General features: G+C 63.5%; 111 protein-coding genes, 5 tRNA genes and 1 other RNA gene (1 of these 117 running past the window's edge). 35 read left to right on the forward strand and 82 right to left on the reverse strand.

What is annotated here, in order from left to right; genetic code table 11:
- The 3 genes from AC1PLU_RS17545 to AC1PLU_RS17555 form a co-directional block, all read right to left on the reverse strand.
- Positions 1-20 carry the 5' portion of a histidine phosphatase family protein gene (locus AC1PLU_RS17545; RefSeq protein ID WP_115039917.1) on the reverse strand. It extends 625 nt beyond the left edge of the window, so the window shows 20 of its 645 coding nt (coding positions 1-20); the start codon lies at positions 18-20; its stop codon lies beyond the left edge, outside the window.
- A 92-nt stretch (positions 21-112) separates the two neighbouring features.
- A complete protein-coding gene (locus AC1PLU_RS17550; RefSeq protein WP_481108548.1) occupies positions 113-2197 on the reverse strand; it encodes a S46 family peptidase in 2085 nt (694 codons plus the stop codon).
- 241 nt (positions 2198-2438) lie between these two features.
- Positions 2439-4520: a phosphocholine-specific phospholipase C gene (locus AC1PLU_RS17555; protein ID WP_481093734.1), complete on the reverse strand. Its 2082-nt coding sequence runs from the start codon at positions 4518-4520 to the stop codon at positions 2439-2441.
- Positions 4521-4625: 105 nt separating this feature from the next.
- Here AC1PLU_RS17555 and AC1PLU_RS17560 point away from each other — a divergent pair, with 105 nt between their 5' ends.
- Both AC1PLU_RS17560 and tdh read left to right on the forward strand, forming a co-directional pair.
- On the forward strand, positions 4626-7061 hold the full coding sequence (locus tag AC1PLU_RS17560) for a TonB-dependent receptor (RefSeq protein ID WP_481093735.1): 2436 nt from the start codon (positions 4626-4628) through the stop codon (positions 7059-7061).
- A gap of 399 nt (positions 7062-7460) precedes the next feature.
- Positions 7461-8495: an L-threonine 3-dehydrogenase gene (tdh, locus tag AC1PLU_RS17565; protein WP_176339517.1), complete on the forward strand. Its 1035-nt coding sequence runs from the start codon at positions 7461-7463 to the stop codon at positions 8493-8495.
- A gap of 622 nt (positions 8496-9117) precedes the next feature.
- Here tdh and AC1PLU_RS17570 read toward each other — a convergent pair.
- The 5 genes from AC1PLU_RS17570 to AC1PLU_RS17590 all read right to left on the reverse strand — a co-directional run bounded on the left by AC1PLU_RS17570 (position 9118) and on the right by AC1PLU_RS17590 (position 14075).
- A complete protein-coding gene (locus AC1PLU_RS17570; protein WP_006452587.1) occupies positions 9118-9834 on the reverse strand; it encodes a TorF family putative porin in 717 nt (238 codons plus the stop codon).
- Positions 9835-10121: 287 nt separating this feature from the next.
- Complete coding sequence (locus AC1PLU_RS17575) at positions 10122-11153, reverse strand: sulfate/molybdate ABC transporter ATP-binding protein (protein WP_023902846.1); 1032 nt, start codon at positions 11151-11153, stop codon at positions 10122-10124.
- Between the two features lie 7 nt (positions 11154-11160).
- Complete coding sequence (gene cysW, locus AC1PLU_RS17580; RefSeq protein ID WP_481093736.1) at positions 11161-12114, reverse strand: sulfate ABC transporter permease subunit CysW; 954 nt, start codon at positions 12112-12114, stop codon at positions 11161-11163.
- Positions 12111-12971 carry a sulfate ABC transporter permease subunit CysT gene (gene cysT, locus AC1PLU_RS17585; RefSeq protein ID WP_043888978.1) on the reverse strand — a complete coding sequence of 287 codons (861 nt, stop codon included), beginning with the start codon at positions 12969-12971 and terminating at the stop codon, positions 12111-12113. Before cysT ends, cysW begins: the two co-directional genes overlap by 4 nt.
- Positions 12972-12974: 3 nt before the next feature.
- Positions 12975-14075 (reverse strand): sulfate ABC transporter substrate-binding protein, encoded by a 1101-nt coding sequence (locus tag AC1PLU_RS17590; protein WP_074056781.1) that lies wholly within the window; start codon positions 14073-14075, stop codon positions 12975-12977.
- Positions 14076-14165: 90 nt separating this feature from the next.
- Between AC1PLU_RS17590 and kbl the strand changes: the two genes are divergently transcribed.
- Both kbl and AC1PLU_RS17600 read left to right on the forward strand, forming a co-directional pair.
- Positions 14166-15374 carry a glycine C-acetyltransferase gene (kbl, locus tag AC1PLU_RS17595; protein ID WP_481106888.1) on the forward strand — a complete coding sequence of 403 codons (1209 nt, stop codon included), beginning with the start codon at positions 14166-14168 and terminating at the stop codon, positions 15372-15374.
- The gene (locus AC1PLU_RS17600; protein ID WP_481106889.1) at positions 15374-15763 is read left to right on the forward strand and encodes an HNH endonuclease; all 390 of its coding nucleotides are present in this window, start codon (positions 15374-15376) and stop codon (positions 15761-15763) included. Before kbl ends, AC1PLU_RS17600 begins: the two co-directional genes overlap by 1 nt.
- Here the strand turns inward: AC1PLU_RS17600 and AC1PLU_RS17605 are convergent.
- The 3 genes from AC1PLU_RS17605 to AC1PLU_RS17615 form a co-directional block, all read right to left on the reverse strand.
- Positions 15717-16568, reverse strand: coding sequence for a pseudouridine synthase (locus AC1PLU_RS17605; protein ID WP_481106890.1), 852 nt, complete (start codon positions 16566-16568; stop codon positions 15717-15719). The genes AC1PLU_RS17600 and AC1PLU_RS17605 overlap by 47 nt on opposite strands.
- Positions 16569-16587: 19 nt before the next feature.
- Positions 16588-17103, reverse strand: a complete 516-nt coding sequence (locus AC1PLU_RS17610) for a hypothetical protein (protein ID WP_349778714.1) — start codon at positions 17101-17103, stop codon at positions 16588-16590.
- 190 nt (positions 17104-17293) lie between these two features.
- Positions 17294-18391, reverse strand: coding sequence for an OmpA family protein (locus AC1PLU_RS17615; protein ID WP_023902839.1), 1098 nt, complete (start codon positions 18389-18391; stop codon positions 17294-17296).
- Positions 18392-18804: 413 nt separating this feature from the next.
- On the opposite strand from AC1PLU_RS17615, the gene AC1PLU_RS17620 reads away from it, so the two are divergent.
- Positions 18805-19827 (forward strand): zinc-binding alcohol dehydrogenase family protein, encoded by a 1023-nt coding sequence (locus AC1PLU_RS17620; RefSeq protein WP_176339520.1) that lies wholly within the window; start codon positions 18805-18807, stop codon positions 19825-19827.
- Between the two features lie 159 nt (positions 19828-19986).
- Positions 19987-22026: a 2,4-dienoyl-CoA reductase FMN-binding domain-containing protein gene (locus AC1PLU_RS17625; RefSeq protein WP_481106891.1), complete on the forward strand. Its 2040-nt coding sequence runs from the start codon at positions 19987-19989 to the stop codon at positions 22024-22026.
- A 182-nt stretch (positions 22027-22208) separates the two neighbouring features.
- Here AC1PLU_RS17625 and AC1PLU_RS17630 read toward each other — a convergent pair.
- Positions 22209-22284: non-coding RNA, sX9 sRNA (locus tag AC1PLU_RS17630), on the reverse strand.
- A 190-nt stretch (positions 22285-22474) separates the two neighbouring features.
- Between AC1PLU_RS17630 and AC1PLU_RS17635 the strand changes: the two genes are divergently transcribed.
- The 3 genes from AC1PLU_RS17635 (at position 22475) to AC1PLU_RS17645 (ending at position 25702) form a co-directional block, all read left to right on the forward strand.
- Entirely contained in the window at positions 22475-23791 is a 1317-nt protein-coding gene (locus AC1PLU_RS17635; protein WP_481106892.1) for an MFS transporter, read from the forward strand.
- Positions 23792-24559: 768 nt separating this feature from the next.
- Positions 24560-25021: a cell wall hydrolase gene (locus AC1PLU_RS17640; RefSeq protein WP_316694014.1), complete on the forward strand. Its 462-nt coding sequence runs from the start codon at positions 24560-24562 to the stop codon at positions 25019-25021.
- Positions 25022-25087: 66 nt separating this feature from the next.
- Complete coding sequence (locus AC1PLU_RS17645; protein WP_006450658.1) at positions 25088-25702, forward strand: glutathione S-transferase family protein; 615 nt, start codon at positions 25088-25090, stop codon at positions 25700-25702.
- Between the two features lie 173 nt (positions 25703-25875).
- Here AC1PLU_RS17645 and AC1PLU_RS17650 read toward each other — a convergent pair whose 3' ends face one another.
- Positions 25876-26862, reverse strand: coding sequence for a malate dehydrogenase (locus tag AC1PLU_RS17650; RefSeq protein ID WP_481093741.1), 987 nt, complete (start codon positions 26860-26862; stop codon positions 25876-25878).
- Between the two features lie 116 nt (positions 26863-26978).
- Positions 26979-27473 carry a peptidylprolyl isomerase gene (locus AC1PLU_RS17655; RefSeq protein ID WP_006450656.1) on the reverse strand — a complete coding sequence of 165 codons (495 nt, stop codon included), beginning with the start codon at positions 27471-27473 and terminating at the stop codon, positions 26979-26981.
- Between the two features lie 218 nt (positions 27474-27691).
- On the opposite strand from AC1PLU_RS17655, the gene typA reads away from it, so the two are divergent.
- The 3 genes from typA (at position 27692) to AC1PLU_RS17670 (ending at position 31728) form a co-directional block, all read left to right on the forward strand.
- Positions 27692-29521, forward strand: coding sequence for a translational GTPase TypA (gene typA / locus AC1PLU_RS17660; protein ID WP_006450655.1), 1830 nt, complete (start codon positions 27692-27694; stop codon positions 29519-29521).
- Positions 29522-29593: 72 nt separating this feature from the next.
- Complete coding sequence (locus tag AC1PLU_RS17665; RefSeq protein ID WP_183086881.1) at positions 29594-30013, forward strand: DUF2127 domain-containing protein; 420 nt, start codon at positions 29594-29596, stop codon at positions 30011-30013.
- A gap of 125 nt (positions 30014-30138) precedes the next feature.
- Positions 30139-31728, forward strand: coding sequence for an amidase (locus AC1PLU_RS17670; protein ID WP_481106893.1), 1590 nt, complete (start codon positions 30139-30141; stop codon positions 31726-31728).
- Here the strand turns inward: AC1PLU_RS17670 and AC1PLU_RS17675 are convergent.
- From AC1PLU_RS17675 to AC1PLU_RS17945, 55 genes are all read right to left on the reverse strand, one after another.
- A complete protein-coding gene (locus AC1PLU_RS17675) occupies positions 31718-32845 on the reverse strand; it encodes a mechanosensitive ion channel family protein (RefSeq protein ID WP_481106894.1) in 1128 nt (375 codons plus the stop codon). The genes AC1PLU_RS17670 and AC1PLU_RS17675 overlap by 11 nt on opposite strands.
- Positions 32846-32930: 85 nt before the next feature.
- Complete coding sequence (locus tag AC1PLU_RS17680) at positions 32931-34322, reverse strand: class II 3-deoxy-7-phosphoheptulonate synthase (protein WP_006450651.1); 1392 nt, start codon at positions 34320-34322, stop codon at positions 32931-32933.
- A gap of 43 nt (positions 34323-34365) precedes the next feature.
- Positions 34366-34884, reverse strand: a complete 519-nt coding sequence (locus AC1PLU_RS17685; protein ID WP_481106895.1) for a disulfide bond formation protein B — start codon at positions 34882-34884, stop codon at positions 34366-34368.
- Positions 34885-35185: 301 nt separating this feature from the next.
- Complete coding sequence (gene rplQ / locus AC1PLU_RS17690) at positions 35186-35569, reverse strand: 50S ribosomal protein L17 (RefSeq protein WP_003486665.1); 384 nt, start codon at positions 35567-35569, stop codon at positions 35186-35188.
- Between the two features lie 181 nt (positions 35570-35750).
- Positions 35751-36749 carry a DNA-directed RNA polymerase subunit alpha gene (locus AC1PLU_RS17695; protein ID WP_023902826.1) on the reverse strand — a complete coding sequence of 333 codons (999 nt, stop codon included), beginning with the start codon at positions 36747-36749 and terminating at the stop codon, positions 35751-35753.
- 53 nt (positions 36750-36802) lie between these two features.
- Positions 36803-37429, reverse strand: a complete 627-nt coding sequence (gene rpsD, locus AC1PLU_RS17700; protein ID WP_002811641.1) for a 30S ribosomal protein S4 — start codon at positions 37427-37429, stop codon at positions 36803-36805.
- 14 nt (positions 37430-37443) lie between these two features.
- A complete protein-coding gene (gene rpsK / locus AC1PLU_RS17705; RefSeq protein ID WP_002811645.1) occupies positions 37444-37836 on the reverse strand; it encodes a 30S ribosomal protein S11 in 393 nt (130 codons plus the stop codon).
- 10 nt (positions 37837-37846) lie between these two features.
- Complete coding sequence (gene rpsM / locus AC1PLU_RS17710) at positions 37847-38203, reverse strand: 30S ribosomal protein S13 (RefSeq protein WP_003486672.1); 357 nt, start codon at positions 38201-38203, stop codon at positions 37847-37849.
- Between the two features lie 333 nt (positions 38204-38536).
- Complete coding sequence (gene secY / locus AC1PLU_RS17715; RefSeq protein ID WP_023902825.1) at positions 38537-39904, reverse strand: preprotein translocase subunit SecY; 1368 nt, start codon at positions 39902-39904, stop codon at positions 38537-38539.
- A gap of 7 nt (positions 39905-39911) precedes the next feature.
- Positions 39912-40355, reverse strand: a complete 444-nt coding sequence (rplO, locus tag AC1PLU_RS17720) for a 50S ribosomal protein L15 (RefSeq protein WP_012439114.1) — start codon at positions 40353-40355, stop codon at positions 39912-39914.
- A 4-nt stretch (positions 40356-40359) separates the two neighbouring features.
- Positions 40360-40551, reverse strand: a complete 192-nt coding sequence (rpmD, locus tag AC1PLU_RS17725) for a 50S ribosomal protein L30 (RefSeq protein WP_006450646.1) — start codon at positions 40549-40551, stop codon at positions 40360-40362.
- Entirely contained in the window at positions 40544-41086 is a 543-nt protein-coding gene (rpsE, locus tag AC1PLU_RS17730; protein WP_003486682.1) for a 30S ribosomal protein S5, read from the reverse strand. Before rpsE ends, rpmD begins: the two co-directional genes overlap by 8 nt.
- Positions 41087-41244: 158 nt before the next feature.
- Complete coding sequence (gene rplR / locus AC1PLU_RS17735) at positions 41245-41604, reverse strand: 50S ribosomal protein L18 (RefSeq protein ID WP_006450644.1); 360 nt, start codon at positions 41602-41604, stop codon at positions 41245-41247.
- 91 nt (positions 41605-41695) lie between these two features.
- A complete protein-coding gene (gene rplF / locus AC1PLU_RS17740) occupies positions 41696-42223 on the reverse strand; it encodes a 50S ribosomal protein L6 (RefSeq protein ID WP_006450642.1) in 528 nt (175 codons plus the stop codon).
- Positions 42224-42238: 15 nt separating this feature from the next.
- A complete protein-coding gene (gene rpsH, locus AC1PLU_RS17745) occupies positions 42239-42637 on the reverse strand; it encodes a 30S ribosomal protein S8 (protein ID WP_006450641.1) in 399 nt (132 codons plus the stop codon).
- Between the two features lie 204 nt (positions 42638-42841).
- On the reverse strand, positions 42842-43147 hold the full coding sequence (gene rpsN / locus AC1PLU_RS17750; protein ID WP_005917137.1) for a 30S ribosomal protein S14: 306 nt from the start codon (positions 43145-43147) through the stop codon (positions 42842-42844).
- 18 nt (positions 43148-43165) lie between these two features.
- Positions 43166-43708: a 50S ribosomal protein L5 gene (gene rplE / locus AC1PLU_RS17755; protein ID WP_006450640.1), complete on the reverse strand. Its 543-nt coding sequence runs from the start codon at positions 43706-43708 to the stop codon at positions 43166-43168.
- A gap of 11 nt (positions 43709-43719) precedes the next feature.
- Positions 43720-44037, reverse strand: a complete 318-nt coding sequence (gene rplX, locus AC1PLU_RS17760; RefSeq protein ID WP_006450639.1) for a 50S ribosomal protein L24 — start codon at positions 44035-44037, stop codon at positions 43720-43722.
- 15 nt (positions 44038-44052) lie between these two features.
- Positions 44053-44421 (reverse strand): 50S ribosomal protein L14, encoded by a 369-nt coding sequence (rplN, locus tag AC1PLU_RS17765; protein ID WP_003486699.1) that lies wholly within the window; start codon positions 44419-44421, stop codon positions 44053-44055.
- A 14-nt stretch (positions 44422-44435) separates the two neighbouring features.
- Positions 44436-44705 (reverse strand): 30S ribosomal protein S17, encoded by a 270-nt coding sequence (gene rpsQ / locus AC1PLU_RS17770; protein WP_005993374.1) that lies wholly within the window; start codon positions 44703-44705, stop codon positions 44436-44438.
- An 11-nt stretch (positions 44706-44716) separates the two neighbouring features.
- Entirely contained in the window at positions 44717-44902 is a 186-nt protein-coding gene (gene rpmC, locus AC1PLU_RS17775; RefSeq protein ID WP_006450638.1) for a 50S ribosomal protein L29, read from the reverse strand.
- The gene (gene rplP / locus AC1PLU_RS17780) at positions 44902-45315 is read right to left on the reverse strand and encodes a 50S ribosomal protein L16 (RefSeq protein WP_006450637.1); all 414 of its coding nucleotides are present in this window, start codon (positions 45313-45315) and stop codon (positions 44902-44904) included. Before rplP ends, rpmC begins: the two co-directional genes overlap by 1 nt.
- Positions 45316-45320: 5 nt before the next feature.
- Positions 45321-46055: a 30S ribosomal protein S3 gene (rpsC, locus tag AC1PLU_RS17785; RefSeq protein WP_006450636.1), complete on the reverse strand. Its 735-nt coding sequence runs from the start codon at positions 46053-46055 to the stop codon at positions 45321-45323.
- Positions 46056-46072: 17 nt separating this feature from the next.
- Entirely contained in the window at positions 46073-46408 is a 336-nt protein-coding gene (rplV, locus tag AC1PLU_RS17790; RefSeq protein ID WP_002811686.1) for a 50S ribosomal protein L22, read from the reverse strand.
- Positions 46409-46420: 12 nt separating this feature from the next.
- Positions 46421-46690: a 30S ribosomal protein S19 gene (rpsS, locus tag AC1PLU_RS17795; RefSeq protein WP_005993369.1), complete on the reverse strand. Its 270-nt coding sequence runs from the start codon at positions 46688-46690 to the stop codon at positions 46421-46423.
- Positions 46691-46696: 6 nt separating this feature from the next.
- Positions 46697-47524, reverse strand: coding sequence for a 50S ribosomal protein L2 (gene rplB, locus AC1PLU_RS17800; RefSeq protein ID WP_003486715.1), 828 nt, complete (start codon positions 47522-47524; stop codon positions 46697-46699).
- A 10-nt stretch (positions 47525-47534) separates the two neighbouring features.
- Positions 47535-47834 (reverse strand): 50S ribosomal protein L23, encoded by a 300-nt coding sequence (gene rplW, locus AC1PLU_RS17805; protein ID WP_002811694.1) that lies wholly within the window; start codon positions 47832-47834, stop codon positions 47535-47537.
- On the reverse strand, positions 47831-48436 hold the full coding sequence (rplD, locus tag AC1PLU_RS17810) for a 50S ribosomal protein L4 (RefSeq protein ID WP_023902821.1): 606 nt from the start codon (positions 48434-48436) through the stop codon (positions 47831-47833). The genes rplW and rplD overlap by 4 nt, the downstream gene beginning before the upstream one ends.
- Positions 48437-48448: 12 nt before the next feature.
- On the reverse strand, positions 48449-49099 hold the full coding sequence (gene rplC, locus AC1PLU_RS17815) for a 50S ribosomal protein L3 (RefSeq protein WP_006450633.1): 651 nt from the start codon (positions 49097-49099) through the stop codon (positions 48449-48451).
- Positions 49100-49110: 11 nt separating this feature from the next.
- Positions 49111-49422, reverse strand: coding sequence for a 30S ribosomal protein S10 (gene rpsJ, locus AC1PLU_RS17820; RefSeq protein WP_003486723.1), 312 nt, complete (start codon positions 49420-49422; stop codon positions 49111-49113).
- Positions 49423-49886: 464 nt separating this feature from the next.
- A complete protein-coding gene (gene tuf, locus AC1PLU_RS17825; RefSeq protein ID WP_108350190.1) occupies positions 49887-51077 on the reverse strand; it encodes an elongation factor Tu in 1191 nt (396 codons plus the stop codon).
- A gap of 50 nt (positions 51078-51127) precedes the next feature.
- Entirely contained in the window at positions 51128-53245 is a 2118-nt protein-coding gene (gene fusA / locus AC1PLU_RS17830) for an elongation factor G (RefSeq protein WP_006450630.1), read from the reverse strand.
- A 140-nt stretch (positions 53246-53385) separates the two neighbouring features.
- Entirely contained in the window at positions 53386-53853 is a 468-nt protein-coding gene (gene rpsG / locus AC1PLU_RS17835; protein ID WP_006450629.1) for a 30S ribosomal protein S7, read from the reverse strand.
- Between the two features lie 12 nt (positions 53854-53865).
- Positions 53866-54240 (reverse strand): 30S ribosomal protein S12, encoded by a 375-nt coding sequence (gene rpsL / locus AC1PLU_RS17840; protein ID WP_006450628.1) that lies wholly within the window; start codon positions 54238-54240, stop codon positions 53866-53868.
- Positions 54241-54462: 222 nt separating this feature from the next.
- Positions 54463-58680: a DNA-directed RNA polymerase subunit beta' gene (gene rpoC, locus AC1PLU_RS17845; RefSeq protein WP_006450627.1), complete on the reverse strand. Its 4218-nt coding sequence runs from the start codon at positions 58678-58680 to the stop codon at positions 54463-54465.
- A gap of 100 nt (positions 58681-58780) precedes the next feature.
- Complete coding sequence (rpoB, locus tag AC1PLU_RS17850; protein WP_006450626.1) at positions 58781-62932, reverse strand: DNA-directed RNA polymerase subunit beta; 4152 nt, start codon at positions 62930-62932, stop codon at positions 58781-58783.
- 294 nt (positions 62933-63226) lie between these two features.
- The gene (gene rplL, locus AC1PLU_RS17855; protein ID WP_006450625.1) at positions 63227-63592 is read right to left on the reverse strand and encodes a 50S ribosomal protein L7/L12; all 366 of its coding nucleotides are present in this window, start codon (positions 63590-63592) and stop codon (positions 63227-63229) included.
- 54 nt (positions 63593-63646) lie between these two features.
- Complete coding sequence (gene rplJ, locus AC1PLU_RS17860) at positions 63647-64180, reverse strand: 50S ribosomal protein L10 (protein ID WP_016900680.1); 534 nt, start codon at positions 64178-64180, stop codon at positions 63647-63649.
- A 549-nt stretch (positions 64181-64729) separates the two neighbouring features.
- The gene (rplA, locus tag AC1PLU_RS17865) at positions 64730-65428 is read right to left on the reverse strand and encodes a 50S ribosomal protein L1 (protein ID WP_006450622.1); all 699 of its coding nucleotides are present in this window, start codon (positions 65426-65428) and stop codon (positions 64730-64732) included.
- Positions 65429-65431: 3 nt separating this feature from the next.
- A complete protein-coding gene (gene rplK, locus AC1PLU_RS17870) occupies positions 65432-65860 on the reverse strand; it encodes a 50S ribosomal protein L11 (protein ID WP_176339532.1) in 429 nt (142 codons plus the stop codon).
- A 198-nt stretch (positions 65861-66058) separates the two neighbouring features.
- Positions 66059-66616: a transcription termination/antitermination protein NusG gene (gene nusG / locus AC1PLU_RS17875; protein ID WP_043908886.1), complete on the reverse strand. Its 558-nt coding sequence runs from the start codon at positions 66614-66616 to the stop codon at positions 66059-66061.
- A 13-nt stretch (positions 66617-66629) separates the two neighbouring features.
- The gene (gene secE, locus AC1PLU_RS17880) at positions 66630-67040 is read right to left on the reverse strand and encodes a preprotein translocase subunit SecE (RefSeq protein ID WP_006450619.1); all 411 of its coding nucleotides are present in this window, start codon (positions 67038-67040) and stop codon (positions 66630-66632) included.
- Between the two features lie 49 nt (positions 67041-67089).
- Positions 67090-67165 (reverse strand) — tRNA-Trp (locus AC1PLU_RS17885).
- 106 nt (positions 67166-67271) lie between these two features.
- Positions 67272-68462, reverse strand: coding sequence for an elongation factor Tu (gene tuf / locus AC1PLU_RS17890; protein ID WP_108350190.1), 1191 nt, complete (start codon positions 68460-68462; stop codon positions 67272-67274).
- A 46-nt stretch (positions 68463-68508) separates the two neighbouring features.
- A tRNA-Thr gene (locus AC1PLU_RS17895) sits at positions 68509-68584 on the reverse strand.
- A gap of 33 nt (positions 68585-68617) precedes the next feature.
- A tRNA-Gly gene (locus tag AC1PLU_RS17900) sits at positions 68618-68691 on the reverse strand.
- Positions 68692-68720: 29 nt separating this feature from the next.
- Positions 68721-68806: transfer RNA gene (locus tag AC1PLU_RS17905), tRNA-Tyr, on the reverse strand.
- 153 nt (positions 68807-68959) lie between these two features.
- Positions 68960-70051: a redox-regulated ATPase YchF gene (gene ychF, locus AC1PLU_RS17910; protein WP_043888972.1), complete on the reverse strand. Its 1092-nt coding sequence runs from the start codon at positions 70049-70051 to the stop codon at positions 68960-68962.
- A gap of 74 nt (positions 70052-70125) precedes the next feature.
- Positions 70126-70710: an aminoacyl-tRNA hydrolase gene (gene pth, locus AC1PLU_RS17915; RefSeq protein WP_481093743.1), complete on the reverse strand. Its 585-nt coding sequence runs from the start codon at positions 70708-70710 to the stop codon at positions 70126-70128.
- Positions 70711-70761: 51 nt separating this feature from the next.
- On the reverse strand, positions 70762-71397 hold the full coding sequence (locus AC1PLU_RS17920) for a 50S ribosomal protein L25/general stress protein Ctc (protein ID WP_006450615.1): 636 nt from the start codon (positions 71395-71397) through the stop codon (positions 70762-70764).
- Between the two features lie 110 nt (positions 71398-71507).
- Positions 71508-72467, reverse strand: coding sequence for a ribose-phosphate diphosphokinase (locus AC1PLU_RS17925; RefSeq protein WP_006450614.1), 960 nt, complete (start codon positions 72465-72467; stop codon positions 71508-71510).
- Positions 72468-72603: 136 nt separating this feature from the next.
- Positions 72604-72680, reverse strand: a tRNA-Gln gene (locus AC1PLU_RS17930).
- Positions 72681-72683: 3 nt separating this feature from the next.
- The gene (ispE, locus tag AC1PLU_RS17935; RefSeq protein WP_481106896.1) at positions 72684-73571 is read right to left on the reverse strand and encodes a 4-(cytidine 5'-diphospho)-2-C-methyl-D-erythritol kinase; all 888 of its coding nucleotides are present in this window, start codon (positions 73569-73571) and stop codon (positions 72684-72686) included.
- Positions 73553-74209 carry a lipoprotein insertase outer membrane protein LolB gene (gene lolB / locus AC1PLU_RS17940; protein WP_481106897.1) on the reverse strand — a complete coding sequence of 219 codons (657 nt, stop codon included), beginning with the start codon at positions 74207-74209 and terminating at the stop codon, positions 73553-73555. Before lolB ends, ispE begins: the two co-directional genes overlap by 19 nt.
- Positions 74206-75894 (reverse strand): tetratricopeptide repeat protein, encoded by a 1689-nt coding sequence (locus AC1PLU_RS17945; RefSeq protein WP_481106898.1) that lies wholly within the window; start codon positions 75892-75894, stop codon positions 74206-74208. The genes lolB and AC1PLU_RS17945 overlap by 4 nt, the downstream gene beginning before the upstream one ends.
- Before the next feature lie 65 nt (positions 75895-75959).
- On the opposite strand from AC1PLU_RS17945, the gene hemA reads away from it, so the two are divergent.
- The 5 genes from hemA to ppk2 all read left to right on the forward strand — a co-directional run bounded on the left by hemA (position 75960) and on the right by ppk2 (position 81929).
- On the forward strand, positions 75960-77258 hold the full coding sequence (hemA, locus tag AC1PLU_RS17950; protein ID WP_481106899.1) for a glutamyl-tRNA reductase: 1299 nt from the start codon (positions 75960-75962) through the stop codon (positions 77256-77258).
- Positions 77236-78321 (forward strand): peptide chain release factor 1, encoded by a 1086-nt coding sequence (gene prfA / locus AC1PLU_RS17955; protein ID WP_104550441.1) that lies wholly within the window; start codon positions 77236-77238, stop codon positions 78319-78321. The genes hemA and prfA overlap by 23 nt, the downstream gene beginning before the upstream one ends.
- Positions 78318-80024 (forward strand): O-linked N-acetylglucosamine transferase, SPINDLY family protein, encoded by a 1707-nt coding sequence (locus AC1PLU_RS17960; RefSeq protein ID WP_481106900.1) that lies wholly within the window; start codon positions 78318-78320, stop codon positions 80022-80024. The genes prfA and AC1PLU_RS17960 overlap by 4 nt, the downstream gene beginning before the upstream one ends.
- 573 nt (positions 80025-80597) lie before the next feature.
- Positions 80598-81116, forward strand: coding sequence for a molybdenum cofactor biosynthesis protein B (gene moaB / locus AC1PLU_RS17965; RefSeq protein WP_023902806.1), 519 nt, complete (start codon positions 80598-80600; stop codon positions 81114-81116).
- Positions 81117-81146: 30 nt separating this feature from the next.
- A complete protein-coding gene (gene ppk2 / locus AC1PLU_RS17970) occupies positions 81147-81929 on the forward strand; it encodes a polyphosphate kinase 2 (protein WP_115039891.1) in 783 nt (260 codons plus the stop codon).
- On the opposite strand, the gene AC1PLU_RS17975 is transcribed toward ppk2, so the two are convergent.
- From AC1PLU_RS17975 to AC1PLU_RS17990, 4 genes are all read right to left on the reverse strand, one after another.
- A complete protein-coding gene (locus tag AC1PLU_RS17975; protein WP_268212631.1) occupies positions 81911-83143 on the reverse strand; it encodes a hypothetical protein in 1233 nt (410 codons plus the stop codon). The genes ppk2 and AC1PLU_RS17975 overlap by 19 nt on opposite strands.
- An 85-nt stretch (positions 83144-83228) precedes the next feature.
- Positions 83229-83495, reverse strand: coding sequence for an acylphosphatase (locus AC1PLU_RS17980; RefSeq protein WP_006451974.1), 267 nt, complete (start codon positions 83493-83495; stop codon positions 83229-83231).
- A complete protein-coding gene (locus tag AC1PLU_RS17985) occupies positions 83495-84106 on the reverse strand; it encodes a TlpA family protein disulfide reductase (RefSeq protein ID WP_176339540.1) in 612 nt (203 codons plus the stop codon). Before AC1PLU_RS17985 ends, AC1PLU_RS17980 begins: the two co-directional genes overlap by 1 nt.
- Complete coding sequence (locus tag AC1PLU_RS17990; protein ID WP_115039888.1) at positions 84103-85380, reverse strand: YihY family inner membrane protein; 1278 nt, start codon at positions 85378-85380, stop codon at positions 84103-84105. The genes AC1PLU_RS17985 and AC1PLU_RS17990 overlap by 4 nt, the downstream gene beginning before the upstream one ends.
- Before the next feature lie 111 nt (positions 85381-85491).
- Between AC1PLU_RS17990 and wrbA the strand changes: the two genes are divergently transcribed.
- From wrbA to ybaK, 4 genes are all read left to right on the forward strand, one after another.
- The gene (gene wrbA / locus AC1PLU_RS17995; RefSeq protein ID WP_268212637.1) at positions 85492-86088 is read left to right on the forward strand and encodes an NAD(P)H:quinone oxidoreductase; all 597 of its coding nucleotides are present in this window, start codon (positions 85492-85494) and stop codon (positions 86086-86088) included.
- Complete coding sequence (locus AC1PLU_RS18000; RefSeq protein WP_481093752.1) at positions 86085-86429, forward strand: DUF2069 domain-containing protein; 345 nt, start codon at positions 86085-86087, stop codon at positions 86427-86429. Before wrbA ends, AC1PLU_RS18000 begins: the two co-directional genes overlap by 4 nt.
- A gap of 156 nt (positions 86430-86585) precedes the next feature.
- Complete coding sequence (locus tag AC1PLU_RS18005; protein WP_481093753.1) at positions 86586-87071, forward strand: asparaginase domain-containing protein; 486 nt, start codon at positions 86586-86588, stop codon at positions 87069-87071.
- Between the two features lie 4 nt (positions 87072-87075).
- Complete coding sequence (gene ybaK, locus AC1PLU_RS18010; RefSeq protein WP_481093754.1) at positions 87076-87549, forward strand: Cys-tRNA(Pro) deacylase; 474 nt, start codon at positions 87076-87078, stop codon at positions 87547-87549.
- 200 nt (positions 87550-87749) lie between these two features.
- On the opposite strand, the gene AC1PLU_RS18015 is transcribed toward ybaK, so the two are convergent.
- The 5 genes from AC1PLU_RS18015 to sufT form a co-directional block, all read right to left on the reverse strand.
- Entirely contained in the window at positions 87750-89447 is a 1698-nt protein-coding gene (locus AC1PLU_RS18015; protein ID WP_481093755.1) for a S8 family peptidase, read from the reverse strand.
- Between the two features lie 340 nt (positions 89448-89787).
- Positions 89788-91197 (reverse strand): S8 family peptidase, encoded by a 1410-nt coding sequence (locus tag AC1PLU_RS18020; protein ID WP_481106901.1) that lies wholly within the window; start codon positions 91195-91197, stop codon positions 89788-89790.
- Between the two features lie 265 nt (positions 91198-91462).
- Positions 91463-93208: a S8 family peptidase gene (locus AC1PLU_RS18025; protein WP_481106902.1), complete on the reverse strand. Its 1746-nt coding sequence runs from the start codon at positions 93206-93208 to the stop codon at positions 91463-91465.
- Between the two features lie 308 nt (positions 93209-93516).
- Positions 93517-94602 (reverse strand): branched-chain amino acid aminotransferase, encoded by a 1086-nt coding sequence (locus tag AC1PLU_RS18030; protein ID WP_481106903.1) that lies wholly within the window; start codon positions 94600-94602, stop codon positions 93517-93519.
- Between the two features lie 64 nt (positions 94603-94666).
- Positions 94667-95221: a putative Fe-S cluster assembly protein SufT gene (gene sufT / locus AC1PLU_RS18035; RefSeq protein WP_043888969.1), complete on the reverse strand. Its 555-nt coding sequence runs from the start codon at positions 95219-95221 to the stop codon at positions 94667-94669.
- A 195-nt stretch (positions 95222-95416) separates the two neighbouring features.
- Here sufT and AC1PLU_RS18040 point away from each other — a divergent pair, with 195 nt between their 5' ends.
- The 4 genes from AC1PLU_RS18040 (at position 95417) to AC1PLU_RS18055 (ending at position 97481) form a co-directional block, all read left to right on the forward strand.
- Positions 95417-95836: a hypothetical protein gene (locus tag AC1PLU_RS18040; protein ID WP_043909879.1), complete on the forward strand. Its 420-nt coding sequence runs from the start codon at positions 95417-95419 to the stop codon at positions 95834-95836.
- 243 nt (positions 95837-96079) lie between these two features.
- Complete coding sequence (locus tag AC1PLU_RS18045; RefSeq protein WP_481106904.1) at positions 96080-96643, forward strand: RNA polymerase sigma factor; 564 nt, start codon at positions 96080-96082, stop codon at positions 96641-96643.
- Positions 96640-96984, forward strand: a complete 345-nt coding sequence (locus tag AC1PLU_RS18050) for a hypothetical protein (RefSeq protein ID WP_006451760.1) — start codon at positions 96640-96642, stop codon at positions 96982-96984. Before AC1PLU_RS18045 ends, AC1PLU_RS18050 begins: the two co-directional genes overlap by 4 nt.
- A 5-nt stretch (positions 96985-96989) precedes the next feature.
- Positions 96990-97481 (forward strand): DUF3106 domain-containing protein, encoded by a 492-nt coding sequence (locus tag AC1PLU_RS18055; protein WP_205392313.1) that lies wholly within the window; start codon positions 96990-96992, stop codon positions 97479-97481.
- Positions 97482-97607: 126 nt separating this feature from the next.
- Here the strand turns inward: AC1PLU_RS18055 and AC1PLU_RS18060 are convergent, their stop codons facing one another.
- Positions 97608-98207: a TetR/AcrR family transcriptional regulator gene (locus tag AC1PLU_RS18060; RefSeq protein ID WP_115039879.1), complete on the reverse strand. Its 600-nt coding sequence runs from the start codon at positions 98205-98207 to the stop codon at positions 97608-97610.
- Positions 98208-98337: 130 nt separating this feature from the next.
- On the opposite strand from AC1PLU_RS18060, the gene AC1PLU_RS18065 reads away from it, so the two are divergent.
- Entirely contained in the window at positions 98338-99204 is an 867-nt protein-coding gene (locus AC1PLU_RS18065) for an alpha/beta hydrolase (RefSeq protein ID WP_481106905.1), read from the forward strand.
- Between the two features lie 185 nt (positions 99205-99389).
- On the opposite strand, the gene AC1PLU_RS18070 is transcribed toward AC1PLU_RS18065, so the two are convergent.
- Positions 99390-101753 (reverse strand): DUF1631 domain-containing protein, encoded by a 2364-nt coding sequence (locus tag AC1PLU_RS18070; protein WP_481106906.1) that lies wholly within the window; start codon positions 101751-101753, stop codon positions 99390-99392.
- Between the two features lie 361 nt (positions 101754-102114).
- On the opposite strand from AC1PLU_RS18070, the gene AC1PLU_RS18075 reads away from it, so the two are divergent.
- The 4 genes from AC1PLU_RS18075 to AC1PLU_RS18090 are packed head-to-tail and all read left to right on the forward strand — an operon-like array spanning position 102115 to position 105011.
- The gene (locus AC1PLU_RS18075; protein WP_481106907.1) at positions 102115-102690 is read left to right on the forward strand and encodes a nitroreductase family protein; all 576 of its coding nucleotides are present in this window, start codon (positions 102115-102117) and stop codon (positions 102688-102690) included.
- Entirely contained in the window at positions 102678-103673 is a 996-nt protein-coding gene (locus AC1PLU_RS18080) for a 5'-3' exonuclease (RefSeq protein WP_481108549.1), read from the forward strand. Before AC1PLU_RS18075 ends, AC1PLU_RS18080 begins: the two co-directional genes overlap by 13 nt.
- Positions 103670-104221 (forward strand): NUDIX hydrolase, encoded by a 552-nt coding sequence (locus AC1PLU_RS18085; RefSeq protein WP_006451767.1) that lies wholly within the window; start codon positions 103670-103672, stop codon positions 104219-104221. The genes AC1PLU_RS18080 and AC1PLU_RS18085 overlap by 4 nt, the downstream gene beginning before the upstream one ends.
- Complete coding sequence (locus AC1PLU_RS18090; protein ID WP_115039874.1) at positions 104214-105011, forward strand: N-formylglutamate amidohydrolase; 798 nt, start codon at positions 104214-104216, stop codon at positions 105009-105011. The genes AC1PLU_RS18085 and AC1PLU_RS18090 overlap by 8 nt, the downstream gene beginning before the upstream one ends.
- Positions 105012-105149: 138 nt before the next feature.
- On the opposite strand, the gene pip is transcribed toward AC1PLU_RS18090, so the two are convergent.
- Positions 105150-106091, reverse strand: coding sequence for a prolyl aminopeptidase (gene pip / locus AC1PLU_RS18095; protein WP_481106908.1), 942 nt, complete (start codon positions 106089-106091; stop codon positions 105150-105152).
- Between the two features lie 90 nt (positions 106092-106181).
- On the reverse strand, positions 106182-107033 hold the full coding sequence (gene prmC, locus AC1PLU_RS18100) for a peptide chain release factor N(5)-glutamine methyltransferase (RefSeq protein ID WP_481106909.1): 852 nt from the start codon (positions 107031-107033) through the stop codon (positions 106182-106184).
- 202 nt (positions 107034-107235) lie between these two features.
- Between prmC and ahpC the strand changes: the two genes are divergently transcribed.
- The 5 genes from ahpC (at position 107236) to tal (ending at position 112552) form a co-directional block, all read left to right on the forward strand.
- Positions 107236-107799, forward strand: coding sequence for an alkyl hydroperoxide reductase subunit C (ahpC, locus tag AC1PLU_RS18105; protein WP_006451401.1), 564 nt, complete (start codon positions 107236-107238; stop codon positions 107797-107799).
- A 218-nt stretch (positions 107800-108017) separates the two neighbouring features.
- Positions 108018-109610, forward strand: a complete 1593-nt coding sequence (ahpF, locus tag AC1PLU_RS18110; RefSeq protein ID WP_074056745.1) for an alkyl hydroperoxide reductase subunit F — start codon at positions 108018-108020, stop codon at positions 109608-109610.
- Between the two features lie 91 nt (positions 109611-109701).
- Complete coding sequence (locus AC1PLU_RS18115) at positions 109702-110643, forward strand: LysR substrate-binding domain-containing protein (RefSeq protein ID WP_023902776.1); 942 nt, start codon at positions 109702-109704, stop codon at positions 110641-110643.
- 447 nt (positions 110644-111090) lie between these two features.
- Positions 111091-111522, forward strand: coding sequence for a nucleoside diphosphate kinase regulator (gene rnk / locus AC1PLU_RS18120; RefSeq protein ID WP_023902775.1), 432 nt, complete (start codon positions 111091-111093; stop codon positions 111520-111522).
- Between the two features lie 61 nt (positions 111523-111583).
- On the forward strand, positions 111584-112552 hold the full coding sequence (gene tal / locus AC1PLU_RS18125) for a transaldolase (RefSeq protein WP_023902774.1): 969 nt from the start codon (positions 111584-111586) through the stop codon (positions 112550-112552).
- Positions 112553-112555 lie beyond the last annotated feature (3 nt).

Raw genomic sequence — 112555 nt, forward strand, 5'->3', positions numbered from 1 at the left:
CGAGCAAGCAGGATGCGCATGCGCGAGAGATTCCTTGGGGGGAGGGTCCGGCTCGCCGCAGCGAAACGGGAGCGCATCATAACCCCTCCCGCCCCCGTGCCGGCCGGCCGCCTCAGCGCACGCCGAGTTCCTTCAACAGCTGCGGCGCCGGGGCGACTTCGGTCATGACCCAGCGCAGATACCGGCTATCCACGGCGATCATCCGGGTCATGGACGGATCGAAGATCCAGTTGCTGCTCACCGACTCCCAGTTCCCATCGAACGCCAGCCCAACCAGCTTGCCGTGGGCGTCCATCACCGGCGAACCGGAGTTGCCGCCGGTGATGTCCAGATCCGACAGGAAGTTGACCGGCACCGAGCCCAGCCGCTTGTCCTCGAGCCCGGCATAGCGCTTGGCCTTGACCGCCTCCAGCAACGCCTTGGGCGAATCGAACGGATCGGCGCCGGTGTCCTTGGCGGCCACACCTTCCAGAGTGGTGAACGGGGTATAGGCCACGCCATCCTTGGGGGTGTAACCCTTGACGTTGCCGAAGGTGATGCGCAGCGACAGGTTGGCGTCCGGATACACCGACTCGCCCTTGCTCTTTTTGTAATCGGCCAGGGCCTGCAAATACACCGGCCGCGCCTTGAGCTGCTCGCCGGTGTGCAGCTTGGTTTCGCGCTCGATCTGCAACAGCGCCGGAGTCACCGCCACCGCATATTGGATCGCCGGATCGGTACTAGCCTCGAACGCGGCACGATCGGCGGCCAGCCACTTCAGGCGGGCCTCGGTGCTGCCCAACGTGGTGGCATCGAGCTTGCCCAACGCGGCCTGCACGGCGGCCGCATCGCCGCCGCCCAGCCATTGGTCCAGTGCGGCAATGCGCTGGTTGGCGGGCAGCTTCAGATACTGGCTGAGCCAGTACTGCTGGAGCTGCCGATCCATGGCCGGCACGTAGCGGCGCTCCATCTGCTTCATCGTCCCTTCGATGGCGGGCAGGTCGCGGTCCTGGTACCCGGATTCGCGCTCGGCATTGGGCTTGGCGCGTTCCAGCGCCAGCCGATATAGCGTCACTGCCGCCCCCACCGTGCCGGTGGCGTCGAACTGCCGCAGCACGAAGTCGCGCTGCTGGGTGGCTTGGTCGCTTTTGAGCAATTTGACCAGGTTGTCATGCGCCGCGAGCGCCTGCCGCCCGCCTGCGCCACGCCCCTTCAGCCAGGCCAGCACCGCGGCTTCGTCGGCCTGCTTCTGCGCCTGCGCCCCGATGCGCTTGAAGCCTTCCAGTTGCCCATCGTAGTTCTTGGCGGCGTTATTGAGGCCGGCCACGGTGCTAGCGTATTTCACCTGGATGTCGGGATTCTGCTTGCCGGCCTGTTCGATCAGAGCGATCACGTCTTTGTAATGTCTGCCCACCACCGGATAGGTCCAGCCGGCGGTGTTGTCGAATTCGGCGGCCAGCGCGTAACGATTGGTACGGCCCGGGTAACCGGCCACCATCACGAAGTCGCCTGCGCCCAGCGGCTGGTCGGCAAACTTCAGATAGTGCTTGGGCTGGTACGGCACGTTGTCCTTGGCATAGGCGGCCGGCTTGCCGTCCTTGCCCACGTAGGCGCGGTAGAACGAAAAATCGCCGGTGTGGCGCGGCCACATCCAGTTGTCGATATCGCCACCGAACTTGCCCACGCTGCCTGGCGGCGCATAGGCCAAACGTACGTCCTTGATCTCCAGATTCTTGAACAGCCGGTAGGCATTTCCGCCGGCGAAGCTGAAGAACTGACAGCGGTAACCGGGCTGCGCCTCGCAGGCGGCGATCTGCTGCTTGCTGAAATCCTCCAGGGCCAGTGTGCGCTTGAGCGGATCATCGCCGGCTGTCGCCATCGCGGCCTTGGCAGGCGCGGTCACGTCGGTGATGGCATCGAGCACGTAGATGCGCGCGGTGGGGCCTGCGCTCAGTTCGTCGGCAGGTCTGGCGGCGCTGAAACCGTCCTTGATCAAATTCTTTTGCGCTGTGGAATTGAGCTGGATCGCGCCATAAGCACAATGGTGATTGGTCACCACCAGGCCCTGCGGCGACACGAAGCTGGCAGTGCAGCCACCCAGTGCGACCACCGCGCCCATCGGATCGCCGGTCAGGTCGGCCAGTTGCTGCGGCGACAGGCGCAAGCCGGCCTGCTGCAGCGGGCCGGCGATGTCGGGCAGTTGCTGCGGAACCCACATCCCCTCGCCTGCCTGTGCGGATGCCGCGAGCGCGAGTGTTGTCAGCATGGAAACGGCAAGCAGGTTCGGACGCATCGCACAGCCCCGGAAAGGTGAGCGTTACAGTGTAACCCTCACATCTGCAGCGGACCCCATGACCAACGGCAGGGTCCGCGCCCTGATCCAGCGCTCCTGCGGTGTGCTCGCTGCGCGCCGCCCCGCCTGCCGGGCAGGCGTCGTTCAGCCGTGGCCGGGCGCCGGCTCAGGCGCGACCGAACGCCGGGTCGCTGCGGCTGGGCTTGCCGGTTTCCAGATGCCCGGCCAGACGCCGGCGGAATGCCCCACCCGGCTGCTCCACGACAACGTCATACCAGTGATCGCTTGCTGCCAACGGCAGGCGGATGGTTTGCCGCTGGCCTGCGGCCAGCTGCACGGCGCGCGCGGTCGGGTCTGCGTAATCCAGTGCGCGCAGTTGCAGCGTGCACGGTTGGCGCCCGGCATTGCCGAGTTCCAGCACCAGCATTTCGCCGTCCTGCCTGGCTTCCAACCACGGCGCTGCCGATTGCGTCACAGCAGCTGCGAGTTCGCCAGCGAACTCGCGCAGGAATCCATTCGGCCCATGCACGCTCAAGGCATAGGCACCGTTGTATGTAGCGCCAAGCGGTACATCGTCGAGCTGCGTGCCGGGCAGCACGGTGTAGTACCACGGGCCGCCATTTGCAGCGCTGGTGTAGACGTTGAACGCGGCTGCAGCAGCGCCGCTGTTGACGAACTGCAGTTGCACGCCAGTGTCGTTCTGCACGCGTGCATGCACCTGCAAGGCGTACGGCAGCGCGCGCGCCGGACGTTGTCCCGGCTCCTGTCGCGGCATGCGCGCGGTGGTCGGCGGTACCGGCAGCGGTTTTCCGCTCACCGCAGCAGTGCGTGCGCGATAGTCGCCGATCGCCGGCAACGCGCTCAACGCCGAATCGTCCGGCTTGCGGAAATCGAACACGCTGGTCAGATCGCCGCTCACCGCACGCCGCCACGGGCTGATGTTGGGCTCGGCCACGCCGAAACGGCGCTCCAGCAAGCGCAGTACCGAGGTGTGATCGAACACCTGCGAATTGACCCAGCCGCCGCGCGTCCACGGCGAGATCACCAGCATCGGCACGCGGATGCCAAGGCCGATCGGCAGCCCCTCGTAGACTTCGCCACGCGTGTCGACATTGCTGCGCCCCATGCGCGCATCCAGCGCCGGCAATGGCGCGGGCACATGATCGAAGAAGCCGTCGTTCTCGTCGTAATTGATGATCAGCGCAGTCTTCGCCCAGACCTCCGGATTGGCGGTGAGCGCATCGATCAAACGCGCCACCAGCGATTCGCCGTAGGCCGGCGGTGCCTCCGGATGTTCGCAATAGGCAGTGGGCGGAACGACCCACGACACCTGCGGCAAACGATTGGCCTGCACGTCGGCGGCGATCGCGGCGACCAGATGCTCGGCCTGCGTGGTGGCGGCGTTTTCCGCGGTGGAACCGGGCACGCACGCACGCGCGCGCCGATAGCGTTCGTCGCCGGGCTGCAGATCGCGATAGTGCGAAAAATACGCCAGCGAGTTGCAGCCGAAGTTGTCGTATTCCTGATACACGCGCCAATCCACGCCCGCGGCCTGCAGGCGCTGCGCGTAGGTGGTCCAGTCCATCGCCGCGTAACCGGGTTTGTCGCGCGCCATGTCGGCGGTCCAGTTGCCGTCGTCGGCATTGGTCACCGCTTGCGCACCGACATTGCCCACGCTGGGGCCGCTGGTGCCGGTGAACAGATACATGCGATTGGGATTGGTCGGCCCGTGCAGCGAACAGAAATAGCCGTCGCAAATGGTGAACGCGTCGGCGAGCGCGTGGTAGTACGGAATGTCATGACGCTGGAAATACCCCATCGTCAATTCGCCCTTGTACGGCACCCAGGCGTCGTACTCGGCCCAGCGTGCCGGGTCCTGCCCGTGGCCGGCTTTCCAGGAGTGATCCAGGCTCTTGATCAACGGCGCGGAGGTGTTTTGTGAATCGAAGGCGAACGGCAGCAAGCGACGACCGTCCTTTGCCGGCTGGCTCCATACCGGATGCCCATCGCGCAATTGAAGCGGACGCGGATCGCCGAACCCGCGCACGCCGCGCAGCGCACCGAAGTAATGATCGAACGAGCGATTTTCCTGCATCAGGATCACCACGTGTTCGATGTCGCGCAGCGTGCCGGTGCGTGAGTTGGCCGGCAGCGCGAGTGCGCGGCCGATCGAAGACGGCAAGGCGCCGGCGGCGGTCAGCGCGGCGACGCGCTTGAGGAAATCACGGCGCGAGGGGGAAGACGTCATGGATGCGAAACCTGGCAGAAATACGGGTGCATGGCCGCAGGTGGCGGCTGGACACGACACGTATAGCGGGCGAGCGCGACAGTTTTAAGACAGCGACCGTCATCAATGTTTCATGAGTCGTTGACACCCTGCGTCGCGAAACGTCGGTCTTGCACCGTGCGTCCGCCCTCAGCCGTGCCCGAACAGGATTCCCCCATGACTTGCACTCGTCGTTTTCATGTCACTCCGCTGGCGCTCGCCCTGGCAGCGCTGCTTCCCGTCATGGCATCTGCCGCCACAACGGCTACCGATCCGGCTGCCGTTGCAGACGCACCGGTCGCGGATGCGCCGGTCACCACCGCCGATACCGCAACCAATGCCACCCAGCTGGATGCGATCAACGTGGTCTCGCAAGGCAGCACGCGCCAGGTGCAGCGCATCAGCCGGCAGGACATCGAGCAGTTGACACCGGGCAGCAGCGCCTTCAAGGCAGTGGAAAAATTGCCGGGCGTGCAGTTCCAATCGGCCGACCCGTTCGGCACCTATGAATGGTCCACGCAGGTGACCTTGCATGGCTTCGATCAAAGCCGGCTCGGTTACACGCTAGATGGCATTCCGCTCGGCAACATGAGCTACGGCGTCACCAACGGCCTGCACATTACTCGCGCGATCATTTCGGAAAACCTCGGCTCGGTGGAAATCGCGCAAGGCGCCGGCGCACTCGGTACTGCGTCCAACACCAATCTCGGCGGCACCATGCAGTTCTATTCGGCCGACCCGCAGACCACGCCCGGCCTGCGGCTGGTGCAGACAGTGGGTAGCGATGCGACGCGTCGCACCTTCGTGCGCGGCGACACCGGCGATCGCAATGGGTTGTCGGCATATCTGTCCTATGCCAATGCCACCACCGACAAGTGGAAGGGCTTTGGCGACCAGCAGTCCGAGCAGGCCAACCTCAAGACCGTGTATCAATGGGGCGACGGCAATCGTCTGAGCCTGTTTGTGGATACTTCGCGGCGCAAGGAATACGACTACATGGATCTGTCGTTGACCAGCCAGCGCGCGCTGGGCTGGGACTACGATTATCTGCAGCCGGATTGGGCCACTGCGGTGCAGATGGCGCGTGCGTATCAAAACACCGGTGCCACCAGCGGCGTGGCCAACGGCTACCCGCAATCGCTGGCGGGGCTGCCCGATGATTACAGTTGGTTGGATGCCAGCTACTACGCAGGCGGTGGTCTGCGTCGCGACAACCTGGCAGGCTTGTCGGGCACGTTCGTGTTCGGCGGTGCAACCCTGGATGCTGCCGGCTACTACCACGCCAATCGCGGCGAGGGGCAATGGGTGACGCCGTATGTCGTCACCTCGGCGCAGATCCCGGTGTCGATGCGCACCACCGACTATGGCCTGGACCGTTTCGGCGGTACCAGCGCACTGAAGTGGTCGTGGGGCAATCACGATCTGGAAGCCGGCGTGTGGGCCGAGAATGCACGCACCACGCAAGGGCGCAATTACTTCGCGCTGGGCAACGAGGGCTACACCTCTCTGTACAACGTGTACGAAGCGCAGACCCCATTCCGTCGCGACTTTTTGCAGCGCTATACCACCCAGACCCGCATGCTGTACCTGCAGGACACCGTGCGCCTGCTCGACGATCGCCTGACCCTCAACTACGGCGCAAAGGCGCTCAGCACCACCACGCGTGCGCAATCGCTGGTGCCGACAACCGCGCTTGCACAGGGACGCATCCGCGCTGAAGACAACTTCCTGCCGCAGGTTGGCGTGAACTACAAGCTCGACGAGCGCCAGGACATCTACGCCTCCTACAGCAAGAATATCGCCGCCTTCGGTTTCACCCCGTTCGGCACCTCGCAAGCCGCGTTCGACCGCAGCCGCTCGACGCTGGAGCCGGAAGAATCGCAGACCGTGCAGGTGGGCTACCGCGTGCAGGATGCGCAGTTCCAGCTGTCGGCCGACGCCTACTTCACCAAGTTCTCCAACCGCTTGTTGACCACCTCGCCGTGCACCGCGGTGCAGACCTGCGCGGCGATCCTGAGCAATGTCGGTGCAGTGCATAGCGCCGGTGCCGACCTGGCGTTGATGTGGCGCCCGATGGAAGGCCTGAGCTGGTTGAACTCGCTGTCGTGGAATCGCTCGCGTTATCAGGACGACTACCTCAACAACGGCGTGGTCGCCACCTCCGGCAAGGACGTGGTCGGCATCCCGGCGTTGATGTTCTCCTCCAGCGCCAGCTACCAACTCGGCAACCTGCGCCTGGATCTGGACGGCAAGTACGTCGACAAGCGCTACATCACTTTCCTCAACGATTCGCAGGTGCCCTCGTACTGGCTGTTCAACGCCGGCGCGCGTTACGACTTCGGTCGTGTGGGCGGAGTGGCCGATGTGGCGCTGGCGCTCAACATCACCAACCTCACCGACAAGCGCTACTTCGCCAGCACCGGCACCAACGGCTACGTCGCCTCCGATCCGGATGGCTACAACCAGACCATGGTCGTCGGCGCGCCGCGGCAATACTTCATGAGTCTGGATGTGAAGTTCTGAGTTGCCGGCGCCTTTTCCCCTCTCCTGCGGGGCGAAAAGGCGCGGCTTGCGCGCCACTGGCGCGCGTGGCTGGGAGCGTCCGCGCCGCAAGCGCGGGCCGGGCCGGGCCGGGCCGGGGCGCGGAGCGGGGGTTTGGGTGAGGGTACGGGCGAAGCAGTCGGCGCGTCACTTCTGAAGGCGCGTAGCGACGCGTTGGTCATTGCAGGCACTGGTAAATCTCTGAGGCGCCCTTCATCCGGCGCTGCGCGCCACCTTCTCCCGATGGGAGAAGGACTACATCGGCCCCTACCCCGCCATGATCCGGGTCAGCCAACACCGTCAATTCCCGCACCGCCGCATGGCGCAAACCTCGCGACGCCTATAATCGCCGCCTTACTTTCACTCAGCAGGTCCCGCCAGATGGCGCAGACGATGAAGGCGCTGGTCAAGCGCGAAGCGAACAAGGGCATCTGGCTGGAACAGGTTCCCGTCCCCAGCCCGGGCCCCAACGAGGTGCTGATCAAGCTGGAAAAAACCGCAATCTGCGGCACCGATCTGCACATCTACCTGTGGGACGAGTGGAGCCAGCGCACCATCACACCCGGCCTGACCATCGGCCATGAGTTCGTCGGCCGTGTGGCCGAGCTCGGTTCGGCCGTGACCGGATACCAGGTCGGCCAGCGCGTCTCGGCCGAAGGCCACATCGTCTGCGGCCATTGCCGCAACTGCCGCGGTGGCCGCCCACATCTATGCCCCAACACGGTCGGCATCGGCGTCAACGTCAATGGCGCATTTGCCGAATACATGGTGATGCCGGCCAGCAACCTGTGGCCGATCCCCGACCAGATTCCCTCCGAGCTGGCCGCGTTCTTCGACCCCTACGGCAACGCCGCGCACTGCGCGCTGGAATTCGACGTCATTGGCGAGGACGTGTTGATCACCGGTGCCGGCCCGATCGGCATCATTGCCGCCGGCATCTGCAAGCACATCGGTGCGCGCAACGTGGTGGTCACCGACGTCAACGATTTCCGCCTCAAGTTGGCCGCCGACATGGGCGCCACCCGCGTGGTCAACGTCTCCAAGACCTCGCTCAAGGACGTCATGGCCGACCTGCACATGGAGGGCTTCGACGTGGGCCTGGAAATGAGCGGCAACCCGCGTGCCTTCAACGACATGCTCGACTGCATGTATCACGGCGGCAAGATCGCCATGCTCGGCATCATGCCGCGCGGCGCCGGCTGCGACTGGGACAAGATCATCTTCAAGGGCCTCACCGTACAGGGCATCTACGGCCGCAAGATGTACGAGACCTGGTACAAGATGACCCAATTGGTGCTGTCGGGTTTCCCGCTGCACAAGGTGCTGACCCATCAACTGCCGATCGACGACTTCCAGAAGGGCTTCGACCTGATGGAAGAAGGCAAGGCCGGCAAGGTCGTGTTGAGCTGGAACTGATCGGCCAATACGCTTGAACGCAAAAGGCGCCGCGAGGCGCCTTTTGCGTGTCCATCTTCAGAGTGCTGACAAACGCAGCGGGCAATCCTCAGGTGCGAGCGGAGCGCTTCAAGAACGCAGGGTCGGCGAGGATTGCAGGCAAAGGCTCAGTGGGTCGAGGGCGCGGTGCCCTTACCGCTCGCGGGACACGCCGCAAGTACGTCCGTGTAGGCTCGGTGGCGGCATCCATGCCGCCACACGGTCCCGCAATCGGTGAGGACACCGCACCAGACAGTTTGCTGGTTGCTTGGAAAAGAGCTACGCGCACCGACTATCTCGACTGGTCCTTGCCCGCCCACCGTCGCGGGACCTTACGCGGCATGGATGCCGCGTAAGAGCCTACACGGACGTACTTGCGGCGTGTCCCGCGATGGTGGACGGACAAGGGCCCTGCAACCAAGCCGCAGATCAGCCGCTCTACAAGCGACTTGTCTGCACTGTGCAAGCACTCCAAAACAAGCCAGCCGAAATCTAGATTCCTAAGCATCCCTTAGATGTAGATGCTGAAGCATCCGAGCATCAACTCTTCCCGCCTCACAACTACACAACCAATTGGTCAGAGCGGCTATTTAGTCGATCGCCATCAAGGCCAGGTGACCGTGGCAGTCGCCACCAGATGGTTCTGCGAATTCTGCCGACCGAAGCCGAATTCGGCCGCTTCGCTGGTGTCGTAATAGCCCACGCTCAAACCCAGCGGACCGAACGCCTTGCCGACATTCACGCCGAAGTCGTTGTAGTCGTGATCCACCTGACTGAGCGCCGAGGTGTATACGCTGTGCCCGGCGTGCGCGCCGAAAGTGAAGTCGTACGGCAACGTCCAGTTGGCATCGAGTGCGTAGTAATAGCCGTCGGTCTTCGACCCATACAGATCGTTGGTATAGGCAACGGTCAAGCTATAGGTCTTCAAAAACGTGGTCTTGGTGATCAGTTCGGCGTAGTTGGACGCGCCCGCTCCCAGGTACTGGTAGCGGTTGACCATCACATCGAAATTCCAGTTCGTGCCCAGATCGGTGTTGTAGCCCACAAAGCCATCCACTTCCCAATCCGGATCGCCCGCACCGTAATCGACATTGGAGGTCCAGGTGCCGATGTACACGCCGAACGGCGTTGTGTACGTGAGTCCAGCCTGGAAGGCGGGCTCTTCATTGGTCTGCGAGATACCACGGAACAGATAATCGCTGGTGACCGCAAAGGTGCCACTGAAGGGCGACGCTGGCGCTTCTTCATCCTGCGCATGCGCCAACGGCACGACACCGAGCAACAGCAACGACAGACAACACGCGAGGGGGGACGGCTTCATGGAGCATCTCCTGGGACGATGGGCGGTCGGATGACGCGAAGCGAGGTTGCAGTGACTTTATTAGTCCAACTGTCATTGCAGCGCAACATCAACGTCGTGCGCCTTTGAACCAGCACACAGGCTTTAACCAGCGAGGGTGCTGATCAGGATGCCCATCTCATCGACTGAATGCGCAGGATCTTGAGATTGGGGATTGGGGATTCGTAATGCCAAAACAAAGGCGGATCCCGCTCTGCGAATCCCAAATCCCAAATCCCCATTCAATGCCGGCCCCAGCCGGCGTTGAATCACACCGGAAACACCCCGTAATGCCGCGCCGCCAGCCTTAGCTGCTGCCCTGGCTGAAAACTCCCCGCCGAGGCCGGCAGTTCCACTTCCACCTCGTTGCCCGCCGGCTCCAGCGTTGCGCGCAGACGCAGACGCGCCCCGCTGCGCTGCGACCAAGCCACCGTCGCCGGCCAACCGGCGTCATCGGGCACCAGATCTTCCGGTCGCACATACACCTCGACCGGGCCGGCAGCCAACGCGGCATTGGCCGCCGGCAATGCATGCCCGGCCACCTGGATCCGACCTTCCGCCAGCACACCAGGAATGCGGTTCACCGCGCCCACGAACGAATATACGAACGGCGAGGCCGGCTTGTCGTAGATCATCGCCGGGGTGTCGAGCTGCTCGATGCGGCCGCGGTTGAGGATCGCCACCCGGTCGGCCAGTTCCAGCGCTTCTTCCTGATCGTGGGTCACGAACACCGTGGTCAGACCGGTACGTTCGTGCAGCTCGCGCAGCCAGCGGCGCAGGTCGCGGCGCACCTGCGCATCCAGCGCACCGAATGGCTCGTCCAGCAACAGCACACGCGGCTCGATCGCCAACGCACGCGCCAGTGCCACACGCTGACGCTGACCACCGGACAGCTGGGTGGGATAGCGCTGCTCCAGGCCATGCAACTGAACCAGCGCCAGCAATTCTTCCACGCGTGCGCGAATACGCGCTTCAGCCCAACGCTCGTTACCGCGCCGCACCCGCAAGCCGAAGGCGATGTTCTCGAACACGTCCATATGCTTGAACAACGCGTAGTGCTGGAACACGAAGCCGACCCGGCGCGACTGCACACTCATGCGCGTGGCATCTTCATCGCCGAACAGCACCTGCCCGCCATCGGCATGCTCCAGCCCGGCCATGATGCGCAACAACGTGGTCTTGCCTGAGCCCGACGGCCCCAGCAGTGCCAGCAACTCACCCTGACGCACGTCCAGGGTGATGTCGTCCAACGCGGTGAACGTGTCGAACTGCTTACGCAGGCGGTGGATGCGGATGCCCATGTTCACCTCAATGTCGGTGGTTGGCGGCGAGCGAATCGCCATGCCGCCATTCCAGATACGTCTTCAGCGCCAGCGTCAGCAGCGCGGTCAATGCCAGCAGCGAGGCACACGCAAACGCGGCGCTGTAGGCGTATTCGTTGTAGAGAATTTCCACATGCAAGGGCAGCGTGTTGGTACGCCCGCGGATATGCCCGGACACCACCGACACCGCACCGAACTCGCCCATCGCGCGCGCCGCGCACAGCAGCACGCCGTACATCAGGCCCCAACGGATATTGGGCAAGGTCACCCGCCAGAACATCTGCCAGCCGCTCGCGCCCAGGCTCAATGCCGCCAGTTCTTCATCGCTGCCTTGCTGCTCCATCAACGGCATCAGCTCGCGCGCGATAAACGGAAACGTGACAAAGGTCGTCGCCAGTACGATGCCCGGCAGCGCGAATACGATGCGCGGCAGCTGAATCAGCATCTCGCCAAAAAACGGCAGCTGCAGCTGCCAACCTTCGTCGATCAACGGCCACGCCCAACCGCTGCGCCCGAAGATCAGCACGAAGATCAAACCCGCCACCACCGGCGACACCGAGAACGGCAGATCGATCAGGCTGATCAGCAAGCGCTTGCCGGGAAAGCGATGCTTGCTCACCGCCCACGCCGCAGCCACCCCGAATACCAGATTCAGCGGCAGCACGATCGCAGTCACGACCAAGGTCAGCTTGATCGCTGACAACGCATCCGGATCGACCACCGCGCGCAGGAAAGTTTCCCAACCACCCCGCAGCGCCTCGGCAAACACCAGCACCAGCGGCAGCAGCAAAAACGCCAGCAGGAACAGCAGCGCGCCCAGAATCATCAGCCACTGCACCCAGCGGGGCTCGTTGGTGGCCGAGTCGGTGATGCGGCGCGCCTGTTCGGTCATTGTGCGGTTCTGCAGCATGGAGGGCAGCGACGAAACAGCATCGTTCATGCAGGCCTCCGTTGATAGCGCAGCAGGCGTGCCTGCAGCGTATTGACCACCAGCAGGATCACGAACGACAGCAGCAGCATTGCCGCCGCAATCGCGGTGGCGCCGGCATAATCGAATTCTTCCAGCCGGATGGTGATCAGCAGCGGCGCGATCTCGGTGGAATTGGGCAGATTGCCGGCGATGAAGATCACCGAGCCGTACTCACCCACGCCGCGTGCGAAGGCCAGCGCAAACCCGGTCAGGACCGCTGGCCACAGACCCGGCAACACCACCCGCCAGACCGTCTGCCAGCGCGACGCACCAAGCGTGGCGGCGGCCGCTTCCAGTTCACGCTCGCTCTCGGCCAGCACTGGCTGCACCACCCGCACCACGAACGGCAGGCCGACAAACACCAGCGCCAGCACGATCCCCAACTGCGTATAGGCGACCTTGATACCGATCGCCTCCAGCCAGCGCCCGACCCAGCCGTTGCCGCCATACAACGCAGTCAGCGCAATACCGGCCACTGCGGTGGGCAACGCGAATGGCAGATCGATCACCGCGTCGAAGAAGCGCTTACCCGGGAAGTTGTAGCGCACAAACACCCACGCCACCCAGGTGCCCATTAGCGCGTTGAAGGCGCCGGCCACAAATGCCGTACCGAAGCTCACCCGCAACGCCGACAACACCCGTGGCTCGCTCCACACCCGCCACAGGCCGTCCCAACCCAATCCGCTGGTTTTGATGAAGATGCCCAGCAGCGGGATCAACACAATCAATCCCAGCCAGGTCAGCGTAATTCCAAGACTCAAGCCCAACCCCGGCATCACGCGTCGGCGCGATGACGGCGCTGGATGGGGAGCAACCGACATCTGCATTGCCTACTTTTTTGCCTGGATCTGATCGAACACACCACCGTCGGCAAAGTGTTCCTGCTGCGCCTTGTCCCACGACCCGAACGCTTCCTGGATGGTCACCAGCTTGATGTCCGGGAAACGCGCCAGATCGGCCGGGTCGGCAAATTCCGGGTGACGCGGGCGATAGAAATGCTTGGCTGCCAGCTTCTGCCCTTCCGGCGCGTACAGATAACGCAGGTAGGCCTCGGCTACATCGCGCGTGCCGTGTTTGTCGACGTTCTTGTCGACCAGCGCCACCGACGGCTCGGCCAGGATCGACAACTTCGGCACCACGATCTCGAACTTGTCCTTGCCCAGTTCATCGCGCGCCAGCAGCGCTTCGTTTTCCCAGGCCAGCAGCACATCGCCGATACCACGCTGCACGAAGGTCGTCGTGGCACCGCGCGCGCCCGTATCCAGCACCGGCACGTTGCGGAACAGCGCCTGCATGTAGCGCACGATGCGCTCGCGGTCGCCCTTGAAGATGCGGTCGGCATACGCCCAGGCGGCCAGGTAGTTCCAGCGCGCGCCGCCGGAGGTCTTGGGGTTGGGCGTCACCACCGCCACGCCGGAGCGCAGCAGATCCGGCCAATCGTGGATGTTCTTCGGGTTGCCCTTGCGCACCAGGAACACGATCGTCGAGGTGTACGGGGCGCTATTGTCGGGCAGGCGTTTTTCCCAATCGCTGTCGATCAGCTTGGCCTTCTCGGCGATTGCGTCCACGTCGTAGGCCAGCGCCAACGTGACCACATCGGCCTCGATGCCGTCGATCACTGCGCGCGCCTGTTTGCCGGAGCCGCCGTGCGAGGTTTCCACCGTCACCGTGTCCTGCGGATGTTGCTGCTTCCAATGCGCGGCGAACGCGCTGTTGTAGTCGCGATAGAACTCGCGGGTGGGGTCATAGCTCACATTGAGCAGACCGATGTCGCGCGCGCCAGCCGGGCCGGCCAGGGCCAGCAAGCTGCACAACAGGATCGACACGAAGCGGTAGCGGGGGTGGGTCACAGCAATCTCCTGGCCGGTTGGGCGCAGCTGAACAGCAAGCATGCCATGCTGCGCAGCGCTACGCGGGCGGTGAAATGACATACACGCCTGCGCTTATACCGATTTTGCATGACGTAGTGGTATGCCGCCGTGATCGTTAAAATCGCGCTTCTTTCTGCCACTGCGATCGCCATGACCAACGCTCCCGCCGCGCTGACCGCCCATTACGCCGCCGAACTGGAGGCGATCCAGGCCCAGGGCCTGTTCAAGTCCGAGCGCATCATCACCGGCCCGCAGTCGGCGCAGATCACCCTCGCCGACGGCCGCAGCGTGCTCAACTTCTGCGCCAACAACTATCTGGGCCTGGCCGACCATCCGGACATCATCCAGGCCGCCAAGGACGCACTGGACACGCACGGCTTCGGCATGGCCTCGGTGCGCTTCATCTGCGGCACCCAGGATTTGCATAAGCAACTCGAGCGCACCATCGCCGACTTCTTCGGCACCGAGGACACCATCCTCTATGCCGCCTGTTTCGATGCCAACGGTGGCCTGTTCGAACCGTTGCTCGGCGAGCACGACGCCATCATCTCCGACGCGCTCAACCACGCCTCGATCATCGACGGCGTACGCCTGTGCAAGGCCAAGCGCTTCCGCTACGCCAACTGCGACATGGCCGACCTGGAAGCGCAGCTGCAGGCCGCCGATGCCGCCGGTTGCAAGACCAAGCTGATCACCAGCGACGGCGTATTCTCGATGGACGGCTTCATCGCCCCGCTGGACGAGATCACCGCCCTCGCCCGCAAGTACAACGCGCTGGTGCATATCGACGAATGCCATGCCACCGGCTTTTTGGGCGCTACCGGCCGCGGCTCGGCCGAGGTCAAGGGCGTGCTGGACCAGATCGATATCTTCACCGGCACGCTGGGCAAGGCGATGGGCGGCGCACTGGGCGGCTTCACCACCGCCAAGCGTGAAGTCATCGAACTGCTGCGCCAGCGCTCGCGTCCTTATCTTTTTTCCAATTCACTGCCGCCGCACGTGGTGGCCGCAGGCATCAAGGCGTTCGACATGCTGGATGCCGCCGGCGAGCTGCGCACGCAACTGGTCGAGAACACGCGTTACTTCCGCGAGCGCATGACCGCCGCTGGCTTCGACGTCAAACCTGGCGTGCATCCGATCAGCCCGGTGATGCTCTACGACGCACCGCTGGCGCAACAATTCGCCGAGCGCTTGCTGGAAGAAGGCATCTACGCCATCGGCTTCTTCTTCCCGGTGGTGCCCAAGGGCCAGGCGCGCATCCGCACCCAGATCAGCGCCGCGCACACCCGCGAGCATCTGGATCAGGCGATCGCTGCATTCATCAAGATCGGCCGCGAACTCGACGTCATCAAAGACTAATGCGCACGGTGCTGCGCCAACGGCTGTTGCTGGCGGCGCACACCGATGCCCAGGCGCATTTACTGGACGGCAGTTGGGAAACCCGCTGCCTGCATTGCCGTCGGCGCTTGCAGCTGCGCGCCGATGGCGAACCGCTCGGCCACACCACCCTGGAACACGTAATCCCGCAGGCCTGGTTCGGCCGTCACGCGGCGGCCGCGCTGTGCGCGATGGTCGGCGACGATGCGAATGCGGCGCGCAACCTTGCCCTGGCCTGTGCCAGCTGCAATCACGCCAAAGGTCGCCGTCACGATGCCAACGGCGCCGGCGACGCACGTGCTTTTGAAGTCGTCAGCGCCTTGCTCAGCGCGCGTCTGGCGCGCTGGCGGGAGCCGCCGTCAGCGCCCTGACTTCCTCGGCGCTGAGCATGCGCCACGCACCCTTGCCCAACTCACCCATCGCCAGCGCGCCGATCGCCACCCGCACCAGCCGCAGCACCCCGATCTCCAGCGCCGCCAACAAGCGACGGATCTGCCGATTGCGGCCCTCGTCCAACACGATCTCCAGCCACGCATTGCGCTCGCCTTCGCGCAGCACGCCAACGTGCTTGGCGCGCAGCAGCGCACCATCGCTCTCAGGATCGGGATCGACCACACCGGCCTGCAACTGTGCCAGTTGCTCGGCACTCGGGCGGCAATCGATCTGCACGTGATAGGTCTTGTCCGGCCCGGTCGCAGGGTCGGTCACCGCCGCTGCCCATTGCGGGTCGTTACTGAAGAGCAGCAGCCCTTCGCTGGCCTTGTCCAATCGCCCGACCGGCGCGATCCACGGCAATCCGGCACCATCGAAGCAGCGATACACCGTGTCCCTGCCCTGCTCGTCGCGCACGGTCGTGACCACGCCGCGCGGCTTGTTGAGCATCAGATAGCAGCGCGCCGGCCCTGCCAACGGCTGCCCGTCGACGGTGATGCTCGACTGCTGATCGGCGCGGATTGGATATTCGGGGTCGTGCACCACACGCGCAGCCACGCTGACCCGCCCTTCGGCGATCCAGCGTGCCGCTTCGGTACGCGAACACACGCCCAATTTGGACAGCACGCGCGCCAGCCCGTGGCGCGGTGCGCTGGTCGCCGTGGCCGTCGCGGAGGCGCGCGAAGCACCAGCCGGACCACGCTTGCGTTGCCGGGACGTCGCCGGCGGAGGCCGCCGGGTCATGCCGTCCCGACCGTGCCGCTTACTTGTTTTCGACCGACTTGACGTCGGCCGCAGGCGTTGCAGTTGCCGCAGCGGCCGGAGCCGGCGCAGCCACCGGACGCGCCTTGACCACACGCACACCGCGCGCCTTCATCCAGGCATCGAATTCTTCGGCGGTCATGCGCTTGCCGTTCTGACTCATGTCAAAGCGCCACGGCGTGTTGTCGAATGCAGTGGTGGCCTTGTAGGCGGCCGGATCGTTCGAATTGACGGTGCCGCCGGGCGGAATCACCTTGGCCAGATCCTGGCAGCCTTCCACACGCAACCGCAGCAGCACGCGGTCCACCGATTGCTCGCTGGTATAGGGCTGGGCCAACACGCCGGTGGGCATGCCCAGCTGGACGCTACGGGTGTAGAACTCGGCGGCCGCCGGCGCAATCACCGTGGCAGGCAACGGCAGCGGCTGGGACACCGTGCTGCCGGCGCAGTTCGGGGCGGCGTAAGCGGCAGGAATCAAAGCGAGACAGAGCAAACCTGCCGTGGCGGTACGCAGCATCGGGTTCTTCCAATTATGAGTTTGGTGTTGACGCGGCGAGTGTAGGCAGCGATGAACGCTGTTTCAACCGGAACCGTGCCTGGATGGCAACACAGACAGGATTGGCGGCGACTCGACGCACTTTTCCTGGTCCTACAAAGACAAAACCCGGCACAAGGCCGGGTTTTGTATGTAACAGCTAGCGGTCCAATTAGTTCTGGACGTTCAGCTCGGTACGACGGTTCTTCGCACGGCCTTCCGGATTGTCGGAACCATCCGGGTTGGCGTTCGGAGCAATCGGACGGCTCTCGCCGTAGCCGATCGGGCCGACCAGACGCGACGCATCAACGCCGTTCTTGGTCAGGTAGTCATACACGGTGGTCGCACGACGCTCGGACAGCTTCTGGTTGTACGCGTCGGTACCCTTCGAGTCGGTGTGACCGGCAACCTCGACCTTCAGGTCGGGGTAACGCTTCAGGATCTCGGTCGCTTCGCTCAGGATGGACTGTGCGTCCGGACGCAGGGTCGACTTGTTGAAGTCGAAGTTCACGCCCTTCAGGTCGATCGACACAGGAACCGGGCAACCGTCCGGACCGATGGTCTGGCCAGGCTGCGAAGCCGGGCACTTGTCGTCGCAGTTGTTGACGCCGTCACCGTCGTCATCCAGGTCTGCGCAGCTCGGAGCAACCGGAGCCGGAGCCGGCGGCGGAGCGGTCGACGGAGCCGGTCCCAACGGGATCACGACGCCGACCGAAGCCAGCACGTCGCCGAACCAGTCTTCCTGCGGAGCAGCAACGCTCTGGTCGTTGAAGTCAGCGCGGTAGGCCAACTCGGCACGCACGGCAACGCGCTTGTCGAAGGTGGTCTGCAGACCGACACCAGCCTTGGCGGCAAAGTTGCCGTCTTTCTGCTGGCCCGGCGAAACCGGGTTCGGGGTTGCGTCGAACTCTTCTTCCGAACGCTGGTAGCCCAGGCCGAACAGGAGGTAGGGGTTCCAGCCGCGGCCTTCAGCGATGAAGTGGCGACGCAGGTCGAACGAGATGCCGTACTGGCTCCAGTTCTGGTCCTGGTTGGCATCGAAATTCGGGTTCTGATAGTTCAGCTCGCCGTCGATCGACCAGTTCGGGCTGACAAACTTGCCCAGACCCAGGGTCACGAACGGAGCATCATTGGTCAGACGATCGCTGTCCTGGAAGTTGAAGCCAGCGCTACCGGTCAGGTACCAACGGTCATCGAATTCCTGCGCGGAAGCAGCCTGGGCAAACGCCAGGCCGCCAAGCAACGCGGCAGTGAGAATTTTCTTGTTCATGTATACAGCTCCTTCTTTGGGAGATAAACCGATAGAGGCATTGTTCTTGGTAAAGATGCTCGTCACATCCAGAGCCATCGGGGCGCAGATTAAGCCGGCTTCAGTGAAGATCGCGTTAACGGACATATAACATGTGGAAGCAATCAACAGAGACGGCGATCCCACTCAATACTACGTATACAGCTTCATGAAGGAAAGGACCGGGCGCCCAGTTAGCACAATTGCCTCGCATGAACGGCAGCCCAATTAAGCCAGTTGAATACGCTTGCGCTCTGACCCCCGGGGGACAGGCGGCATGACTCCGCGACCACATTGGTGAATGCGAGCCCTAGTCCGAGCTGAATTGTGGGCTTGGTGGTTGCGGGCCAACAGCATCACAACGCACCCTGAACTCCCCCACACAGAGCGCCTCGATGAAAGCCATCGCCATCACTCGCCATCTTCCAATCGACGATCCCGAGTCGCTGCTTGACATGGAGCTTCCGACGCCTGCGGCGCCGTCCGGGTATGACTTATTAGTGCGTGTGGAGGCGATATCGGTGAATCCGGTCGACGCCAAGGTGCGTGCGCCCAAGCCGCAAACGCTGGATGCGCCGAAAATTCTCGGCTACGACGCCGCTGGCGTGGTCGAAGCAGTGGGCCCGGAGGTCACTGCATTCGTGGTGGGCGACGAGGTCTATTACGCAGGAGATATCGGAAGGCCGGGCAGCAACGCGCAGTACCAATTGGTCGATGCGCGCATCGCCGGCTGCAAGCCGACCTCGCTCAGCTTCGCCGAGGCGGCTGCGTTGCCGCTGACCACGCTGACCGCGTGGGAGTTGTTGTTCCAGCGCATGCCGTTCGCCTTCGACGGCGCACGCAATCGCGGCAAGCACTTATTGATCATCGGGGGTGCCGGTGGCGTGGGCTCCATTGCGATCCAGCTGGCGCGGCATGCCGGCTTCACGGTCATCGCCACGGCATCGCGGCCGGAGACGATTGAATGGGTGCGCCAGATGGGCGCGCAGCATGTGATCGATCACCACCAACCGTTGCACCCGCAATTGCAGGCGCTAGGCCTGCAGAGTGTGGATGCGGCGCTCAATCTGGCCGACACCGACCGCTACTGGCAGCAGTTGGGCGAGATCCTGGCACCCCAGGGACACGTGGGCTTGATCGTGGAGCCGCGCGGCCCGCTGTCGATTGGCGACCCCTACAAATCCAAGTGCATCGGCATCCACTGGGAACTGATGTTCACCCGCGCCCGTTATGCAACAGAAGACATGGTCGAGCAGCACCGCATCCTCAATCGTGCCGCCAGCCTGATCGATGCCGGCGAACTGCGCACCACGCAGACCGAGACGCTGTCGCCGATCAATGCGCAGCAGTTGCGCGAGGCGCATCGGCGGCTGGAAAGCGGCAGCACGATCGGCAAGTTGGTGCTGGCGGGCTGGTAATCGGCGTCACTGGTTTAGTTTGCCCGCTGCGTTTGCGCGGGCTTGCGGGTCCGGCCCTCTCCAGCAGACTGCCGCCAGCACTGGCCGCGTGCGTCAAGACTTGCCGACACGCCCGTTTGCCTGCATCGTGCGCACTCCGTACGCCAGCGTATCCATATCATGTCGCCCGCCACCGGCCTGCCTGACTCGCCCTACCCGCACCTGTTCACCCCACTCGATCTGGGTTTCACGCAATTGCGCAACCGCGTCCTGATGGGCTCGATGCACACCGGTCTTGAAGACCGTGCGCGCGATTTCCCCAAACTGGCCGCGTATTTCGCCGAGCGCGCGGCCGGCGGCGTCGGGCTGATCGTCACCGGTGGGTTTTCGCCGAATGTGGTGGGCTGGCTCAAGCCGTTCGGCGGCAAGCTGTCGTGGCCGTGGGAAGTGCGCCCGCATCGTCAGGTCACCCGTGCGGTGCACGCACATGGCGCCAAGATCTGCCTGCAGCTGCTACACGCCGGGCGCTACGCCTATCACCCGTTGTCGGTGGCGCCGTCTAGGCTCAAGGCGCCGATCAACCCGTTCACTCCGCGCGCGTTGTCGGCCCGTGCGGTGGATCGGCAGATCGCGGCCTATGCGCGCGCGGCGCGGCTGGCGCGCGAGGCCGGTTACGACGGCGTGGAAGTGATGGGGTCGGAAGGCTATCTGATCAACGAATTCACCGCCGCGCGCACCAACCAGCGCAGCGATGCCTGGGGCGGCGATGCGACCAAGCGCATGCGCTTTGCGGTGGAGATCGTGCGACGCATCCGCGAGGCCTGCGGGCCGGACTTCATCATCATCTACCGGCTATCGCTGGTGGATCTTGTCGATGACGGCAACCAGTGGCAGGAGATCCTTGCGCAGGCGCAGGCAATCGAGGCGGCCGGCGCCACCATCATCAATTCCGGCATTGGCTGGCACGAGGCGCGCATCCCGACCATCGCCACCTCGGTGCCGCGCGCGGCGTTTGCCGGGGTGACCGCCAAGCTCAAGCCGCACCTGCGCATCCCGGTGGTGGCAACCAACCGCATCAACATGCCGGAAGTGGCCGAGCGCATCCTGGCCGACGGCGCAGCCGACATGGTGTCGCTGGCGCGCCCACTGTTGGCCGACCCTCAATGGGCCAACAAGGCCAGCGCCGGCCAATCGCACACGATCAATACGTGCATCGCCTGCAACCAGGCCTGCCTGGATCATGTGTTCGACAACAAGTTGGCCAGCTGCCTAGTCAACCCACGCGCAGTGCACGAAACCGAGCTGATCTACACACCGACCACCACGCCAAAGCGCATCGCGGTGGTCGGTGCAGGCCCTGCAGGACTGGCCTGCGCAACGGTGGCGGCCGAGCGCGGCCACCAGGTGACCTTGTTCGATGCAAGCGATGAAATCGGCGGGCAATTCAATGTCGCAAAACGCATTCCGGGCAAGGAAGAATTCAACGAGACGCTGCGCTATTTCGGTCACCGTATCGAAGCCACCGGCGTAGCGCTGCGGCTGCAGACACGCGTGCAGGCGGACGACCTCAAGGCCTTCGATGAGATCGTGCTGGCCACCGGCATCGAGCCGCGCAAGGTGGACTTCCCCGGTGCCGATCATCCGATGGTGGTCAATTACCTGGACGTCGTGCTGGGCCGCCATGTAGCGGCCGAGAAGGTCGCCATCATCGGCGCCGGCGGGATCGGTTTCGATGTCGGCGAATTTCTGGTGCACGAAGGCGTCTCGCCATCGCTGGATCCGGCGCGCTGGATGGCCGAATGGGGCGTGGACCCCAGCTTCGAAACACGCGGCGCGTTGGCCAAACCGCAACCCGAGCGCCCTGCCCGTCAGGTCTGGCTGCTGCAGCGCAGCCCCGGCAAACCCGGCGCGCGTCTGGGCAAGACCACCGGCTGGATCCACCGCGCCACGCTCAAGGCCAAGGGCGTCAAGATGCTCGGCGGCGTGGCGTATCTGGGCGTTGACGATACCGGTCTGCGGATCCGCGTGGAAGGCACCGAACAACTGCTCGATGTCGGCACGGTGGTGGTCTGCGCCGGGCAGGAACCGCGTCGCGAGCTGCTTGCCGCGCTGCAGGCAAACGGACAGCAACCGCATCTGATCGGCGGTGCGGATGTTGCCGCCGAACTGGATGCCAAGCGTGCGATCAATCAGGCGTGCCGGTTGGCGGCAACCTTGTAACGCGCTTGCACGCGATGTCGTAGAAGCTACAGCCGTTCTTCATTACAACGCCAGAGCGGGTTTGTGCGTCTGCAAGAGAGCCGCATTGGTTTCACTTCGATGCTGATATCGGCGGTCTTTAAGGCAACCGCCGGTCTGCTCGGCAGACGCTTGCGCAAGTGCACGCGCGGGCGTCTTAAAGCGGCTAACAAAACTAGCGAGCAGTCGTCAGGTAGGCGTGGATGGCGCGCTCAGAACCGCAATGTACGAGTGGTACATGCCGATTCCTAGCACCGGCCGCACCCACGTGGCGGTGAGCGCAGTAGCTTTGTTAGCCGCTTTAGACAGAGACAGATCGGTGCCGGCGTCGACGCTGCCATCAACAGCGCGACACCACCGGGTACGCCGCTGGTCGGAGCATGCTCGGTACATTCTTTTTTCTGTCGCGCGGCTCGGCTATAAACCCGGCATGCCATCGACCCGGACTGCATCGCCGCCGCCTACACTCCCGCCCGCAGCGTTGCTGGCCTACGCTGCGGCGCATTTCGGCAAGAGCCTGCTCTGGTACACCGCAGAATTGCTGCTGATTTTTGCGTTGACCGAATACGTCGGACTGGGCGCGATTGCGGCCGGCGTCTCGGTCGCCGGCGGCCTGGTCGTGAGCGCAGTGATGGGCGTGTTCGCAGCGAAGCGCTGGAGTGCTGGCGCCAGCCTGGCGTGGGCTGGGCGGTCGCAATGGCGCGGCATTGCGTTGGCAGCTGTCGCTTTGTCGTTGGTCTTTGTCACGCCGGCATTTCCGCCCGATATCCGCTTGATCAGCGTCCTGCTACTCAGCCTGCCGTTCCGCGCCGCATATGCGATCGGCGACGTGGCTCAGAACACCTTGTTGGGAATGGGGCACTGGCCTTGGCATGGCGCGCGCGGCGTCAGTGCGCTGCGTCTGATCGGGAGCGGGTTGGCCGCGTTGCTGGTCAGCGCAGCGATCGGCCTGCTACTGAAAGACGGCACTAACACCGCCGCATCGACTGCACTGATGATCGTCGCGCTCTCCGGCAGCATCGCACTGCTATCGGCGTGGTGGTTACGGCAGACGCTGCAGCGCCACGTACACGTACACGTGCTTGCAAGCGCTGCAACACCGCCATCCGCGCCACGATGGCAGCGCGATCAGTTGCTGCCGTTGGCCGTCATCGCAGCACTGGCGTTGGCGCTGCCGACATTTACCAAATTGGCGCCGTATCTGGCGCAGTCGCGTATGGGCTCGGCGGGATGGGGTAGCGCGGTGTTGATTGCCTATGCGCTTGGCAGCGTCTTCGTGCAGCCCTTGGCTGCCCGCTGGCCGACTGTGGCAATGCGTCGACTAGGCGTCAGCGGAGCGGCGTTGGCCGCACTTGGGCTGGTGTTCGCCATGGCTGTCTCTCGCCACACCGTGGTGGATGCCAGCCTGGCCTTCGGCATGGGTCTGGCGGCGGGCAGTGCCGGGCAATGGGTCTGGGCACGGCATGCAGAACTCGCCTCGCGCCACGGCCCAGCACAGCAGGCGCGCGGATTCGCCGCACTCACTGCCACCGCCCAACTTGCATTGGCAGCAGGCAGTGCATTGATCGGATTGCTACTTGGCGCATCCGACTATCGCTCTGGTCACAACGCACATCTGGCGTGGGCAATGGCATTGGGTCCGATGATTTGCGGTGTGCTGTGCGTGTTGATCGCCTGGGCCGGCAGCACCTTTGTGATGTCTGGAAAACGCCGGTCTGTCGCAGCGCTGCCTTCGCGCCACGTGTAATCGTCCCGATACCGCACCAAGAGCTTCAGCGATTGCGCCTGACATTCTTCGCTGATTGCGATGCGCATCAGCAATCGCACTGCATGCAGTACATGCACAAAATCTCGGTGCCACACTGAATTGAGGCGACTCATTCATTACGCACGATGCGGTCAAAACTTTAGCGACTCAGAGCAGCTGACAAAACATCGTCGTACGCTGCTGACACCGATACGCCTGCGCGAAGCTATCAATGCAAGCCATGTGCGGACCATTGTGTTAAGCACATCGGTCTGCACATCTCGATATGTCATCAACGCGCCTGAAGTCGGCGCTTAAGCACACTAGCAAGTGATGATGGCGTGTAGAACAGAACACATTTGTTGCGGCATACGCACTTTTTCATGCATGCAACGCAAGACAATTACCCTGCACACTTGCCACACATCGCATGCGTATCGCGCAGTTCTAAATTTCAATATGTGCAGTCGCTACATCGATGCGACGCATCTCAATGTTGCATCGCAAAGCTCTCATCCAGCGAAGCACTAGACACAGCAGGCAATCACGCGCGTCAACCCTGCCCATTCAGCAGGGATTATGTGATCGCCGCCTACCTTGCGCCAACTTTTTGACCCACCGCATTTGGTGGGCACCTTCGGCAGATGTGTCTTTCGCCGGAGACTTGGCGGCCCTTGGCAGGTCGCCTCCCCATGACGCCAAGCCCTTCGCACTGGTGCATCCACTTTGGATGGCCTGCGGATCGGCCCATACGGAGCAAGGAGTTCTATGAAACTGGCTTGGATACTTTGGCTGTCGCAATTATTGCCGCAGCCGGCTGCAGATTCGTTGTGTTTGAGTACCACCGTATACCTGGAAGCACGCGACCAGACCGTACGTGGCCAACAAGCCGTTGCAGAAGTCGCGTTGCGTCGTCTGGACAGTGGTTTGTGGGGCGATTCGATGTGTCAGGTGGTCACCGCGCGCAAGCAGTTCGCGCCGACCATCGTGTCACCGGGAACTCAGCTCAAGAATGACGATGCCTGGAACAAGGCGTTAGGTGTGGCATTGGCCGCAGAGCGCAACTGGGCGTTACCGGTAGGCCAACGCAAAGAGATCGTGCCAGGCGCGAGCCACTTTGCCGCCAGCGCGATTGCGAGCCCCAGCTGGCGCAATGCGTATCAGGTTGCCACCATCGGCGACCACACGTTCTATCGCGTGCAGAAGCTGCGTCCACGCACTGCATCCTGACTCCTTCCACGCACGCGCGCATGCGTTGCCGCTAAGCTTGCGCCTTCGTTCTCGCGTGGAATTCCTATGAAGCTGTACACCAAGCCCGGCGCGTGCTCGCTGGCAGATCACATCGTGTTGCGCTGGTCGGGCCTGCCGTTCGAGTTGACCGTTGTCGATGCCGCCACGATGAAGTCCCCCGAGTATCTGCGCCTGAATCCGGCCGGCGCGGTTCCGCTGTTGGTGGTCGACGATTGGGCGTTGAATCAGAACGCGGCCATCCTCAACTACATCGCCGACATTGCACCGCTTACCGGTCTGTCCGGCGACGGCACTGCGCGCAGCCGCGCCGAGATCAATCGCTGGATCGCCTTCGCCAATGCCGATGTGCATCCGACGTTCAAGCCGATCTTCGGCAGCACTGCGTATCTGCAGGACGACGCACTGCTTGCGCGCAGCCACGACGACGCACGCAGCAAGTTGCGCACCTTGTACGAACGTGCCAACACGCATCTGCAGGATCGTACCTGGCTGGCCAGCGACACCCATACCGGTGCCGATGCGTATCTGTTCGTGACCTTGTTGTGGGCGCAGAAGGTCGGCGTGGATCTGAGTGGCTTGAATGCACTGGATGCGTTCGTGCAGCGCATGCTGGCCGATGCCGATGTGCAGGCCGCATTGAAGGCCGAAGGTCTGGCGTAAGCCGAGCGCATCGCGCGAGTTGATCAGAGTGCGGCGGCAGCCCCTACCGCACGGAGAGTCCCACATCGACGTGCGTGATTGATTTTTGGCGCCACAACGCAACGCATCACCTACACGACGCATAAAAAACGCCGGGCACTGCCCGGCGTTTTCGTTACAACCTAAAGCAAAACTCAGCCCAGCAGATGCGACACGCCGCTGCGCTCTTCTTCCAGCTCGGCCAGGGTCTTGTCGATGTACTTCTGGCTGAAGTCGTCGATCGGCAGATCCTTGACCAGGGTGTACTCGCCATTGGCGGTGATCACCGGGAAGCCGAAGATCACGCCTTCGGGAATGCCGTAGGAGCCGTCGGACGGCACGCCCATGGTCACCCACTTGCCGTCGCTGCCCAGCACCCAATCACGCACGTGATCGATGGCGGCATTGGCGGCCGACGCAGCCGAGGACAGGCCGCGTGCTTCGATGATCGCCGCGCCGCGCTTGCCCACGGTCGGGATGAAGGTGGACGCGTTCCATTCCTGGTCGTTGATCGCATCGCCGATGGAGGCGCCATCGGAGGTGGCGAAACGGTAGTCCGGGTACATGGTCGGGCTGTGGTTGCCCCACACCACCAGCTTCTCGATACCGCCGACCGGCTTGCCGAGCTTTTGCGACAGCTGGCTCAGCGCGCGGTTGTGGTCCAGACGCAGCATGGCGGTGAAGTTCTTCGGGTTCAGATCCGGCGCCGACTTCATTGCGATGTAGGCATTGGTGTTGGCCGGGTTGCCGACCACCAGCACCTTGACCTCACGCTTGGCGACCTTGTTCAGGGCAGCGCCCTGCGCGGTGAAGATCTTGGCGTTCTCCAGCAGCAGGTCCTTGCGCTCCATGCCCGGGCCGCGCGGACGCGCGCCAACCAGCAGCGCAACGTCGATGTCCTTGAACGCCACTTCGGCGTCGTCGGTGCCGACCACGCCGGCCAGCAGCGGGAATGCGCAGTCTTCCAGCTCCATGATCACGCCCTTGAGCGCGGCCTGGGCCTTTTCATTTGACAGTTCCAGCAATTGCAGGATCACCGGCTGATCCTTGCCCAGCATTTCGCCGGAGGCGATGCGGAACAGCAGGGCATAGCCGATCTGGCCGGCAGCGCCGGTCACGGCAACACGAACAGGTGCTTTCATGGGGAGTTTCCTCTGCTAAAAAACGTGGGTGGAGGTGCACGCTGGCGTGGCGCAAGGCCTGGCGGCGCGCAATGACAAGCGAACGGCCGCACTTGGCGGCCGTTCGGGGAAAGACATCAGGCGGCGAGGATCTTGTTCCACTCCGCGACGCGGTCGGCCTTGGCGGCCAGCACGGCGTCGGTATCGCCTTCGATCGTCACCTTGTTGATCACATCGCCCTGGGCGACCGCATCGACCACGTCCAGGCCCTGGGTGACCTTGCCGAACACGGTGTGCTTGCCGTCCAGCCAGTTGGTGGCGACATGGGTGATGAAGAACTGGCTGCCGTTGGTGTTGGGGCCGGCATTGGCCATGGACAGCACGCCGCGGTCGTGACCGACGCCGTTGTTGGCTTCATCTTCGAAACGATAGCCCGGGCCGCCGCGGCCGGAGCCTTCCGGGCAGCCGCCCTGGATCATGAAGTCGGCGATGACGCGGTGGAAGCTCAGGCCGTCGTAGAAGCCGCGCTGGACCAGGTTGACGAAGTTGGCAACGGTCAGCGGGGCCTTGTCGGCGAACAGCTCAACCACGATTGGGCCGCGGGTGGTGTCGAAATGGGCAATCAGGGACATGGAAATCCTTGCAGGTTTCAGGGTGTATGACAGCCCATTAGAATACACCCGGGCGTGCAGCCGGCCGTGCAGACGTACGACCATTGTCGGGGGGTGCACAGCAAGCTGAATGGGCGTTTTGAACCATCTGACGGCCGGGCGCAACGGCACGGCAACGAAACCGCTATAATGTCGGGCTTACCTTCTCAAGACTGGCGCCAGACAGGGGCCCTTTCCGCATGTCCATCGAAAAACTCCGCAATATCGCCATCGTCGCGCACGTCGACCACGGCAAGACCACCCTCGTCGACTGCCTGCTGAAGCAGTCCGGCACCCTGTCCGAACGCACCGTGTTGGCTGAGCGCGTGATGGACAGCAACGATCAGGAAAAGGAACGTGGTATCACGATCCTGGCCAAGAACACGGCCATCACCTGGAACGGCAACCGCATCAACATCGTCGACACCCCGGGACACGCCGACTTCGGTGGCGAAGTCGAGCGCGTGCTGTCGATGGTGGACTCGGTGCTGATCCTGGTCGACGCGATGGACGGCCCGATGCCGCAGACGCGCTTCGTGACCCAGAAGGCCTTTGCGATGGGCTTCAAGCCGATCGTGGTGGTCAACAAGATCGACCGTCCCGGCGCGCGCCCGGACTGGGTGATCGACCAGGTGTTCGACCTGTTCGACAAGCTCGGCGCAACCGACGAACAGCTGGACTTCCCGATCGTCTACACCTCCGCATTGAACGGCTACGCCAGTCTGGATTCGAGCGTGCGCGACGGCGACATGACCCCGCTGTACGAAGCGATCATGCAGCACGTGTCGGCACCGGACGTGGATCCGGACGGCCCGTTCCAGATGCGCATCAGCCAGCTCGATTACAACAACTTCGTCGGCGTGATCGGCATCGGCCGCATCCAGCGCGGCGTGTTGAAGAAGAACATGCCGGTTAGCGTGATCGACCGCGAAGGCAAGAAGCGTCAGGGCAAGGTGCTGCAGGTACTGGGCTTCCTGGGCCTTGAGCGCATCGAGCAGGACACCGCCGAGGCCGGCGACATCGTGGCCATCTCCGGCGTGTCCGAGCTGACCATTTCCGACACCGTGTGTGCGCTCGACGCGCCGGAAGGCCTGCCGCCACTCACTGTGGACGAGCCAACCATCTCGATGACCTTCCAGGTCAACAACTCGCCGTTCGCCGGCAACAAGGACCTGTCTGGCGGCAAGTTCCTGACCAGCCGCCAGCTGCGCGACCGTCTGGACCGCGAGAAGGTGCACAACGTGGCGCTGAAGGTCGAAGAAGGTTCCGACGCCGACAAGTTCCTGGTCTCCGGCCGTGGCGAACTGCATCTGTCGGTGCTGATCGAAAACATGCGTCGTGAAGGCTACGAGCTGGCCGTGTCGCGTCCGGAAGTGATCATCAAGGAGATCGACGGCAAGCAGATGGAGCCGATCGAACAGCTTGTGGTCGATATCGAAGAGCAGCACCAGGGCGGCGTGATGGAAAAGCTGGGCAGCCGCAAGGGCCAGCTGAAGAACATGGAGTCCGACGGCAAGGGCCGCGTGCGTCTGGATTACATGATCCCGGCGCGTGGTCTGATCGGCTTCCAGAACGAGTTCCGCACCCTGACCCAGGGCTCGGGCCTGCTGTTCCACGTGTTCGACCATTACGGTCCGAAGGAACAGGGCGCGATCGCCAAGCGCCAGAACGGCGTGATGATTGCCAACGCTGCAGGCGCCACCCCGGCCTATGCGCTAGGGCCGTTGGAAGAGCGTGGCCGTCTGTTCGCTGCCGAAGGCGACAACGTGTACGAAGGTCAGCTGGTCGGTATCCACTCCAAGGACAACGATCTGACCGTCAATGCGATCAAGACCAAGCCGCTGACCAACATGCGCGCCTCGGGCAAGGACGATGCGATCAAGCTTACCCCGGCGATCAAGTACACGCTGGAGCAGGCACTGGACTTCATCGAGGACGACGAGCTGGTTGAAGTCACCCCGAAGGAAATCCGTCTGCGCAAGAAGGGCCTGACCGAAAGCGACCGTAAGCGCTCCGGCCGTTCGGGCTGAGTTGCTGGTTAGCCCACGGTCGTGAGCAACAAACCCTACAGCCCGGATCCGCGTGCGCATCCGGGGCTGCATGTGATCGCCTTGCTAGAGGCGGTCAAAGGGACGCTTGCGCTGTTGGCGGCGACGGGCCTGGAAATTCTGGGCCCGCTCCCGCTGCAAAACGCGGTCAGTACCCTGATCCGCCGCTTTAGTCTGGATCCCGACCACGGCGCACTGCCGTCGTTGCTTAAAACCATCAGTCCCGACGCTGTCCATCTGGCCGCTGCCGCCATGCTGGCCTACGGCCTGCTACACGTCGTGGAAGCCTGGGGGTTGTGGCGTGCCAAGGCATGGGCCTCGCTATTGGGCTGCCTGTCGGCGGCCATCTATCTGCCATTCGATATCTACGCCATCGTCCGCCATCCCGGCTGGACCGCCTGGGGCGTACTGGCAATCAATCTGATCGTGGTCGGCGTGCTGGCACGCGATCTGCTCAAGCGCCGGCGTCGCTGACGCACCCTGCCCGTCTGCGGGTACGTCCTACACGTTGTCACCCCGACGCAGCGCCGTTAGCCTGCGAACAGTCCCCCGGGGAAGACCATCAATGCAATCCACCACCTTGTCCTTTGCGCTATTGCTTGCGCTGTGCGCATGCCGATGGCTCTGCGCTCGTTGATGGCCTGACACAGGTCGATGCGAACGTACCGACCGCCGAGCAACTGGATCTGACCGATGCCGACATCGCCGGCCTGCAGGCGCGGATGGCTTCCGGCAAGACCAACAGCCTGGAACTCACGCGCGCGTACCTGCAGCGCATCGCCACGCTCGATCGCGCCGGCCCCAAACTCAACTCGGTGATCGAACTCAATCCACAGGCCGAAGCGGACGCCCGCGCATTGGACGCCGAACGCCGCGCCGGTCGCGTGCGCGGCCCGTTGCATGGCATTCCTGTGTTGCTCAAGGACAACATCGATGCTGTGCCGATGGTCAACAGCGCAGGCTCGCTGGCCCTGGCCGATTTCAAGCCCAGCCGCGATGCGTTTCTGGTGCAGCGCCTGCGCACGGCCGGCGCAGTGATCCTGGGCAAGACCAACCTGAGCGAATGGGCCAATTTCCGCTCCACCAAGTCCAGTTCCGGCTGGAGCGCGCGTGGCGGCCTGACCCGCAATCCTTACGCGCTGGATCGCAATCCCTGCGGCTCCAGTGCCGGCACGGGCGCGGCGATCGCCGCCAGCCTGGCCACCGTCGGCATCGGCACCGAAACCGATGGCAGCATCACCTGCCCGGCCTCGGTAAATGGATTGGTCGGACTCAAACCGACCGTGGGCCTGATCAGCCGCGACGGCATCATCCCGATCTCAGCCAGCCAGGACACCGCCGGCCCGATGACGCGCAGCGTTGCCGATGCTGCCGCGTTGCTGCAAGCGATCGCCGCGCCGGATCCGCAGGATCCGGCCACACGCGATGCGCCGTCTTCAACACCGGACTATCTCGCGCACCTCAAACCCGATGGCTTGCGTGGCGCGCGTCTGGGCCTGTTGCGCAACCCGCTGCGCGAAGATCCCGCCATTGCCGCAGCACTGGATCGCGCCGTGCAGAGCCTGCGTGCAGCGGGTGCCACCGTCATCGAAACCAGCCTGGCCACCGATGGCAAGTGGGATGCCGCTGAGCAGACGGTGTTGTTGGTCGAATTCAAGGCCGGGTTGAATGCCTATCTGCGCAGCCACGCCGCACCGGTGTCGAGCCTGGAACAGCTGATCGCCTTCAATCGCACGCATGCGCAGCGCGAGATGCCCTACTTCGCGCAAGAGCTGTTCGAGCAGGCGCAGGCGGCACCCGGCCTGGAAGACCCCGCGTATCTCACTGCGCGCTCCACCGCCAAACGACTGGCCGGGCCGGAAGGCATCGACGCCGCACTGAAGGCCCATCGCCTGGATGCGCTGATCGTACCGACCACCGGCGCCGCCTGGGTCACCGATCTGGTCAAGGGCGATACCTTTCCCGGCGCCGGTTACGGTGCCGCCGCGGTGGCCGGTTATCCCAGCCTGAGCGTGCCGATGGGGCAGACCCAGGGCCTGCCACTCGGCCTGCTGTTCATGGGCAGCGCCTGGAGCGAGCCGCGCTTGATCGGACTGGCCTACGCCTACGAGCAGCGCAGCAAGGCGCGCTTTGCGCCCAGCTATGCGCCGAGCGCACCGGCCGCGGCGGTGCCTGTGCCTAAGCCGTAGTCGCAGGCTCGCCGTCTTCTGCACCGGGCGAGCGCACGCTCTCCTGGGCGATCGGCTCGGCTGCATGCACCGGCGGTTTTTCCTGCGCCGCGATCTCGGCGCGGATCCTGGGCAGCGCGTAAGGATGCTCGCGGGTGAGGAAGTCGATCATGCGCTCGCGCGCGATGCAGCGCAGATCGAACGCATCGCCGGAATTACGTGCGCTCACCAGCAGACGCACCTGGATCGTGCTCTCGCTAGTTTCCGTCACCTGGGTCACGCATACGCGCCCATCCCAGAGCGGCTCGCTTTTGCAGATGCGCTCAAGCTCGGCGCGCACCGCCGCGATCGGGGTGCGGTAATCCAGCCACAGGAACGCGGTACCGAGCAGATCGGCGCTGCTGCGTGTCCAGTTCTGGAACGGGTGCTCGATCCACCAGGTCAACGGCACCACCATGCGCCGCTCGTCCCAGATCCGCACCACCACGTACGAGCTGCCGATCTCCTCGATGCGACCCCACTCGCCCTCCACAATCACCACATCGTCCAGCCGGATCGGCTGCGTCAACGCGATCTGCAGACCGGCGATCAAATTGCCGAATACCGGCTTGGCCGCGATACCGGCCACGAGCCCGATGATGCCGGCCGAGGCCAGCAGCGTCTTGCCGATCTGGCGCACTTGCGGAAACGTCAGCAGCACCACCGAGATACCGAGCAGGATCACCGCTCCCATCACCACCCGGCTCAGCACACGGGTCTGGGTCTGGATACGCCGTGCGGTGAGGTTGTCGGACACCTCGATCGGGTTGCTGCGCAGAATCGCCATCTCGCCGGCGGCGACCGCGCGTACCAACAACCAGGTCACGCAGCCGACGATGCCGACATGCAACAGATGCTGCACCGCTGCCAGGCCTTTGCCCGATAGCGGCGTCGCCTCGGTCGCGATGCCCAGAAACAGCAACGGCAGGATGAAGGCAGCCGGCAGTGTGACCACGCGGATGATGCGTGCGCGGCGATAGTCGCGGCCTTGCATGCGGCGAAACAGCCACAGCATCAACGACCAGACGACGATGCCCGCCAAGAGCGAGGCACCAAGCGGGATTGCGTATTCGCGGATGACGTTCCAATCGGCAGTCAAACCGTTCCTCCTGTGGGGGGAAAGAGGGATGGCTGCAGGATCATGCCGCAAGCGGCATGAGCATCACGTCATACGCACATCGAAATCACGCGCCCAGCGGTTGCGCCACCACCTGTTGTTGCTTACGTACGATCGCCATCGCAATTTCCAGCGACTGCTCATAGTTCAAGCGCGGATCCACGCTGGAACGATAGGCACGCTCCAGATCGCGCTCGGTCAACTCGCGCGCGCCGCCGGTGCATTCGGTGACGTCTTCGCCGGTCAATTCCAGATGCACGCCGCCCAGCCGCGTCCCGGCCGCCGCGTGCAGATCGAACGACAACTCCACCTCGCTGCGGATATTGTCGAAACGCCTCGTTTTGTAGCCATTTCCGGTACTTTCGGTATTGCCGTGCATCGCATCGCACACCCACAACACCCGCCGTCCATCGCGCTTGACCGCATCCAGCAGCGGCGGCAACTTTTCGGCGATCTGCGCCGCGCCCATGCGGTGGATGAAACTCAAGCGGCCGGGTTCGTCTTCCGGATTGAGCACGTCGATCAGACGCAACAACTGGTCCGGCTGTACCGACGGCCCGACCTTGATCGCGATCGGATTGCGCACGCCACGCAGGTATTCCACGTGCGCGCCATCCAGTGCGGCAGTGCGCATGCCGATCCACGGGTAATGCGTGCTCAGGTTGAACCAACCCCACTGGCGCGGCACCTGACGGGTCAGGCCTTCCTCGTAAGGCAGCAACAGCGCCTCGTGCGAGGTGTAGAAATCGATGCGATTGAGGTTGTACACCTCCGCCCCGGACAAGGTTTCCATGAAGCGCACTGCATCGCCGATCGAGGACACCATCTTCTGGTAGTCCGCCGCCAGCGGCGAATAGCCCACCCAGTCCAGATTCCAGTATTCGGGGTGGTGCAAGTCGGCAAAACCACCGTCGATCAATGCGCGCACGAAATTCATCGTCATCGCCGAGCGCGAATGCGCGGTGATCATGCGGCGCGGATCCGGTATGCGCGCCGCTTCAGTGAACGCCGGCGCATTGATCACATCGCCGCGATAACTCGGCAAGGTCACCCCATCGCGGGTTTCGGTGTCGGCCGAACGCGGCTTGGCATACTGCCCGGCAAAGCGTCCTACGCGCACCACCGGTAGGTGCAGGCCGTGCACCAGCACCAGGCTCATTTGCAGCAGCACTTTCAAGCGGTTGGAGATCGTGCCCGATTCGCAATCGCTGAAATTCTCCGCGCAATCGCCACCTTGCAGTAGAAAACGCTTGCCCTCCTGGGCCTCGGCCAGCTGGCGCTTGAGCGCAAAGATTTCCCACGAGGTCACCAGCGGCGGCAGCTGCCGCAACTCGTCCAAGGTGTGCTCCAACGCAGCTGCGTCCGGGTAGGTCGGCATCTGCAGCGCCGGACGCTGGCGCCAACTCTGCGGCGACCACTGGTCTGCCTCGTTGACGGACGGATGAAGGGAAGCGGACATCGTGAACTCCAAAAATCTCGGGAGCCGGCCATTGCCGGAACGGTTAGAACAACTTGCGCTGACCGCGCTGCTTGAACCCGGCATACAGCGCCCACAGCGCCAGCGCCACGAACCACAGCATGCTCCACATCGGCATGCTCAGGCCCAGAAAGCGCCAATCGATATTGCCGCAATCGCCGGTGCCGGTCAGCACGGTGCGGAACACTTCGAACGGCCCCATCGTCTCGCTCAGAAAGCTCAGCGGCGGCCCGCACGACGACATCATGTCCTTGGGCCGGACCTGCACCCAGACATGCCGCGCCGCGATACCCATGCCCACGCCGGCAGCGATGAAACTCAGCACACCATAGAGCTTGCGCGTGCCAGCAGCGCGTGGCCCATGCAACGCACCCAGCAGGAAAAACACCGCCAGTGCCGCAAATGCGATGCGCTGGAAAATGCACAGCGGGCATGGTTCAAGCCCAAGATGCAGCTGCACGTAGATCGCATAGGCAAGCAATCCTGCGCATGCAAGAAAGCCCAGCAGAAACTGTGCCCGGAAACCCCAACGAAATGGATTCATCGTTACCGCTTGCCTAGGATCGAGTCATCGATTATCTGCCATCGCCGCCGCCATGACCACGCAAGCCTGCGTCTGCCGGGTCCGACGGCGCGAAGCACACAGAGCGCATCTGCCTGACAGCATCAAGACAACGCGCGTGCGTGATCGCATCCAGACCCGCGCGGCATCTGGCAACTGCGTGCTGCCGTCATCGCGCAGCCCTAAGCATCCCTGCCACCAACGCAATCACGTTCGACGCACCAATGAAAAAAGCCCGGCGCTAGCCGGGCTTTTTCAAGAATCTTTGCGAAGAGCGATCCGATTACTCGGCCACTTCCTCGGCGACGACCGGACGGTCGACCAGCTCGACATACGCCATCGGCGCATTGTCACCGGCACGGAAGCCGGCCTTCAGGATACGCAGGTAGCCGCCGGGACGGGTCGCGTAACGCGGGCCCAGCTCGACGAACAGCTTGCCCACTGCTTCCTTGTCGCGCAGGCGCGCGAACGCAAGACGACGATTGGCAACGCCATCGACCTTACCGATGGTGATCAGCGGCTCGGCGACGCGACGCAGTTCCTTGGCTTTCGGCAAGGTGGTCTTGATCAGCTCGTGCTTGAACAACGAAGCGGCCATATTGCGGAACATGGCTTCGCGGTGCGCGCTGGTACGGTTGAACTTACGACCGGATTTCTGGTGACGCATGAGTGTGATTTCCTAAGAATATTGAGACTGCTTGAGAGACGTTGTCGCCATCCTGGCGCTGTTGAATGGACTGCGGTTGGTCCGAGCCGGCCGTCCTTTGACCGGATGTCACCGCGGGCTTTGGCCCGTCGATGTGGAAAAAACAAACATGGGCGCCCGAAGACGCCCATGCGGTGACACATTAACCAAGCATGCCGTGCTGGGCGACTCCGGCCGGCGGCCAGTTCTCCAGCTTCATGCCCAGTGCAAGGCCGCGCTGTGCCAGCACTTCCTTGATTTCGGTGAGCGACTTTTTGCCCAGATTCGGGGTCTTGAGCAGCTCCACTTCGGTCTTCTGGATCAGATCGCCGATGTAGTAGATGCTTTCGGCCTTCAGGCAGTTGGCCGAACGCACGGTCAGCTCGAGGTCGTCGATCGGGCGCAGCAGCACCGGATCCACGCCGCTGGCAGCCGGCTTGGCCGCACCGCGATCGCGGTGGGTGAAATCACCGAACACCGACAGCTGATCGCTAAGGATGTCGGCGGCGGTGCGCACGGCTTCCTCGGCATCGATCGTGCCGTTGGTTTCGATATCGATCACCAACTTGTCGAGGTCGGTGCGCTGTTCCACACGCGCAGCTTCCACGGCATAGGCAACGCGACGCACCGGCGAGAACGACGCATCCAGCATCAGACGACCGATGGTACGGGTCTCTTCGTCCGGACGACGACGTGCGGCAGCCGGCTGATAGCCGAAGCCACGCTCGATCTTCAGGCGCATGTTCAGCGCCGTGTCCTTGGTCAGGTGGCAGATCACATGGTCGCCGTTGACGATCTCGACGTTGTGATCGGTCCTGATGTCGGCCGCAGTGACCGTACCCGGACCCTGCTTGGACAGCGACAGCGTGGCGCTATCGCCACTGTGCATACGAATCGCCACGTCTTTCAGGTTGAGCAGGACGTCAAGCACGTCTTCCTGCAGCCCTTCGACCGTGGTGTACTCGTGCAGCACGCCATCGATCTCGACCTCGGTGATCGCAAAACCCGGGATCGACGACAACAGCACACGACGCAGGGCATTGCCCAGCGTGTGCCCGTAACCGCGCTCCAAGGGCTCGATCACGACCTTTGCGCGATTGTCGGTAAGACGTTCGATCTGCGGACCACGGGGGCGCAGAACCTGGTTGGCGGTAACCGTCATGTTGCGGGGTCTCCTGCGAACCTCCGGCGGTGCCGGAGGCTCTCCAATGTGAATTACTTCGAATACAACTCGACGATCAGCGCTTCGTTGATATCCGAAGGCAGGTCGGCACGATCCGGAACAGCCTTGAACACGCCGCTGAACTTCTTCGAATCGACTTCGACCCACGACGGCGTCATGTCGTGCTGCTCAGCCACGGTCAGGGCTTCCTGCACGCGGAGCTGCTTCTGTGCCTTTTCCGACAGCGTGATCGCATCGCCAGCCTTGATCTGGTACGAAGCCAGATTCACCGACTTGCCATTGACCAGCACGCCACGGTGCGACACCAGCTGGCGCGCGGCCGGACGGGTGACGGCAAAGCCCATGCGGTAGCAGACGTTGTCCAGACGGGTTTCCAACAACTGCAGCAGGTTCTCGCCGGTGTTGCCCTTCTTGGTCGAGGCCTTCTTGTAGTAGTTGCGGAACTGACGTTCCAGCAAACCGTAGATGCGCTTGACCTTCTGCTTTTCACGCAGCTGGGTAGCGTAGTCGGAGAGCTTGCCTTTGCGAGCCGCGCCGTGTTGGCCGGGCTTTTGCTCAAGCTTGCACTTGGAGTCCAGCGCACGCGCCGGGCTCTTGAGGGAAAGGTCGGCGCCTTCGCGGCGGGCGAGCTTACAGGTAGGACCGATATAACGAGCCATTTCTTATCGCTCCCTTAGACGCGACGCTTCTTCGGCGGACGGCACCCGTTGTGCGGGATTGGCGTCACGTCGATGATGTTGGTGATCTTGTAGCCCACGTTGTTCAACGAACGCACGGCCGACTCACGGCCCGGACCCGGACCCTTGATACGCACTTCCAGCGACTTCACGCCGTAATCGAGCGCAGCGCGGCCAGCCTTTTCGGCGGCAACCTGAGCAGCGAACGGGGTCGACTTACGCGAACCACGGAACCCGGCGCCGCCGGACGTAGCCCACGACAGCGCATTGCCCTGGCGATCGGTGATGGTGATGATGGTGTTGTTGAACGAAGCGTGGACGTGGGCGACGCCATCAGTGATGACGCGCTTGATCTTCTTCTTCGTTTTCTTTTCTGCTGGCTTTGCCATGATCTATCCCTTACTTCCTGATCGCCTTGCGCGGACCCTTACGGGTGCGGGCGTTGGTACGGGTACGCTGACCACGCAGCGGGAGACCACGACGATGACGCAGACCGCGGTAGCAGCCCAGATCCATCAGTCGCTTGATCGCGATACCGATTTCACGGCGCAGGTCGCCTTCGACGACATACTTGCCAACTTCGGCGCGCAAACGCTCGATTTCGGGTTCGGACAGATCACGAATCTTCGTGGTCGAGGTAACGCCTGCGGATTCGCAGAGCTTCTTCGAACGGGTACGGCCGATGCCGTAGATGCTTTGCAACCCGACCCAGACGTGCTTCTGGGCTGGCAGGTTGACGCCTGCAATACGCGCCATGACGCGATTCTCCAACTGAGTGATGGCCCGACAGCGCCCAGGCGCCATCCGGCAGGATGGATCAAAAGTGAACTCGGAATTGTAGCAAGGCCTCGGATTGCTTTGAAGCCCGTGGAACCAGAAAGTTCCATGGACCCGGCGTGGGGAGTGTGCCCTCGCTCCGGCGCCGGACGATGTTGATCCAGAAAACTTCTCCGAATCGCCTGTACTACTCCCGCACAGGACCACCTCGTCACACCCGCGCGCGAGACGTCGCGCGAGCCGCCCTTCTGATCGGAAGATCGTGACCCGGGAACCAGGCCGTCTTCACGCAATGAAGATCTAGTGTACCACTTAACCGCGCGCCAGACCGCCGCGCGAGCCGCCCTTGAGGTTGGCCTTCTTCAGCAAACTCTCATACTGGTGCGACATCAGATGCGCCTGGATCTGCGCAATGAAATCCATCACCACCACCACCGCAATCAACAGCGAGGTGCCACCGAAGTGGAACGAGGTGCCGAGCTGCGTGCGCATGATTTCCGGCAGCAGGCAGACGATCACCAGGTACAACGAACCAGCCGCAGTCAAACGCGTCAGCACGCCGTCCACATAATCCGCAGTGGCCTTGCCCGGACGAATACCCGGAATCAATGCACCGGACTTCTTGAGGTTATCGGCAGTTTCCTGCGAGTTGAACACCAGCGCGGTATAGAAGAACGCGAAGCCGATGATCAGTGCAGCGAACACCAGCATATGCACTGGCTCACCAGGTCCAAGCGCGTTGGCGATCTTCTGCAGCCATGAACCCACACCACTGCCCGATGCTGCCTGACCCGACCACATCGACAACGTCGCCGGGAATGCCAGGATGCTGGATGCGAAGATCGGCGGAATCACGCCTGCCATGTTGAGCTTCAACGGCAGGAAAGAGGTCTGATTCATGTAGGCATTGCGGCCGCCTTGGCGACGCGCGTAATTGACCGTGATACGCCGCTGGCCACGTTCGACAAACACCACAAACAGCGTAAACGCCAGGATGGTGATGACGATCAGCAACAACGAGATGAAGCTCAGATTGCCTTCGCGGAACGCTTCGACAGTCTGGATTGCGCCCGACGGAAGCCCCGCGACGATACCGGCGAAGATGATCAGCGACACACCGTTACCGATGCCGCGCTCGGTGACCTGCTCGCCAACCCACATCAGGAAGATGGTGCCGGCGGTCAGTGCAATCACTGCAGTCAGCACAAAGCCCATGCCCGGCGCGTACACCACCGGAGCGCCACCCGGCGCGGTCTGATTCTGCAGCGCCAACGCGATACTGCCGCCCTGCACCACTGCCAGAAGCACCGCACCGATACGCGAATACTGGGTGATCTTGCGTCGGCCGGATTCGCCTTCTTTCTGCATCGCCTTGAGGGCGGGAAAGATGTGCGTGGCCAACTGGATCACGATCGATGCCGAAATATACGGCATCACGTTCAACGCAAAAATACTGAAACGGTGCAGGGCGCCGCCCGAGAACATGTTGAACATGTCCACGATGCCGCCACCCTGCGCCTGCATCAACGAAAGCATGGCATCGGGATTCACGCCAGGCACCGGCACATAGCAGCCGATGCGATAGACGATCAATGCCCCGAGGACGAACAACAGCCGCTGGCGAAGTTCCGTGAACTTGCCAAGCCCGCCACCCAGGTTACCAATGCCAGCCTGCGCCATCTGCCGATTACTCCTCTACGCTGCCGCCGGCAGCTTCGATTGCTGCCTTGGCGCCTGCAGTCGCAGCGACACCCTTCAGCACGAACTTCTTGCTCAGCTCGCCCTTCAGCACGATCTTCGCCTTCTTGGCGCGGCTCGGGACCAGATTGGCCGCACGCAACGCTGCAAAGTCGATCTCACCGGCTTCCAGCTTATCCAGCTGGTAGGACAACACTTCAGCGCTGTCACGCGCCATCTTGGAGCGGAAACCGATCTTCGGCAGACGACGCTGCATCGGAGTCTGGCCGCCTTCGAAACCCGCCTTGATCTTGCCGCCACCCTTGCGAGCGAACGAGCCCTTGTGGCCGCGGCCGCAGGTCTTGCCAAGGCCGGAGCCGATGCCGCGACCGACGCGCGTGCGCTCGGTACGGGCGCCGTCAGCGGGCTTGAGGTCATTGAGATGCATAGTCATGGGATTAGTCCTCAACCTTGACGAGGTAGTGAACCGTATTGATCAGGCCACGCACCTGCGGGCTGTCCTTGAGTTCACGCACATCGTTGATCTTATTCAGGCCCAACGCATGCACCGACAGGCGGTGACGCGACTGGGTACCACGCAGGCCGCGCACCAGGCGCACCTTCACAGTCTTGCCAGTGTCCTTAGCCATGGTTGAGCTCCTCCACCTTCTTGCCGCGCTTGGCCGCAACACGCGCCGGCGACTGCACTTCCGACAGACCCTTCAGCGTTGCACGCACCAGGTTGATCGGATTACGCGAACCGACCGCCTTGGCCAGCACGTTCTTCACGCCAACCGCCTCAAGCACAGCGCGCATGGCGCCGCCAGCGATGACGCCGGTACCTTCCGAAGCAGGCTGCATGTAAACGCGAGCTGCGCCATGACCGGACTTGACGGCATGCCACAAAGTGCCGTTGTTCAGATCGACAGTCGCCAGATTCTTGCGCGCCTGTTCCATCGACTTCTGAATGGCGACCGGCACTTCGCGCGCCTTGCCGTACCCGAAACCAACCTTGCCCAGACCATCGCCGACCACGGTCAACGCGGTGAAGGTGAACTGGCGACCGCCCTTGACCGTCTTGCTGACGCGATTGACCGCGACCAGCTTCTCGATCATGCCATCGTCGACTTTCTCTTCGCGGTTACGGTCGCGATCACGACCCCGCGGTGCACGTTCTTCTGCCATCTTGATTCCTTGATTGATTGAGTATGTACGGCTCGGGGCCGCTTATGGTTGTGGAATGGAACTGTGTTCCCGGCACCGTTGCAGAAGAACGGGACGGTCCGGCATCTCCCTGCCGGCGGTAACGCGACTGTGGCCGCTGGCCACAGTCGCAGCAGTGCTTAGAACTTCAAGCCGCCTTCGCGAGCTGCGTCAGCCAGCGCCTTGATACGGCCGTGGTAGCGGTAGCCCGAGCGATCGAATGCGACCTTCTCGATACCCGCAGCCTTGGCGCGCTCGGCGATCAGCTTGCCGACCTTGACGGCCGCATCGCTGTTCTTGCCGTTCTTCAGACCTTCCTTGACGTCGGCCTGCAGGGTGTTCGCAGCAGCGATCACCTTGGAGCCGTCGGCAGTGAAGACCTGCGCATACAGATGCTGGCCGGTGCGCAGCACCGACAAGCGGGCGACGCCCAGCTCACGAATGTGCGAACGGGTGGACTTGGCGCGACGCAGACGGGCGATGTTTTTGTTGATGCTCATGATATTTATCCTACGGAAGCTGAAGGAAAACAGGCTTTTGCATTGAGAAGTCCGGCCATGGATGGCCGGGCTCCCAGCAGAGGGACCTGCCTTACGCCTTCTTGGCTTCCTTGCGAATGATGACTTCACCGGCGTACTTCACACCCTTGCCCTTGTAGGGCTCCGGCGGACGGAAACCGCGAATCTTGGCGGCGACTTCGCCGACGCGCTGCTTGTCGGCGCCCTGCACCAGAATTTCGGTCTGGGTCGGGGTCGACAGCGTGATGCCTTCCGGCGCCACGAACACCAGCGGGTGCGAGAAACCGAGCGCCAGGCTCAGATCCTTGCCCTGCATGGCGGCACGGTAACCGACGCCGACCAGCTCAAGCTTGCGCTCGAAGCCGTCGGACACACCCTTGACCATATTGGCCAGGATGGCGCGCACGGTGCCGGTGATGGCCAGCTGCGACGGATCGTTGGCCGACAGGGTTGCAACATCGCCGTCGATGGCGATTTCGACGCCAACCGGCTTCGGCAGGGTCAGGGTGCCTTTCGGGCCCTTGACGCTGACCAGCTCAGGCTGGACGTTGAGCTCAACACCCTTCGGAAGGGACACAGGCTTCTTGGCTACACGGGACATGTTCGATTCCTTCCCTTAGGCCACGAAGCACAGGACTTCACCACCAACGCCGGCTTCGCGAGCCTGCGCATCGGTCATGATGCCTTTCGACGTGGAGATGATGGCGACACCCAGTCCACCCAGGACCTTGGGCAGCTCGGTCTTGCCGCGGTACTGGCGCAGACCCGAGCGCGAGAAACGCTTCAGGGTCTCGATGACCGGACGGCCCTCGAAATACTTCAGCACGATTTCCAGCTCCGACTTGTTGTTCTCGGTCGCTGTCACGCGCAGGTCGGTGATGTAACCCTCGTCCTTCAGGACCTGGGCGATCGCAACCTTGATCTTGGACGACGGCAATTTCACCGTCTGCTTACCAACCGCGGCCGCATTCTTGATGCGTACCAGCAGGTCGGCGATGGGATCAGTCATGCTCATATGAGTACCTTTGAGTGCACCGATATCCGCTTTCGCGAAAATCTTGTGTTTTCCTGGGGATGGGCCAGGACCCTTTACGCCATGCCAAGCCTGTACAGGCAAGACAGAAGCGGAAGTATACGACAAAAGAGCCCGACTTGCGTCGGACTCCTTTGTTGAACAGAACCATCCTGTTCAAACCGGCCGCGAACGGCCGGAAAGCTGTTACCAGCTTGCCTTACGCAGACCCGGAACGTCGCCGTTCATCGTGGCCTTGCGCAGCATGTTGCGCCCCAGACCGAACTTGCGGTAGACACCGCGCGGACGACCGGAAAGTTCGCAACGGTTGCGGTGGCGGCTCGGCGACGAATCGCGCGGCAGCTTCTGCAACTTGGTCGAGGCATCGATCTTCTCTTCGTAGGACGCATCCTGACTGGAGAGGATCTTCTTCAGCGCATCACGCTTGCCGGCAAATTTCTTCGCCAACTTTGCACGCTTGATGTCGCGGTGGATCATGGAGGTCTTTGCCATTTCGGATGTCCTCTACGGTCAGTTACGGAACGGGAACTTGAACGCTGCCAGCAGCGCCTTCGCTTCCGCATCCGTCTTGGCGGTGGTGGTGATGGCGATATCCATACCGCGGATCGCATCGACAGCGTCGAAATCGATTTCCGGGAAGATGATCTGTTCCTTCACACCCATGTTGAAATTGCCACGACCGTCAAAGGAACGACCGGAAACACCACGGAAGTCGCGCACGCGCGGCAGCGAGATGTTGATCAGACGATCCAAGAACTCGTACATCTTGGCGCGACGCAACGTGGTCTTGCAGCCGATCGGCCAACCGTCGCGGATCTTGAACGATGCGACCGAAACGCGCGACTTGGTGACCACCGGCTTTTGACCGGAGATCTTGGACATGTCGCCGACTGCATTTTCCAGAATCTTCTTGTTGGTTGCCGCCTCGCCCACGCCCATGTTGAGCGTGACCTTGACCAGCCTCGGCACCTGCATCGGATTGGTGTAGCCGAACTCCTTCATCAGGGCCGGCACCACGTTTTCCTTGTAAAACTTTTCGAGACGAGTGTTCATGATCGCATTCCTCAGGCGTCGAGCGCCTCACCGCTGGAGCGGAACACACGCAATTTGCGTCCATCCTCCAGCACCTTGAAGCCAACGCGCTCGCCCTTGCCCGTTGCCGGGTTGACGATATTGACGTTGGAGATATGGATCGACGCTTCACGCTCGACCACGCCGCCGGCGACACCCGCCTGCGGATTCGGCTTGGTGTGGCGCTTGATGATGTTCGCATTGGAGACGATCACGCGATCGCCATCCACACGCACAACTTCACCCTGCTTACCCTTGTCCTTGCCGGTGTTGATGACGACCTGGTCGCCCTTCTTGATACGGTTAGCCATGTATATGTCCTCCGCTCACAGCACTTCGGGAGCGAGCGAGACGATCTTCATGAACTTCTCGGAACGCAGCTCGCGCGTCACCGGCCCGAAGATGCGGGTCCCGATCGGCTCCTGCTTATTGTTCAACAGCACAGCGGCGTTGCCATCGAAGCGAATCAGCGAACCGTCGGGACGGCGCACACCCTTGCGGGTACGCACCACGACGGCGTCGTAGACTTCGCCTTTCTTGACCTTGCCACGCGGAATGGCGTCCTTGACGGTCACCTTGATGATGTCACCAATGTGTGCGTAGCGGCGCTTCGAGCCGCCCAGCACCTTGATGCACATCACTTCCTTGGCACCCGAATTGTCGGCCACATCGAGGTAGCTCTGCATCTGGATCATGATTCAGATCTCCCTTAGCCGGCCGAACGGGTGACGATTTCAACCACCCGCCAGTTCTTGGTCTTGGACATTGGAGCAATCTCGGTCACACGCACGACGTCGCCTTCATTACAGGCATTGTCGGCGTCGTGTGCGTGCAGCTTGGTCGAGCGCTTGATGTACTTGCCGTACAGAGCATGCTTGACCTGGCGCTCCACCAACACGGTGACCGTCTTGTCCATCTTGTTGCTGACGACACGGCCTTCGACCGTGCGCAGCGCTTGCTTTTCGTTGTTATCGCTCATCGCGGCCGTCCTTACTTGGTGCTGCCGAGCAGGTACTTGACGCGAGCAATCTCGCGGCGTACCCGGCGGGTATCGTGGGTCTTCGGCAGCTGGCCGGTGACCTGCTGCATACGGAGCGAGAACTGCTCCTTACGCAAATCGGTCAGGTGGGCCTTCAGTTCGTCAGCCGACTTCTCGCGGAGTTGTTTGATGTCCATCAGCGCACCGTCCGGGTCACGAAAGTGGTAGTCACCGACAGCTTCGCGGCGGCAAGGCGGAATGCCTCACGTGCGACATCTTCGGGAATACCTTCGATTTCATAGATCATGCGACCCGGCTGAATCTGCGCGACCCAGTACTCCACGTTGCCCTTACCGGAGCCCATGCGGACTTCGATCGGCTTCTTGGTGATCGGCTTGTCGGGGAACACACGAATCCACATCTTGCCGCCCTTTTTGACGTGGCGGCTGATCGTACGACGTGCTGCTTCAATCTGACGCGCGGTCAGCTGACCGTGCGCGGTTGCCTTGAGGCCGTACTCGCCGAAGCTCACGGCGTTTCCGCTCCATGCCAGGCCGTCGTTACGGCCCTTGTGCATCTTGCGATATTTGGTTCGCTTGGGTTGCAACATTGCCGTTACCTCGCTTCACGAGCCGGGCGCGAAGGACGGTCACCACGGTCGCCGCGATCGTTACGATCGTTGCGCGGGCTGTCGTCCTGCTTCTCCTGGCCAACCTGGGAGAAGTCAAAGACCTCACCCTTATAGATCCAGACCTTGATACCGATGATGCCGTACGTCGTGGACGCCTCGGCAAAACCGTAATCAATGTCGGCACGTAGCGTGTGCAGCGGCACGCGGCCTTCGCGGTACCACTCCGAACGGGCGATTTCTGCACCGTTGAGGCGGCCAGCCACGTTGACCTTGATGCCCAGGGCACCCAGGCGCATCGCGTTACCGACCGAGCGCTTCATTGCACGGCGGAACATGATGCGACGCTCAAGCTGCTGCGCGATCGACTCGGCGACCAGCTGCGCATCCAGCTCCGGCTTGCGCACTTCGGTGACGTTGATGTGGGCAGGAACACCCATCATCGCGCTCACTTCCTTACGCAGCTTTTCGATGTCCTCACCACGCTTGCCGATCACCACGCCCGGACGGGCAGTGTGGATCGTCACGCGGGCGGTTTTGGCAGGGCGCTCGATCAAGATCTTGCTGATACCTGCCTGCGCGAGCTTCTTGCGCAGCATTTCACGCACTTTCAGGTCGGCTGCCAGATAACCGGCGAAGTCGGCCTTGTTTGCGTACCACTTGGAATTCCAGTCCTTGGCGATGCCAAGACGGATTCCAGTCGGATGAACTTTATGACCCATGGTCTTTTCCTTTCCGCTTACTTGGCGGCGCCAACAATCACAGTGATGTGACTGGTGCGCTTGAGGATGCGGGTACCGCGGCCTTTCGCCCGCGCCATGAAACGCTTCAGGGAGGGACCTTCATCAACCATGATGGTCTTGACCTTCAGCTCGTCGACATCCGCGCCCTGATTGTTCTCGGCATTGGCAATAGCCGACTCCACTACCTTTTTGATCAGGTGTGCAGCCTTCTTGTCCGAGAACTTCAGCAGATTGACCGCACGTTCGGCGGACAGTCCACGCACCTGGTCAGCGACCAGGCGGGCCTTCTGCGGGGAGATGCGCGCGGTGCGCAGGATTGCTTTCGCTTCCATCGTCATCTCTCCTTACCTGCTCGACTTCTTGTCGCCACCGTGACCCTTGAAGGTCCGGGTGACGGCAAATTCGCCGAGCTTGTGGCCGACCATATTCTCGTTGACGAGCACCGGAATGTGGTTCTTGCCGTTATGCACGGCGATGGTGATGCCTACCATTTCGGGCAGGATCATCGAACGGCGCGACCAGGTCTTGATCGGCTTCTTGCTACCCGCAGCGGACTCCACCTTCTTTGCAAGGTGGTGATCGACGAACGGGCCCTTCTTAAGTGAACGTGCCATGGTCGATTAGCCCCTACGATCGCGGACGATGAATTGCTGGGTGCGCTTGTTCTTGCGCGTCTTGTAACCCTTGGTCGGAACACCCCACGGGGTGACCGGATGTGGATTACCCTGACCAGCCTTCGCTTCACCACCACCGTGCGGATGGTCGACCGGGTTCATGGCCGCACCGCGAACGGTCGGACGAACACCGCGCCAGCGCTTGGCGCCAGCCTTGCCCAGCTTCTCGAGGTTGTGCTCGTCGTTGCCGACTTCACCGATGGTGGCGCGGCACTCGACCGGCACCTTGCGCATTTCACCCGAGCGCAGACGCAGCGTGGCATAGATGCCTTCGCGAGCGACCAGCTGGACGGCAGCACCGGCAGCACGTGCGATCTGAGCGCCCTTACCCGGCTTCAGCTCGATACCGTGAACCGTCGTACCGACCGGGATGTTGCGCAGCGGCAGCGTGTTGCCGGTCTTGATCGGTGCGTTGGCACCGGCAATGACCTGATCGCCAGCCTTCAAGCCCTTGGGGGCAATGATGTAGCGACGCTCGCCGTCGACATAGCACAGCAGGGCGATATGAGCGGTACGGTTCGGATCGTATTCGATCCGCTCCACACGCGCCGGAATGCCTTCCTTGTTGCGCTTGAAGTCGATGATGCGGTAGTGCTGCTTATGACCACCACCGACGTGACGCACGGTGATGCGGCCATGGTGGTTACGACCACCGGACTTGCTCTGCGAATCGAGCAGCGCCGCGTGCGGTGCGCCCTTGTGCAGATCGGGAGTAACCACACGCACGGCGGAACGACGGCCGGGAGAGGTGGGTTTGAACTTCATCAATGGCATGGGATGGACCTCAGGCCTTAGCCGTTACGTCGATGGACTGACCATCAACCAGGCGGACGTACGCCTTGCGCCAATTGCCGCGGCTACCAGCACGGTTACGGAAGGACTTGCTCTTGCCCTTGACGTTGACCACGTTGACAGCCTTGACCTTGACGTCGAACAGCTGCTCAACCGCGGCCTTTACATCGGCTTTGGTGGCTTCGTTCGAAACTTCGAAGACATACTGGTTGGAGATTTCCTGCAGGCGCGCGGTCTTTTCAGAGACTCGCGGAGCACGCAGCACGCTGAAGATTTTTTCGTTGCTGCTCATGCCAGCCACTCCTCGATCTTCTTGACCGCATCGGCGGTGATCACGACCGTATCGGCCCCGACCAGAGCGACCGGATCCAGACCCTGCACATCACGCACCTGCACATACGGCAGATTGCGAGCGGACAGGTACAGGTGCTCGGAAGCTTCTTCGGTAACGATCAGCGGGCGCTTGCCCACATCCAGTCCCTTCAGCTTCTCGATCAGACCCTGGGTCTTGGTTGCTTCGACGTCGAACGCTTCGACGATCATCAGGCGACCCTGGCGGTTAAGCTCAGAGAAGATCGCGCAGATGGCCGCACGGTACATCTTGCGGTTGACTTTCTGTTCGAAGCTGCGCGGCTTGGCCGCGAAGGTCACGCCGCCACCGACGAAGATCGGAGCCGTCAGCGCGCCATGACGCGCACCGCCGCCCTTCTGCTTCTTCGACTTCTTGGTCGTGCCCGCAACTTCCGAACGCGTCTTCTGAGCCTTGGTACCAGCGCGACCGGCATTGCGATAAGCGACGACGACCTGGTGAACCAGATCTTCGCTGAATTCGCGACCGAACACGGCATCGGAGACCGAGACCTTGTTGTTACTACCCGTGATAACGAGTTCCATCGTCATCTCTCCTTATGCCTTGCTCGCCGGACGGACGATCACGTCGCCACCAGCTGCGCCAGGCACGGCGCCGCGGATAGCAATCAGACCACGCTCGACGTCGACCTTGACCACTTCCAGGTTCTGCGTGCTTTGCTGCACGGCGCCCATGTGGCCCGACATCTTCTTGCCCGGGAAAACACGACCCGGGGTCTGGCGCTGACCCAACGAACCCGGCGCGCGATGCGACAGCGAGTTACCGTGAGTTGCATCGCCCATACGGAAGTTGTAGCGCTTGATGGTGCCCTGGAAACCCTTACCCTTGGTGACGCCCTGGACATCGACCTTCTGGCCGACCTCGAAGATGTCCGCCTTGATTTCGCCGCCGACGGCGAAATCGCCGAGCTGCGCATCTTCAACGCGGAATTCCCACAGGCCGCGACCCGCTTCCACCTTCGCCTTGGCGAAGTGACCAGCAGCTGGCTTGTTGACCAGTGCGGCGCGACGGGCACCAACGGTAATCTGCACTGCGCTATAGCCGTCAGCTTCGACGGTCTTGATCTGCGCGATGCGGTTTGGAGTTGCTTCGATCAGCGTGACCGGTACCGAGCGGCCGTCCTCAGTAAAGACGCGGCTCATACCAGCCTTGCGGCCTACGAAGCCCAACGAATATTTCTTCGTCATGGTCGTAGTCCTCAGGTCAGCTTGATCTGGACGTCGACGCCAGCCGCGAGTTCGAGCTTCATCAGCGCGTCCACGGTCTTGTCGTTCGGGTCGACGATATCGAGCACACGCTTGTGCGTGCGGGTTTCGTATTGGTCACGCGCATCCTTGTCGGCATGCGGGGATACGAGGATGGTGTAACGTTCGATCTTGGTCGGCAACGGGATCGGGCCACGCACTTGCGCGCCGGTCCGCTTAGCCGTTTCGACGATCTCGCTGGCCGAACGGTCGATCAATCGATGATCGAACGCCTTCAACCGAATCCGGATCTTTTGTTCCGACATGACGGAAGCTTCCTTCGTTAAAAGAGCGACGGGCAAGGCCTCTGGGATACCTGCCCCGATATTCCTGCGTAGATGAAATCGCCGTGCGTCCTGCCAGCGAGGGCATTTCCTCCGCCCAAAAACTGAGGCAGGCCGGTAAACCGGTCTGCCCAGACGGAAAAGTATAGTGCGCAACGAGAGCACCGTCAACAACACGTGAGTTGTTGAGTGCTCCATGCAACGCGACCTTCCCGGTCTGGCGAACACGAGCGGCATCCTGCCGTTCTTTTCGCTGTAACTCTGCGCCCTACCCAGGGACACCGAGCCGCGCATTATAGCGAGGTGTTTTTACTGGCGCAAGCGCTCTACCCTGCGAATTGCATTGCACGCGCATATTTCCGCTCAACAAAAAGGCCGGCTTGCGCCGACCCTTTGCATTACTTACGTGCTGATCCGGCGACGAGGCGTCGCCGGATCGCAGGCACTTACTTGATGATCTTGGCAACCACGCCGGCGCCGACGGTGCGGCCACCTTCACGAATCGCGAAGCGCAGACCTTCATCCATCGCGACCGGGTTGATCAGGGTCACGACCATCTTCACGTTGTCGCCCGGCATCACCATTTCCACGCCTTCCGGCAGCTGGCAGGCGCCAGTGATGTCAGTGGTGCGGAAGTAGAACTGCGGACGGTAGCCCTTGAAGAACGGGGTATGACGACCACCCTCATCCTTGGACAGCACGTAGACTTCGGCTTCGAACTCGGTGTGCGGCTTGATCGAACCCGGCTTGCACAGCACCTGGCCGCGCTCCACGTCGTCACGCTTGGTGCCGCGCAGCAGCAGACCGGCGTTGTCGCCTGCCTGACCCTGGTCCAGCAACTTGCGGAACATTTCCACGCCGGTGACGGTGGTCTTCTGCGTGTCGCGGATACCGACGATTTCGATTTCGTCGCCGACCTTGATGATGCCGCGCTCGATACGACCGGTCACCACGGTGCCACGGCCCGAGATCGAGAACACGTCTTCGACCGGCATCAGGAACGGACGGTCAACGTCGCGGGTCGGATCCGGAATAAAGGTATCCAGAGCTTCGACCAACTTCAGGATCGCCGGCACACCGATTTCGCTCTGATCGCCGTCAAGCGCCAGACGAGCCGAACCGTGAATGATCGGAGTGTCGTCGCCCGGGAAGTCGTACTTGCTCAGGAGCTCACGCACTTCCATCTCGACCAGCTCAAGCAGCTCGGCGTCGTCGACCATATCGGCCTTGTTCAGGAACACGACGATGTGCGGCACACCGACCTGACGCGAGAGCAGGATGTGCTCACGGGTCTGCGGCATCGGGCCGTCAGCGGCCGAACACACCAGGATCGCGCCGTCCATCTGCGCTGCACCGGTGATCATGTTCTTGACGTAGTCAGCGTGGCCGGGGCAATCGACGTGCGCGTAATGGCGCACTGCGGACTCATACTCAACGTGTGCGGTCGAGATCGTGATACCACGCGCCTTCTCTTCCGGCGCTGCGTCGATCGCGTCGTACGCCTTGAACTCGCCACCGAAACGCTCGGCACCGATCTTGGTCAGCGCAGCGGTCAACGTGGTCTTGCCATGGTCGACGTGACCAATGGTGCCGACGTTAACGTGCAGCTTTTCGCGAAGAAATTTAGCTTTTGCCATGACTCACTAACCTCTAATTGGAAAATTTTGTTTGAAGCGGCTGAGCGAACTCAGCCCTTCTTGGTGACAGCGTCGGCGATGTTGGTCGGCGCTTCTTCGTAATGGTCGAATTCCATCGAGAACGTTGCGCGACCCTGGCTCATCGAGCGCAGCGAAGTCGCGTAACCGAACATTTCACCCAGCGGAATCATCGCATTGATGATCTTGCCCGACGGGCTGTCGTCCTGACCCTGCAACACGCCACGACGGCGGCTCACGTCGCCCATCACGTCACCCAGGTAATCCTCCGGGCTGACGATCTCGACCTTCATGATCGGCTCAAGCAACACCGGGCTGGCTTTCGCAAAGCCCTGCTTGAACGCCATCGACGCGGCCAGCTTGAACGCCATTTCCGAGGAGTCGACGTCATGGTACGAGCCGAACACCAGCTTGACCTTGACACCCACCACCGGGAAGCCGGCGATCGGACCACTGGTGATCGTTTCGCGCAAACCCTTTTCGACCGAGGGGATGAATTCCTTCGGAATGATGCCGCCGGTGATGTCGTTGATGAAGAGGAAATCGTCTTTGACGTTGTCGTTCTTACGATCTTCTTCGGTCATCGGCGACAGCTCGATCACCACGTGACCGTACTGACCCTTACCACCGGACTGCTTGGCGTGCTTGTAGTCGGACTTGACGTCGGTCTTGCGGATCGTTTCGCGATACGCAACCTGCGGCTTGCCAACGTTGGCCTCGACATTGAACTCGCGACGCATGCGGTCGACGATGATGTCCAGGTGCAACTCGCCCATGCCGGAGATGATGGTCTGGCCGGATTCTTCGTCGGTCTTGACGCGGAACGAGGGATCTTCCTGCGCCAGACGACCCAGCGCCGTACCCATCTTTTCCTGGTCCGACTTGGTCTTCGGCTCCACCGCCATCGAGATCACCGGCTCCGGGAAAATCATGCGCTCCAGGGTGATGATCTTGTCCTGCGCACACAGCGTATCGCCGGTGGTGACGTCCTTCAGACCCACGGCTGCGGCGATGTCACCAGCGCGCACTTCCTTGATCTCTTCGCGATTGTTGGAGTGCATCTGCAGGATGCGGCCCACGCGCTCTTTCTTCGACTTGACCGGGTTATAGACCTGGTCGCCGGAGTTCAGCGTGCCCGAATAGACACGGAAGAACGTCAGCGAGCCCACGAACGGGTCGGTCATGATCTTGAACGCCAACGCCGAGAACGGCGCGGTATCGGTCGCCGGACGGGTGTCTTCCTTCTCGTCTTCGTCGATGCCCTGGACCGGCGGACGGTCGGCCGGCGACGGCAACAGGTGCACGACGCCGTCGAGCATGGCCTGCACGCCCTTGTTCTTGAACGCCGAGCCACAGAACACCGGCACGATCTCGACCTTCAGGGTGCGCTCGCGCAAACCCACCAGGATCTCTTCTTCGGTCAGGTCGCCTTCGTTGAGGTACTTGTCCATCAGGTCTTCGCTGGCTTCTGCAGCCGCCTCAACCATGAACGAACGCGCCTCGGTCGCAATCTCGACCAGATCGGCCGGGATGTCACCGTATTCGAAGGTAGTGCCCTGCGAGGCAACATCCCAATGGATCGCCTTCATCTTCAGCAGGTCGACCACGCCCTCGAAACCGTCTTCAGCACCGATCGGCACCTGCATCGGCACGGCGTAGGCTCCCAGACGGGCCTTCAGCTGCTCGACGACCTTGTCGAAGTTGGCACCGGTACGGTCCATCTTGTTGACGAAGGCCATGCGCGGCACGGAATACTTGTTGGCCTGGCGCCACACGGTTTCGGACTGCGGCTGTACGCCGCCTACGGCGCACAGCACGAACACCGCACCGTCGAGCACGCGCAAGGAGCGCTCCACTTCGATGGTGAAGTCGACGTGCCCGGGGGTGTCGATGATGTTGAGGCGATGCTGCGGCATGGACTTGTCCATACCCGACCAGAACGCGGTGGTGGCAGCGGAGGTGATGGTGATACCACGCTCCTGCTCCTGCTCCATCCAGTCCATCACCGCGGCGCCGTCATGGACTTCGCCGATCTTGTGACTGACGCCGGTGTAAAACAGGATGCGCTCGGAGGTGGTGGTCTTGCCGGCATCGATGTGAGCCATGATGCCGAAGTTGCGGTAACGCTCGATAGGGGTGGTGCGGGCCACGGGGAGCCTCTCAATTTCTTGGATTTCGGATGGCCGAACGCCGCCTTTCGGCGGCCTTCGGATTTAGATGCGACGCTAATCGCGCGTCGCAAACAGCACTCAGATGGTGCTGAAGGGCCCCGTTACCAAGGCCCACGAGGTCACCAGCGGTAGTGTGCGAACGCCTTGTTCGCCTCCGCCATACGGTGCGTCTCTTCGCGCTTCTTGATCGCGCCGCCACGGCTTTCCGAGGCGTCCAGCAGTTCTGCAGCCAGCTTGCGCGGCATGGTGTTTTCGCCACGCTTGCGCGCGGAATCGATCAACCAGCGCATTGCCAGCGCCGTGCGACGGGAGGAGCGCACTTCGACGGGCACCTGATAGGTAGCACCACCGACGCGACGCGATTTAACTTCGACAGCCGGGGCCACGTTGTCCAGTGCTTTCTGCACCAGCTCGACGGCATTCGGATTCTTTTCGCCAATGACGTCCATCGCGCCATAGACAATTTTCTCAGCAACCGACTTCTTGCCACTTTGCATCACCATATTGATGAAGCGGGCAATGGTTTCGCTGCCATGCTTTGGATCAGGCAGGACGGTGCGCTGCGGAGTAGAACCTTTACGGGACATTGGAGTATTTCCTTAGCTCTTCGGGCGCTTGGCGCCGTACTTGGAACGACCTTGACGGCGCTTTGCGACGCCGGCGGCGTCCAGCGAACCACGGACGGTGTGATAACGCACACCGGGAAGATCCTTGACGCGGCCACCGCGAATCAGGACCACGGAGTGCTCCTGCAGGTTGTGGCCTTCACCACCGATGTAGCTGATGATCTCTTCCTGATTCGTCAGGCGCACTTTGGCAACCTTACGCAGGGCCGAGTTCGGCTTCTTCGGGGTAGTGGTGTAGACGCGTGTGCAGACGCCGCGGCGCTGCGGACACTTGTCCAGTGCCGGGGAGGCACTCTTGTAGGTGGTCGCTTGCCGAGGCTTGCGGACCAGCTGATTGATCGTCGTCATCAGTTGATTCTTCTGATAGAGAGGCCGAGACGGCCTTGCACGAAAACAAAGGCAGGCCGAAAAACGGCCCACCGAGACAGAGAAGTATAGCTGGCAGGACGAAACTCCGTCAACTTCACGGAAATCTAACCCTGCTGGCCCATCCAAAGGCCGGAAAACGGAGGGCCTCCTGCCCTCCTTTTCGCTTGGCTTACGGCGATCTTGCGACCGCCGTCGGAGCGCTTACTCCTCGTCCGCGCCAGCGTCGGCCACCGTGGCGACCGGTTCGGCCACTGCCGGCTTGCCCGACAGCGTTTCCATTTCCGAGTCGGTCAGACCCGAAGACTTGCGACGTCCGGCATGGTAGGCCAGACCGGTACCGGCCGGGATCAGACGACCCACGATCACGTTTTCCTTCAGACCGCGCAGGTTGTCGCGGGTACCGCGCACGGCAGCCTCGGTCAACACGCGGGTGGTCTCCTGGAACGAAGCCGCCGAGATGAACGACTCGGTGGCCAGCGAGGCCTTGGTGATACCCAGCAGCACCGGATCGTACTTGGCCGGCAATTCGTTGCGCTTGACCAGGCGGACATTTTCCTCGATGACGCGCTGGCGCTCGACCTGCTCGCCGTTGAGGAACTTGCTGGTGCCCTGATCGGTGATCTCGACCTTACGCAACATCTGGCGCGTGATCACCTCGATGTGCTTGTCGTTGATCTTCACGCCCTGCAGGCGATACACGTCCTGGATTTCCTTGACCAGATAGGCGGCCAGCGGCTCGACACCCAGCAGACGCAGGATGTCCTGCGGACTCGGCTCGCCGTCCACCACGGTCTCGCCCTTGGTCACGTGCTCGCCTTCGAACACGATGATCTGGCGATACTTCGGGATCAGCTCTTCGTGTTCCGAACCATCGGTGTCCTTGATGATCAGGCGCTGCTTACCCTTGGTGTCCTTGCCGAAGCTGATGATGCCCGAACGCTCGGCCAGGATCGCCGGATCCTTCGGCTTGCGTGCTTCGAACAGATCGGCAACGCGCGGCAGACCACCGGTGATGTCGCGGGTCTTGGACGCTTCCTGCGGGATCTTGGCGACCACGTCGCCCACGCCAACGGCGGCGCCGTCCTGCAGGTTGACGATGGAGCGCGGCGGCAACAGGTACTGGGCCGGCAGATCCGTGTTCGGGATCGTCAGATCATTGCCCTTGCCATCGACGATGCGCACGATCGGGCGCAGTTCCTTGGCATGTGCACCGCGACGCTTCGGGTCGGTGATTTCGCGCGAGGCCAGACCGGTCAGTTCGTCGGTCTTCTCGATGACGGTGACGCCGTCGACGAAGTCGATGAAGCGAATGAAACCGGCCACTTCCGACACGATCGGATGGTTATGCGGATCCCAGTTGGCAACGCCCTGCCCGGCCTTGACCGCATCGCCGTCTTTGGCGGTGATGGTGGCGCCGTACGGCAGCTTGTAACGCTCGCGCTCGCGGCCATGGCCATCGAGCACGGACAGTTCGCCCGAACGCGAGACCGCAACCAACGCGCCGCTGGCGTGCGCCACCGACTTGAGGTTGTTGAACTTCACCGAACCGGTGGTCTTGACGGTGATGTTGTCCACCGCAGCCGCACGCGATGCCGCACCACCGATGTGGAACGTACGCATGGTGAGCTGGGTACCCGGCTCACCGATGGACTGTGCGGCAATGACGCCGACCGCTTCACCGATGTTGACCTGGTGACCACGTGCAAGATCGCGACCGTAGCAACGTGCGCACACGCCGAACGAGGACTCGCAGCTGATGGTCGAACGCACCTTCACCGACTGCACGCTGGCCTCTTCCAACTTGGCAACCCAGGCTTCGTCGAGCAGCGTGTTGCGGGTGACGATCGGTTCTTCGTCGTTGCCCGGCAGGTACACGTCCTCGGCCACCACACGGCCCAGCACGCGCTCCTTCAACGGCTCCACCACATCGCCGCCTTCCACGATCGGGGTCATGATCAACCCTTCGGTGGTGCCGCAGTCGACTTCGGTGATGACCACGTCCTGCGCCACGTCGACCAGACGACGGGTTAGGTAACCCGAGTTGGCGGTCTTCAGCGCGGTATCGGCCAGACCCTTACGGGCACCGTGGGTGGAGTTGAAGTACTCCTGCACGTTCAGGCCTTCGCGGAAGTTCGCCTTGATCGGCGTCTCGATGATCGAGCCATCCGGACGCGCCATCAGGCCGCGCATACCGGCCAGCTGACGGATCTGCGCCTGGCTACCACGCGCACCGGAGTCGGCCATGATGTACAGCGAGTTCATCGACTTCTGGTCGATGGTCTCGCCCTTGGCGTTTTCGACCTTCTCGGTACCGATGGTGTCCATCATCGCCTTGGCGATGCGCTCGCTGGTACGCGACCAGATGTCCACGACCTTGTTGTAGCGCTCGCCGGCGGTGACCAGACCGGACTGGTACTGCTCCTGGATTTCCAGCACTTCGGCTTCTGCCTCGGTGAGGATGCCCTTCTTCTCGTCCGGGATCAGCATGTCGTCGATGCCGATCGACACGCCTGCACGGGTGGCGTAGGCATAGCCGGTGTACATCAGCTTGTCGGCGAACACGACGGTGTCCTTCAAGCCCAGCAGACGGTAGCTGGAATTGATCAGACGCGAGATGTTTTTCTTGGTCATCTCGGTGTTGGCCAGCTGGAACGGCAGGCCTTCGGGCAGGATTTCGCTCAGCAGAGCACGACCGACCGTGGTGTCCACAATCGAGGTACCGCTGGTGCGCTTTCCATCGACCGCGTCCACGTCCACCTGGGTGATACGGACCTTGACCTTGGCGTGCAGTTCCACCACGCGGTTGTCGTAGGCGCGCTTCACTTCGCTGGTGTTGGCGAACACCATGCCCTCGCCCTTCTTGTTCTCCAGGGCGCGGCTCATGTAGTACAGGCCCAACACCACGTCCTGCGACGGCACGATGATCGGCTCGCCGTTGGCCGGCGACAGGATGTTGTTGGTGGACATCATCAGCGCACGCGCTTCCAGCTGGGCTTCCAGCGAGAGCGGCACGTGGACGGCCATCTGGTCACCGTCGAAGTCGGCGTTGAACGCGGTACAGACCAGCGGGTGCAGCTGGATGGCCTTACCTTCGATCAACACCGGCTCGAACGCCTGGATACCCAGGCGGTGCAGGGTCGGCGCACGGTTCAACAACACCGGATGCTCGCGGATCACTTCTTCCAGGATGTCCCAGACTTCAGCTTCTTCGCGCTCGACCAGCTTCTTGGCGGCCTTGATGGTGGTGGCCAGGCCGCGACGCTGCAGCTTGGCGAACACGAACGGCTTGAACAGCTCCAGCGCCATCTTCTTCGGCAGGCCGCACTGGTGCAGCTTGAGGTACGGACCGACGGTGATGACCGAACGACCGGAGTAGTCCACGCGCTTGCCGAGCAGGTTCTGACGGAACCGGCCCTGCTTGCCCTTGATCATGTCGGCCAGCGACTTCAGCGGACGCTTGTTGGTGCCGGTGATGGCACGGCCGCGACGGCCGTTGTCCAGCAGCGCATCGACCGATTCCTGCAACATGCGCTTTTCGTTGCGCACGATGATATCCGGCGCATTGAGCTCGAGCAGGCGACGCAGGCGGTTGTTGCGGTTGATCACGCGGCGGTACAGATCGTTCAGATCCGAGGTCGCGAAGCGGCCACCATCCAGCGGCACCAGCGGACGCAGGTCCGGCGGCAGCACGGGAAGCACGGTCATGACCATCCACTCCGGACGGTTACCCGATTCCAGGAAGGCTTCGATCAGCTTGATGCGCTTGGTCAGACGCTTGAGCTTGGTCTCCGAACCGGTGCTGGCGATTTCTTCGCGCAGACGGGTCATTTCCGACTGCAGCTCGATCGTGCGCAGCAGTTCGTACACGGCCTCGGCGCCCATGGCGGCGTCGAAGTCGTCGTTGTACTCCTGGCGTGCGGTCAGGTACTGCTCTTCGGTCAGCAGCTGGCGGCGCTCGAGGGGGGTCAGGCCCGGCTCGGTGACCACGTAGGCTTCGAAGTACAGCACGCGCTCGATGTCGCGCAGGGTCATGTCCAGCATCAAACCGATGCGCGAGGGCAGCGACTTGAGGAACCAGATGTGCGCGACCGGCGAAGCCAGGTCGATGTGACCCATGCGCTCACGACGCACCTTGGCCAGGGTGACTTCGGTGCCACACTTTTCGCAGACCACGCCACGGTGCTTCATGCGCTTGTACTTGCCGCACAGGCATTCGTAGTCCTTGATCGGACCAAAGATGGCAGCACAGAACAGGCCGTCACGCTCGGGCTTGAAGGTGCGGTAGTTGATGGTTTCGGGCTTCTTCACTTCGCCGTAGGACCACGAACGGATCAGGTCAGGCGAGGCCAGCGCGATCTTGATCGCGTCGAAATCCAGCGTCTGGCGCTGTTGATTGAAGAGGTTGAGCAGGTCTTTCATTGGATATCTCCGGGTCGGAGGAATTTCGTATCTGAGATGAAACCGAGGGCATTACGTTCCGGATCCAGGCACCGCATTACGGCGCCTGGATCCAGCTCGATCACTCTTCCAGTTCCATGTTGATCGCCAGCGAGCGGATTTCCTTCACCAACACGTTGAAGGATTCCGGCATGCCCGCGACCATCTCGTGCTCACCATCGACGATGTTCTTGTACATCTGGTTGCGGCCCTGCACGTCGTCGGACTTCACCGTCAGCATTTCCTGCAGGGTGTAGGCCGCGCCGTAGGCTTCCAGCGCCCAGACTTCCATCTCACCGAAGCGCTGACCACCGAACTGCGCCTTACCGCCCAGCGGCTGCTGGGTGACGAGCGAGTACGGGCCAGTCGAACGTGCATGCATCTTGTCGTCGACCAAGTGGTTCAACTTCAGGTAGTGCATGTAGCCGACCGTGGTCTTGCGATCGAACGCTTCGCCGGTACGACCGTCGTACAACTGGGTCTGACCGCTCTGCGGCAGTTCGGCCAATTCCAGCATGCGCTTGATTTCCGCTTCGCTGGCGCCGTCGAACACCGGGGTGGCCATCGGCACGCCGTCGATCAGGTTCTTGCCCAGGTTGAGCAATTCCTCATCGCTGAACTGCGACAGATCCACGCGCTGTGCATTGATCGCGCTGTCGTGGTTGTAGATGTCGTCCAGGAACTTGCGCAGCTCGCTGACCGCCGCCTGGGCTTCCAGCATGCGCTGGATCTTGCGACCCAGGCCCTTGGCGGCCCAGCCCAGATGCACTTCCAGAATCTGGCCGATGTTCATACGCGACGGCACGCCGAGCGGGTTCAGCACGATGTCGACCGGCTCGCCGGTGGCCATGTACGGCATGTCCTCGACCGGCACGACGTTGGAGACCACACCCTTGTTGCCGTGGCGGCCCGCCATCTTGTCACCCGGCTGGATGCGGCGCTTCACTGCCAGGAACACCTTGACCATCTTCAGCACGCCCGGTGCGAGGTCGTCGCCCTGAGTGATCTTGCCGCGCTTGTCGGCGAAGCGTGCTTCGAATTCCTTCTCGTGCGCCTGGATCTGCTTCTGCGCACGTTCGATGGCATCGGCTGCGTCTTCGTCCTTCATGCGCAGCTGGAACCAATCGGACTTCTTCAGCCCGTCCAGGTACGCGTCGGTGACGTTGTCGCCCTTCTTCAGGTTCGGACCGCCGTTGGCGACCTTGCCCACGATCTGCGAGCGCAGACGTGCGTAGATGGCCGCTTCCAGGATACGGAACTGGTCGTCGAAGTCCTTCTTGACGCGCTTGATCTCGGACTCTTCGATCTGACGCGCACGCTTATCCTTCTCGATGCCGTCGCGGGTGAAGACCTGCACATCGATGACGGTGCCGTCCATGCCCGGGGGCACGCGCAGCGAGCTGTCCTTCACGTCGGACGCCTTCTCACCGAAGATCGCACGCAGCAGCTTTTCTTCCGGGGTCAGCTGGCTTTCGCCCTTCGGCGTGACCTTGCCGACCATGATGTCGCCGGCACGCACTTCCGCACCGATGTACACCACGCCGCTTTCGTCCAGACGGTTCAAGGCCTGCTCGGACACGTTCGGGATGTCGGCGGAAATTTCCTCCGGCCCCAGCTTGGTGTCGCGCGCAACGCAGGTCAGTTCTTCGATGTGGATCGTGGTGTAACGATCCTCTTCCACCACACGCTCGGAGAGCAGGATGGAGTCTTCGAAGTTGTAGCCGTTCCACGGCATGAACGCGATCAGCATGTTCTGGCCCAGCGCCAGCTCACCGATGTCGGTGGACGGGCCGTCGGCCAGCACGTCGCCGCGCGCGATCACGTCGCCCACGTTCACCAGCGGACGCTGGTTGATGCAGGTGTTCTGGTTGGAGCGGGTGTACTTGATCAGGTTGTAGATATCCACGCCGGCATCGGTGCCGCCGCCGATTTCTGCCTCGTTGACCTTGACCACGATACGGGCTGCATCGATCTGCTCGATCACGCCACCACGCAACGCATTCACGGTCACGCCCGAGTCGCGCGCAACCGCACGCTCGATGCCGGTACCGACCAGCGGCTTTTGCGAACGCAGCGTCGGCACGGCCTGGCGCTGCATGTTGGCGCCCATCAGTGCGCGGTTGGCGTCATCGTGCTCGAGGAACGGCACCAACGCCGCTGCGACCGACACGGTCTGCATCGGCGAGACGTCCATGAAGTGCACTTCAGCCGGCGGCTTCAGCAGCGACTCGCCCTGGAACCGGCACGGCACGAACTGCTCGGTGAGCATGTTCTTGGCGTCGGTCAGCGCGTTCGCCTGGGCGATCACGTACTCGTTTTCTTCGATCGCCGACAGGTACTCGACGTCGTCGGAGACCTTACCGTCCAGCACCTTGCGGTACGGGGTTTCAAGGAAGCCGTACTGGTTGGTGCGGGCGAACACGGCCAGCGAGTTGATCAGGCCGATGTTCGGGCCTTCCGGCGTTTCGATGGTGCAGACGCGGCCGTAATGAGTCGGATGCACGTCGCGCACTTCGAAGCCGGCGCGCTCGCGGGTCAGACCGCCCGGGCCCAGTGCGGAGACGCGACGCTTGTGCGTCACTTCCGACAGCGGGTTGTTCTGATCCATGAACTGCGACAGCTGCGAGGAGCCGAAGAATTCCTTGATCGCGGCAGCCACCGGCTTGGCGTTGATCAGTTCCTGCGGGGTCAGACCTTCGGATTCGGCCATCGACAACCGCTCTTTGACCGCGCGCTCGACGCGGACCAGGCCCACGCGGAACACGTTCTCGGCCATTTCGCCGACCGAACGCACGCGACGGTTGCCCAGGTGATCGATGTCATCGACCACGCCGCGACCGTTGCGGATCTCGGTGAGCACCTTGAGCACTTCCAGGATGTCGGAGGTGTCGGTGTGTTCGGCGACCAGGCGCTTGGACTCTTCGTCGTTACGCTCGGCAAAGTACTTCTTGTCGTACAGCACCGACTCGCCAAGAACCTCCTTGCGGCCGACGCGACGGTTGAACTTCATCCGGCCGACCGTGGACAGGTCGTAGCGCTCGAAGGTGAAGAACAGGTTGTGGAACAGGTTCTGTGCGGCTTCCTTGGTCGGCGGCTCGCCCGGACGCATCATGCGGTAGATCTCGACCAGCGCTTCCAGCTGGGTCTTGGTCGGATCGATACGCAGGGTGTTGGACAGGTACGGACCACGATCCAGATCGTTCACCCACAGGGTGCCGACCGCATCGACACCGGCCTTGCGGAACGCAGCCAGTTGGTCTTCGGTGATCTCGTCGTTGGCATTGGCAAGCAGTTCGCCGGTCGAGCTATCGACCACGTCGTGCGACAGGATGCGCGTGACCAGGTAATCGTCCGGCACGGCCAGCGCGGCGACGCCGGCGGCTTCGAGCTGCTTGACGTGACGCGCGGTGATGCGCTTGCCCGCTTCCACGATGACCTTGTCGCCATCGGCCAGGTCGAAGTTCAGCGTTTCGCCACGCAGACGCTCCGGCACCAGCTCCAGCTGCACGCCTTCGTCCGGATTGATGTGGAAGGTGTTGATCTCGAAGAACTCTGCCAACATCTCTTCGTTGTTGTAGCCAAGCGCACGCAGCAGGATCGATACCGGCAGCTTGCGACGACGGTCGATACGGGTGAACAGCGCATCCTTCGGGTCGAACTCGAAGTCCAACCAGGAGCCGCGGTACGGAATGATGCGGGCGCTGTACAGCAGCTTGCCCGAGCTGTGGGTCTTGCCACGGTCGTGGTCGAAGAACACACCCGGCGAACGGTGCAGCTGCGAGACGATCACGCGCTCGGTGCCGTTGACGATGAAGGTACCGTTGTCGGTCATCAGCGGGATTTCGCCCAGATAGACCTCCTGCTCCTTCACGTACTTGATGGCCTTGGTCGACGACTCGCGGTCGTAGATCACCAGGCGCACGGTCACGCGCAGCGGCGCGCCGTAGCTCATGCCACGCTGACGGCATTCACGCTCGTCAAACACCGGCTGACCCAGCTTGTAACCGACGTATTCCAACGCGGCGTTGCCGCTGTAGCTAGAAATCGGGAACACCGACTTCAGCGCTGCGTGCAGACCGAGGTCCTTGCGCTTGTTCTGCTCCACGTCTTCCTGCAGGAATTCGCGGTAGGAGTCCACCTGGATCGCAAGCAGGAACGGCACTTCGAGAATCGAGCGCTGCTTACCGAAATCCTTGCGGATACGCTTTTTTTCGGTGAACGAATAAGACGTCATGAGGTCTTCCACCCTAGGTTGCGGGGGCAGCGTCGCCGCGGCCCTGAAATAACAAAATTGTCAGTTGGAAGTCGCTGGTATTGCCGGCACCAGCACGCCTTCTCTTGCTACTTCCAACTACCAACTCGGTGAAGCGGAGATTGGGATGACCAGATTGGGGATGGCGAAGATTGCCTTCGCATCCCGAATGCCGACTCTCAAATCCCGGCTTTCCATCAACGGCCAAAGGCCGGGAGCTTTACGCTCCCAGCCTTCAGTGCATCACCCTGAAACGCTGGCGATGCAAGATGCTGCTTACTTGACTTCGACGGTCGCGCCGGCTTCGGTCAGTTCCTTCTTGATCTTCTCGGCTTCGTCCTTGGTTGCGCCTTCCTTCAGGATGCCACCGGCTTCGGTCAGATCCTTGGCTTCCTTCAGACCCAGGCCGGTCACGGCGCGGACGGCCTTGATGACGCCGACCTTGTTGGCGCCGCAGCTGACCAGCACCACGTTGAATTCGGTCTGCTCTTCAACCACGGCAGCCGGGCCAGCTGCAGCAGCAGCGACCGGAGCGGCGGCGGAGACGCCGAACTTCTCTTCGATGGCCTTGACCAGCTCCATCACTTCCATCAGGGACTTCTCGGCGATAGCTTCGACGATCTGTTCGTTGGTAAGGGACATTGTGATTACCTTTAAATAATTTTCTGGATTGGGGTTCTAGCAAACGCTAGGACATCAAGCTTCGGCAGTCTCGGCGACCGGCGCGGCGGCTTCGTCGCCACCACCCTGCTTGTCGCCAACGGCCTTGACGGCACGGGCGAACATGGCAGCCGGTTCGGACAGCACGCGGGCCAGCATGGCCAGGGCCTGATCGCGGGTCGGCAGCGATGCCAACACGTCGACGTGACCAGCCGGGAACAGTTCCCCGCCGATGGACACGACCTTGGCCTGCAACTTGTCGTTGCCCTTGGCGAATTCCTTGATCAGGCGACCGGCAGCGCCGGGCTCCTCCATCGAAAACGCATACAGCAAAGGACCGACCAGCTTGTCAGCGACGACAGCGAAATCAGTACCTTCAACGGCGCGCGCAGCCAGGGTGTTCTTGACAACTTTCAAGAACACACCGGTTTCTCGGGCCTGCTTGCGCATCGCGGTCATCTGGGAGACCGTGATGCCAGCGTATTCGGCGGCGATCAAGGAGTGGGCCTTGGCGGCGATGTCTGCCAGCTCGGCGACTACTTCTTGCTTCTGAGACAGATTGAGAGCCATTGCACTCCTCCGTTAAAGCCGGGATTCGGGATTAGCAATTCGGGATTGGTCAGAGCTGATGAAGCCGCTTCTGCCAATCCCCAATGCCGAATCTCCAATCCCCGCTTCAAACTACTCCGCTCGCGGCTCCTGCCGGTTGCGGTCCAGGGCAGCCTCCATCCTGGAAGCCGGGAACATCGACCGATGTTCCTTTGGTGGCCTTTCTAGACCTGGAGTGGGCTCGATCCGGGATGTCCCAGACGCGCGTAAACCAGAAAGCTCCAGAAGGGCGACACCATCTACGCCGGCCGGCTCATACGAACCTGATTAAGCGACCCCGCTGCATCGACGGCGACTCCTTGCCAATGTGAGCATCCCTGCCCGTCGTCGATCTGCGCTGACCGCGCCTGCGGTCTTTGACGGCTACCGCCGGACATGCCGGCGATCGCCTTCAAAATGTCCGTTACCCCAAAGGAGGGAACGGACTCCCAGCACACGGTGACCCGGGCCGGAAAAACAATGCTGTACTCCATCGACGGGTCAGGCCCATGACAGGCCCGACCCATCAACTCACTTCAGCGCAAGGCTGGACTGGTCGACCGTCACGCCAGGGCCCATCGTCGAGCTGACCGACACCTTCTGCAGGTAGGTCCCCTTGGAGGTGGCCGGCTTGGCCTTGATCAGGTCCAGCAGCAGCGCCTGCAGGTTCGACTTCAGCGCTTCGTCGTCGAAGCTGGCCTTGCCGATGGTGCAGTGGATGATGCCGGCCTTGTCGGTGCGGTAGCGCACCTGACCCGACTTGGCATTCTTGACGGCTTCACCCGGGTTGGCAGACACGGTGCCGACCTTGGGGTTCGGCATCAGGCCACGCGGGCCCAACAGCGTGCCGAGCTTACCGACGACGCGCATTGCGTCCGGGGTGGCGATGACCACGTCGTAGCTCAGATCGCCGGCCTGCATCTTCTCGGCCAGGTCGTCCATGCCCACTGCCTCGGCGCCTGCAGCCAGGGCTTCGTCAGCCTTGGCGCCGGCCGGTGCGAACACTGCAACGCGCACGCTCTTGCCGGTACCGGCCGGCAGCACGGTGGAACCGCGCACCTGCTGGTCGGACTTCTTGGCGTCCACGCCCAGGCGCACGGCAACGTCGATCGACTCGACGAACTTGGCCTTGGTCACGGTCTTCAGGATCTTGATTGCGTCATCGAAGGCATAGGTCTTGCCCGGAACGACAGCGGCCGCAATGGCCTTAACGCGCTTGCTCTGTGCCATGTCTTAGCCCTCCACCGTCAAACCCATGCTGCGGGCAGAACCCGCAATCGTACGCACCGCTGCTTCCAGCTCGGCCGCAGTCAGATCGGCTTCCTTGGTCTTGGCGATCTCTTCCAGCTGCTTGCGCGTCACCTTGCCCACCTTGTCGGTGTTGGGACGCTTGGAGCCGGAGGTCACACCTGCGGCCTTCTTGAGCAGCACGCTGGCCGGGGTGCTCTTGGTGACGAAGGTGAAGGTACGGTCGGAATACGCGGTGATGATCACCGGCGTCGGCAAACCCGGCTCCAGCTTGGACGTCGCTGCATTGAACGCCTTGCAGAACTCCATGATGTTCAGACCGCGCTGACCCAGTGCAGGGCCGACCGGCGGCGCAGGGTTGGCCTGACCGGCCTTGACCTGCAGCTTTACATAACCAACGACTTTCTTACCCATTTCGATACTCTCCGGGTGCTAGCGCCTTGACGACAGGCTCCCCATCGGACCGGGAAATCACGTGTCCCGGCTTCACGTTTCTGGTAACACGCAGATGGCTGCCATACGGCAGCCATTGTTTCCCGGCGGTTCGCCAAGTGAGCGAGCCGCGCACTATAGCAGCAATTGTTGCGGGTGCCTAGGCGGCACCCGACTGAGTCAGCCCTTCTCGACCTGACCGAACTCGAGCTCGACCGGCGTGGAGCGACCAAAGATGAGTACGGCAACCCGCAACCGACTCTTCTCGTAATTGACTTCTTCAACAACGCCATTGAAGTCGTTGAACGGGCCATCGGTGACGCGCACCATCTGACCCGGCTCGAACAACACCTTCGGACGCGGCTTCTCGACACCGTCCTGCACGCGCTGCAAGATTGCATCCGCCTCTTCGTCGCGAATCGGCAACGGGCGGTCGGCCGTGCCACCAATGAAACCCATCACTTTGGAAGTTTCCTTCACCAAGTGCCAGCTTTCATTGTCGATACGCGGGATACCGGCTTCTTCGTGCGTTTCGATCTGCACCAGCACATAGCCGGGGAAGAACTTGCGCTCGGACCGACGCTTCTGGCCGGCGCGCATCTCGATGACTTCTTCGGTCGGCACCAGCACGTCACCGAAACGCTCTTCCATTTCGGCGCGTACGATGCGGTCGCGCAAGGCTTGCGCAACAGATTTTTCAAAGCCTGAATAGGCGTGAACGACATACCAACGCTTCACTGCTTGATTCTCCTCAACGAGCCAGGAACCACTGCGTGAGCTTCTGGATGACGAAATCGAAGCCGCCCAACAGCAAACTCAGAATGATCACAACAACAATCACGACCCAGGTGGTACGGATGGCTTCCTGGCGCGTCGGCCAGACCACCTTGCGCAACTCGAACCTGGATTCGGACATGAATTCACGGGTTTCACGGCCTTTGCCGGTCCCCAGAAACACAAACGCACCCGCCGCCAACCCAACGATCACAGCCAGCGCGCGCAATTGCGGCGTCCAGGCTCCAAACTGGGTTGCGCGTTCAGGCGCAGAAAACCAGAACCACACAAACAACCCCGCAATCACCAGGAGCGCGGAGAGGACGTATTTCACGATATCAGCGCTGGCAGCAGACGCGCTTTTGGAAGGCTCGATTTTGCTATTCATCCGGCTCTAGTTACCGATCTGACCCGAATTACTGGGCCGGAAAGAGGAGTGGCACGCCAGGAGGGACTCGAACCCCCAACCTGCGGTTTTGGAGACCGCTGCTCTGCCAATTGAGCTACTGGCGTATGTACTCGTTTACCGCAAACCCTAAGACAACGAAGGCGGACCGAGGTTCAGCCGGCCCGCCATTCGTTTGAATCCAGCCGCCGCGAGGCGACTGGATGCAGGCACTTACTTGATGATCTTGGCAACCACGCCGGCGCCGACGGTACGGCCACCTTCACGAATCGCGAAGCGCAGACCTTCGTCCATCGCGACCGGGTTGATCAGGGTCACGACCATCTTCACGTTGTCGCCCGGCATCACCATCTCCACGCCTTCCGGCAGCTGGCAGGCGCCAGTGATGTCGGTGGTGCGGAAGTAGAACTGCGGACGGTAGCCCTTGAAGAACGGGGTATGACGACCACCCTCATCCTTGGACAGCACATAGACTTCGGCTTCGAACTCGGTGTGCGGCTTGATCGAACCCGGCTTGCACAGCACCTGGCCGCGCTCCACGTCGTCACGCTTGGTGCCGCGCAGCAGCAGACCGGCGTTATCGCCTGCCTGACCCTGGTCCAGCAACTTGCGGAACATTTCCACGCCGGTGACGGTGGTCTTCTGCGTGTCGCGGATACCGACGATTTCGATTTCGTCGCCGACCTTGATGATGCCGCGCTCGATACGACCGGTCACCACGGTGCCACGACCCGAGATCGAGAACACGTCTTCGACCGGCATCAGGAACGGACGGTCGACGTCGCGGGTCGGATCCGGAATGAAGGTATCCAGCGCTTCGACCAGCTTCAGGATCGCCGGCACACCGATTTCGCTCTGATCGCCGTCAAGCGCCAGACGGGCCGAACCGTGGATGATCGGAGTGTCGTCGCCCGGGAAGTCGTACTTGCTCAGGAGCTCACGCACTTCCATCTCGACCAGCTCAAGCAGCTCGGCGTCATCGACCATGTCGGCCTTGTTCAGGAACACGACGATGTGCGGCACACCGACCTGACGCGAGAGCAGGATGTGCTCACGGGTCTGCGGCATCGGACCGTCGGCAGCCGAACACACCAGGATCGCGCCGTCCATCTGCGCCGCACCGGTGATCATGTTCTTGACGTAGTCGGCGTGGCCGGGGCAGTCGACGTGCGCGTAATGGCGAACTGCGGACTCATATTCAACGTGCGCGGTCGAGATCGTGATACCACGCGCCTTCTCTTCCGGCGCTGCGTCGATCGCGTCGTACGCCTTGAACTCGCCACCGAAACGCTCGGCACCGATCTTGGTCAGCGCAGCGGTCAACGTGGTCTTGCCATGGTCAACGTGACCAATGGTACCGACGTTAACGTGCAGCTTTTCGCGAAGAAATTTAGCTTTTGCCATGGGTGCGTGTCTCGGTAATCGTTTGGAGTTGAAGACGATTGAGTAATGGTGCTCACGAAAGGAATCGAACCTTCGACCTCCTCCTTACCAAGGAGGTGCTCTACCGACTGAGCTACGTGAGCGAGTTTTGCATTATGCCATGCATTTACGTTCAATGGAGCGGGAGACGGGAATCGAACCCGCACCATCAGCTTGGAAGGCTGAGGTTCTACCGTTGAACTACTCCCGCGCCGGGAACTGCAAGACACAACATGAAACTGGTGGAGGGAGGTGGATTCGAACCACCGAAGGCGTAAGCCAGCAGATTTACAGTCTGCCCCCGTTGGCCGCTTGGGTATCCCTCCAGCTTTTACTACCGGACCGGGGCGCGATGAAGCGATTCGGTTCGGGGTGAAGCAGCCCGCTATTTTGTTGTGGGAGACAAGCAGTGTCAACAAAAATTTCGCGCTATTTGTCACGCCTGAATGTGCGCAGCCATGCCGGCCGCGCGCACCCGCTCAGACGTTGAAGCGGAAGTGCAGCACATCGCCTTCCTTGACGCGATATTCCTTGCCTTCCAGCCGCAGACGACCGGCATCGCGCGCGCCGGTTTCGCCGCGGTACTTGATGAAGTCGTCGAAACCGATCGTCTCGGCGCGGATGAAGCCCTTCTCGAAATCGGTATGGATCACCGCTGCGGCCTGCGGCGCAGTGGAGCCGGCCTTGACCGTCCACGCACGCACTTCCTTGACGCCTGCGGTGAAGTAGGTCTGCAGGCCAAGCAGCTTGTAGGCCGCGCGAATGACGCGATTCAAGCCAGGCTCGGCCAGGCCCAGGTCGGCCAGGAAGGTGTCGCGATCTTCGTCGTCGAGCTGCGACAGTTCTTCTTCGATCGCTGCGGAGACCGGCACCACTTCGGCGCCTTCGGTCACTGCATGCGCACGCACCGCATCCAGGTGCGGGTTGTTCTCGAAACCGTCTTCTAGCACGTTGGCGATGTACATCACCGGCTTGAGCGTGAGCAGGAACAGATCGCGCACCAGCGCTTTTTCTTCCTCGTCCAGCCCAGCGGCGCGCCCGGCTTTGCCATCGGCCAATGCGGCCTGCAACTTGGCCAGCACCGGCTTGCGTGCCGCTGCATCCTTGTCGCCGCCCTTGGCACTGCGCTCGGCACGGTTGAGCGCCTTTTCCACGCTATCCAGATCGGCCAATGCCAGCTCGGTATCGATGGTTTCGATATCGGCGATCGGGTCGACCTTGTTGTTCACGTGGATGACGTCGTCGTTCTCGAAGCAACGCACCACGTGGGTGATCGCATCGACTTCGCGAATGTGGGCCAGGAACTTGTTGCCCAGCCCTTCGCCGCTGGCCGCACCCGCCACCAGCCCGGCGATATCGACGAACTCGACCGCAGTCGGGATCAGCTTCTGCGGCTTGACGATTTCAGCCAGCTGATTAAGGCGCAGATCCGGCACCGGCACGATGCCGACGTTCGGCTCGATGGTGCAGAACGGGAAATTGGCCGCCGCGATGCCGGCTTTGGTCAGCGCATTGAACAGGGTCGACTTGCCGACGTTGGGCAGGCCGACGATGCCGCATTTGATACCCATGGTGCACGTCCGGGATTTGGGATTCGGGATTGGAGATTCGCAATGCCGCATGGCCGCAAATCCCCAATCCCCAATCACGCGTCCTTACTGGTATGCAGCCGCTTCATCGCCTCATTGAAATTCCCTTGTATTGCCAGCGGCAGCACATCGATGGCGGCGTCCACTGCAGTACCAATCGCCGCATCGTCGTCGCGCCCTGCCCGTCCCAGCACCCATGGCACCACGCGATCCTTGTGACCGGGATGACCAATGCCGACACGCAAGCGGTGAAATTTGCCGTGCCCCAGCAGGCGGATGGTATCGCGCAGACCGTTCTGGCCGCCGTGGCCACCATCGAACTTGAGCCGCGCAGTGCCCGGCGCCAGATCCAGTTCGTCGTGTGCAACGAGCAGCTGTTCCGGCTCGATCTTCCAGAACCGCAACGCGGTGGTGATCGATTTGCCGCTGAGATTCATGAAGGTGGCCGGCTTGAGCAGCCAGACCGGTTGACCGGCGATCTCGACCTTTGCGGTCTCGCCGAACAACTTGGCATCCAACCCCCAGCGCGCGCCATGGCGCTCGACGAGGGCATCGACGAAACGAAACCCGGCGTTGTGCCGGGTTTGCGCGTGTTCCGGACCGGGATTCCCGAGTCCCACAATCAGGCGGAGTGCAGACATGCCAGTCACCGCAGCCGATCCCCCGCGCAGTGCGAGGGATCGGCCGACGGATTACTTGGTCTCGGCGCCTTCGCTACCTTCTTCACCGGCAGCGTCTTCTTCTTCGATGCGCACGTGCTTGGCAGCAACCACCGCCACGTCGTGTTCCTTGCCCAGCTTCAGCTCCGGAATTTCCACACCGGCCGGCAGGGTGATCTCGGACAGATGGATCACGTTGCCAACTTCCAGGGCACCGAGGTCCACTTCGATGAACTCCGGCAGATCCTTCGGCAGGCAGACGACCTGAACTTCGTTCAGTTCGTGGGTCACGACCACTTCGCTGGACTTACCGGCCGGCGAGGTTGCTTCGTTGACGAAGTGCAGCGGCACAGCGGCGCTGAGCTTCTCGTTGGCGCTGACGCGCTGGAAGTCGATGTGGATGATCAGCTGCTTGAACGGATGGCGCTGCATGTCACGCAGCAGGACCTGCTGCACGTCGCCATTGAGGTTCAGGTCGAGGATCGACGAGTAGAACCACTCGTTCTGCTGGGCAAGCCAGATCTGCTCGTGGTTGAGCTGGATGCTGACCGGCTCGAGTTCGCCACCGTAGACGATGGCCGGAATGACGCCAGCGTGACGTAGGCGGCGGCTCGCACCCTTCCCCTCGTTCGCGCGGCGCTCGACCTTGATTTCGTGTGTCTTTGCCATTGGATTTCACTACCTGGATTGGAATATCGCCTCGCGGCGATGAAGCGTCTCACCCGCGACCAGGTGAGACGTCGTGCAGGCACCCGGAGAACCGGGTACCGAATGAAAAATCAGTCGACGTAGAGCGAGCTGACCGACTCGCCGAAGGCGATGCGGCGAATGGTCTCGGCGAGCAGTTCGGCCACGCTCAGCTGACGAATCTTGGCGCAGGTGCGCGCGGCTTCGTTCAACGGAATCGTGTCGGTGACCACCAGCTCGTCGAGCTGCGAATTGTTGATGTTGTCCACCGCCGGGCCGGACAGCACCGGGTGGGTGATGTAGGCCACGACCTTGAGCGCGCCGCGCTGCTTCAGCGCTGCAGCGGCTGCACACAAGGTGCCGGCGGTATCGACCAGATCGTCCACCAGCACGCAGGTCTTGCCCTGCACGTCGCCGATGATGTTCATCACCGTGGCGACATTGGCGCGCGGACGGCGCTTGTCGATGATGGCCAGGTCCGCATCGTCCAGACGCTTGGCGACGGCGCGCGCGCGCACCACACCGCCCACGTCCGGCGAGACCACGATCAGGTTATCGGTGCCGTAAGCGCGCCAGATGTCGGCCAGCAGCAGCGGCGAGGCGTAGACGTTGTCGACCGGAACATCGAAAAAGCCCTGGATCTGGTCGGCATGCAGATCGACCGTCAACACGCGGTCGGCCTCCATCGCGCAGATCATCTTGGCGGCGACCTTGGCGGTGATCGGCACGCGCGAGGAACGCATGCGGCGATCCTGGCGCGAGTAACCGAAGTACGGAATCACCGCAGTCACCGATGCGGCGCTGGCGCGCTTGAGCGCATCGATCAGCACCAGCAGCTCCATCAGGTTTTCGGCGCTCGGCGCGCAGGTCGGCTGGATGACGAACACTTCCTGCCGGCGCACGCTCTCTTCGATTTCGACCTGCACTTCGCCATCGGAGAAGCGCGTGACCAGCGCCTTGCCCATGCGAACGCCAAGCTCCTTGCAGATGCTCTTGGCAAGCGGCTTGTTGGCATTGCCGGAGAACACCAGCAGATTACGTTGGTCTTGCATGGGATCTCTCGGGCGGCGGCAAAGAGCGGGTGGGTCGATGGTGGAGCGGAATAAAGCCGAACCAATGCCAGGCTTTGCTTTTCTTTCAATCCCCGCACATGGATGTGCGGGCTGTTGCAGAGGGACCTGCATAAAATGGCAGGGGCGGTAGGATTCGAACCTACGAATGCCAGGATCAAAACCTGGTGCCTTGGGCCTCTTGGCGACGCCCCTGCATCAAACTTGTCTCGCGTCCAGTGCGTCGAGCAGTGGCGAGTGCGCTGCACCTTCCACGACCCACGCCCTCAGGTTGTCCGGCAATTGCGCCAAGGCCTGCTCTGCAGCAGCGCGCGTGGCGAATTCGACGAAACAACCGCTCCCTGACCCGGTCAAACGCGACGTCCCGATCCTGGAAAGCGCCTGGAACACCGCCTCGATGGCGGGTTCACGGCGCCGGAGGACCGGCTCGAACGCATTGTCGAGCAGAGAACCCGAAGCGAAGTCCGCTATTTTCACGGGCGCAGCATCCCGCGTCAATTCCTGTGATTGAAATAAAACAGGTGTGGGCACGTGAATGCCTGGATCGACCAGCACATAGGAGGCTTTCGAGAGGCTGATCGGGGTCAGTTGTTCCCCGATGCCCTCGGCCCAGGCGTTGTGTCCGCGCACGAACACCGGCACGTCGGCGCCAAGGCGCAGGCCTAGCTCGGCCAGGGCATCGACCGGCAAACCCAGTCCCCACAAGGCATTGAGCGCGACCAGCACGGTGGCCGCATCCGACGACCCGCCGCCGAAACCGCCGCCGGCAGGGATGCGCTTGTCGACCCGGATGTCGGCGCCGGCCTGCGCGCCAGCGCTGGATTGCAGCAGGCGCGCGGCGCGGATCACCAGATCATCGTCCTCGGCCACGCCCGGCAGACTGTCGCCGATGCGCCGGATCAGGCCGTCGCTGCGCAAACGAAGATGAATGGTGTCCCCCCAGTCCAGCAGCCGGAACACGGTTTGCAGCAGGTGATAGCCATCGGCGCGACGCCCGATGATCCGCAGGAACAGATTCAGCTTGGCCGGCGCAGGCCACGCCGACCAGCCCGCTTCCAACGCTGACATCAGGGCGAGACCGTCCATTGGTCGACCAGCAGGCGCACCTTGGCCTCGCCGTTGCGGGCTTCGATGCGCTGCGGCAGCTCGGGCTGGCCGGCGCTGGCCGGGGCCCAGGCCAGAAAGTCGATGGTCCAGCCGTCCTGCTGCACGGTGCGCGGGCGGCCGGCGGCGTCCAGATCCACACGTTCGGCACTCGTGTCGGCGATGCGCAGCGCACGCACCCAATCGGGCATCTGGTTGACCGGGATGGTCCATCCGGTTGCTTCCAGCAGTACCTGCTCGGCGTCGGCGCCGCTGCGAGGGCCGCCTTCCAGACCCTCCAAACGCCCGGCACCGGTGGTGGTGTCGCCGGTGAGCACCCAGCTCTGCCGGGTCACCGGCGCACTGAGCTGCACGCGATAGCGCGGGCCGTCCTGCTGCCAGTCGATGTGGCCGCTGCCGCCATTGCTGCCCTTGCTGATCGCCACCCGGCCCTGGAACGACCAGTTCGGGTGCGCCTGCAACCAGGCCTGACGTGCGGCTTCGGCCTGACGCGCGCCATCGGAGACCTGCTCGACCACGGCCGCACCACTGCCCTGCCCGCGCGGCACGCTCACGCAGCCGGACAAGCCTGCGAGCACCAGCCCGCTCAGGGCCAGTGTGCGGACTACACCACCCCTCATAACCCGAACTTTTCCACGGCGCGTTGCAGCGCTCGGTTGTCGGGATCGAGACGGCGTGCCTCATCGAAATAGCGCCGTGCTTCGTCCTGCTTGCCGCTGACCCACAGCACTTCGCCCACATGCGCGGCGATTTCCGGGTCCTTGACCAGCGCCCAGGCGCGGCGCAGCTGCACCAGGGCTTCCTTGAGGCGGCCCATGCGGTACAGCACCCAGCCGTAGCTGTCGACGATGGCCGGGTTGTCCGGATCGGCGGTGCGGGCGCGGTCGATCAGCGCCAGCGCCTCCTTGTAACGGGTGGTGCGGTCGGCCAGGGTGTAGCCCAGCGCGTTGAGCGCCCCGACATTTTCCGGCTCGGCGACCAGGATCTTGCGCAGATCGGCCTCGGCACGGGGGACGTCGTCGCGGCGTTCCCAGGCCAGGCCGCGGGCGTACAGCAGCGCGCCATCGTCCGGATACGCAGCCAGGCCGCGCTCGAAAGCATCCAGTTCGCCCGGGGCATCGCCGGCACGTTGGTGCAGCTCGGCTTCGAGCACATAGGCGTCGCGACGCGCATCGTCGTCGGCGCTGGCATCGCCCTGCAGCGCGCGGGCTTCGGCAAGCGCCTCGGGCTTGCGGCCCAGTTCGTACAGTGCGCTGGCCGCGCGCAGGCGCGCTTCGCTCAGCTGCGGGCCGCCGGGCACGCCGCGATACCACTCCACTGCTTCGTCGTACCGCTTGAGGAACTCGGCGATCTTGCCGAGCAGCAGGCGACGGTCCGGATCGGGCTTGGTGGCATTGCGCTTGAGCTCGCCGTACAGCGCCTCCAGCGAGGTGCGGTCTTTTTCCTTGGCGAGCATGGAGGCACGCAGCCCGTAGGTCTGGGTGTCCTGGGGCCCGGTCGAGAGCACCCGTGCGGCCGCCTCGGTCTGGCCCATGGCGTCGTAGGCGAATGCCAGCGCACCACGCAGTTCGGAGTCCTTCACCGCCTGCGGCTCGATGTTCTTCAGCAGCGCCAGCGCGTCGTCGTTCTTGCCTTCCTGCTGCAGCTGCGTGGCGTGCAACAAGGCCACGCGCGGCTCTTCGGGGAAGCGGCGCACCACTTCGTCGACGATGCGCTTGGCCAGCGCCGGGCGCTCCATGCGCAGGGCGAGGCGGCCGAATTCCTGCCAGGCCTCGATCTGATTGGGGATGGCGCCAGCCTTGACCAGGTCTTCGAGCGCATCGGCAGAAGCTTCCGGCTCGCGTCCGCCATTGGCCAGGGCAATCAGGGCGAAGCGCCAGCCGCGTGGGTCGGGCTCCTTGAGCAGGCCAAGCAGATCGCGGCGTGCGGTGCGCAGGTCGTTGCGGCGCAGGGCCAGCGAGGCTTCGGTGCTGCGCATGGCCATCGACGAGGGCGCACGCGCGCGCCACAGCGCCAGGGCTTCGACCGCGCGGGCATCGTCGTTGGCCAGCATGGCGATGCGGGCGGCGCGTTCGGCCAGCCCGGCGTCGCCGGCTTCGGCCTTGGCCGCGTCCAGATAGGCGCGGGCGGCATCGTCCAACTGCCCGGCCTGCAAGGCGAATTCACCGGCGAGCACGGGTTCCAGCGACGTGGTGCCGGCGCTGCTGGTCGGCGGCGTGGGCGGAGCTTTTTTGGGTGCTGCAATGGCGTTGGCGGAGACTGCTACCAGCAAAAGAACACTCAGGATGCGAATCGGTACAGGCATCGGGGGCAACCGGGCCGTAAAATGGGGCCCTGAATGGCCGCCAGCTTATCGCAAGCAACTGAACAATGACGTTGTGGGTGCTCGGACTGAATCACCAGACCGCACCTGTGGACCTGCGCGAACGCGCGGCGTTCGCAGGTGAGGCGCTGCCGCGCGCGCTCGAATCCTTGCGCGCGTTGCCGCAGGTGCGCGAGGCCGCGTTGCTGTCCACCTGCAACCGCACCGAGCTGTACGCGATGGCCGACGACCCGCACAGCCTGGTGACCTGGCTGGAGACACATGCGCCGGGCTTGAGCGGTTATCTGTATCAGCATCAGGAAGAAGCGGCGGTGCGGCATCTGTTTCGCGTCGCCACCGGGCTGGATTCGATGGTGCTGGGCGAGCCACAGATTCTGGGTCAGGTGAAGGACGCCTGGGCGGTAGCACGTGCGCACGGTGCGCTGGGCAGCGGGCTGGACCGCCTGTTTCAGCAGACCTTCTCGGTGGCCAAGCGTGCGCGCACCGACACCCGTGTCGGCGCCAATCCGGTGTCGGTGGCCTCCACTGCGGTGCGGCTGGCGCAGGAGTCCTTTGCGCGGCTCAACGAATCCACCGTGCTGCTGATCGGCGCTGGCGAAACCATCGAGCTGGCCGCCAAACATCTGAGCGAAGGCCGCGTGCGCCGCTTGCTGATCGCCAACCGCACCCTTGCACATGCGCAGACGTTGGCGAGCCAGCACGGTGGCTATGCGTTGCCGCTGACCGATCTGGACCGCCATCTGGCCGAGGCCGACGTGGTGTTTTCGGCTACTGCCGCACGCGAGCCGATCGTGACCCGGATGCAGGTGGAACAGGCGCTACGCGCGCGCAAACGCAAGCCGATGCTGTTGTTCGACCTGGCAGTGCCGCGCGATATCGAGGCCTCGGTGGCCGAGCTTGGCGATGCCTACCTGTACACGGTAGACGATCTGGAACGTGCGGTGGAAGACAACCGCCGTGGCCGCCGCGAGGCCGCAGACCAAGCCGAAGCGATCATCGATCTGCAGGTCGCGCGCTATGTCGAAACGGTGCAGGCCAACGCGCGCCAGGCGCCGCTCAAACGGCTGCGCGCGTTCGGCGACAGCACCCGCGACGAATTGCTGGCCAAGGCACGCCAGCAATTGCACAACGGCAAGCCAGCCGATGAAGTCCTGGAACAACTGGCGCATGCGCTGACCAACCGTTTGCTGCATCCGCCAACTGCCGCATTACGCGATGCGGCGCTCAACAACGACCTGGAACTGACCAGCGCGGCCGACCGGCTGTTTCCGGAAAAACCCGGTTACCAACATCCCCCTGTAGCTACCCCGATCGTGAGGACTGATGACGCCGACCCTGCGCCGTAAGCTCGAAGCGCTGGCCGAGCGCCGCGAAGAACTGCAGCACCTGCTCTCCGACCCCGAGGTGGTGAGCAACAACGACAAGTTCCGCACGCTGTCGCGCGAGCTGTCGCAGCTGGAGCCGGTGGCCGTCGCCCTGGAAGACGAAGCGCGCGCCAAGGCCGATCTGAGCGCAGCCGAAGCCATGCGCAACGATCCGGAAATGCGCGAGCTGGCCGAAGAGGAAATCGCCGCCGCTCAGGCACGCCTAGACGAGCTGGACGCGCAGCTGGCCCTGCTGCTGGTACCGCGCGACCCGCGCGACGAAGGCAATCTGTTTCTGGAAGTGCGCGCCGGCACCGGCGGCGACGAGGCGGCAATCTTTGCCGGCGATCTGTTCCGCATGTATGCCCGCTATGCCGAGCGTCAGGGCTGGAAGGTGGAAATCGAATCCGACAGCCCCGGCGAACACGGCGGCTACAAGGAAGTGGTGGCACGGGTGGTCGGGCGCGGTGCGTATTCGCGATTGAAGTTCGAATCCGGCACGCACCGCGTGCAGCGCGTGCCGGCCACCGAATCGCAGGGCCGTATCCACACCTCTGCCGCCACGGTGGCGATCATTCCCGAAGCCGACGATGTGGAAGAGATCGTGATCAACCCGGCCGACCTGAAAGTGGACACGTTCCGCTCCTCCGGCGCCGGCGGCCAGCATGTCAACAAGACCGAATCGGCGATCCGCATCACCCACGTGCCCAGCGGCGTGGTGGTGGAATGCCAGACCGAGCGCAGCCAGCACGCCAATCGCGACAAGGCGATGAAGCGCTTGAAGGCGCAACTGGTGGAAGCGGAGCGCAGCAAGGCGGCGGCCGCCGAAGCGCAGACGCGCAAATTGCAGGTAGGTAGCGGTGATCGTAGCCAACGCATCCGCACCTACAGCTTCCCGCAGGGCCGCATCACCGACCACCGCGTGGAAGGCCTCACGTTGTACGACCTGCCCAACATCATCGAAGGCGATCTGGATGCCTTGATCGCACGCTTACTGCACGAACATCAGGCCGACGAACTGGCGCGGTTGAGCGACAGCCCGTGAGTGCACAGGTCCCGCGCGAGCTGTTGCAGCTGCGCGAGGCGGTGCAACACCAGCCCGGCGATTTCATCGCCTGGTTGATGCTGGCCGATGCCGAACTCGGCATGGGCGCGATCGCCGCCGGCGAAGCCGCGGTGCAACGCGCGCTTGCACTGCACCCGGGCCATCCGGAAGCGGTGGCGCGGCTTGGACGGGTGCGCTGGGCGCAGCAACGGCATGCAGAAGCAGCGTCGTTATTGCAGCAGGCATCGGACCTGGTGCCGCAGCATCCGGGCATTGCGTTGTGGCTTGGGCATGCACTGGAAGACGCGGGCCAGGCCGAAGCTGCGGCGGCCGCGTATACGCGTGCACATCAATTGCTGCCCGACGAGCCCTACATCACTGCGCAACTGCTCAACTGGCGCCGCCGCCTGTGCGATTGGCGCGAGCTGGATGCACTGGCTGTGCAGGTGCGTGCCGCCGTGGCGCAGGGCGCTGCGGCGGTGGAGCCATTCGCCTTCCTGAGCGAGGACGCCAGCGCTGCCGAACAGCTCGCGTGTGCACGAACGCGCGCGCAGACAATTGCTTCCGTCCTGCGCCCGCTACCACCGACTGCCGTGCGCCGCCAGGGCGCGTTGCGGGTCGGCTTCGTCTCCAATGGGTTTGGTGCACATCCCACCGGCTTGCTGACAGTGGCGTTATTCGAAGCGCTGCAGCGGCGTCAGCCGACCTTGCACCTGCATCTGTTTGCGACCAGCCATGATGACCACAGCGAGATTCGCGCGCGCCTGGCGCAAGCCACGGCCTTGCACGATGTCACCGCGCTCGGGCATCTGGCCACTGCGCAGCACATCCGCGACCAGGGCATCGATCTGTTGTTCGATCTACGCAGCTGGGGCGGCGGCGGGCGACCGGAAGTGTTCGCGCTGCGGCCAGCACCGGTGCAACTCAACTGGCTGGCGTATCCGGGCACATCCGGCGCACCGTGGATGGACTACGTGCTGGGCGATGGGTTCGCGCTGCCGCCGGCACTAGAGCCCTTTTACAGCGAGAAGGTGTTGCGCTTGCGAGGTGCATTTCAGCCATCGGACACCTCACGCGTGGTTGCCGAGCCGCCTTCGCGTACGCAGTGCGGCTTGCCCGAGCAGGGCGTGGTGCTGTGCTGTTTCAACAATAGCTACAAGCTCAATCCGCGCAGCATGGCACGCATGTTGGCAGTACTGCGCGCGTTGCCGGGCAGCGTGCTGTGGTTGTTGTCCGGGCCAGGTGAGGCCGACGCGCGTCTGCGTGCGGTGGCGCAGGCCCAAGGCGTGGATCCGCAACGCCTAGTATTCATGCCGAAGTTGCCGCATCCGCAGTATCTGGCGCGCTACCGACATGCGGATTTATTTTTGGATACGCATCCTTACAACGCGCATACCACCGCATCGGATGCGTTGTGGGCGGGTTGCCCGGTGTTGACGACGCCTGGAGAGACGTTTGCGGCGCGCGTAGCCGGCAGCTTGAATCATCATCTTGGGTTGGATGAGATGAATGTGGCGGAAGATGCCGCGTTTGTTGCCAAGGCGGTGGCATTGGCGGGTGATCCGGCGGCGCTGGGTGCGTTGCGTGAGCGGGTGGATGTACTGCGGCGGGAGTCCGGGGTGTTTGAGATGGATGGGTTTGCCGATGAGCTCGCGCAGTTGGTACGTGGGGTGGCGGGGCGGCATGGTTGGCTGGTTAATTAGTGGGGGCTTCTTATTTTCAAAGTAGATAGCTGTCTTCCGCCGTACCCTCACCCCAACCCCTCTCCCAGCGGGAGAGGGGCTCTAGAGCGACTCGTCAGTAAGCTACTCAAAACTTTCTTTGCTCAACACTTTCCAAGCCACGGCAACAACGTAAGTCACAGCAATAACGCGCCGAGGCGGCAGCGTGGCCGGGGATTGGCGGAGAGCGGCACATGGATGTGCCGCGGCGGCGAGTCAGACAGGATGTCTGACCGAGCCGAGGAGCCAGTCCCCGGCCGCGCTGCCGCCCTTACCGAAGCCGGCAACTGACACGGCGCGCCTGGACGTACCCTCACCCCAACCCCTCTCCCGGAGGGAGAGGGGCGTCCAACCTTGTGGCGTGGGCGCTCGGCGGCACGCACACCAGTGGCGCGCAAGCTGTGCCTTCTCGCCCCCAGGGAGAGCGGCTTATCGATTTGCCACGAACTGTCAGTTGCTAACTGCCAGTATCAGCGGATCCTCGACTGCGACTGACTTGTGCGGCTTCACGCCGTACTGCTGTACCCGGCCGTCCAGGCTCGCTAGGCTGGCGGCATGCCTTCCAATCTCGACTTCATTCCCTTGCACCTGTGCGTGCTGACGGTGTCCGACAGCCGCAGCCTGGCCGATGACCGCTCCGGCGATTATCTGGTCGAGGCCCTCACTCACGACGGTCACCTGCTGCACGAACGCGCGTTATGCCCGGACGACCGTTACCGCATGCGCGCGATCGTCTCGAACTGGATAGCCGATGCGCAGGTCGACGGCATCCTGATCACCGGCGGCACCGGCTTCACCGGCCGTGACAGCACGCCGGAGGCGATCACGCCGTTGCTGGACAAGACCATGCCCGGGTTCGGCGAATTGTTTCGCGCCATCAGCGTCGAGGAAATCGGCACCTCGTCATTGCAGTCGCGCGCATTCGCAGGCCTGGCCAATCACAGCTTCGTGTTCTGCCTGCCCGGCTCCACCTCGGCCTGCCGCACGGCGTGGGAAAAGATCGTGCGTGCACAACTGGATGCGCGCACCAAGCCTTGCAATCTGGCGACACTGCGTCCACGTCTGGGTGAATAGCCTGCGCGCTCCATCGCTGTTGGAACGCGCATGTCGCACCTGAAACGCAAGGCCTACAAAAAACTGCTGGCACCGCTGCAGCTTGAACTGGTCAACATGGCGCGCTGGCTGCGGCATACCAACCAGCGCGCACTGGTGCTGGTGGAAGGCCGCGATACCGCCGGCAAGGGCGGTGTGATCCAGACCATCGCCAGCCATCTCAATCCACGCCAATGCCGGGTGGTAGCGTTGCCGACACCCAATGATCGCGAAAGCACGCAGTGGTATTTCCAGCGCTATGTGGCGCATCTGCCGGCGGCCGGCGAGTTGGTGCTGATGGATCGCAGCTGGTACAACCGCGCCGGCGTGGAACGGGTGATGGGCTACTGCACCGACGCCCAATACGAGGCATTTCTTGAGCAGGCGCCGCGCTTCGAACAACTGCTGGTCGACGACGGCATTTTGCTGTTCAAGTATTGGCTGTGCGTGGATCAGGCCGAGCAAGAACAGCGCTTTGCCGAACGCCACGAAGATCCGCTCAAGGGCTGGAAGCTGTCGCCGGTGGATCTGCAGTCACGCAGCAAGTACGACGACTACACCGCTGCACGCGAGCGCATGCTTGAGGTGACGCATACGCCGGACGCACCGTGGACGCTGGTGGAATTCAACGACCAGAAGCTGGGCCGATTGAGCCTGATCCGCGACCTGCTGGATCGGCTGCCGGACACCAAGGTGCCCGAAGAAAAAGTGCAGCTGCCGCCGTTGGACGGCAAACCGCACAAGGAACGTTATGGCGTGCTGGAACCGATCGACGATTACGCCGGCCAGTCCTGAGAGAGTTCGTCGCTGGCAGCGGTGGTCCGCGGCAACGGATACAGGCCGGCCTGACGCTCGGCCTGCTCGGCCTGCAGCACCAACTGACTCAGGCGCTGACTGAACAGCTGCATGAAACCGCGGTGCAGTGGCCGCATCGCCTCGATGTAATCGACGTCGTCGGCCTGCGCGCCGAGCGGGCTACAGGACGACAGCAGCACTTCGTCCAGGCGCAGTGCGCTGTCGGGCAGACGCACCAGCGCGGCGCGGCGCAACCAGTCGCGCATGCCCTGGCGGTACTCGGCGGCCAGGATATAGGCCACTTCGACCTGATCCAGGTCCACGTCCGGATTCCACGCCAGCACCTGGATGACCTGCGAACGCTCGTCCAGCATGCGGCTTTCGGCGACCAGACCGTGTAGTTGCTGTAGCAAACGCCACTGCACGCCAGCGGCCTCGCGCTGCGGCGTCGGCATGGTCTCGATGGCCAGCGCCAATCGGCGTGCAAACAACGCCGGCACATCGGCCAGCACGATCGGGCCGGCGTCGGCGCCGAGCAGGAAGCGCTCGGTACGCAGCGTGGCGGTATCGGGTAGATAGCCGTCCTGCAGCGGACGGGTGACGCCGTGATCGAGCAGCGACAGCACCACATCCAGCCAGTAGCGACGCTCCTGCTGCAGCGCGCGGTTGGCGCTGGCGTTCTGCCAGGCCGGGCGCACATCGTCCAGACGGGCGATGCAGGTCTGCGCGTCCAGGTTGTCCCAGGGCGCGCGGGTGGCGTCGTTGGGATCGAAGTTTTCCACGCTGAGCATGCCGCCGCCGAACCGGTGCCAGGCCGCGCCGCGCTGGGTATCGGCCGGGTCGGGCTTGGGCGCGGAGAGCGGCGCAGCGTTGGCCGGGCGCAGCAAGGCAGCGTAGGCGTCTGTCCACGAATCGGGCAGGCGCGCAGACATGGGATAGCTGGCCGAAGACGCCTGCCCCAGGCCGTCGCGCGCCAGCCGCAGGCTCCACAGCACCGCGCCAATCACGATGCCGCCGAAGATCCAGGCCAGCAGCCAGCTCGTCGCCGCTTGCTCGGGTTGCAGCACGCGGGTCTGCGGTTGCAGGAACAACAACCAGCCGCTGCCCAGCAGCACGCCGAGATACAACCACGGCGCGAGCTGCGTCAGTTGACGGTTGCTGCGGTGTGCAGGCGACACGTGCCTGTCATTGCGGTCTTGAGATGGAGCGGCCATACATTCCCCCTGCACGCTGTGATCGCGTTGAGAAGGTTATCGGCGAGGCCATGCAAGTCTGTTGCCCTGCTCCAACGGCGAATGCTCAGCCAGTTACAAAGTCTTCAGTCGGCGGCATCGCGCAAGGCGTGCGCGTCACGGTCGCGACCTTGGCCGCTGGCGGGCCCTGCCAGAGCCAGGTTTCCAGCGCGTTCAACGCGGCATCGGTACCGGCGGCGATCACTTCCACGCTGCCGTCCGCCTGATTGCGCGCATGTCCGCGCACGCCCAGTGCAACGGCACGCTCGCGGGTGGAGGCGCGGAACCACACGCCCTGCACCACGCCGGTGACGACGAAGCGCGCCGCCTGCATCAGCCGGCCTTGCCGGTGATGCCCACGGCGGTTTCGATATCACGCGCGGTGACCGGGCCGAGGAACTGCTTGGCGACCTTGCCATCCGGGCCGATCAGATAGGTCATCGGCAAGCCGCGCGGCGTGGCGAAGTCCTGTGGCGGCTGGTAGGGGTCGAGAATGGCCACCGGATACGACACCGGGTGATCTTTCAGAAACGCCTGCATGTCGGCGCTGGTGATGTCTTCGTAGGCCAGGCCCACCACTTCGATGCTGTCGCGCATGGTGTGCAGCGCCGACAGCTCCGGCATCTCCTTCAGGCACGGTGCGCACCAGGTGGCCCAGAAATTGACCACCACCCACTTGCCGCGATGCGCAGCCAGGTCGTAGGCCTCGCCAGTGACGGTGGGCAGCGACAACTTCGGCATCTCGGCGGTCTGCTGCACCACCGAGGTATCGGGCGCAGTTGCCGGGTCTGCGGCTGCGGCAGGTTTGTCCGGCGCCTGGGGAGGCGCTGCAGGCGCGGTGCTGGTGTCGGCGGCGGGGGCGCCCTCGCCGGTAGGCTTGCAGGCGGTCATCAACAACAGCGGCAACAGCAGCGCACAGGCGCCGCGCACAAGGCGCAAGGTCATGGAAGATCTCCGGGAAGATGGGTGTAGAGGTCGCCGACCGGTTGCGCCAGCACGCTACGCAGCGGTTGACGCAATTGCTCCAACGCAGCGGCGGCAGCCTGGCCGTAGGCATCGTCGCGACACGGCAACGGGCGGTCTTCGATCGGCACCCGCAGTTGGCAGCTTTCGTAGAGTTCGGCCAGCGGCACCACGTCCAGATCGCGCGCCAGCAACCAATGCCCACGTTCGTCGCGGCGCAGCAGGCGGATGCGTTTGAGCTCGCACAGCAGCTCCTGCATCAGCGTATCGGTGAGCATGGGTTCCAGCGCCAGGATGCGGTCTTCGTCGAGCCCGTTGCCGTGGATGCGCGCCTGGCGAAAACGGCCGAGCAAGCGCAACAAGCCATAGATTTCAAAGCCAGGCGGCAGGCGCATGGCTTCGGGTTGATAGCGGAACGCCGCCATCGAAGAGGCCAACGACGCGCCCAGCAACACCGACACCCAGCTCAGATAGATCCACAACAGCAGGATCGGCAGCGCCGACAACGCGCCGTAGATGCGCTGATAGGTCTGGAAATTGCCCAGATAAAAACCGAAGCCCCATTTGACGATCTCCATCAGGATCACCGCCAGCAGCGCGCCCGGCAGTGCATGCCGCAGGCGCACCGCATGCTGCGGCACCACGCGGTAGATCAGCACGATGCAGACGAATTCCACCGCCATCGGCGCCAGCCGCCAGGCGAATTCGGCCAGCCATTGACCTTCGGTGGTGCGGAACAGCGGCAGCGCGAACACGTAGGCGGCCATCGCCATCGAGGCGGCCGCCAGCATCGTGCCCAGGGTCAGCACGGTCCAATAAATCAAAAACCGCGTCACCTTGGGCCGCGCGGCAGCCACGCGCCAGATGCTGTTGAAGGTCTGCTCGATGCTGTGCAGGGTGATCAGCAACGAAGCCACCAGCGCGACCATACCGGCCACGGTGAACTTGCCCAGATCTTCCAGCGAACGGTTGAGATAGTTCTGCACCGAGCGCGCTGCGCCGGGCACGAAGTTGTTGAAGATGAAATCGGTCAGCGCGTCCTTCCACTCGTTGAAGGCCGGAAACGCCGACAGCACCCCGAATACCACAATTGCCAACGGCACCAGCGCAAACACCGTGGTGTAGGCGAGCGACGCGGCGGCCTGGAACAGGCGGTCATCGAGAAAGCGGCGCCACAGGAAGCGGCCGAAACTGACCGTCCGCGCGCGGTCGCGCAGACGTTCTTTCCATTGGTGGAGTTTGTTCACACGCGACATCGCGCAAGGGTACCCGATGCGCCGTCATCGCGGCCTTGTCGCACCTGCGGCGTGCAGCCCGACCGCGCCATCGCCGATACTGCGGCAACTCACACAAGCGGTAGATGCGCGATGGCGGAGATTCTGGTGCTGTATTACAGCCGTGGCGGTTCGGTGGCGCGGTTGGCGCGGCAGATCGCGCGCGGCATCGGCGAAGTGCCCGGCATGAGCGCGCGGCTGCGCACGGTACCGCCGGTGGCGGCGGTCACCCAGACCAGCGCCCCGCCGGTGCCGGACGATGGCGCGCCGTATGTGGACAAGGCCGATCTGGCCGATTGCAGCGGCTTGCTGCTGGGCAGCCCGACCCGCTTCGGCAACATGGCCGCGCCGATGAAGCATTTTCTCGACAGCCTGGGCGCCGAATGGGCCAGCGGCACACTGGCCGGCAAACCGGCGGGCGTGTTCACCTCCACCGCCTCGATGCACGGCGGCCAGGAGTCCACGCTGTTGTCGATGCAATTGCCGCTGTTGCATCACGGCTGCCTGATCGTCGGCATTCCGTTTACCGAAGCTGCGCTGAGCCACACCACCAGCGGCGGCACGCCTTATGGCGCCAGCCATGTCTCCGGCGCAGCCGGCGACCCGCAGCCCAGCGACGACGAAGCCCTGCTGGCGCGCGCGCTCGGCCGCCGGGTGGCCGATATCGCGCGGCGGCTGGCCAGCCCATGAGCCTGCGCGCCCTGCATTGGCTGCTGACCGCCGCACTGCTGGCGCTGGCGGTGGTGTTCGTGGTCTGGTTTCACGACGACCGCCATCGCACCGCAGCACTGCTGGTATTCGCGTTGCCGCCGGCGCTGTTGGCCGCGCTGGCGCTGCGCAGTGCGCTCGCGCGGTTCTGGGCAGGGGTGTTCGCGCTGGGCTGGTTCAGTCATGGCGTGATGGCGGCCTGGAGCCAGCCGCAAGCGCGTGGGCTGGCGTGGCTGGAATTGCTGCTGGCCCTGCTGGTGGTGGCGCTGGTCAGCGGCCCGGGCGTGGCGGCGCGGTTCGGCAAGCGGCGCGCAGCGCGCTAGCCCAGCGTCCTGCAGCGCGCGCGCCGGGGTCGTATCATGGCGACCCTCGCGCGTTTTTATACCGCGCCGATGCTGCGTCGCCTGGCTGCTTCATCGCAGCATGGGACGTCTCGTTTGCATCTCACACTGCACCACCCGCTTTAAGGATTCCCAGCAATGGAAGACCTCCTGATCGTCACCACCGGTGGCACGATCGACAAGATCTACTTCGACGACAAATCGGACTACCAGATCGGCGACCCGCAGATCGGCCAGATCCTCCAGGAACTGGGCGTGACCTTCCGCTTCTCTGTGATCCCGATCATCCGCAAGGATTCGCTGCACATCAACGCTGCCGACCGCGAACTGGTGCGCGCCACCATCGCTGCCCAGCCGACGCGCCACGTGCTGATCACCCACGGCACCGATTCGATGGTGGAAACCGGCAAGGTGCTGCAATCGATCGCCGACAAGACCATTGTGATGACCGGCGCGCTCAACCCGGCGCGCTTCCGCGGCTCGGATGCCGAATTCAATATCGGCTGCGCAGTCGGCGCCGTGCAGTCGCTGCCGGCCGGCGTGTATATCGCCATGAACGGGCGGATCTGGAACCCGGAAAAGGTGCGCAAGAACGTCGCCGCCAACCGCTTCGAGTCGCTCTGAAGCGATGAGCAAGGCGACCCGCGCGACCGCAGCATTGGACGCAGCCGGCGTGGCCTATGTGCTGCATCCCTACGCGTACCAGGCCGATGCCGACGCGAAGGGATTGCAAGCGGCCAACGCGCTGGGGCTGGCGCCGCATACGGTGCTGAAAACGCTGATGGCCTGGGTCGACGACCAGGCCGTGTGCGTGGTGATCCCATGCGATCGCCGGGTGTCGTTGAAGAAATTGGCCAGCGCATACGGCGGCAAGTCGGCGCGCATGATGGAGGTGGCCGATGCCGAACGGCGCACCGGTTACAAGGTCGGCGGCATCAGCCCGCTCGGGCAGCAACGTCAGACGCCGGTGCTGATCGAAGCCACCGCGCTGGATGCACCGTCGCTGTGGATCAACGCCGGGCAACGCGGTTTGCTGCTGGAATTGCCGGGCGACCAGCTGTTGCACACACTGACTGGGCGCGCCTGCCTGCTGTGCGAGTGAGCGCATACACCACGATGCCGCGCGCACCGGTCGGTGCGCGCGTCCGACACTGAGAATCCAGGGCCTACCGTGTACATCGCAGTCGCCCACTGCGACCTCTGACCGACGTCGCAGCGCACGTCCGCGTGCACTGACCAGTGCTCGCGATCCAGAGGTTTCAGCATCTGCCCGGCGCGGCAACACCATCGCGCCGGGATCGCTCAATACGCCGCAGTGACGCTGACCGCAGAAAAGCCCAGCGTCGCCTTCAAGCGCACGTAATAGATGCCCGCCGCGGGCGCGGCCAGCGTGCAGCTGTCGCCATTGCCCGGCAGCATGCTGCGGCAGCTGTAGGCCGCATCGGTGGGCAGCGCGCCCGCCCGCACGGAGAGGTCGGCATTGCCGCTGCCACCGGCAAGCGTCACTTTGAGCGAGCGCGTGCCGGCCGGCACGTTGACCTGGTAATACAGCGAATCGGAGAGCGCCGCGCTCAGCCCGGTGCGTGCCACATTCCTGGTCAAGGTGGTCGAATCGATCACCGCCGTCACCGCGCCATCGGCATTCACCAGCCCTGCCCCGCAGCCCTGGGGGCAGGCGACCGGCAGTGGCCGTGCGCTGCTCTTGAGCAGAGCCTTCACCGTTGCCGGGGTCAGCGGATTCAGTGCTACCGACTGCATCAACGCTACCACGCCTGCCACATGCGGCGCCGCCATCGAGGTGCCGCTGTATACCGCGTACGCGGCGTTGCCCGGTACCGTGGTGCCGGTATTGAGCGTGGACACGATCGATTGCCCGGGCGCGGCGATATCCACGCCCTTACCGAAGTTGGAGAAGCTGGCCTTGGCGCCGGACGAGGTGGTGGCCGCCACCGCGATCACGTTCGGGCAATTGGCCGGTACGCTGGTGGAGACATCCATATTGCTGTTGCCGGCGGCCACCACCACCGCGCTGCCGCGCGTCACCGCAGCGGTGATGGCATTGCTCAACGTCGTCGAGCACGTGCCGAAGCCGCCCAGCGACAAATTGATCACCGTGGCCGGGTTCGGATTGTTCGGCACGCCGTTCACCTTGCCGCCCGACGCCCACACGATCGCATCGGCGATATCGGACATGTAGCCGCCGCATCGCCCCAGCACGCGCAGCGGCAGGATCTTGGCATTGAAGGCAGTGCCGACAACACCCACCGCGTTGTTGCCCACCGCTGCCACGATGCCCGCCACATGCGTGCCATGCCAGCTGGAATTGGAGGCCGATGCGCCGGGTCCGCATTCGTTGGCCGCCGCCCAGTCGCCCTGGTCAGCGGCAGTCGCATCGCGCGCATTGCCGTCGCGCGCGATTGCAGGGTCGATAATGAAGTCGTAACCGGGCAACACGTTGGCCGCGAGGTCCGGATGGTTGGTGATGCCGGTGTCGATCACCGCCACCACGATGCCCTTGCCGGTGGAACGGTCCCAGGCCGGGCGCACGTTGAGGCTGGCGGCGGTCGCGCCCATCGCCCACTGCTGCGGTACGCCCGGGTCGTTGGGCACCAGCAACGGCCGCATCAGGATGTCTACTTCCACGCGTTTAACGGCCGGGTCGGCGGCAAGACGCCGCATCAGGCTTTCCGAATCCACGCGGTCCAGCTTGCGGTCGGCCACCAGCAGCATCGGGCCGGTACTGAGCCGGCGCGTGGCCGACAGACCTAGCGCACGTCCGCGCACTTCCGGCACGGCGCGCGCGATGTCGCGCCAGGGCGCCGACAGGCCGGTCGCCCGGCTGCTGCCGACACGGTCCTTGTAGCTGACGATGAAGCGCTGATGGGTGCTGCTGGAGCTCAACCCTTGCAGATTGACCTCGCCAGCGGCGGCATGAAACGTGCATGACAATGCGCAGACGAACGCCGCGCGGCGCAGTGCGCCAACTGAGTGATACGACATGAATCCATCCCTCCCCAAAGATCTGGCAACCCGGATGGCAACGCGCTAACGCCACTGCAATGCGCCCTGCCCCATGCGTGGGCATGCATACCGCCGCGCCTCACGTGGGGTGGCTATCGGCGTGCCGCACGCGGCACTGAAGCGGCCAACCTGCACTGGCGAGCGCTTCGTTCAGCCATTGCCGTCGGCGCTGCCTCGCAGCCGGGCAATCGCCGATGCCCGAACGCACACTGCCCCGCCGAAGCGGGGCAGTGCAGGTTTCAAAACACCGACAGTGCAGTCGGGGCAGACCCGACGTGATGCCGGCAACAACACCGGCATCGGCGTCGTCAGCGCAGCGTTACGGGGTCTGGCTGACCGCGCCAGCCGCGTTGACGATGCCCGCACCGCAGCCGCCCGAGCAGGCGCCCGGCAGCGGACGCGCGGTGTTCTTCAGCAAGGTTTCCACCGCCGCCGGGGTCAACGGACGGGTCGCCGCCGACTGCACCAGCGCCACCACGCCAGCCACATGCGGGGCCGCCATCGAAGTGCCGTTGTAGGAGGCATAGCTGGCGCTGCCGGGCGTGGTGGTGCCGGTGTTGAGCGTGGACAGGATCGCCGAGCCCGGGCCGGAGATGTCGATGGTGGTGCCGAAGTTGGAGAAGCTGGAACGTGCGCCAGCCGAGGTGATGGACGCCACCGAGATCACGTTGGCGCAGCTGGCCGGGGTGAAGTTGGCCACGTTGGCGTTGCTGTTGCCGGCCGCCACCACCACGGTGGTGCCGCGCGAGACCGCACCGTTGATGGCGTTCTGGTAGGTGCTCGAACACGTGCCGTTGCCGCCCAGCGACATATTGATCACTTCAGCCGGATTGGCATTGGCCGGAACACCCGAGACCGTGCCGCCGGAAGCCCAGACGATCGCATCGGCGATGTCGGAGGTGGTGCCGCCACACAGGCCCAGCGCACGGATCGGCACGATGCGCGCGTTGAACGCGGTCCCGGCCACGCCGGTGCTGTTGTTGGTCACTGCCGCGATGGTGCCGGCCACGTGGGTGCCGTGCCAGCTGGAATTGGCTGCCGGCACGCCGGTCCCGCACTGATTGGCAGCGCGCCAGTCGCCCTGGTCGGCGGCATTGTTGTCACGGCCGTTGTTGTCGCGCGCCCGCGCCGCGTCGCTGATGAAGTCGTAACCCGGCAGCACGTTCGCGTTGAGGTCCGGATGGCTGGTGATGCCGGTGTCGATCACTGCGACCACCACGCCGGTACCGGTGGCGGTGTCCCAGGCCGGACGTACGTTGATGCTCGATGCGGTGGTACCGAAGCCCCACTGCTCGGATAGACGCGTGTCGTTCGGGGTCAGCGTCGGATACATGATCTGGTCGACTTCCACGTACTCCACGCCCGGGTCGGCAGCGATCCGGCGCATCAGCGTCTCGGCTTCGGCACGATCCAAACCGCGGGTGGTCTTGAGCACTTCCGACCCCAGCGCGGTACGACGCACATGGTTCAGGCCAAGCGCACGGCCGGCGCGTGCCGGTACCGCACTGGCGACTGAATTGAGCGATGCGCGCATCGAGGTCGGGCTCACCGACGCACTGCTGCCATCCCGGTATTTGACGATGAAACGGTCCAGCGTGGGCTGCGAATCCAGCCCGGACAGATTCACCTGACCGGCGAACGCCGGCACGGCCAGCAGCGAGGTCAGCGCGGAAACACCCAGGACCACCAGCGCGCGCGTAGGCGCACGACGTTGCGACACATTGGACATCGATCGTTCCTTAAATTATGAGAGGTGCCGCAGCTGCGGCGAGATGGCCAGACCCTCACCGCGCACTGCGGATCGGGTCGGGAATTGCACGGGCGCGTACACCCGCTGAGACGATTGGCCGATGTCCATTCCGGCCGAGCGGCAACACATCCCCTGCGCCTGCCGATATGGCAGACGTGGGCGATACATCGCTGATGGGGTGACGCGGCTACGGGGCGGCAGGCCGGCACTGCCTGACAACAGCCAGGCAGTGCCGACGCGGGCCTCAGTAACTGGCTCTCAGGGTCACACCGGAGAACGTGCTGTAAGCCTTGACGCGCACGTAGTAGGTGCCCGAGGGCGCGCTGATGGTGCAGGTCTCGGCATTGCCGCTGCGGTACGGGCGGCAGGTATAGGTACTGTCGGTCGGTGCACTGCCGGCACGCACGTACAGGTCCGCATCGCCGCTGCCGCCGCTGATCGCAACGGTCAGCGTGCCGCTGCCGGCCGGAACCGCGATGGTGTAGTTGAGCTCCGCGCCGGTGGAAGCGCCCAGGCCGGTGACCGGGGTGCCGTTGGTCAGCGTGTTGCCGGTTCCGCCACCGCCACCACCGTTGCTGCCACTGATGGCTGCCGTCACTGCGGCATCGGCATTGACGATGCCGGCACCGCAACCGCCCGAACAGGCACCAGGCAGCGCACGTGCAGTGTTCTTCAGCAAGGTCTCCACCGCTGCCGGCGTCAACGCGGTCGGCGCAACCGACTGCACCAGCGCGACTACACCGGCCACATGCGGCGCTGCCATCGAGGTGCCGTTATAAGAGGCGTAGCTGGCACTGCCCGGGGTGGTGGTACCGCTATTGAGCGTGGACAGGATCGCCTGACCCGGCCCCGACACATCGATGCCGGCACCGAAGTTGGAGAAGCTGGCCTTGGCACCGGCCGAGGTCGTGGCGGCCACTGCGATCACATTGGCGCAGTTGGCCGGCAACGAGCCGGAGACGTTGGCCGAATCGTTGCCGGCCGCCACCACCACGGTGGTGCCGCGCGAGACCGCGCCGTTGATCGCGTTCTGCAGGGTGGACGAACAGGCACCGCCGCCGCCCAGCGACATGTTGATGACTTCGGCTGGATTGGCGTTGGCCGGAATGCCGCTGACCGTGCCGCCCGAGGCCCAGACGATGCCGTCGGAGATATCCGACAACGAGCCGCCGCACTTGGCCAGTACGCGCACCGGTACCACCTTGGCGTTGAAGGCAGTGCCGGCCACGCCGGTGCTGTTGTTGGTCACCGCTGCGACCGTGCCGGCCACATGGGTCCCGTGCCAGCTGGAATTGGAGGCCGGAATACCGGTGCCGCATTCGTTGGCGGCATACCAGTCGCCTTCGTCGGCCGGGTTGCTGTCGCGGCCATTGCCGTCACGCGCAGCGGTCGCGTCGCTGACGAAGTCGTAGCCAGGCAGAATGTTGGCGTTGAGGTCGGCATGGGTGGTGATGCCGGTATCGATCACCGCCACCACCACGCCGGTGCCGGTGGCCTTGTCCCAGGCCGGGCGGATGTTGAGGCCGGCGTTGGTGGTGCCGAAGCCCCACTGCTCGGACAGGCGCGTGTCGTTGGGGGTCAGCGTGGCATGCAGGATCTGATCGACTTCCACGCTCTGCACGTTGGGGTCGGCGGCCAGCTGGCGCATCAGGGTTTCTGCTTCCTGACGGTCCAGCGCGCGGGTGGATTGGACCAGCTCCGGTCCCAGCGCCAGGCGGCGCACCGAGTTCAAGCCCAGTGCCTTGCCGGCCTTGGCCGGAACCGCGCGTGCAGCGTCTCGCAGCGAAGTGCTCAAGGCGGTGGGACTGGCCAGCGCGTTGCTACCGTCCTTGTAAGTCACGATGAATTTCTGATGCGTCTGTGCGGTGGCCAGGCCGTCTAAGTAAACCTCGCCTGCAAAGGCCGGCGTTGCCAGCAGCAGCGAGGTGAGTGCCGACACACCCAGGATGCGGAGCGCATGGTGACGCAGACGAAACGTCTCGTTGAGCATTGAATTCCCTTCCAGTCAAGAGAACCGCCGAAGCGGTATTTCCGGAAACGCCGCCTTGGGCGAAGATCCGGAGTCCCGGATCGCCCCTGTTATCGATCCGTTCAGCGAACCTATACCAACTAAACCGGACTGGACAATACGCAGTTGGTAATTTTAGAAATCAAATTACGTTTCTGTGACATTAATCACAGGTAATTCATGCTGAATTCGACCCGATTCCTGTCGAAATCCTCCCTTTTGTTGTCTCGCAAACAAAAAAGGGCCCCCGCACTGACATGCGGGAGCCCTTTTTGACGAAATGTGTCGGCTTACGACAAACGCACCAACCACCCATGGCGGTCAGGAATACGCCCGTACTGGATATCGGTCAGTTCCTGGCGCAGCGACATGGTCACCTCGCCGGCCGGCGCGGACAGATCGCCCACCGCAAAGCCATCGCCCTTCAGCTCGCCGATCGGGGTGACCACCGCCGCAGTGCCGCAGGCAAACACTTCGGTGATGTCGCCCGACGCTACGCCCTGCTTCCATTCGTCGATGGCGACCTTGCGCTCGATCACCTGCATGCCGCGGTCGCGGGCCAGTTGGAGGATGCTGTCGCGGGTGATGCCTTCCAGAATGCTGCCGGACAATTCCGGCGTCAACAACGTGCCGTCCTTGTAGACCAGGAACACGTTCATGCCACCCAGTTCTTCGATGTACTTGCCTTCCACCGGGTCCAGGAACAGCACCTGCGAGCAGCCCTGCGCATAGGCTTTCTGCTGCGGCAGCAGCGAGGCGGCGTAGTTGCCGCCGCACTTGGCCGCACCGGTGCCGCCCTTGGCCGCACGCGCGTATTCGGTGGACAACCAGATCGACACCGGCGCCACGCCCTTGGCGAAATACGGGCCGGCGGGACTTGCGATGACGTAGTACGAGGCCTTGTGCGCCGCACGCACGCCCAGGAACGCCTCGTCGGCGATCATGAACGGGCGGAAATACAGGCTGGTTTCCGGCGCTGACGGCACCCAGCTGGCATCCACCGCCACCAGCTGGCGCAGCGATTCGACAAACAGATCAACCGGCAGTTCCGGCAGCGCCAGCCGGCGCGCCGAGCGCTGCAGGCGTTCGCCATTGGACTGCGGGCGGAAGGTCCAGATCGAGCCGTCGGCATGCCGGTAGGCCTTGATGCCTTCGAAGATCTCCTGGCCGTAATGCAGCACCGAGGCCGCCGGATCCAGCTGCAGCGGGCCATACGCGCGCACCTGCGCGTCGTGCCAACCGAGCTCGTTGGTCCAGGAAATGGCGACCATGTGGTCGGTGAAGTGCAGCCCGAAGCCGGGGGCGGCCAGGATCACGGACAGCTCGTCGGCACTGCGCGGCGACGGGGAACGGGTGGAAGCGAAGGACACGGACACCGGAAGTTTCCTGTATGGCGGGCGAAAGGACGCGGCGCCACCTCTTCGACATGGCGCCTGACGATCAGAGCATGCCGGTCTCGAGACGGGCCGCTTCGGACATCATATGCCGGCCCCACGGCGGGTCGAAGACCAGCTCGACATCGGCCTCGGCGATGGTCGGAATCATCTCGACCTTGCTGCGCACGTCGTCGACCAGGATCTCGCCCATGCCGCAACCGGGCGCGGTGAGGGTCATCTTGACGTCGACCCGGCGCTGATTGTCTTCTTCGCGATGGCTGATCACCGCCTCGTAGACCAGGCCCAGATCGACGATATTGAACGGAATTTCCGGGTCGAAGCAGGTGCGCAGCTGCTGCCACACCAGCGCTTCCACCTCTTCATCGCTGGCATTGGCGGGCAATTCCAGCCCCGGCGGGGCCTCCTTGCCGATCGCATCGCCATCCTTGCCGGCAATGCGAAACAGATTGCCTTCGACAAAGACGGTATAGCTGCCGCCCAGCGCCTGGGTGATATAGCCGTAACTGCCTGCGGGCAGGGTCACCGAATCGCCCTGCGGCACCATGACGGCATCGCAATCGCGTTCGAACTGGACGGGTTCGCTGCTACGGGAATACATGGGCTGGATATGGGGCCGCGGCGGATGCGCGCAAGTCGGCCATTCTAGCCGACCACGGCGATGCCGCTGCCGGTCGTGCCGCCGACGCTGCATTCCATCTGAAACACAGTCATCTGCCGCCACCGTGGCTCACACCGGCGGTGCAGCGCAAAACGCGCCACGCGCTCTATCATGTGCGCACTGTCAGGAGCTCCAATGCCGCCCACCACCGCGTCCGCCAGAACCGCCCACTGGCTCTGGCCCCCGCTCCTGCTGCTGGGATGCGTCACCGCCCTCATTGCCTGGATGCTTATCGCCCTTGCGCTTGGTCATCAGGCCGGCTGGATGGCGCTGCTGGTCGCGCTGGAAGTGGCCTGGATGCTGCGCCTGGGCACGTTGCGCGCCGGCAGTGTGCGCATCGGCATTACCTTGGTGGCCACGGTCCTGGTGATCGTCGGTGCCAACTGGGGCATTGCGTCCGCACAGCTTGGCGGCTCGCTGGGACTGGACCCATGGACCTCGGCGCAGAAGATGGGCGCCGGCCTGGCCTGGACCTTGTTGCAGCTGGCCAATAGCGGTTTCGACCTGGCCTGTTATCTCGCGGCGCTGGTGCTGGGCTGGTGGGCAGCGCGCTGAGCAGCTGAGATCAGCTGGTCTTGACTGCCGGATCGACGGCAGCGCTCGCCAGCGGCGACGAGGCCGCCGATCTCCGCCCGCGCCGCCACGGCCGGTGAAAGACAGCACACGGCTGATCCTCTTCGCATCGTCTGGTGCGCGGCATGCGCACGGCCGCCCATCCACGCGGCGACAGCGCGCAGGCGTGTCAACCGAATCCACCCTCGCCCGTTGACGTTGTATCGTCTCCGCGGAAGCTACGCTGTGCTGGTGGGAACCCCTTTCGATCCGCAGCTCTCTCCACCGGCCGTCACTACGCCCGTGTCGCTGGACGCCTTTCTGGCCGGCATCGGTCCGCGTGCGTTCCGTTTTGCCGAGGCCGGCCTGCGTCACCGCGAAGACGCGCTGGATGCGGTGCAGGACGCCATGGTGAAGCTGCTCGGTTACCGCGAGCGCCCGGCCGCCGAATGGACGCCGCTGTTCTGGAGCATCCTGCGTAGCCGCATCATCGACCTGCAGCGGCGGCGTACCTTCCGCCTGAAATTCTGGGCGCCGGCCGAACGTTCCGACGACGAAGGCACCATCGACTGGGCCGACCCCGGCACCGGTCCGGTCGACCAACAGCAACACCAACAGGCCTACCAGCGCCTGGTCGAGGCCCTGCGCAGCCTGCCGGCGCGCCAACGCGAAGCGTTCACGCTGCGCGTGCTGGAAGAGCTGGACGTGGCCACCACCGCCAAGGCGATGGGCTGCTCCGAAGGCTCGGTCAAAACCCACCTGTCGCGTGCGCGCGACGCGTTGCAAAAACAGTTCGAGGATTTCCTGTGAACCGCTCTCACGATCCGGCCCGGTTCGACGCGCAGCTGCGTCAACTGCACACCGCAGCGCTCACCAGCCTGCCGCCGCAGACCCTTGCACGCCTGCGCCAGGCACGTCACGCAACTGCGCCCTCGCGCAACCGTCGCGGTTACTGGTTATTGGCGACCGCGTGTTCGGGGTTGCTGGCGATCGGCATCGGCCTGCAACTGCGTCCGGGCGAATCGGCACCCTCAGGCACCGCCGGGACCCAGGCGATCGCCAGCACCACCACCGATACCGACGACATGCTGACCCAGAACCCCGACCTGTACGTCTGGCTCGGGTCCGACACCGCCTTGGCCATGGAATAAGCACGATGACCCGCACCACCCGCCTGCTATTGACCCTGCTGCTGTGCGCCGGGCCCTGCGCGTCGCTGTTGGCCCAGGCACCTCCGCCGGGCCCGCCGGGGCCGCCCCCCTCCGATGGCCCCGGCCCGCGGGGTCCGGGACCGCGCGAGGCGGAGACGCCGATGCCCGAGTGGGAAAAACTGACCCAGCAGCAGCGCCAGGTGCTGATCGATGCGCTGCGCGAACGCTGGAACGAGGTGCCCGAAGAGCGCCCGCGCATGTATCGCCACGCACGCCGCTGGCTGGACATGACCCCTGAACAGCGCAAGCAGGCCAAGGCCGGCATGGACCGTTTCCGCAACATGAGTCCCGAGCAGCGCCGCGAAGCCAAGGCCTTGTTCGAACGCATGCGCACGCTCAACCAGCAAGAACGCAACGCGCTGCAGCAACGCTGGCAGAAGATGAGCCCGGCCGAACGCAGCGCCTGGCTGCGCGAGCATCCGCCGGTAGACGATTGAGCGACAGCTGACGATTGAGCGATATCGCAGGCGATCCCGCGTGCTGTCGTGCGAACTGATTCACGTGTCAGGCAGCAAAGCGGATCGACGACGCGATCCGGTCATGACAGCGCCCATCGCGCGCAATCAGGGCATCAGCACCGCTTGCAGCAGCGGCGCCAACACCTGTTCGGGCGCAAATGCGAGCAGCCCGGCGTGCTTGCGGTCAATCGCAAGCGAGGCATACCCATGCACCGTGCTCCAGGCCAGCAGCGTGCGTTGCTCCAGCACCTCGGCACTCGGGGCGCTGCCGTGCCGCGCGATCCACTGCATCCGCAGTGTCTCGCGCAGGCAGGCCATCGCCGCTTCACTGGCATGCAACAGTCTGGGCAAGCTGCGCGAGCGTAGATCCAGCCCCAGCATCAGCCGGAAGTGCTGCGGAAACGCGCTGGCGAAGCGGATATAGCCCAGCCCGCATCCCAATAGCGGATCGGCCAGTTCCTGCTGGGTCGCGAGAATCTGATCGAGCATGCGCTCGTAGCCATCGGCGGCCAGTTCCGACAGCAGCCCTTCGAGCGAGCCGAAATGATGCGCCGGCGCGGCATGCGAGACACCGGCGCGGCGCGCGCACTCGCGCAAGGTCAACCCGCGCGCACCGGCCTCGCCCAACAGTTCCCACCCTGCGCGCCGCAACGCAGCCGGCAGATCGCCATGGTGATACGCAGCAGGCACGGATGATTGCGACATGGGCAACTTCGTTTGCAGAGACCTCAGTGGAGCAGATCATCTTGACGCTGACAAGATGGACTAGGCAGACTCATGTATATCTTGTCGACGACAAGATGCATACGACGTCGCCCACTCCAAGGATCTCGCCATGTCCTCGTCCATCGCCAAATTGCGTGCGCGCCTGCTGCGCGGCGTGCTGGCCAGCGCCAGTCGGCTGGCCCCCGGCCCGACCGGTCGGTTTCTGGCTCGCCGCTTCGTGACCCCGGCAGCGGCCGGCCGCCGGCAGGCCGCCGGACTCGCCGCCCAGTTGCCCGATGCGCATCGCCAGAATCTGCGCATCGATGGCGTCGACATTGCCGTTTACCGGTGGGGCGACCCGGCGCAGCAGCCGTATGTACTGCTGTCGCATGGCTGGGCCAGTTACGGGCTGCGCTTTGCGGCATGGGTGCCGCAGCTGCGGGCGCTCGGCTATGCGGTGGTGGCGTTCGATCAGGCCGCACATGGCTTGAGCGGCGGCAGGATCAGCAACATGCCGCATTTCGTGCGGATTTTGCGCGACATCGGCGGCCGCCACGGTCGCCCGGCCGTCTTGATCGGCCATTCCCTAGGCGCGGCAGCGGCGGTCTTTGCCGACGACCCCGCGTGGCGGCCGGCACGCTATGTCCTGATCGCCCCGCTGCTGGCGCCGGCGCAGAGTGCGCAGCGCCAGTTCCGCGCATTCGGTATTGCACCCGGCACGTTCGCACCGTTTGAAAATTGGTTGCATCAGCTGACCGGGAAGCGCTTCGCCGATTTCGACGCAACACCGCGCCTGCCGCACTTTGATGACCGCCCGGCGCTGATCATTCACGACCGCCGCGACCGCGAAACCCCCTGGGAAGAAGGCGCACGTTTTGCGGCGCTCTGGCCGGGCGCGCAACTGGTCAGTACCGAAGGACTGGGCCATAACCGCATGGTCGACCACGCCTCGGTGATCGATCAGGCGTTGCAGTTCATCGGCCCGGCATCGCCCTGATCCAGACCGCAAGGGCACCCACATCGCGAGCGTGCCGGGCCTGTTTGAATTGGCTGAACCACCTGGCGATCGGTCGCCAGCTGGATGCGGATGGAACGCTTGGAACCGCCGCGTACGGGTGGCATTGCCGCATCGCGTAATGGCAGCACACCTGGCGGCGCGCGCAGGTGCCTTGATCGCGACTCTCAGTGCACGGTGCCGTTATGCAACGGATCAAGGCGGTCGATCACGCCCTGCATCGCGCTGTCGAAGGCGCCGTCGTTGATGTGCTCGCGCAGGCGGCCCAGCCGCACCATCACCGCCAGCTCTTCCGGCGAGGCGACGCAAAAACGCACGCCGCGGCGGTTGACGAACAGCAGGCGTTGCGAGATCGGACTCACCCAGGACAGCTTGCCGGCCTGCACCTTGCCGTCCTTGTCGACAAAGTCCAGCCAGGTGCCGATATCCATCGCGCGAAAACGCGTGGCGTCGGCGCTGTCGATGCTCTGCGCCACCGCTTCGGCGCCCAGCACCACATTGATGCTTTCGGCGGCCGGCGGCGGCAGGTTGACCTGCGGCAAGTCGGGCAGCGACTTTTCCAGTTCAGGGCGCGCTTCGGCAATCGCCTGCAAGGTGTCGTGCAGCGCACTGATCGCCACCACTACCGCATCGCCATGCAGGCCGATGCTGGCGAACACGCGATACAGCGCCGGCTGCCAGACCTGCAGCCACGGCTTGCCGACGATATGGCGACGCGCCTCGGCCAGTTCTTCCAGCACGCCATCGGCCAGCGCCAGCGCTTCGACGGTGCCGGGACCTTCGTCGCCGTCGCGCAGGATCGCCATGGTCAGGTGATGCAGCCAAGGCTGGCGAAGGAAATCTTCTACTGCCTTGGGCAATGGCGCGCCGGCCAGCACCCGTTGCTCCAGTTCGAACAACGCGCGGCTGCGTGCCAGTTCGAGTTTCTCCTGGCCACGCTGGGTTTCGGTGGCGCGGCGCTCGGCGATCTCCACCCGGCGCCGGTGCTGCGACAGGAAGTCGCGGAATTCTTCTTCCAGGGTCTGGAAGATCGCCAGGTTCTCGTTGAATTCGGCGACCAGGCGGTCGACGATTTCCTCGACCTTGCCCATCAGCACGCGTTCGGCCGCGCTGTCGCCGGTATTGCCTTCGCAGGCCTCGGCCAGCGAGTTGAGCAGGCGCCGCGCGGGATGGGTCTTCTGCACGAACATCTTGCGATCCAGCAGCGCGACCTTGACGAACGGCACCACCAGCCGGCCGATCATCTCGCGCGAGCGATTTTCCAGATCGCGCTCGTCCAGCATCACATCGAACAGCATGCCGACCAGATCGATCGCATCTTCGTCCATCGGGTCGAGTTTTGCGGTGGCCGGATCCACGCCCAGCCGCGTGGCGCTGGACAGCACTTCGTTCTTCAATCGCTGCGCCAGCGATTCGTTGTCATCGCCCATGGACGCGCCCAGCGTCCCGCTCGGCGTGGCCTGCAGCAGCGACAGCACCGACATCATTTCGCGCTGGCTCAGGGGGCGTTGCTGGCCCACCGCCACCGTTGCCGCAGACGCGGCGCTGTCGCGCACGCTACGGGTCTGCTGCAGCAGTTCGTGCAGCGCTTCGAGCAGCATGCCCTGGCTACCGCCGGGATGATCGCCATCACCGTCCATCCCACCTGCGCTGCCGCCGCCATCGCTATGACCGCGCTGGGTGGCAGCCTGCATGCGGCCGCGGCTATGCGCCCAGCGGTCCAGAAAACGGTTGGCCCAGGCCGGTGCGTATTGGTCGTTCTGATCGTCGCCGCCCATCTCGGCAGCCGCGCCCTGCCCCTGGCCATCGGGCCGCGCGCGCTCTTCGGGCGTGTCGCCGCGCGGCTGCGCGCGGGGCGGCTGACGCTTGGGTGGCGACATTTCCGGCATGACGCCGGCCTTGAGCAGGGTTTCGTCCAGGCGCGCGTACAACTTGCCGATCGGCTCGGCCAGGTCGCGCTCGCAGAGTTTGATCAGCACCAGGCGCACTTCCGGCGCCAGGTCGCAAATGGCGAAGGCTTCGTGGATGGCCACGCCCAGGTGTTCCGGGCCGATCGGGTTGGTATCGGCCACCAGTTCCAGGCCGCCGGCGATCCAGCCCAGGCGGCGGTCCACCCGCGCCAGGACCTGTTTGAAGTCGCGCAGCAGCACGGTGGCCAGATTGCGCACTGCCAGCCGCGATTCCAGCACATGTTCGGGCACCAGGCTCAGCGGACCGGTGCCGACTTCGCCAGCCAGCACCACTTCGGCCGACAGCGGCATGCCCAGTACCAGCGCCTGCCAGCCGTCTTCGAGCTGTTGGCGGAAGCGGTCGGCCACGTCGTCGCGTTTGCGACGCAGCTCGCGCATGCCATCGAGAAACAGCAACTGCGAGGTGCCCGCAGATTCGGCGCGATCGAACAGCACATCGTCGAAATGTGCGACTGCAGCGGCAAATACCTGCGCAATTGCCGGCACGAACGCGGCATGCGCCTGTTCAAGCAAGCGTTGGTCACGGCCCGGGTGTCCCGACGGACTGGGCTGAAAAGTCATGCGCAAAGGCTCCCCGCCCCTGCAGGCGTGAAAATATTCAAACAAGAAAAAACGGACGCGGCCCCAAATTCCGCTACTGCATGGTAGGCGTTTCGCTCATCCATTAAATGTGATGAATCTCTCACTTTATTCGTGACCGCCCGTGGTTTGCGTGTCAAGTGAACATCGTAGCTTGCAGCGCCGCTGTGGCGCTTGCCAAGCCCTTTATACGCTGGCGAGGGTTAAGCCTTGCGCTTGGCAGGCTCGCCCACGCCGTCGGCCCTGGCCCGGTTGCGCCTGCAGGTGCCTGGCCGGGCACAACGCGGCGGGCGTTGGGAAGGGCCCGTCTATAATTGCCGTTTCGCTGCCTCGATCCGGAACTATGCACGCACCGTATTCGCTCCAGGCGCTGGACGCGCGCCGTTCGGTCCCTTCCAAACAGCTCGGCGAGCCCGGGCCGGATGAGGACACTCTGCTGCGCATGCTCACCTCGGCGGTGCGCGTGCCCGATCACGGCAAGCTGGTGCCGTTCCGCTTCTTGCGCATCAGCGGCGACGCGCGCCAGGCACTGGGCGATTTCCTGGCCGAACGCACCCAGGCAGCCGACCCGCTGGCATCGGCTGCGGCGATCGCGAAAGAACGCGGGCGCTTCAACGATGCGCCATTGGCGATCGTGGTGATCGCTTCGCTGCGCACCGAACACAAGGTGCCCGAACAGGAACAATTGCTGACCGCCGGCTGCGTGTGCTTTGCACTGCTACAGGCGGCGCAGGCGTACGGTTTCGGCGCGCAGTGGCTGAGCGCATGGATGGCCTACGACCCGGCAGTGACCGGCTATCTGGGCCTGGAAGAAAACGAGCGGATCGCCGGCTTCATCCACATCGGCACGCCACGCATGCAGGTCCCCGAACGCGAGCGCCCGGATCCGCGTGCGTTGCTGCGCGACTGGACACCGTGACCTCGTACACCACCACGATCGACGGCGCGCCGCCCACCAGCGCGCGCCCGACCCCGCTGTATCTGGTCGATGCCAGCCTGTACGTGTTCCGCGCCTGGCATTCCATCCCGGACGAATTTCAGGATGCGCAGGGCTGGCCGACCAATGCGGTGCATGGCTTTGCGCGTTTTCTGCTCGACCTGCTCGAACGCGAAGATCCCACGCACATCACCATCGCCTTCGACGAAGCGCTGGACAGCTGTTTTCGCCACGCGCTCTACCCCGCTTACAAAGGCAATCGCACACCCGCGCCGGATGCGCTGCGGCGCCAGTTCGCGCATTGCAAGGCGCTGTGCGCGGCATTGGGCCTGAGCGTGCTGGCCCACCGCGACTACGAAGCCGACGATCTGATCGGCAGCGCCTTGCACAGCGCGCGTGCGCAGGGCTTGCGCGGGGTGATCGTCTCGGCCGACAAGGATCTGTCGCAGCTGTTGTTCGAACACGACGAACAATGGGATTACGCACGCAACCAACGCTGGGACATGCACGGCGTCAAGGCCCGTTATGGCGTGCATGCGCACCAGATCGCCGATTATCTGGCGCTGTGCGGCGATGCCATCGACAACATTCCCGGCGTCACCGGCATCGGCGCCAAGTCCGCCGCAATATTGCTGGCGCATTTCGGCAGCCTGGATGCCTTGCTGGAGCGCGTGGACGAACTCCCATTTTTGCGCCTGCGTGGCGCCGCGCAAATGGCGGTGCGGCTGCGCGAACAGCGCGAACACGCCTTGCTGTGGCGCCAGCTCAGCACCATTGCGCTCGATGCGCCGTTGGCGCTGACCGCAACAGGTTTCACGCGTGCGCAGGCCGACGCGGACATGCTGACCGGATTGTGCGAGAGCTTGCGCTTCGGCCCGCTCACCCGGCGTCGGCTGCTGGCCGCGTGCACCGGCGCACCCGCAGCGCTTCCCACCGTTTCCCTGGAACAAGGTCTGCACCCATGAACCGACACGACACCCCGCCCACCGTGGTCTACGAAGGCAAGTACCAGCGCATGGTCGTGCGCGGCACCTGGGAATATTCCGAGCGCGTGCATGCCGGCGGCCTGGCCGCGATCATCGTGGCGGTGACGCCGGACGATGCGATGTTGTTCGTCGAACAGTTCCGCGTGCCGTTGCAGGCGCGCACCATCGAAATGCCGGCTGGCCTGGTCGGCGATGTGCATGCCGATGAATCGATCGAGCTGTCGGCGATTCGTGAACTCGAAGAAGAAACCGGCTGGACCGCCGAGCACGCCGAAGTGCTGATGATCGGCCCGACCTCGGCCGGGGCCAGCAGCGAGAAGATCGCCTTCGTGCGCGCCACCGGCCTGCGCAAGGTCGGCGAAGGCGGCGGCGATGCCAGCGAAGACATCACCGTGCACGAGATCCCGCGCGCACAGGTCGGCGCCTGGCTGGTGCAGAAGATGGCCGAGGGCTACCAGATGGATCCCAAGTTGTGGGCCGGGCTGTATCTGGTCGATCACGCACTGGACGGCACTCCGCGTGGTTGAAGTGACGACTGAAGTCACCCCTGCCCGCTTGCTGGGCGCCGACGATCCCGCAACGTTCACCGTATTCAACGCGCACGCGACATCGCCGTGGCTGCTGATCGCCGATCACGCCGGTCAGCGCGTGCCGGCGCGGCTGGCAAACCTGGGTTTGCCGCAGCATGAGCTGGACCGCCATATCGGCTGGGATATCGGCATTGCCGAAGTCACCGGTTTGTTGGCCGATGCGCTGGATGCGTTCGCCATTGCCCAGACTTATTCGCGGCTGGTGATCGACTGCAATCGTCCGCATGGTTCGACCACGCTGATGCCCGAGGTCAGCGACGGCACATCGATTCCAGGCAATCTGGCGCTATCGGCCGATGCGCGGCGGCAACGCATCGACGAGATCTTCGCGCCATACCACGCGCGCATCGCTGCAGAACTCGATGCACGCCAGGCGCGCGATCAGCCCACGCTGCTGGTCTCGATGCACAGCTTCACACCGGCGATGGCCGGCAACGCACGGCCCTGGCATGCCGGCGTGCTGTACCACCGCGACACACGGCTGGCACACCGCTTGTTGCATGCCTTGCGCAACGAGCCGGATCTGGTGGTCGGCGACAACCAGCCCTACGCGGTCAGCGACACCAGCGACTATGCGATTCCGGTCTACGGCGAAGGCCGCGGCCTGCTGCATGTGGAACTGGAACTGCGCCAGGATCTGATCGCCGATGCGGCGGGGCAACGTGCTTGGGCAGATCGATTGGCGCGCATCCTGCCGCCATTGGCGGATGCGCTGCTGCCGCGTTAGAACCGGCAATCACTGTAGGAGCGCGCTTGCGCGCGACGAGGTTTTTACCGGTAACGCCTCATCGCGCGCGAGCGCGCTCCTACAGGTCATGCGCTGATTGCGTTAGGCGCATGCCTCGGCGGTGATCGACGTCGTCGCTCAGGCAAACTCGTCGGTCGCACGCACCAGCGCATCGACGTTTTCCGGCTCGAAGCCCGAATGGCCGGACGCCGGGCTGATCTGCAGTGTCGACTTCGGCCATACCTTGTGCAGATCCCACGCGCTTTGCAGCGGGCACACCACGTCGTAGCGGCCGTGCACGATCACGCCGGGAATGTCGGCGATGCGGTGCGCGTCGCGCAGCAGCTGATCTTCGACCTCGAAGAAACCGCCGTTGACGAAGTAGTGGTTCTCGATGCGCGCGAACGCCAGTGCGAAGTGCGCGTCCTCATGCCCGGTGACGAAATCCTCGTCCACATGCAGGAAGCTGGTGGCGCCTTCCCACACGCTCCACGCCTTGGCTGCGGCCAGGCGCGTGGCTTCGTCGTCGCTGGTGAGCCGGCGATGAAAGGCGGACATCAGATCGGCGCGTTCCACCGGCGGAATCGCATTGACGTAATGCTCCCAGGCATCCGGAAACAGCCGGCTGGCACCTTGCTGATAGAACCATTCCAGCTCGAACCGACGCAGCAGGAAGATGCCGCGCAGCACCAGCTCGGTGACCTGCTGCGGGTGGGTCTGCGCGTAGGCCAGTGCCAGCGTCGAGCCCCAGCTGCCACCGAACACCTGCCAGCGCGCGATGCCCAGGTGTTCGCGCAAGCGCTCGATATCGGCGACCAGATCCCAGGTGGTGTTGTCGACCAGATCGGCATGCGGGGTCGAGCGGCCGGCGCCACGCTGATCGAACAGCACGATGCGGTACTTGGCCGGGTCGTGAAAGCGCCGCATCTTGGTGTTGCAACCGCCGCCGGGGCCGCCGTGCAGCATCACCACCGGCTTGCCCTGCGGGTTGCCGCACTGCTCGAAATACAGCGTGTGGCGGTCGTCGACCTGGAGGGTGCCGTGGTCGTACGGCGTGATCTCGGGATAGAGCGTGCGCATGCGTCGGTCCTGCGGGAAACCGCTAGTGTATCGGCAGCCGGCGCATGCCCACGGGCAACCGACGACACGCACAACGCGATTGGCGCACGCTTAGACCGCAGCGTGCGCCCAGCGCCCCAACGTCACCCGATCGCGCTGCTCCAGATCCTGATGCGTCGCCACCGCCTCGAAACCGCGCGCGCGCAGCAGGTCGGCCACCGCCGTGCCCTGGTCCCAGCCGTGTTCGAGCAGCAGCCATCCGCCCGGCAACAGATGCATGGGCGCATCGGCGACGATCAGCCGGATGTCGTCCAGTCCATCGGGGCCGGAGGCGAGCGCGCTGGCCGGCTCGTGGCGCAGATCGCCTTCACTCAGATGCGGATCGTGCGCTGCGATATACGGCGGGTTGCTGGCGATCAGATCGAAGCGCTCACCCGCCAGCGGTGCAAACCAGTGACCCAGCCGGCATTCGACATTGCGTAGCTGATGGCGGCTGGCGTTCTGCTGGGCGACAGCAAGCGCTGCGGCACTGGCATCGGTGGCGATCACCTGGGCGTGTGGCCGCTCACTGGCGATGGCCAGTGCGATCGCGCCGCTCCCGGTGCCCAGATCGGCGGCGCAGCGGCCTGGCATGTTGTCGAACCGCTCAAGGGCGAGCTCGACCAGCGCCTCGGTATCGGCGCGCGGGATCAAGGTGGCAGTCGAGACCGCCAGATCCAGCGTCCAGAATCCACGCGTACCAGTCAGATACGCGACCGGTTCGCCGGCCTGACGCCGCTGCACCAGCGCCTCGAACGCCTGCGCGACAGCATCCGCAACCGGATCGCGGCCATGCGCAAACAACCAGGCGCGGTCGCGCCCCAGCGCATGCAGCAGCAACGGTTCGGCATCGCTGCGCTCGATCCGCTCGGCTGCCCGCCGCAGCAGCTGGTCTGCAGCAAGGCCGGCTGGGTCGTCGCTCATACGGATCATTCACTCCTGCGAAACATCGGCTGACCATTATCGGAGATGGAATGGCCCCCTGCAGCGGCAGAGACAGCCTGCAAAGTCGATAGCCACAGCCTATCTATGCAATCCCATTAATCGATTTGAGAAATCTATCGATCCTACCTACCATGGCGGCTGTTCCATCCCCCGCCCCCCTTTCATCGCTCGAGGAAACTCAATGTCTCTCATCAACACCCAGGTCAAGCCGTTCAAGGCGAATGCGTACCACAACGGCAATTTCATCGAAGTCACCGAAGCCAGCCTGAAGGGCAAGTGGTCAGTGCTGATCTTCATGCCGGCCGCCTTCACCTTCAATTGCCCGACCGAAGTGGAAGACGCCGCCGACAACTATCCTGCGTTCCAGAAGGCCGGTGCCGAGGTGTACATCGTCACCACCGACACGCACTTCTCGCACAAGGTGTGGCACGAGACCTCGCCGGCCGTCGGCAAGTCGCAGTTCCCGCTGATCGGCGACCCGACCCACCAGCTGACCCGCGCGTTTGGCGTGCACATCGAAGAAGAAGGCCTGGCCCTGCGCGGCACCTTCATCATCAACCCGGAAGGCGTGATCAAGACGCTGGAAATCCACGACAACTCGATTGCCCGCGACGTCACCGAGACGCTGCGCAAGCTGACCGCTGCCCAGTTCGTCGCCAACAACCCTGGCCAGGTCTGCCCGGCCAAGTGGAAGGAAGGCGCCAAGACCCTGGCTCCGTCGCTGGACCTGGTCGGCAAGATCTAAGTCGACGCACCCCTTCGGCCTGTCGCCAGGCCGGAGGGACATCTCCGGCCCAGCGATGGGCCGGGGGTGAACCGGAGCCGGTGCCGGGCTGCCCGCCAGCCATCGCCAGCACGCATTCCCGAGCATTGCGCCGGCTGCGGTTCATCCCCTCCTCCCCGGCGACCTGCCTCATCGCAGCGACGCCACGCCCTCCCCTTGCCCATTCCCAGGAGTTTTCCATGTTGGATGCCAACCTCAAGACCCAGCTGACCGCCTACCTGGAACGGGTCACGCGGCCGATTCAGATCAATGCCTCGATCGACGAGAGCGCCGGCTCGCGCGAGATGCTCGACCTGCTCGAAGACCTGGTGCTGCTGTCGGACAAGATCAGCCTGGACATCCACCGCGACGACAACCAGCGCAAGCCGTCGTTCGCGCTGACCACGCCTGGCCAGGACATCTCGCTGCGCTTCGCCGGCCTGCCGATGGGCCACGAGTTCACCTCGCTGGTGCTGGCGCTGCTGCAGGTCGGCGGTCACCCCTCCAAGGCCACCGCCGAGCTGATCGAGCAGGTGCAGCACCTGGATGGCGACTACCAGTTCGAAACCTATTTCTCGCTGTCGTGCCAGAACTGCCCGGACGTGGTGCAGGCGCTGAATCTTGCTGCCGTGCTCAACCCGCGAATCAAGCACGTCGCCATCGACGGCTCGCTGTTCCAGGAAGAAGTCGAAACCCGCCAGATCATGTCGGTGCCCACCGTCTACTTGAACGGCGAATTGTTCGACCAGGGCCGCATGACGCTGGAGCAGATCGTCGCCAAGCTCGACACCAACGCTGCAAAGCGCGACGCGGTCAAGATTGCGGCCAAGGACGCCTTCGACGTGCTGGTGATCGGCGGTGGCCCGGCCGGTTCGGCAGCGGCGGTGTATGCCGCACGCAAGGGCATCCGCACCGGCGTGGCCGCCGAGCGTTTCGGTGGCCAGGTGCTGGACACCATGTCGATCGAAAACTTCATCTCGGTGCCGGAAACCGAAGGCCCGAAGATGGCCGCCGCGCTCGAGCAGCACGTGCGTCAGTACGACGTGGACATCATGAATCTGCAGCGTGCCGAGCAGGTGATTCCGGCCGGTGCCGATGGCCTGATCGAAATCAAGCTGGCCAATGGCGCCTCGCTCAAGAGCAAGACCGTGATCCTGTCCACCGGGGCACGCTGGAGGCAGATGAACGTGCCGGGCGAAGATCAGTACAAGAACAAGGGCGTGGCCTATTGCCCGCATTGCGATGGCCCGCTGTTCAAGGGCAAGCGCGTGGCGGTGATCGGTGGCGGCAATTCGGGTGTCGAGGCCGCGATCGATCTGGCCGGCATCGTGGCGCATGTCACGCTGGTGGAATACGACGACAAGCTGCGCGCCGACGAAGTGCTGCAACGCAAGCTGCGCAGCCTGCACAACGTGCGCATCATCACCAGCGCGCAGACCACCGAAGTGCTGGGCGATGGGCAGAAGGTCACCGGCCTGGTCTACAAGGACCGTACCGGCGGCGACATCCAGCATGTCGACCTGGAAGGCGTGTTCGTGCAGATCGGCTTGCTGCCCAATACCGAGTTCCTCAAGGGTGCGGTGGCGTTGTCGCCGCGCGGCGAGATCATCGTCGACGACCGTGGCCAGACCAATCTCCCCGGCGTGTTCGCTGCCGGCGACGCCACCACGGTGCCGTACAAGCAGATCGTGATCGCGATGGGCGAAGGTTCCAAGGCTGCACTGAGCGCGTTCGATTACCTGATCCGCTCCAGTGCACCGGTCAGCGCCGAGGTTGTGGCTGAGGCCGCATAACCGCCCACAACACAGCGCCCGGCACCGCCCAGGCGTTAAGCTCGCCAAGTGCTCACGTCGTTTCCCGTCAACGCAACAAGGGCTGCTGCACATGAATCTGCGTGACCTGAAGTATCTGGTAGCCCTGGCCGACCACAAGCATTTTGGTCGTGCTGCAACGGCGTGTTTCGTCAGTCAGCCAACCCTGTCCACCCAGATCAAGAAACTCGAAGACGAGCTCGGCGTCTCGTTGGTGGAGCGCGCGCCGCGGAAGGTGATGTTGACGCCTGCCGGCCGTGAAGCCGCGGTGCGCGCGCGCAGCATCGTGGCCGAAGTGGAACAGATGAAGGAAGCCGCACGACGTAGTCAGGACCCGGAAGCGGGTACCGTGCGGCTGGGCATTTTTCCCACGCTGGCACCGTATCTGTTGCCGCATGTGGTACCGGGCATTCGCCAGCGTTTTCCACGCCTGGAACTGCTGCTGATCGAAGAAAAAAGCGACCAGCTCATCCATCAGTTGCGCGAAGGGCGGCTGGATGCCGCGCTACTCGCGCTGCCAGTGCAGGACGATCAGCTGCACGCAGAATTCCTGTTCGAAGAACCCTTCGTGCTGGCGGTGCCGGAAGGCCATCCGCTGACGCGCCACGACAGCATGACGCTGGACGACTTGTCCGAGCAGCGCCTGTTGTTGCTGGAAGATGGCCATTGCCTGCGCGAACAGGCCCTGGACGTGTGCCATCTGGCCGGCGCGCTGGAAAAATCCGAGTTCCAGGCCACCAGCCTGGAAACCCTGCGCCAGATGGTGGCCGCCAATGTGGGCGTCACCTTGTTGCCGCTATTGGCAGTCAAACCGCCGGTGGCACGTTCGGAAAACATCCGCCTGATCCGCTTCCGCGAAGACAAGCAGCCCAGCCGGCGTATCGCAATGGTCTGGCGCCGCAGTTCGGCTATGACCGCGTTTCTGGAGCAGCTGTCGCAGCTGTTCAAGGAATTGCCTGAAAGCCTGTTTACCCTGGACCAGCCGACCACCGGCCCCAAGGCGGTCGCTGCCTGAGGATTTGGGATTTGGGATTTGGGATTTGGGATTCGGGATTCGGGATTCGGGATTCGGGATTCGGGATTCGGGATTCGGAAAATTGTTTCACGGCTGCGGTCGCTTCGCACGATGCTTTCTCACCTGCCACCGGACATAAGCGACGCGCGAGCGTCGTTTTTTGTTTAGCTTTTGGTTACTGCGCAAGGCATCTGAACGCGCACGGCGGCCTCCGCGTCATGGGCATGCGGCAGACTTCAACCTTGTTGCTTGCGACCGCGGCTGACGCATTGGCGTGCTTGCCTGACCCTTTGGCCAATGCCTGCAATTCGCAAAAACCGCGTCTGCCTCACTCAGCAAGCACTATGGCTTGCGCTACCTGGCCGCGCATTGCGATCGACCAACGGCGCCCTCATCTTGTAGATGACGCTCACCGTGTTGGCGAGCCGTCGTCGTCAGGAGATTGCCATGCCTTCGCAACACCACAGCGGCTTGCCGCCGTCCATTCTTGTTTCCAGCCATGACCTCGCCCGTCTCGAGGCATTGCTCGATTCGCCCGCATTCAACAAGCATCCCGCCGCCACTGCGCTGAGCGACGAACTGGGCCGCGCACGCGTTGTGCCAGCCGATCAGATTCCCGGCGATGTCGTCACCATGTACTCCCGCATCGACTGCGAAGATGAGCTGCATGGCGAACGACATACGCTCACCCTGGTGTATCCGCACGAGGCCGATGTACAGCACGGCCGCATTTCGGTGCTCGCGCCGGTTGGCAGTGCGCTGCTTGGCCTGTCGGTCGGCCAGAGCATCGACTGGCGCACGCCAGACGGACGCGACCTGCGCCTGCGTGTGACTGCCGTGCACGACCAACATGCATTGGCCGACGACTTACAACGCTGAGCGCGCTAACGTAACGCGCTGCGTCCTATCCACGACCCGTCCACGATTCGAGAGAACCCGCATGACTGCATCCCCGTCCAAGCTTGCTCAACTGCGTGAGCTGTCTGTCGTCGTTGCCGACACCGGCGACTACGACGCCATCAAGCGCCTGAAGCCGGTCGACTGCACCACCAATCCCACGCTGGTCAAAAAAGCGCTGGACCTGCCGGTCTATGCGGAGTTGATCGAGCAGGAACTGGCCTGGGGCCGCGAACACGGCGGCGAAGATCGCACGGCCACCGTCAACGAAGTCGCCGACCGTCTCACCGTCGGCGTGGGCACCAAACTGTCCGAATTGGTGCCAGGCCGCGTCTCCACCGAGGTCGATGCCGACCTGGCGCACGACACCCAAGCCACCATCGCCAAGGCGCGCAAGTTCATCGCGATGTATGCCGAGCGCGGCGTGTCCAAAGACAAGATCCTGATCAAGATCGCAGCGACCTGGGAAGGCATCGAAGCGGCCCGCCAGTTGCAGCTGGAAGGCATCGACTGCAACCTCACGTTGATCTTCAACCGCTCGCAGGCGCTTGCCTGCGCAGAAGCCGGCGTGTTCCTGATTTCGCCGTTCGTTGGCCGCATCCTGGATTACTACGTCGCCCAAGGGCAGACCCCGGCCAGCATCGACGAAGATCCGGGCGTGGTGTTCGTGCGCACGGTGTACAACGAATTCAAACAGCGTGGTTCGTCCACGGTGGTGATGGGCGCTTCGTTCCGCTCCACCGCGCAGATCGAAGCGCTGGCCGGTTGCGATCGTTTGACCATCTCGCCAGAGCTGTTGGAAAAGCTCGACGCCGAACACGGCGAGTTGCCGCGCAAGCTCTCCCCTGCGCAAGCAGACAACGCACAGATCACCCCGATCGACAGCGACAGCTTCGCCACCGATCTGGCCGCCGACCCGATGGCCACCGACAAGCTGGCCAGCGGCATCGACACCTTTGCCAAGGATCTGCAGGCGCTGCGCAAGACCATCGCCGACAAACTCGCCGGCTGATTG

This window comes from Xanthomonas sp. NCPPB 2933, from assembly GCF_056725225.1.

What these genes read in the sequence shown, in the direction of transcription:
- AC1PLU_RS17550 (WP_481108548.1), bottom strand. Translation starts at nt 2,197, where the DNA reads ATGTGGGTTCCGCAGCAACTGCCCGACATCGCCGGCCCGCTGCAGCAG.
- AC1PLU_RS17555 (WP_481093734.1), bottom strand. Translation starts at nt 4,520, where the DNA reads ATGACGTCTTCCCCCTCGCGCCGTGATTTCCTCAAGCGCGTCGCCGCG.
- AC1PLU_RS17560 (WP_481093735.1), top strand. Translation starts at nt 4,626, where the DNA reads ATGTTTCATGAGTCGTTGACACCCTGCGTCGCGAAACGTCGGTCTTGC.
- tdh (WP_176339517.1), top strand. Translation starts at nt 7,461, where the DNA reads ATGGCGCAGACGATGAAGGCGCTGGTCAAGCGCGAAGCGAACAAGGGC.
- AC1PLU_RS17570 (WP_006452587.1), bottom strand. Translation starts at nt 9,834, where the DNA reads ATGAAGCCGTCCCCCCTCGCGTGTTGTCTGTCGTTGCTGTTGCTCGGT.
- AC1PLU_RS17575 (WP_023902846.1), bottom strand. Translation starts at nt 11,153, where the DNA reads ATGGGCATCCGCATCCACCGCCTGCGTAAGCAGTTCGACACGTTCACC.
- cysW (WP_481093736.1), bottom strand. Translation starts at nt 12,114, where the DNA reads ATGAACGATGCTGTTTCGTCGCTGCCCTCCATGCTGCAGAACCGCACA.
- cysT (WP_043888978.1), bottom strand. Translation starts at nt 12,971, where the DNA reads ATGCAGATGTCGGTTGCTCCCCATCCAGCGCCGTCATCGCGCCGACGC.
- AC1PLU_RS17590 (WP_074056781.1), bottom strand. Translation starts at nt 14,075, where the DNA reads ATGTCATTTCACCGCCCGCGTAGCGCTGCGCAGCATGGCATGCTTGCT.
- kbl (WP_481106888.1), top strand. Translation starts at nt 14,166, where the DNA reads ATGACCAACGCTCCCGCCGCGCTGACCGCCCATTACGCCGCCGAACTG.
- AC1PLU_RS17600 (WP_481106889.1), top strand. Translation starts at nt 15,374, where the DNA reads ATGCGCACGGTGCTGCGCCAACGGCTGTTGCTGGCGGCGCACACCGAT.
- AC1PLU_RS17605 (WP_481106890.1), bottom strand. Translation starts at nt 16,568, where the DNA reads ATGACCCGGCGGCCTCCGCCGGCGACGTCCCGGCAACGCAAGCGTGGT.
- AC1PLU_RS17610 (WP_349778714.1), bottom strand. Translation starts at nt 17,103, where the DNA reads ATGCTGCGTACCGCCACGGCAGGTTTGCTCTGTCTCGCTTTGATTCCT.
- AC1PLU_RS17615 (WP_023902839.1), bottom strand. Translation starts at nt 18,391, where the DNA reads ATGAACAAGAAAATTCTCACTGCCGCGTTGCTTGGCGGCCTGGCGTTT.
- AC1PLU_RS17620 (WP_176339520.1), top strand. Translation starts at nt 18,805, where the DNA reads ATGAAAGCCATCGCCATCACTCGCCATCTTCCAATCGACGATCCCGAG.
- AC1PLU_RS17625 (WP_481106891.1), top strand. Translation starts at nt 19,987, where the DNA reads ATGTCGCCCGCCACCGGCCTGCCTGACTCGCCCTACCCGCACCTGTTC.
- AC1PLU_RS17635 (WP_481106892.1), top strand. Translation starts at nt 22,475, where the DNA reads ATGCCATCGACCCGGACTGCATCGCCGCCGCCTACACTCCCGCCCGCA.
- AC1PLU_RS17640 (WP_316694014.1), top strand. Translation starts at nt 24,560, where the DNA reads ATGAAACTGGCTTGGATACTTTGGCTGTCGCAATTATTGCCGCAGCCG.
- AC1PLU_RS17645 (WP_006450658.1), top strand. Translation starts at nt 25,088, where the DNA reads ATGAAGCTGTACACCAAGCCCGGCGCGTGCTCGCTGGCAGATCACATC.
- AC1PLU_RS17650 (WP_481093741.1), bottom strand. Translation starts at nt 26,862, where the DNA reads ATGAAAGCACCTGTTCGTGTTGCCGTGACCGGCGCTGCCGGCCAGATC.
- AC1PLU_RS17655 (WP_006450656.1), bottom strand. Translation starts at nt 27,473, where the DNA reads ATGTCCCTGATTGCCCATTTCGACACCACCCGCGGCCCAATCGTGGTT.
- typA (WP_006450655.1), top strand. Translation starts at nt 27,692, where the DNA reads ATGTCCATCGAAAAACTCCGCAATATCGCCATCGTCGCGCACGTCGAC.
- AC1PLU_RS17680 (WP_006450651.1), bottom strand. Translation starts at nt 34,322, where the DNA reads ATGTCCGCTTCCCTTCATCCGTCCGTCAACGAGGCAGACCAGTGGTCG.
- AC1PLU_RS17685 (WP_481106895.1), bottom strand. Translation starts at nt 34,884, where the DNA reads ATGAATCCATTTCGTTGGGGTTTCCGGGCACAGTTTCTGCTGGGCTTT.
- rplQ (WP_003486665.1), bottom strand. Translation starts at nt 35,569, where the DNA reads ATGCGTCACCAGAAATCCGGTCGTAAGTTCAACCGTACCAGCGCGCAC.
- AC1PLU_RS17695 (WP_023902826.1), bottom strand. Translation starts at nt 36,749, where the DNA reads ATGACGGTTACCGCCAACCAGGTTCTGCGCCCCCGTGGTCCGCAGATC.
- rpsD (WP_002811641.1), bottom strand. Translation starts at nt 37,429, where the DNA reads ATGGCTCGTTATATCGGTCCTACCTGTAAGCTCGCCCGCCGCGAAGGC.
- rpsK (WP_002811645.1), bottom strand. Translation starts at nt 37,836, where the DNA reads ATGGCAAAGCCAGCAGAAAAGAAAACGAAGAAGAAGATCAAGCGCGTC.
- rpsM (WP_003486672.1), bottom strand. Translation starts at nt 38,203, where the DNA reads ATGGCGCGTATTGCAGGCGTCAACCTGCCAGCCCAGAAGCACGTCTGG.
- secY (WP_023902825.1), bottom strand. Translation starts at nt 39,904, where the DNA reads ATGGCGCAGGCTGGCATTGGTAACCTGGGTGGCGGGCTTGGCAAGTTC.
- rplO (WP_012439114.1), bottom strand. Translation starts at nt 40,355, where the DNA reads ATGACTATGCATCTCAATGACCTCAAGCCCGCTGACGGCGCCCGTACC.
- rpmD (WP_006450646.1), bottom strand. Translation starts at nt 40,551, where the DNA reads ATGGCTAAGGACACTGGCAAGACTGTGAAGGTGCGCCTGGTGCGCGGC.
- rpsE (WP_003486682.1), bottom strand. Translation starts at nt 41,086, where the DNA reads ATGGCAGAAGAACGTGCACCGCGGGGTCGTGATCGCGACCGTAACCGC.
- rplR (WP_006450644.1), bottom strand. Translation starts at nt 41,604, where the DNA reads ATGAGCATCAACAAAAACATCGCCCGTCTGCGTCGCGCCAAGTCCACC.
- rplF (WP_006450642.1), bottom strand. Translation starts at nt 42,223, where the DNA reads ATGTCCCGTGTAGCCAAGAAGCCTGTGTCCCTTCCGAAGGGTGTTGAG.
- rpsH (WP_006450641.1), bottom strand. Translation starts at nt 42,637, where the DNA reads ATGAGCATGACTGATCCCATCGCCGACCTGCTGGTACGCATCAAGAAT.
- rpsN (WP_005917137.1), bottom strand. Translation starts at nt 43,147, where the DNA reads ATGGCAAAGACCTCCATGATCCACCGCGACATCAAGCGTGCAAAGTTG.
- rplE (WP_006450640.1), bottom strand. Translation starts at nt 43,708, where the DNA reads ATGAACACTCGTCTCGAAAAGTTTTACAAGGAAAACGTGGTGCCGGCC.
- rplX (WP_006450639.1), bottom strand. Translation starts at nt 44,037, where the DNA reads ATGGCTAACCGTATCAAGAAGGGCGACCAGGTCGTCATCAACACCGGC.
- rplN (WP_003486699.1), bottom strand. Translation starts at nt 44,421, where the DNA reads ATGATCCAGATGCAGAGCTACCTCGATGTGGCCGACAATTCGGGTGCC.
- rpsQ (WP_005993374.1), bottom strand. Translation starts at nt 44,705, where the DNA reads ATGAGCGATAACAACGAAAAGCAAGCGCTGCGCACGGTCGAAGGCCGT.
- rpmC (WP_006450638.1), bottom strand. Translation starts at nt 44,902, where the DNA reads ATGGACATCAAACAACTCCGCGAGAAGTCGGCTGACGAACTGAAGGCC.
- rplP (WP_006450637.1), bottom strand. Translation starts at nt 45,315, where the DNA reads ATGTTGCAACCCAAGCGAACCAAATATCGCAAGATGCACAAGGGCCGT.
- rpsC (WP_006450636.1), bottom strand. Translation starts at nt 46,055, where the DNA reads ATGGGTCATAAAGTTCATCCGACTGGAATCCGTCTTGGCATCGCCAAG.
- rplV (WP_002811686.1), bottom strand. Translation starts at nt 46,408, where the DNA reads ATGGAAGCGAAAGCAATCCTGCGCACCGCGCGCATCTCCCCGCAGAAG.
- rpsS (WP_005993369.1), bottom strand. Translation starts at nt 46,690, where the DNA reads ATGGCACGTTCACTTAAGAAGGGCCCGTTCGTCGATCACCACCTTGCA.
- rplB (WP_003486715.1), bottom strand. Translation starts at nt 47,524, where the DNA reads ATGCCATTGATGAAGTTCAAACCCACCTCTCCCGGCCGTCGTTCCGCC.
- rplW (WP_002811694.1), bottom strand. Translation starts at nt 47,834, where the DNA reads ATGAGCAGCAACGAAAAAATCTTCAGCGTGCTGCGTGCTCCGCGAGTC.
- rplD (WP_023902821.1), bottom strand. Translation starts at nt 48,436, where the DNA reads ATGGAACTCGTTATCACGGGTAGTAACAACAAGGTCTCGGTCTCCGAT.
- rplC (WP_006450633.1), bottom strand. Translation starts at nt 49,099, where the DNA reads ATGACGAAGAAATATTCGTTGGGCTTCGTAGGCCGCAAGGCTGGTATG.
- rpsJ (WP_003486723.1), bottom strand. Translation starts at nt 49,422, where the DNA reads ATGTCGGAACAAAAGATCCGGATTCGGTTGAAGGCGTTCGATCATCGA.
- tuf (WP_108350190.1), bottom strand. Translation starts at nt 51,077, where the DNA reads ATGGCAAAAGCTAAATTTCTTCGCGAAAAGCTGCACGTTAACGTCGGC.
- rpsG (WP_006450629.1), bottom strand. Translation starts at nt 53,853, where the DNA reads ATGTCCCGTAAAGGTTCTACTCCGCAGCGCACCGTCCTGCCTGATCCA.
- rpsL (WP_006450628.1), bottom strand. Translation starts at nt 54,240, where the DNA reads ATGACGACGATCAATCAGCTGGTCCGCAAGCCTCGGCAAGCGACCACC.
- rpoC (WP_006450627.1), bottom strand. Translation starts at nt 58,680, where the DNA reads ATGAAAGACCTGCTCAACCTCTTCAATCAACAGCGCCAGACGCTGGAT.
- rpoB (WP_006450626.1), bottom strand. Translation starts at nt 62,932, where the DNA reads ATGACGTCTTATTCGTTCACCGAAAAAAAGCGTATCCGCAAGGATTTC.
- rplL (WP_006450625.1), bottom strand. Translation starts at nt 63,592, where the DNA reads ATGTCCCTTACCAACGAACAGATCGTCGAAGCTATCGCCGAGAAGTCC.
- rplJ (WP_016900680.1), bottom strand. Translation starts at nt 64,180, where the DNA reads ATGGCTCTCAATCTGTCTCAGAAGCAAGAAGTAGTCGCCGAGCTGGCA.
- rplA (WP_006450622.1), bottom strand. Translation starts at nt 65,428, where the DNA reads ATGGCACAGAGCAAGCGCGTTAAGGCCATTGCGGCCGCTGTCGTTCCG.
- rplK (WP_176339532.1), bottom strand. Translation starts at nt 65,860, where the DNA reads ATGGGTAAGAAAGTCGTTGGTTATGTAAAGCTGCAGGTCAAGGCCGGT.
- secE (WP_006450619.1), bottom strand. Translation starts at nt 67,040, where the DNA reads ATGAATAGCAAAATCGAGCCTTCCAAAAGCGCGTCTGCTGCCAGCGCT.
- tuf (WP_108350190.1), bottom strand. Translation starts at nt 68,462, where the DNA reads ATGGCAAAAGCTAAATTTCTTCGCGAAAAGCTGCACGTTAACGTCGGT.
- ychF (WP_043888972.1), bottom strand. Translation starts at nt 70,051, where the DNA reads ATGGGTATCAAATGCGGCATCGTCGGCCTGCCCAACGTCGGCAAGTCG.
- pth (WP_481093743.1), bottom strand. Translation starts at nt 70,710, where the DNA reads ATGTCTGCACTCCGCCTGATTGTGGGACTCGGGAATCCCGGTCCGGAA.
- AC1PLU_RS17920 (WP_006450615.1), bottom strand. Translation starts at nt 71,397, where the DNA reads ATGGCAAAGACACACGAAATCAAGGTCGAGCGCCGCGCGAACGAGGGG.
- AC1PLU_RS17925 (WP_006450614.1), bottom strand. Translation starts at nt 72,467, where the DNA reads ATGCAAGACCAACGTAATCTGCTGGTGTTCTCCGGCAATGCCAACAAG.
- ispE (WP_481106896.1), bottom strand. Translation starts at nt 73,571, where the DNA reads ATGGACGGTCTCGCCCTGATGTCAGCGTTGGAAGCGGGCTGGTCGGCG.
- lolB (WP_481106897.1), bottom strand. Translation starts at nt 74,209, where the DNA reads ATGAGGGGTGGTGTAGTCCGCACACTGGCCCTGAGCGGGCTGGTGCTC.
- AC1PLU_RS17945 (WP_481106898.1), bottom strand. Translation starts at nt 75,894, where the DNA reads ATGCCTGTACCGATTCGCATCCTGAGTGTTCTTTTGCTGGTAGCAGTC.
- hemA (WP_481106899.1), top strand. Translation starts at nt 75,960, where the DNA reads ATGACGTTGTGGGTGCTCGGACTGAATCACCAGACCGCACCTGTGGAC.
- prfA (WP_104550441.1), top strand. Translation starts at nt 77,236, where the DNA reads ATGACGCCGACCCTGCGCCGTAAGCTCGAAGCGCTGGCCGAGCGCCGC.
- moaB (WP_023902806.1), top strand. Translation starts at nt 80,598, where the DNA reads ATGCCTTCCAATCTCGACTTCATTCCCTTGCACCTGTGCGTGCTGACG.
- ppk2 (WP_115039891.1), top strand. Translation starts at nt 81,147, where the DNA reads ATGTCGCACCTGAAACGCAAGGCCTACAAAAAACTGCTGGCACCGCTG.
- AC1PLU_RS17975 (WP_268212631.1), bottom strand. Translation starts at nt 83,143, where the DNA reads ATGGCCGCTCCATCTCAAGACCGCAATGACAGGCACGTGTCGCCTGCA.
- AC1PLU_RS17980 (WP_006451974.1), bottom strand. Translation starts at nt 83,495, where the DNA reads ATGCAGGCGGCGCGCTTCGTCGTCACCGGCGTGGTGCAGGGCGTGTGG.
- AC1PLU_RS17985 (WP_176339540.1), bottom strand. Translation starts at nt 84,106, where the DNA reads ATGACCTTGCGCCTTGTGCGCGGCGCCTGTGCGCTGCTGTTGCCGCTG.
- AC1PLU_RS17990 (WP_115039888.1), bottom strand. Translation starts at nt 85,380, where the DNA reads ATGTCGCGTGTGAACAAACTCCACCAATGGAAAGAACGTCTGCGCGAC.
- wrbA (WP_268212637.1), top strand. Translation starts at nt 85,492, where the DNA reads ATGGCGGAGATTCTGGTGCTGTATTACAGCCGTGGCGGTTCGGTGGCG.
- AC1PLU_RS18000 (WP_481093752.1), top strand. Translation starts at nt 86,085, where the DNA reads ATGAGCCTGCGCGCCCTGCATTGGCTGCTGACCGCCGCACTGCTGGCG.
- AC1PLU_RS18005 (WP_481093753.1), top strand. Translation starts at nt 86,586, where the DNA reads ATGGAAGACCTCCTGATCGTCACCACCGGTGGCACGATCGACAAGATC.
- ybaK (WP_481093754.1), top strand. Translation starts at nt 87,076, where the DNA reads ATGAGCAAGGCGACCCGCGCGACCGCAGCATTGGACGCAGCCGGCGTG.
- AC1PLU_RS18015 (WP_481093755.1), bottom strand. Translation starts at nt 89,447, where the DNA reads ATGTCGTATCACTCAGTTGGCGCACTGCGCCGCGCGGCGTTCGTCTGC.
- AC1PLU_RS18020 (WP_481106901.1), bottom strand. Translation starts at nt 91,197, where the DNA reads ATGTCCAATGTGTCGCAACGTCGTGCGCCTACGCGCGCGCTGGTGGTC.
- AC1PLU_RS18025 (WP_481106902.1), bottom strand. Translation starts at nt 93,208, where the DNA reads ATGCTCAACGAGACGTTTCGTCTGCGTCACCATGCGCTCCGCATCCTG.
- sufT (WP_043888969.1), bottom strand. Translation starts at nt 95,221, where the DNA reads ATGTATTCCCGTAGCAGCGAACCCGTCCAGTTCGAACGCGATTGCGAT.
- AC1PLU_RS18040 (WP_043909879.1), top strand. Translation starts at nt 95,417, where the DNA reads ATGCCGCCCACCACCGCGTCCGCCAGAACCGCCCACTGGCTCTGGCCC.
- AC1PLU_RS18055 (WP_205392313.1), top strand. Translation starts at nt 96,990, where the DNA reads ATGACCCGCACCACCCGCCTGCTATTGACCCTGCTGCTGTGCGCCGGG.
- AC1PLU_RS18060 (WP_115039879.1), bottom strand. Translation starts at nt 98,207, where the DNA reads ATGTCGCAATCATCCGTGCCTGCTGCGTATCACCATGGCGATCTGCCG.
- AC1PLU_RS18065 (WP_481106905.1), top strand. Translation starts at nt 98,338, where the DNA reads ATGTCCTCGTCCATCGCCAAATTGCGTGCGCGCCTGCTGCGCGGCGTG.
- AC1PLU_RS18070 (WP_481106906.1), bottom strand. Translation starts at nt 101,753, where the DNA reads ATGACTTTTCAGCCCAGTCCGTCGGGACACCCGGGCCGTGACCAACGC.
- AC1PLU_RS18075 (WP_481106907.1), top strand. Translation starts at nt 102,115, where the DNA reads ATGCACGCACCGTATTCGCTCCAGGCGCTGGACGCGCGCCGTTCGGTC.
- AC1PLU_RS18085 (WP_006451767.1), top strand. Translation starts at nt 103,670, where the DNA reads ATGAACCGACACGACACCCCGCCCACCGTGGTCTACGAAGGCAAGTAC.
- pip (WP_481106908.1), bottom strand. Translation starts at nt 106,091, where the DNA reads ATGCGCACGCTCTATCCCGAGATCACGCCGTACGACCACGGCACCCTC.
- prmC (WP_481106909.1), bottom strand. Translation starts at nt 107,033, where the DNA reads ATGAGCGACGACCCAGCCGGCCTTGCTGCAGACCAGCTGCTGCGGCGG.
- ahpC (WP_006451401.1), top strand. Translation starts at nt 107,236, where the DNA reads ATGTCTCTCATCAACACCCAGGTCAAGCCGTTCAAGGCGAATGCGTAC.
- ahpF (WP_074056745.1), top strand. Translation starts at nt 108,018, where the DNA reads ATGTTGGATGCCAACCTCAAGACCCAGCTGACCGCCTACCTGGAACGG.
- AC1PLU_RS18115 (WP_023902776.1), top strand. Translation starts at nt 109,702, where the DNA reads ATGAATCTGCGTGACCTGAAGTATCTGGTAGCCCTGGCCGACCACAAG.
- rnk (WP_023902775.1), top strand. Translation starts at nt 111,091, where the DNA reads ATGCCTTCGCAACACCACAGCGGCTTGCCGCCGTCCATTCTTGTTTCC.
- tal (WP_023902774.1), top strand. Translation starts at nt 111,584, where the DNA reads ATGACTGCATCCCCGTCCAAGCTTGCTCAACTGCGTGAGCTGTCTGTC.